This is a genomic window from Enterococcus sp. AMC1623 (assembly GCF_058216495.1).
The window spans coordinates 2,795,343-2,902,500 of sequence record NZ_CM177096.1 but is presented as its reverse complement, the minus strand read 5'-3'; the positions used below and the strand labels follow the sequence as shown (position 1 = coordinate 2,902,500).

General features: G+C 38.0%; 107 protein-coding genes and 2 rRNA genes (2 of these 109 only partly in view). 22 read left to right on the top strand and 87 right to left on the bottom strand.

The features are described 5' to 3' along the window. Both AC4BC7_RS14125 and AC4BC7_RS14120 read right to left on the bottom strand, forming a co-directional pair. Positions 1-769: ribosomal RNA gene (locus AC4BC7_RS14125) — 23S ribosomal RNA — on the bottom strand (it extends 2,146 nt beyond the left edge of the window). A gap of 227 nt (positions 770-996) precedes the next feature. Continuing rightward, a 16S ribosomal RNA gene (locus AC4BC7_RS14120) occupies positions 997-2,554 on the bottom strand. The 16S and 23S rRNA genes sit together here, the layout of an rRNA operon. A gap of 575 nt (positions 2,555-3,129) precedes the next feature. Here AC4BC7_RS14120 and AC4BC7_RS14115 point away from each other — a divergent pair. Beyond that, on the top strand, positions 3,130-4,197 hold the full coding sequence (locus AC4BC7_RS14115) for an IS30 family transposase (protein WP_490502703.1): 1,068 nt from the start codon (positions 3,130-3,132) through the stop codon (positions 4,195-4,197). A gap of 256 nt (positions 4,198-4,453) precedes the next feature. Here AC4BC7_RS14115 and AC4BC7_RS14110 read toward each other — a convergent pair whose 3' ends face one another. The 8 genes from AC4BC7_RS14110 to AC4BC7_RS14075 form a co-directional block, all read right to left on the bottom strand. Then, positions 4,454-5,011, bottom strand: coding sequence for a Maf family protein (locus tag AC4BC7_RS14110; protein WP_207942144.1), 558 nt, complete (start codon positions 5,009-5,011; stop codon positions 4,454-4,456). After that, on the bottom strand, positions 5,008-6,942 hold the full coding sequence (gene mutL / locus AC4BC7_RS14105) for a DNA mismatch repair endonuclease MutL (RefSeq protein ID WP_490503143.1): 1,935 nt from the start codon (positions 6,940-6,942) through the stop codon (positions 5,008-5,010). The genes AC4BC7_RS14110 and mutL overlap by 4 nt, the downstream gene beginning before the upstream one ends. A 15-nt stretch (positions 6,943-6,957) precedes the next feature. Further along, on the bottom strand, positions 6,958-9,531 hold the full coding sequence (mutS, locus tag AC4BC7_RS14100) for a DNA mismatch repair protein MutS (RefSeq protein WP_490503142.1): 2,574 nt from the start codon (positions 9,529-9,531) through the stop codon (positions 6,958-6,960). Next, a complete protein-coding gene (locus AC4BC7_RS14095) occupies positions 9,485-9,904 on the bottom strand; it encodes a YlbF family regulator (RefSeq protein ID WP_207942147.1) in 420 nt (139 codons plus the stop codon). The genes mutS and AC4BC7_RS14095 overlap by 47 nt, the downstream gene beginning before the upstream one ends. A gap of 18 nt (positions 9,905-9,922) precedes the next feature. Beyond that, positions 9,923-10,720: a TIGR00282 family metallophosphoesterase gene (locus tag AC4BC7_RS14090; RefSeq protein WP_207942148.1), complete on the bottom strand. Its 798-nt coding sequence runs from the start codon at positions 10,718-10,720 to the stop codon at positions 9,923-9,925. Positions 10,721-10,813: 93 nt separating this feature from the next. After that, positions 10,814-11,236: a methylglyoxal synthase gene (gene mgsA, locus AC4BC7_RS14085; RefSeq protein WP_207942149.1), complete on the bottom strand. Its 423-nt coding sequence runs from the start codon at positions 11,234-11,236 to the stop codon at positions 10,814-10,816. A gap of 12 nt (positions 11,237-11,248) precedes the next feature. Continuing rightward, positions 11,249-12,034 (bottom strand): Cof-type HAD-IIB family hydrolase, encoded by a 786-nt coding sequence (locus AC4BC7_RS14080; RefSeq protein ID WP_207942150.1) that lies wholly within the window; start codon positions 12,032-12,034, stop codon positions 11,249-11,251. A 138-nt stretch (positions 12,035-12,172) separates the two neighbouring features. Next, on the bottom strand, positions 12,173-12,970 hold the full coding sequence (locus AC4BC7_RS14075) for a formate/nitrite transporter family protein (RefSeq protein ID WP_207942308.1): 798 nt from the start codon (positions 12,968-12,970) through the stop codon (positions 12,173-12,175). 559 nt (positions 12,971-13,529) lie between these two features. Here AC4BC7_RS14075 and rpsD point away from each other — a divergent pair. Continuing rightward, entirely contained in the window at positions 13,530-14,141 is a 612-nt protein-coding gene (rpsD, locus tag AC4BC7_RS14070; protein ID WP_207942151.1) for a 30S ribosomal protein S4, read from the top strand. Between the two features lie 108 nt (positions 14,142-14,249). On the opposite strand, the gene AC4BC7_RS14065 is transcribed toward rpsD, so the two are convergent. After that, positions 14,250-15,641, bottom strand: a complete 1,392-nt coding sequence (locus AC4BC7_RS14065; protein WP_490503141.1) for a citrate/2-methylcitrate synthase — start codon at positions 15,639-15,641, stop codon at positions 14,250-14,252. A gap of 179 nt (positions 15,642-15,820) precedes the next feature. Between AC4BC7_RS14065 and acnA the strand changes: the two genes are divergently transcribed. The 3 genes from acnA to AC4BC7_RS14050 all read left to right on the top strand — a co-directional run bounded on the left by acnA (position 15,821) and on the right by AC4BC7_RS14050 (position 20,479). Continuing rightward, positions 15,821-18,496, top strand: coding sequence for an aconitate hydratase AcnA (gene acnA, locus AC4BC7_RS14060; protein WP_207942153.1), 2,676 nt, complete (start codon positions 15,821-15,823; stop codon positions 18,494-18,496). A 43-nt stretch (positions 18,497-18,539) separates the two neighbouring features. Further along, positions 18,540-19,808 carry an NADP-dependent isocitrate dehydrogenase gene (gene icd, locus AC4BC7_RS14055; protein WP_207942154.1) on the top strand — a complete coding sequence of 423 codons (1,269 nt, stop codon included), beginning with the start codon at positions 18,540-18,542 and terminating at the stop codon, positions 19,806-19,808. A 128-nt stretch (positions 19,809-19,936) separates the two neighbouring features. Then, positions 19,937-20,479, top strand: coding sequence for a biotin transporter BioY (locus AC4BC7_RS14050; RefSeq protein ID WP_207942155.1), 543 nt, complete (start codon positions 19,937-19,939; stop codon positions 20,477-20,479). 152 nt (positions 20,480-20,631) lie between these two features. Here AC4BC7_RS14050 and AC4BC7_RS14045 read toward each other — a convergent pair whose 3' ends face one another. The 6 genes from AC4BC7_RS14045 to AC4BC7_RS14020 form a co-directional block, all read right to left on the bottom strand. After that, on the bottom strand, positions 20,632-21,552 hold the full coding sequence (locus tag AC4BC7_RS14045; protein ID WP_490503140.1) for an RNA-guided endonuclease TnpB family protein: 921 nt from the start codon (positions 21,550-21,552) through the stop codon (positions 20,632-20,634). Between the two features lie 20 nt (positions 21,553-21,572). Then, entirely contained in the window at positions 21,573-22,511 is a 939-nt protein-coding gene (locus AC4BC7_RS14040) for an ATP-binding cassette domain-containing protein (RefSeq protein ID WP_490503139.1), read from the bottom strand. After that, positions 22,504-23,583, bottom strand: a complete 1,080-nt coding sequence (locus tag AC4BC7_RS14035; protein WP_207942158.1) for an ABC transporter ATP-binding protein — start codon at positions 23,581-23,583, stop codon at positions 22,504-22,506. Before AC4BC7_RS14035 ends, AC4BC7_RS14040 begins: the two co-directional genes overlap by 8 nt. 11 nt (positions 23,584-23,594) lie before the next feature. Then, positions 23,595-24,530: an oligopeptide ABC transporter permease OppC gene (oppC, locus tag AC4BC7_RS14030; RefSeq protein ID WP_207942159.1), complete on the bottom strand. Its 936-nt coding sequence runs from the start codon at positions 24,528-24,530 to the stop codon at positions 23,595-23,597. Between the two features lie 2 nt (positions 24,531-24,532). After that, complete coding sequence (locus AC4BC7_RS14025) at positions 24,533-26,020, bottom strand: ABC transporter permease (RefSeq protein WP_490503138.1); 1,488 nt, start codon at positions 26,018-26,020, stop codon at positions 24,533-24,535. A 67-nt stretch (positions 26,021-26,087) separates the two neighbouring features. Continuing rightward, on the bottom strand, positions 26,088-28,070 hold the full coding sequence (locus AC4BC7_RS14020; protein WP_207942161.1) for a peptide ABC transporter substrate-binding protein: 1,983 nt from the start codon (positions 28,068-28,070) through the stop codon (positions 26,088-26,090). 140 nt (positions 28,071-28,210) lie between these two features. Here AC4BC7_RS14020 and AC4BC7_RS14015 point away from each other — a divergent pair, with 140 nt between their 5' ends. Together AC4BC7_RS14015 and AC4BC7_RS14010 are read left to right on the top strand one after the other, a co-directional pair. After that, positions 28,211-28,774: a helix-turn-helix domain-containing protein gene (locus tag AC4BC7_RS14015; RefSeq protein ID WP_311055572.1), complete on the top strand. Its 564-nt coding sequence runs from the start codon at positions 28,211-28,213 to the stop codon at positions 28,772-28,774. After that, positions 28,660-29,604, top strand: a complete 945-nt coding sequence (locus AC4BC7_RS14010; protein WP_490504395.1) for an IS3 family transposase — start codon at positions 28,660-28,662, stop codon at positions 29,602-29,604. The genes AC4BC7_RS14015 and AC4BC7_RS14010 overlap by 115 nt, the downstream gene beginning before the upstream one ends. Positions 29,605-29,988: 384 nt before the next feature. On the opposite strand, the gene AC4BC7_RS14005 is transcribed toward AC4BC7_RS14010, so the two are convergent. The 9 genes from AC4BC7_RS14005 to AC4BC7_RS13965 all read right to left on the bottom strand — a co-directional run bounded on the left by AC4BC7_RS14005 (position 29,989) and on the right by AC4BC7_RS13965 (position 37,717). Next, positions 29,989-30,594, bottom strand: a complete 606-nt coding sequence (locus AC4BC7_RS14005; RefSeq protein WP_490503137.1) for a DUF1054 domain-containing protein — start codon at positions 30,592-30,594, stop codon at positions 29,989-29,991. 68 nt (positions 30,595-30,662) lie between these two features. Then, the gene (locus AC4BC7_RS14000; RefSeq protein ID WP_490503136.1) at positions 30,663-31,628 is read right to left on the bottom strand and encodes a sodium:calcium antiporter; all 966 of its coding nucleotides are present in this window, start codon (positions 31,626-31,628) and stop codon (positions 30,663-30,665) included. Positions 31,629-31,700: 72 nt separating this feature from the next. After that, positions 31,701-33,086 carry a PH domain-containing protein gene (locus tag AC4BC7_RS13995; RefSeq protein ID WP_490503135.1) on the bottom strand — a complete coding sequence of 462 codons (1,386 nt, stop codon included), beginning with the start codon at positions 33,084-33,086 and terminating at the stop codon, positions 31,701-31,703. Beyond that, the gene (locus AC4BC7_RS13990; protein WP_490503134.1) at positions 33,079-33,567 is read right to left on the bottom strand and encodes a PH domain-containing protein; all 489 of its coding nucleotides are present in this window, start codon (positions 33,565-33,567) and stop codon (positions 33,079-33,081) included. The genes AC4BC7_RS13995 and AC4BC7_RS13990 overlap by 8 nt, the downstream gene beginning before the upstream one ends. 18 nt (positions 33,568-33,585) lie before the next feature. After that, positions 33,586-34,389: an acyl-CoA thioester hydrolase/BAAT C-terminal domain-containing protein gene (locus AC4BC7_RS13985; protein WP_207942166.1), complete on the bottom strand. Its 804-nt coding sequence runs from the start codon at positions 34,387-34,389 to the stop codon at positions 33,586-33,588. 112 nt (positions 34,390-34,501) lie between these two features. Beyond that, positions 34,502-35,662, bottom strand: coding sequence for an MFS transporter (locus AC4BC7_RS13980; RefSeq protein WP_490503133.1), 1,161 nt, complete (start codon positions 35,660-35,662; stop codon positions 34,502-34,504). Between the two features lie 118 nt (positions 35,663-35,780). Then, entirely contained in the window at positions 35,781-36,674 is an 894-nt protein-coding gene (locus AC4BC7_RS13975) for a metallophosphoesterase (protein ID WP_490503132.1), read from the bottom strand. Further along, positions 36,637-37,050, bottom strand: coding sequence for an iron-sulfur cluster biosynthesis family protein (locus AC4BC7_RS13970; RefSeq protein WP_490503131.1), 414 nt, complete (start codon positions 37,048-37,050; stop codon positions 36,637-36,639). The genes AC4BC7_RS13975 and AC4BC7_RS13970 overlap by 38 nt, the downstream gene beginning before the upstream one ends. 94 nt (positions 37,051-37,144) lie before the next feature. Next, the gene (locus tag AC4BC7_RS13965; protein ID WP_490503130.1) at positions 37,145-37,717 is read right to left on the bottom strand and encodes a GNAT family N-acetyltransferase; all 573 of its coding nucleotides are present in this window, start codon (positions 37,715-37,717) and stop codon (positions 37,145-37,147) included. 126 nt (positions 37,718-37,843) lie between these two features. Between AC4BC7_RS13965 and AC4BC7_RS13960 the strand changes: the two genes are divergently transcribed. After that, positions 37,844-38,290 carry a YueI family protein gene (locus AC4BC7_RS13960; RefSeq protein ID WP_207942309.1) on the top strand — a complete coding sequence of 149 codons (447 nt, stop codon included), beginning with the start codon at positions 37,844-37,846 and terminating at the stop codon, positions 38,288-38,290. 15 nt (positions 38,291-38,305) lie between these two features. Continuing rightward, on the top strand, positions 38,306-38,713 hold the full coding sequence (locus AC4BC7_RS13955; protein WP_207942171.1) for a hypothetical protein: 408 nt from the start codon (positions 38,306-38,308) through the stop codon (positions 38,711-38,713). Positions 38,714-38,760: 47 nt separating this feature from the next. On the opposite strand, the gene AC4BC7_RS13950 is transcribed toward AC4BC7_RS13955, so the two are convergent. Beyond that, complete coding sequence (locus tag AC4BC7_RS13950; RefSeq protein ID WP_490503129.1) at positions 38,761-39,519, bottom strand: MerR family DNA-binding transcriptional regulator; 759 nt, start codon at positions 39,517-39,519, stop codon at positions 38,761-38,763. A 163-nt stretch (positions 39,520-39,682) separates the two neighbouring features. Here AC4BC7_RS13950 and AC4BC7_RS13945 point away from each other — a divergent pair, with 163 nt between their 5' ends. Both AC4BC7_RS13945 and AC4BC7_RS13940 read left to right on the top strand, forming a co-directional pair. Continuing rightward, positions 39,683-41,449: an ABC transporter ATP-binding protein gene (locus tag AC4BC7_RS13945; protein WP_490503128.1), complete on the top strand. Its 1,767-nt coding sequence runs from the start codon at positions 39,683-39,685 to the stop codon at positions 41,447-41,449. Beyond that, on the top strand, positions 41,418-43,190 hold the full coding sequence (locus AC4BC7_RS13940; protein ID WP_207942174.1) for an ABC transporter ATP-binding protein: 1,773 nt from the start codon (positions 41,418-41,420) through the stop codon (positions 43,188-43,190). Before AC4BC7_RS13945 ends, AC4BC7_RS13940 begins: the two co-directional genes overlap by 32 nt. A 61-nt stretch (positions 43,191-43,251) precedes the next feature. Here AC4BC7_RS13940 and gshAB read toward each other — a convergent pair whose 3' ends face one another. The 15 genes from gshAB to AC4BC7_RS13865 form a co-directional block, all read right to left on the bottom strand. Then, positions 43,252-45,513 carry a bifunctional glutamate--cysteine ligase GshA/glutathione synthetase GshB gene (gene gshAB / locus AC4BC7_RS13935; protein WP_490503127.1) on the bottom strand — a complete coding sequence of 754 codons (2,262 nt, stop codon included), beginning with the start codon at positions 45,511-45,513 and terminating at the stop codon, positions 43,252-43,254. A 134-nt stretch (positions 45,514-45,647) separates the two neighbouring features. Beyond that, the gene (gene ftsY / locus AC4BC7_RS13930) at positions 45,648-46,874 is read right to left on the bottom strand and encodes a signal recognition particle-docking protein FtsY (protein ID WP_207942176.1); all 1,227 of its coding nucleotides are present in this window, start codon (positions 46,872-46,874) and stop codon (positions 45,648-45,650) included. Between the two features lie 13 nt (positions 46,875-46,887). Then, positions 46,888-47,697, bottom strand: a complete 810-nt coding sequence (locus tag AC4BC7_RS13925; RefSeq protein ID WP_207942177.1) for a Cof-type HAD-IIB family hydrolase — start codon at positions 47,695-47,697, stop codon at positions 46,888-46,890. A 12-nt stretch (positions 47,698-47,709) separates the two neighbouring features. Then, on the bottom strand, positions 47,710-51,285 hold the full coding sequence (gene smc / locus AC4BC7_RS13920; RefSeq protein WP_490503126.1) for a chromosome segregation protein SMC: 3,576 nt from the start codon (positions 51,283-51,285) through the stop codon (positions 47,710-47,712). 13 nt (positions 51,286-51,298) lie between these two features. Then, positions 51,299-51,991, bottom strand: a complete 693-nt coding sequence (gene rnc / locus AC4BC7_RS13915) for a ribonuclease III (RefSeq protein WP_490503125.1) — start codon at positions 51,989-51,991, stop codon at positions 51,299-51,301. A gap of 284 nt (positions 51,992-52,275) precedes the next feature. Next, positions 52,276-54,042: an oligopeptide ABC transporter substrate-binding protein gene (locus AC4BC7_RS13910; RefSeq protein ID WP_207942180.1), complete on the bottom strand. Its 1,767-nt coding sequence runs from the start codon at positions 54,040-54,042 to the stop codon at positions 52,276-52,278. Positions 54,043-54,060: 18 nt separating this feature from the next. After that, the gene (locus AC4BC7_RS13905) at positions 54,061-54,978 is read right to left on the bottom strand and encodes an ABC transporter permease (RefSeq protein ID WP_490503124.1); all 918 of its coding nucleotides are present in this window, start codon (positions 54,976-54,978) and stop codon (positions 54,061-54,063) included. Positions 54,979-54,997: 19 nt separating this feature from the next. Continuing rightward, positions 54,998-55,960 (bottom strand): oligopeptide ABC transporter permease, encoded by a 963-nt coding sequence (gene opp4B, locus AC4BC7_RS13900; protein ID WP_490503123.1) that lies wholly within the window; start codon positions 55,958-55,960, stop codon positions 54,998-55,000. Then, positions 55,960-56,904, bottom strand: a complete 945-nt coding sequence (locus AC4BC7_RS13895) for an ABC transporter ATP-binding protein (protein ID WP_490503122.1) — start codon at positions 56,902-56,904, stop codon at positions 55,960-55,962. Before AC4BC7_RS13895 ends, opp4B begins: the two co-directional genes overlap by 1 nt. After that, positions 56,892-57,905: an ABC transporter ATP-binding protein gene (locus tag AC4BC7_RS13890; RefSeq protein WP_490503121.1), complete on the bottom strand. Its 1,014-nt coding sequence runs from the start codon at positions 57,903-57,905 to the stop codon at positions 56,892-56,894. The genes AC4BC7_RS13895 and AC4BC7_RS13890 overlap by 13 nt, the downstream gene beginning before the upstream one ends. A 214-nt stretch (positions 57,906-58,119) precedes the next feature. Then, on the bottom strand, positions 58,120-58,362 hold the full coding sequence (acpP, locus tag AC4BC7_RS13885; RefSeq protein WP_016176251.1) for an acyl carrier protein: 243 nt from the start codon (positions 58,360-58,362) through the stop codon (positions 58,120-58,122). A gap of 132 nt (positions 58,363-58,494) precedes the next feature. Next, positions 58,495-59,496: a phosphate acyltransferase PlsX gene (plsX, locus tag AC4BC7_RS13880; protein WP_490503120.1), complete on the bottom strand. Its 1,002-nt coding sequence runs from the start codon at positions 59,494-59,496 to the stop codon at positions 58,495-58,497. 47 nt (positions 59,497-59,543) lie between these two features. After that, the gene (recG, locus tag AC4BC7_RS13875; RefSeq protein WP_490503119.1) at positions 59,544-61,571 is read right to left on the bottom strand and encodes an ATP-dependent DNA helicase RecG; all 2,028 of its coding nucleotides are present in this window, start codon (positions 61,569-61,571) and stop codon (positions 59,544-59,546) included. Positions 61,572-61,678: 107 nt separating this feature from the next. Continuing rightward, positions 61,679-63,340 (bottom strand): DAK2 domain-containing protein, encoded by a 1,662-nt coding sequence (locus tag AC4BC7_RS13870; protein ID WP_490503118.1) that lies wholly within the window; start codon positions 63,338-63,340, stop codon positions 61,679-61,681. Positions 63,341-63,393: 53 nt separating this feature from the next. Further along, positions 63,394-63,756: an Asp23/Gls24 family envelope stress response protein gene (locus tag AC4BC7_RS13865; protein WP_016176255.1), complete on the bottom strand. Its 363-nt coding sequence runs from the start codon at positions 63,754-63,756 to the stop codon at positions 63,394-63,396. Between the two features lie 273 nt (positions 63,757-64,029). Here AC4BC7_RS13865 and rpmB point away from each other — a divergent pair, with 273 nt between their 5' ends. The 5 genes from rpmB (at position 64,030) to AC4BC7_RS13840 (ending at position 67,221) form a co-directional block, all read left to right on the top strand. Then, complete coding sequence (rpmB, locus tag AC4BC7_RS13860; protein ID WP_016176256.1) at positions 64,030-64,218, top strand: 50S ribosomal protein L28; 189 nt, start codon at positions 64,030-64,032, stop codon at positions 64,216-64,218. Positions 64,219-64,406: 188 nt separating this feature from the next. Beyond that, positions 64,407-65,033, top strand: coding sequence for an NfeD family protein (locus AC4BC7_RS13855; RefSeq protein ID WP_490503117.1), 627 nt, complete (start codon positions 64,407-64,409; stop codon positions 65,031-65,033). A 1-nt stretch (position 65,034) separates the two neighbouring features. Next, on the top strand, positions 65,035-66,036 hold the full coding sequence (gene floA / locus AC4BC7_RS13850; protein WP_490503116.1) for a flotillin-like protein FloA: 1,002 nt from the start codon (positions 65,035-65,037) through the stop codon (positions 66,034-66,036). 5 nt (positions 66,037-66,041) lie between these two features. Next, entirely contained in the window at positions 66,042-66,572 is a 531-nt protein-coding gene (locus AC4BC7_RS13845) for a hypothetical protein (RefSeq protein ID WP_490503115.1), read from the top strand. A gap of 106 nt (positions 66,573-66,678) precedes the next feature. Beyond that, positions 66,679-67,221, top strand: coding sequence for a hypothetical protein (locus AC4BC7_RS13840; protein ID WP_490503114.1), 543 nt, complete (start codon positions 66,679-66,681; stop codon positions 67,219-67,221). 37 nt (positions 67,222-67,258) lie between these two features. On the opposite strand, the gene AC4BC7_RS13835 is transcribed toward AC4BC7_RS13840, so the two are convergent. Continuing rightward, entirely contained in the window at positions 67,259-67,702 is a 444-nt protein-coding gene (locus AC4BC7_RS13835) for an 8-oxo-dGTP diphosphatase (protein ID WP_207942191.1), read from the bottom strand. Between the two features lie 183 nt (positions 67,703-67,885). On the opposite strand from AC4BC7_RS13835, the gene AC4BC7_RS13830 reads away from it, so the two are divergent. Further along, complete coding sequence (locus tag AC4BC7_RS13830; protein ID WP_490504437.1) at positions 67,886-70,444, top strand: YfhO family protein; 2,559 nt, start codon at positions 67,886-67,888, stop codon at positions 70,442-70,444. A gap of 180 nt (positions 70,445-70,624) precedes the next feature. Here the strand turns inward: AC4BC7_RS13830 and AC4BC7_RS13825 are convergent, their stop codons facing one another. Beyond that, on the bottom strand, positions 70,625-72,067 hold the full coding sequence (locus AC4BC7_RS13825) for a glutamate synthase subunit beta (protein ID WP_207942193.1): 1,443 nt from the start codon (positions 72,065-72,067) through the stop codon (positions 70,625-70,627). 6 nt (positions 72,068-72,073) lie between these two features. Next, complete coding sequence (gene gltB / locus AC4BC7_RS13820) at positions 72,074-76,558, bottom strand: glutamate synthase large subunit (protein WP_490503113.1); 4,485 nt, start codon at positions 76,556-76,558, stop codon at positions 72,074-72,076. 318 nt (positions 76,559-76,876) lie between these two features. Here gltB and glnA point away from each other — a divergent pair, with 318 nt between their 5' ends. Beyond that, positions 76,877-78,217 carry a type I glutamate--ammonia ligase gene (gene glnA, locus AC4BC7_RS13815; protein WP_207942195.1) on the top strand — a complete coding sequence of 447 codons (1,341 nt, stop codon included), beginning with the start codon at positions 76,877-76,879 and terminating at the stop codon, positions 78,215-78,217. Positions 78,218-78,261: 44 nt separating this feature from the next. Here glnA and truA read toward each other — a convergent pair whose 3' ends face one another. From truA to thiD, 35 genes are all read right to left on the bottom strand, one after another. Then, complete coding sequence (truA, locus tag AC4BC7_RS13810) at positions 78,262-79,002, bottom strand: tRNA pseudouridine(38-40) synthase TruA (protein ID WP_207942196.1); 741 nt, start codon at positions 79,000-79,002, stop codon at positions 78,262-78,264. 126 nt (positions 79,003-79,128) lie between these two features. Further along, positions 79,129-79,926, bottom strand: a complete 798-nt coding sequence (locus tag AC4BC7_RS13805) for an energy-coupling factor transporter transmembrane component T family protein (RefSeq protein WP_207942197.1) — start codon at positions 79,924-79,926, stop codon at positions 79,129-79,131. Beyond that, the gene (locus AC4BC7_RS13800; RefSeq protein WP_490503112.1) at positions 79,916-80,782 is read right to left on the bottom strand and encodes an energy-coupling factor ABC transporter ATP-binding protein; all 867 of its coding nucleotides are present in this window, start codon (positions 80,780-80,782) and stop codon (positions 79,916-79,918) included. The genes AC4BC7_RS13805 and AC4BC7_RS13800 overlap by 11 nt, the downstream gene beginning before the upstream one ends. Continuing rightward, positions 80,758-81,597 carry an energy-coupling factor ABC transporter ATP-binding protein gene (locus tag AC4BC7_RS13795; protein ID WP_207942199.1) on the bottom strand — a complete coding sequence of 280 codons (840 nt, stop codon included), beginning with the start codon at positions 81,595-81,597 and terminating at the stop codon, positions 80,758-80,760. The genes AC4BC7_RS13800 and AC4BC7_RS13795 overlap by 25 nt, the downstream gene beginning before the upstream one ends. A gap of 399 nt (positions 81,598-81,996) precedes the next feature. Then, positions 81,997-82,377, bottom strand: coding sequence for a 50S ribosomal protein L17 (gene rplQ / locus AC4BC7_RS13790; protein ID WP_016176270.1), 381 nt, complete (start codon positions 82,375-82,377; stop codon positions 81,997-81,999). Positions 82,378-82,400: 23 nt separating this feature from the next. After that, positions 82,401-83,339, bottom strand: coding sequence for a DNA-directed RNA polymerase subunit alpha (locus tag AC4BC7_RS13785; RefSeq protein ID WP_016176271.1), 939 nt, complete (start codon positions 83,337-83,339; stop codon positions 82,401-82,403). An 80-nt stretch (positions 83,340-83,419) separates the two neighbouring features. Further along, the gene (gene rpsK, locus AC4BC7_RS13780) at positions 83,420-83,809 is read right to left on the bottom strand and encodes a 30S ribosomal protein S11 (protein ID WP_016176272.1); all 390 of its coding nucleotides are present in this window, start codon (positions 83,807-83,809) and stop codon (positions 83,420-83,422) included. A 27-nt stretch (positions 83,810-83,836) separates the two neighbouring features. Beyond that, a complete protein-coding gene (rpsM, locus tag AC4BC7_RS13775; RefSeq protein WP_016176273.1) occupies positions 83,837-84,202 on the bottom strand; it encodes a 30S ribosomal protein S13 in 366 nt (121 codons plus the stop codon). A gap of 18 nt (positions 84,203-84,220) precedes the next feature. Further along, positions 84,221-84,337, bottom strand: coding sequence for a 50S ribosomal protein L36 (rpmJ, locus tag AC4BC7_RS13770; protein WP_010742772.1), 117 nt, complete (start codon positions 84,335-84,337; stop codon positions 84,221-84,223). 32 nt (positions 84,338-84,369) lie between these two features. Beyond that, complete coding sequence (infA, locus tag AC4BC7_RS13765; RefSeq protein ID WP_002288695.1) at positions 84,370-84,588, bottom strand: translation initiation factor IF-1; 219 nt, start codon at positions 84,586-84,588, stop codon at positions 84,370-84,372. Between the two features lie 188 nt (positions 84,589-84,776). Continuing rightward, a complete protein-coding gene (locus tag AC4BC7_RS13760) occupies positions 84,777-85,421 on the bottom strand; it encodes an adenylate kinase (protein ID WP_207942200.1) in 645 nt (214 codons plus the stop codon). A gap of 61 nt (positions 85,422-85,482) precedes the next feature. Next, entirely contained in the window at positions 85,483-86,775 is a 1,293-nt protein-coding gene (gene secY, locus AC4BC7_RS13755; RefSeq protein ID WP_207942201.1) for a preprotein translocase subunit SecY, read from the bottom strand. Further along, positions 86,775-87,215 (bottom strand): 50S ribosomal protein L15, encoded by a 441-nt coding sequence (gene rplO / locus AC4BC7_RS13750; RefSeq protein WP_016176276.1) that lies wholly within the window; start codon positions 87,213-87,215, stop codon positions 86,775-86,777. Before rplO ends, secY begins: the two co-directional genes overlap by 1 nt. Positions 87,216-87,259: 44 nt before the next feature. Further along, complete coding sequence (rpmD, locus tag AC4BC7_RS13745; RefSeq protein WP_016176277.1) at positions 87,260-87,439, bottom strand: 50S ribosomal protein L30; 180 nt, start codon at positions 87,437-87,439, stop codon at positions 87,260-87,262. Between the two features lie 14 nt (positions 87,440-87,453). After that, a complete protein-coding gene (gene rpsE, locus AC4BC7_RS13740) occupies positions 87,454-87,954 on the bottom strand; it encodes a 30S ribosomal protein S5 (protein ID WP_207942202.1) in 501 nt (166 codons plus the stop codon). A 20-nt stretch (positions 87,955-87,974) separates the two neighbouring features. After that, positions 87,975-88,331 (bottom strand): 50S ribosomal protein L18, encoded by a 357-nt coding sequence (rplR, locus tag AC4BC7_RS13735; RefSeq protein ID WP_207942203.1) that lies wholly within the window; start codon positions 88,329-88,331, stop codon positions 87,975-87,977. Positions 88,332-88,389: 58 nt separating this feature from the next. Continuing rightward, complete coding sequence (rplF, locus tag AC4BC7_RS13730) at positions 88,390-88,926, bottom strand: 50S ribosomal protein L6 (RefSeq protein WP_207942204.1); 537 nt, start codon at positions 88,924-88,926, stop codon at positions 88,390-88,392. A 31-nt stretch (positions 88,927-88,957) separates the two neighbouring features. Next, complete coding sequence (gene rpsH / locus AC4BC7_RS13725) at positions 88,958-89,356, bottom strand: 30S ribosomal protein S8 (RefSeq protein WP_207942205.1); 399 nt, start codon at positions 89,354-89,356, stop codon at positions 88,958-88,960. Positions 89,357-89,391: 35 nt separating this feature from the next. Then, positions 89,392-89,577 (bottom strand): type Z 30S ribosomal protein S14, encoded by a 186-nt coding sequence (locus AC4BC7_RS13720; protein WP_007207616.1) that lies wholly within the window; start codon positions 89,575-89,577, stop codon positions 89,392-89,394. 18 nt (positions 89,578-89,595) lie between these two features. Further along, complete coding sequence (gene rplE / locus AC4BC7_RS13715) at positions 89,596-90,135, bottom strand: 50S ribosomal protein L5 (protein WP_016176282.1); 540 nt, start codon at positions 90,133-90,135, stop codon at positions 89,596-89,598. 28 nt (positions 90,136-90,163) lie between these two features. After that, on the bottom strand, positions 90,164-90,475 hold the full coding sequence (rplX, locus tag AC4BC7_RS13710; protein WP_207942206.1) for a 50S ribosomal protein L24: 312 nt from the start codon (positions 90,473-90,475) through the stop codon (positions 90,164-90,166). Positions 90,476-90,510: 35 nt separating this feature from the next. Next, the gene (gene rplN, locus AC4BC7_RS13705; protein ID WP_016176284.1) at positions 90,511-90,879 is read right to left on the bottom strand and encodes a 50S ribosomal protein L14; all 369 of its coding nucleotides are present in this window, start codon (positions 90,877-90,879) and stop codon (positions 90,511-90,513) included. A gap of 59 nt (positions 90,880-90,938) precedes the next feature. Next, positions 90,939-91,205, bottom strand: coding sequence for a 30S ribosomal protein S17 (gene rpsQ, locus AC4BC7_RS13700; RefSeq protein ID WP_016176285.1), 267 nt, complete (start codon positions 91,203-91,205; stop codon positions 90,939-90,941). 24 nt (positions 91,206-91,229) lie between these two features. Next, positions 91,230-91,418, bottom strand: a complete 189-nt coding sequence (gene rpmC / locus AC4BC7_RS13695; protein WP_490503111.1) for a 50S ribosomal protein L29 — start codon at positions 91,416-91,418, stop codon at positions 91,230-91,232. Then, complete coding sequence (gene rplP / locus AC4BC7_RS13690) at positions 91,408-91,842, bottom strand: 50S ribosomal protein L16 (protein ID WP_010734464.1); 435 nt, start codon at positions 91,840-91,842, stop codon at positions 91,408-91,410. The genes rpmC and rplP overlap by 11 nt, the downstream gene beginning before the upstream one ends. Positions 91,843-91,844: 2 nt before the next feature. Next, a complete protein-coding gene (gene rpsC / locus AC4BC7_RS13685) occupies positions 91,845-92,501 on the bottom strand; it encodes a 30S ribosomal protein S3 (RefSeq protein WP_016176287.1) in 657 nt (218 codons plus the stop codon). Positions 92,502-92,514: 13 nt separating this feature from the next. After that, positions 92,515-92,862 (bottom strand): 50S ribosomal protein L22, encoded by a 348-nt coding sequence (rplV, locus tag AC4BC7_RS13680; RefSeq protein ID WP_207942207.1) that lies wholly within the window; start codon positions 92,860-92,862, stop codon positions 92,515-92,517. Positions 92,863-92,882: 20 nt separating this feature from the next. Further along, the gene (gene rpsS / locus AC4BC7_RS13675) at positions 92,883-93,161 is read right to left on the bottom strand and encodes a 30S ribosomal protein S19 (RefSeq protein ID WP_016176289.1); all 279 of its coding nucleotides are present in this window, start codon (positions 93,159-93,161) and stop codon (positions 92,883-92,885) included. A gap of 42 nt (positions 93,162-93,203) precedes the next feature. Then, positions 93,204-94,034, bottom strand: a complete 831-nt coding sequence (gene rplB / locus AC4BC7_RS13670; RefSeq protein WP_490503110.1) for a 50S ribosomal protein L2 — start codon at positions 94,032-94,034, stop codon at positions 93,204-93,206. Between the two features lie 37 nt (positions 94,035-94,071). Further along, the gene (locus AC4BC7_RS13665; RefSeq protein ID WP_207942208.1) at positions 94,072-94,359 is read right to left on the bottom strand and encodes a 50S ribosomal protein L23; all 288 of its coding nucleotides are present in this window, start codon (positions 94,357-94,359) and stop codon (positions 94,072-94,074) included. Then, positions 94,359-94,982, bottom strand: a complete 624-nt coding sequence (gene rplD / locus AC4BC7_RS13660; protein WP_207942209.1) for a 50S ribosomal protein L4 — start codon at positions 94,980-94,982, stop codon at positions 94,359-94,361. The genes AC4BC7_RS13665 and rplD overlap by 1 nt, the downstream gene beginning before the upstream one ends. Positions 94,983-95,011: 29 nt before the next feature. Next, positions 95,012-95,641 (bottom strand): 50S ribosomal protein L3, encoded by a 630-nt coding sequence (gene rplC, locus AC4BC7_RS13655; protein WP_016176293.1) that lies wholly within the window; start codon positions 95,639-95,641, stop codon positions 95,012-95,014. Between the two features lie 21 nt (positions 95,642-95,662). After that, positions 95,663-95,971, bottom strand: a complete 309-nt coding sequence (gene rpsJ / locus AC4BC7_RS13650) for a 30S ribosomal protein S10 (RefSeq protein ID WP_016176294.1) — start codon at positions 95,969-95,971, stop codon at positions 95,663-95,665. 301 nt (positions 95,972-96,272) lie between these two features. Further along, complete coding sequence (locus AC4BC7_RS13645; RefSeq protein ID WP_490503109.1) at positions 96,273-96,821, bottom strand: ECF transporter S component; 549 nt, start codon at positions 96,819-96,821, stop codon at positions 96,273-96,275. Beyond that, positions 96,818-97,642 carry a bifunctional hydroxymethylpyrimidine kinase/phosphomethylpyrimidine kinase gene (gene thiD, locus AC4BC7_RS13640; RefSeq protein WP_490503108.1) on the bottom strand — a complete coding sequence of 275 codons (825 nt, stop codon included), beginning with the start codon at positions 97,640-97,642 and terminating at the stop codon, positions 96,818-96,820. The genes AC4BC7_RS13645 and thiD overlap by 4 nt, the downstream gene beginning before the upstream one ends. 100 nt (positions 97,643-97,742) lie before the next feature. Here thiD and AC4BC7_RS13635 point away from each other — a divergent pair, with 100 nt between their 5' ends. Both AC4BC7_RS13635 and AC4BC7_RS13630 read left to right on the top strand, forming a co-directional pair. Then, positions 97,743-99,176: an aminotransferase-like domain-containing protein gene (locus tag AC4BC7_RS13635; RefSeq protein ID WP_490503107.1), complete on the top strand. Its 1,434-nt coding sequence runs from the start codon at positions 97,743-97,745 to the stop codon at positions 99,174-99,176. Next, positions 99,169-99,894 carry an NADPH-dependent oxidoreductase gene (locus AC4BC7_RS13630; protein ID WP_490503106.1) on the top strand — a complete coding sequence of 242 codons (726 nt, stop codon included), beginning with the start codon at positions 99,169-99,171 and terminating at the stop codon, positions 99,892-99,894. Before AC4BC7_RS13635 ends, AC4BC7_RS13630 begins: the two co-directional genes overlap by 8 nt. A 23-nt stretch (positions 99,895-99,917) precedes the next feature. Here AC4BC7_RS13630 and AC4BC7_RS13625 read toward each other — a convergent pair whose 3' ends face one another. The 7 genes from AC4BC7_RS13625 to AC4BC7_RS13595 form a co-directional block, all read right to left on the bottom strand. Further along, positions 99,918-100,805, bottom strand: coding sequence for a helix-turn-helix domain-containing protein (locus tag AC4BC7_RS13625; protein WP_490503105.1), 888 nt, complete (start codon positions 100,803-100,805; stop codon positions 99,918-99,920). A gap of 205 nt (positions 100,806-101,010) precedes the next feature. Beyond that, positions 101,011-102,363 carry a PTS cellobiose transporter subunit IIC gene (gene celB, locus AC4BC7_RS13620; protein WP_490503104.1) on the bottom strand — a complete coding sequence of 451 codons (1,353 nt, stop codon included), beginning with the start codon at positions 102,361-102,363 and terminating at the stop codon, positions 101,011-101,013. Between the two features lie 14 nt (positions 102,364-102,377). Beyond that, positions 102,378-102,890: a hypothetical protein gene (locus tag AC4BC7_RS13615; protein ID WP_490503103.1), complete on the bottom strand. Its 513-nt coding sequence runs from the start codon at positions 102,888-102,890 to the stop codon at positions 102,378-102,380. Between the two features lie 37 nt (positions 102,891-102,927). Further along, complete coding sequence (locus AC4BC7_RS13610; RefSeq protein WP_207942218.1) at positions 102,928-103,242, bottom strand: PTS cellobiose transporter subunit IIA; 315 nt, start codon at positions 103,240-103,242, stop codon at positions 102,928-102,930. Between the two features lie 14 nt (positions 103,243-103,256). After that, the gene (locus AC4BC7_RS13605) at positions 103,257-103,892 is read right to left on the bottom strand and encodes a PTS sugar transporter subunit IIA (RefSeq protein ID WP_490503102.1); all 636 of its coding nucleotides are present in this window, start codon (positions 103,890-103,892) and stop codon (positions 103,257-103,259) included. Between the two features lie 253 nt (positions 103,893-104,145). Next, positions 104,146-105,090, bottom strand: coding sequence for an IS3 family transposase (locus AC4BC7_RS13600; protein ID WP_490504395.1), 945 nt, complete (start codon positions 105,088-105,090; stop codon positions 104,146-104,148). Beyond that, a complete protein-coding gene (locus AC4BC7_RS13595; protein WP_311055572.1) occupies positions 104,976-105,539 on the bottom strand; it encodes a helix-turn-helix domain-containing protein in 564 nt (187 codons plus the stop codon). Before AC4BC7_RS13595 ends, AC4BC7_RS13600 begins: the two co-directional genes overlap by 115 nt. Before the next feature lie 97 nt (positions 105,540-105,636). Between AC4BC7_RS13595 and istA the strand changes: the two genes are divergently transcribed. Both istA and istB read left to right on the top strand, forming a co-directional pair. Then, entirely contained in the window at positions 105,637-106,902 is a 1,266-nt protein-coding gene (gene istA, locus AC4BC7_RS13590; protein ID WP_490503101.1) for an IS21 family transposase, read from the top strand. Then, on the top strand, positions 106,902-107,158 hold the beginning of the coding sequence (istB, locus tag AC4BC7_RS13585) for an IS21-like element helper ATPase IstB (protein WP_490502869.1). Its footprint extends 472 nt past the window's final position; the window shows 257 of its 729 coding nt (coding positions 1-257); it begins with the start codon at positions 106,902-106,904; the stop codon falls past the right edge of the window. Before istA ends, istB begins: the two co-directional genes overlap by 1 nt.

The following is a 107,158-nucleotide window of genomic DNA, read 5'->3' as shown; positions in this document are numbered from 1 at the left end:
TCCTCCAGTGCGTTTTACCGCACCTTCAACCTGGACATGGGTAGATCACATGGTTTCGGGTCTACGACTACATACTCATTCGCCCTATTCAGACTCGCTTTCGCTACGGCTCCGTTTCTTCAACTTAACCTCGCATGCAATCGTAACTCGCCGGTTCATTCTACAAAAGGCACGCTATCACCCATTAACGGGCTCTAACTTGTTGTAGGCACATGGTTTCAGGATCTATTTCACTCCCCTTCCGGGGTGCTTTTCACCTTTCCCTCACGGTACTGGTTCACTATCGGTCACTAGGGAGTATTTAGCCTTGGGAGATGGTCCTCCCGGATTCCGACGGAATTCCTCGTGTTCCGCCGTACTCAGGATCCTCCTAGGTGTCTTTCACATTTCGTCTACGGGGCTTTCACCCTCTTTAGCTAACTTTTCCAAGTTATTCAACTATCTGAAAGAACTACCATATCGGAGTCCTACAACCCCAAGATGCAAGCATCTTGGTTTGGGCTTTTCCCGTTTCGCTCGCCGCTACTCAGGGAATCGAATTTTCTTTCTCTTCCTGCAGGTACTTAGATGTTTCAGTTCTCTGCGTCTACCTCCTGTCAGCTATGTATTCACTGACAAGTAACATCCTATAAAAGATGTTGGGTTCCCCCATTCGGAAATCTCTGGATCAAAGCTTACTTACAGCTCCCCAAAGCATATCGGTGTTAGTCCCGTCCTTCATCGGCTCCTAGTGCCAAGGCATCCACCATGCGCCCTTATTCACTTAACCTTATCAACCTTACGGTTGGGTTTTGATAAAGATCTTCTAGCGATAGAAGTTTTATCAAGAAAAATAAGCAATTGAACTTATTAAAAAACTCATTCAACGCGGTGTTCTCGGTTTGTTTTGATTTCTTTACTTTAAATATCCAGTTTTCAATGAACAATCTGTTTGAGAGTAAACCTCTCAAAACTGAACAAAGGCAAACGATGTGTAGTTTCCGTAATATTCCTTAGAAAGGAGGTGATCCAGCCGCACCTTCCGATACGGCTACCTTGTTACGACTTCACCCCAATCATCTATCCCACCTTAGGCGGCTGGCTCCAAAAAGGTTACCTCACCGACTTCGGGTGTTACAAACTCTCGTGGTGTGACGGGCGGTGTGTACAAGGCCCGGGAACGTATTCACCGCGGCGTGCTGATCCGCGATTACTAGCGATTCCGGCTTCATGTAGGCGAGTTGCAGCCTACAATCCGAACTGAGAGAAGTTTTAAGAGATTAGCTTAGCCTCGCGACTTCGCAACTCGTTGTACTTCCCATTGTAGCACGTGTGTAGCCCAGGTCATAAGGGGCATGATGATTTGACGTCATCCCCACCTTCCTCCGGTTTGTCACCGGCAGTCTCGCTAGAGTGCCCAACTAAATGATGGCAACTAACAATAAGGGTTGCGCTCGTTGCGGGACTTAACCCAACATCTCACGACACGAGCTGACGACAACCATGCACCACCTGTCACTTTGTCCCCGAAGGGAAAGCTCTATCTCTAGAGTGGTCAAAGGATGTCAAGACCTGGTAAGGTTCTTCGCGTTGCTTCGAATTAAACCACATGCTCCACCGCTTGTGCGGGCCCCCGTCAATTCCTTTGAGTTTCAACCTTGCGGTCGTACTCCCCAGGCGGAGTGCTTAATGCGTTTGCTGCAGCACTGAAGGGCGGAAACCCTCCAACACTTAGCACTCATCGTTTACGGCGTGGACTACCAGGGTATCTAATCCTGTTCGCTCCCCACGCTTTCGAGCCTCAGCGTCAGTTACAGACCAGAGAGCCGCCTTCGCCACTGGTGTTCCTCCATATATCTACGCATTTCACCGCTACACATGGAATTCCACTCTCCTCTTCTGCACTCAAGTCTCCCAGTTTCCAATGACCCTCCCCGGTTAAGCCGGGGGCTTTCACATCAGACTTAAGAAACCGCCTGCGCTCGCTTTACGCCCAATAAATCCGGACAACGCTTGCCACCTACGTATTACCGCGGCTGCTGGCACGTAGTTAGCCGTGGCTTTCTGGTTAGATACCGTCAAGGGATGAACATTCTCTTCTCATCCTTGTTCTTCTCTAACAACAGAGTTTTACGATCCGAAAACCTTCTTCACTCACGCGGCGTTGCTCGGTCAGACTTTCGTCCATTGCCGAAGATTCCCTACTGCTGCCTCCCGTAGGAGTCTGGGCCGTGTCTCAGTCCCAGTGTGGCCGATCACCCTCTCAGGTCGGCTATGCATCGTTGCCTTGGTGAGCCGTTACCTCACCAACTAGCTAATGCACCGCGGGTCCATCCATCAGTGACGCAAAAGCGCCTTTCAGCTTTCTCTCATGCGAGAAAAAGCATTATGCGGTATTAGCACCTGTTTCCAAGTGTTATCCCCCTCTGATGGGCAGGTTACCCACGTGTTACTCACCCGTTCGCCACTCTTCTTTTCCAGTGAACCGAAGTTCGGCGGAAAAGAAGAGTTCGACTTGCATGTATTAGGCACGCCGCCAGCGTTCGTCCTGAGCCAGGATCAAACTCTCATAAAAAGTTGAAACAATCTTTCGATTGTTAAGCTCATAAATAACGTTTGCTATCATTACTGCTTGCTTGTTTTGTGTTACTTCTATTTAATAGAAGTGTCCTACACAATTGGTTCGTTTGCTTGCTTTGTTCAGTTTTCAAAGGTCTACCTTGCTGCATCAGCAACTTTTATATCATATCAGTTTAATAATAAAATGTCAACTACTTTTTCGAAAATATTTTTAATCTTCATGTTATAAAAATATTTTTCGATGTTATTTTAAAAAGCAAAAAACACTTTTAAAACAAATGGCAATCGCAATTTCATATTGGCGACTTTGTTATAATATCACTGGATTCATTTTAAGTCAACTCTTTATTTCAATTTTTTTCAGAAATATTTTTCATCGTTTTCTTTCAAAACCAGCGTTGAATAATATACCATGTTTCCCAAGTATAAGTCAATAGAAAAAGAAAGAATTCAACACTTATTATTTAAGTGGTAAATTGTAAAATGAAATGCATAAGGAAATAAACGAAAAAATCATGTAGATACGATATACTTGTTAGCAACCAAACCAAAAGTATAAGGGGTATCTACATGACCAAAAATAATTGTATCACAGAAAAGCGCACCTTCAAACAACTTACTGACATCCAACGCGGAATGCTGGAACAGATGGCGAAAAGCGGCACCTATAAACAAGCTGAAATGGCGCGAGAATTAGGGGTCAGCCAACCCACTGTTTCTCGTGAGTTGAAACGCGGTAGAACGCGCCAGCTTGACTATAAGCGCAATTATTACGAGCAGTATATTGCCGCCTCAGGCGCACGGGTTTATAAAGAAAATCGTGAGAACTCGCATGCGCGGGATCATAATAAATATTCTGCGGCTTTCCTTGCTGCCTTACCTGAAAATCTAGCACCCAAGAAGGGGTTGCGGATTTATAGTGTGGATACTTTTGTACACTCTTATAGAAAGTTGCACCCTGACGAACGCGTACCATGCACGAAGACCGTTTACGCTTTGATAAATGCTGCCGTACTTCCAATCCGTAATATCGATTTGCCTATGAAGACTAGGATGCGGCCACGAAAAACAACCGTTTCTGAACCTAAAGGTCATAACGCTAAACACTTGGGACGCAGTATCGAAGAACGCTCTCCAGAAGTACTCTCGAGGGAAGAATTTGGGCATTGGGAAGTTGATTTAGTATTAGGTAAGAAAACAAAAAATGAGCCTGTCATCATCACTATGGTTGAACGGAAAACACGCTACTGCCTCACTAAGAAAGTTTGGGGAAAAGGCGCAGCGCTGGTTCAAAAAGGCGTGCTTGACTTGATGAAAAAACAGGGGCTAGAACAGTTCAAGTCACTCACAACTGATAACGGCTCTGAGTTTTCAAGTCTGTCTCTTATCGAAAGCATTGCTGAAGACGTTCAGGTTTTCTTTACTCATGCGTATGCTTCTTGGGAGAAAGGAACGAACGAAAGGCATAACCGCATGCTCCGAGAATTTATCCCAAAGGGAGTCACTCTGCGTCCATTGTCCTATTCGTATTTACTGGAAGTAACCGATACGATCAACCACAAACCAAGAAAAATAATGGGCTATACAACACCTGCAGAACGCCTTCAGGAAGAACTGGCCGATTTACAAGCAGCTTAAGGTGTTTTGTTGGTTCTATAGGATAAGAGAATAGATTAGCTGAGTCAAGAGCCGCTTTGCTCCTTCTCTTGACTCAGCTAACCTATCCTCTTGGGTCAGAACCACCAACAACTCACCTGAAAAATGGTAAGGGATGAAACACTCCCTGCCGTCAATGGCTTCAAAGCATTGGTAATACTGGATTATTGAGTAATTCGCTGTCTATAAAGGTTTTTAAAATTTTTTATGCATTTGATATTGCAATTAAGCTTATTATTTAAGTGCTGAATTCTTTCAATAATTGATGAACTAAACCTACAGGAAACCCAACAATTGCATAATAATCACCTTGGATTTCCTGAACAAAAATAGCAGCTGCTCCTTGAATGCCATACGCTCCAGCTTTATCCATATATTCTTGTTTATCTAAATAATCACTGATTTCTTCTTCAGAAAGATCAAAAAAGCTCACTTTGGCTGAAGAAATTTGTTCAAACCGTTTCTTATTAGTTGATAACACCACTGACGTATATACTATATGTGTCTTTCCGCTCATTTGTATCAGCATACGCTGTGCATCTTCACGAGAAGTTGGTTTTCCCAGAATCTCCCCTTCACTAACGACAATCGTATCACTAGCGATCACTAGCGCTTCTGGATAATGCTGAGTAATAAATGCGGCTTTTTCTTGAGCCATACGCAACACGTATTCTTCTGGTTCATCATGTACACCAATTGTTTCATCAATATCTGCTGGAATAACTTCAAAATCATCCAACAACAATCGTAACAGTTCTTTCCGTCTAGGTGATTGTGATGCTAAGATAACGTTCATCCTTCGCCTCCTCGAGATTGGTGTGGATCTTGAATACGTTTAAACATCCTTTCCATATCACCATTGGTAAAATGAATAAGTACAGGACGACCATGCGGACAATTAAATGGATTCTCACATTTTGCTAAATCTTCCAATAAAATTCGAGCTTGCTGTGGATTCAGATAATGATTAGCTTTAATTGATCGTTTACAACTCATCATGATAGCCGTTGCTTCTCTGAATTGGTGCACACTGACTTTTCCATTTGTAAGTAACATATCGATCATTTCACGAATAATCGCTTCTTCTTGACCTGCTGGATACCACGTGGGATGCGCACGCACAATAAAGCTATTCGCTCCAAACTCTTCTAGATGAATGCCTACTTCTTGTAAAGCTGTTGCTTGCTCTTTTAATTTTAAAACATCACTATTAGGATAATCCAATACAATCGGTACAAGGAGTTCTTGTAAATCATCTCCTACTTCACCAATCTTTTTGCGAAAATATTCATATTTAATTCGTTCTTGAGCTGCATGCTGATCGATAATATAAAGACCATCTTGACTTTGAGCAAATAAATATGTCCCATGCATTTGTCCAAAATACTCTAAATGCGGAAAACGTTGCTTCACAGGTTCTTCTTGCATACGTTCAATCATCTGTGGTCCTTTTTTATGAGTATCTTCTGTATTTATAGGAGGTTCAACCACTTTTTCTTGATATTCAAAACTAGGAAAGTGTGGCTCTTCGATTGTCTGAGGTAGCTCTTCAAAAATCGGTTCGACAGACGACTCCGTAAAACTTTCTTCTATATAAAAGCTTCCTGTTGCTTTATCAAAACTTAATCCTTGTTTGGTACTCTTAGGTTGTTCTAATTCAATAGAAAGTTGTTCTGTTTTTTCTTGGTTTTCAACCTTCTTTTTAAATCGCAAGTTGTCAGCCGCACTCGGAATTAAATTTTCTTCTCGTAAAACTTCATTAATCGCTTTACTGATTAATCCCGTTAATTCAGGCTCCTTAGACAATCGTACTTCTTGCTTGGTTGGATGAACATTCACATCAACTAATAGTGGATCCATTTTAATTTCAACAACAGCTATTGGAAAACGTCCAACCATCAATTTCGAACCATAACCATTAACAATTGCTTTGTTTAACGCAATATTTTTGATATATCGACCATTGATAATTGTTGAGATATAATTCCTGCTTGCCCGAGTCACTTCGGGTAAAGAGATATAACCATGGATATCAAAATCTAAATCTTTACTATGAATTGCACGCATTTTCTTTGCAGTTTGCAATCCATAAATTCCAGCAATAGCTTGCTTTAAATCACCATTACCTGAAGTGGACATCATTTTATTTCCGTCATGAACTAATCGAAATGCAATACTCGGATGACTAAGCGCCAAACGGTTAACAATATCACCGATGTTCGCTAATTCGGTCTGTAGTGTTTTGACATACTTCAGACGAGCAGGGGTATTGAAGAACAGCTGCTCAACCGTAATTTTCGTCCCTTGACGTAGTGCTGATGGACGATGTTCTTCAATTGTGCCACCTTTCATTTTCAAAAAGGTTCCTTGTGTTTCTTCTTGCGTAGCTGTTTCTATACTTACAATTGAAACAGAGGCAATACTAGGTAAAGCCTCACCACGAAATCCAAGTGTACGAATGCGAAACAAATCGTCACGTGTATGAATTTTACTTGTAGCATGACGTTTAAAGGCATTAATAACATCGTCTTCAGCAATACCTTCCCCATTATCGGTTACTTGAATTTTCTTCAAACCTGCTTCTTCTAACAAAATATCAATTTGTGTACTACCTGCATCAATAGCATTTTCGACTAACTCTTTGACAACAGAAGCAGGTCGTTCAACAACCTCTCCTGCTGCAATCTGATTGGCAAGACGTTCGGACAATTCTTGAATTTTTCCCATTGTCTCCCCTTCTTTCTATTTTGACATTTGTTTTTTTAATTCATACAGCGCATTTAACGCATCCATCGGGGTCATTTCTAAAACATTTAAGGCTTGTAGCTGCTCTAACACTTTCTGCTCTTGTGGATTTCCTTCTCCAAATAAAGATAATTGTTCTGTTTCTTCTATTATAATTGGTTTTTCTACAAGAGGCGACGTTGGTGAGTTGTGTCCTTCTTCCAACGCTTGTAAAATGACATCTGCCCGTTGCAATAGTTCGTGTGGTAATCCAGCAATCTTCGCCACATGAATACCATAACTTTTATCTGCAGGACCTTCCATCATTTTGTGCAAGAACACAACTTCTCCATCTTTTTCGACAGCACCGACATGAATATTGCGTAAACGTGGTAATTCTTCATCCAACACGGTAAGTTCGTGATAGTGAGTTGAAAAGAGTGTTTTAGCTTGGACTTCTTTATGGATGTATTCAATAATCGCTTGAGCTAAGGCCATGCCATCATACGTAGCAGTTCCTCGTCCCAATTCATCAAACAACACTAAACTATTCGGTGTCGCATAACGCAATGCTTGATTAGCTTCCATCATTTCGACCATGAACGTACTTTGACCAGCAATCAAGTCATCGCTAGCGCCAATTCGCGTAAAGATACGATCAAAAATCGGCATATTAGCAGACTGTGCTGGAACAAAACAGCCAATTTGAGCCATCACTACAGTTAAAGCCAATTGACGCATGTACGTACTTTTACCAGACATATTCGGTCCAGTAATTAAGAGAATTAACGTTTCCTGATTCATATCGATCGTATTAGGAATGTATTCTTGATGACCTAATACTTTTTCTACGACTGGATGGCGACCGTCAACGATGTTTAATATTTTTTCCGTATTGAGTTCTGGACGAATATATTGATAACGTTCGCTAATTGTCGCAAAACTTTGGAGCACATCGACACTACTAATCGCTTTAGCTAAACGTTGTAAACGATCAATGGCTTTTTTTACTTCTTCTCGAACTTCTAAAAATAAACGATATTCCAAATCAACTGATTGTTCTTCTGCTTCTAGAATTAATTTTTCTAATTCTTTTAATTCCGGTGTAATGAATCGTTCCGCATTAGCTAGCGTTTGCTTGCGATCATAACGCCCTTCTTCCAAATTAGTCAAATTCGATTTAGTCACTTCAATGTAATAACCAAACACGCGATTGAAACCAACTTTCAAATTCTTAATTCCGGTAGCTTGACGCTCTTTGGCTTCTAACTCAGCTAACCATTTTTTTCCATTACGCATGGCTTCTCGGTATTGATCTAATTGATCGTTAAAGCCATTTTTAATAATATTGCCTTCCGTAACTTGTAGGGGTGCGTCTTCATTAATCGCTGTATCAATCAACGAGACTAAATCATCCATTGGTTCTAAACGAGTTAATAGTTCCGACCATTCTCCATGGTCAATTCCGGATAAAATAGCATGGATATACGGCACTTGTTGTAAAGATGTTCGTAATTGAATTAAATCGCGACCGTTGACACTACCAAATGCCACACGGCCAGCTAAACGTTCCAAATCATAGACTTTCGTTAGCGCTTCTTGTAAATCAGCTCGTTCAAAAAAGGCATGGATTAACGAAGCGACTTGATTCTGACGCGCAGTGATTTGGCTTTGTTGAATTAACGGGCGATCTAACCATTGTTTTAACAAACGACCACCCATTGCTGTTTTTGTTTCATCTAACAACCATAGTAAGGTTCCTTGTTTTTTTCCTGTACGAATGGATTGCGTTAGTTCCAGATTAAATTTTGAATAATAGTCCATTTTCAAGAAATGATCTGGTTGATAAGCGACCGCCTTTTGAATATGGTCTAAGCTGCGTTTTTGTGTAACTGCTAAATAGCTTAACAGTTTGCCAGTCACTTCTTTTTCTAAAGGATTCGTTAATTCGCTAGTTAGAAATTGAAACTCTGAATTTTCTTCATAAGCTTCTTGCGTAGAAAAAATCACTCCTAAGCGACTTTCTAATAATTCACTAACACTTACTGGAATGTCACTAGTAAACACCACTTCTTTGGTTTGCAAAGCGGACGCTTCATTCAAAACCGCTTCTTCATCTTCCAAAACTGCGGAACGTAATTCACCGGTTGTCAAATCAACGTAAGCAAATCCATAGTGTGTACCGTCAAATGCTAAAGCAGTCAAAAAATTATTATCTTTCGCAGATAATCCTTTGCCATCCATGACTGTACCTGGTGTAACTAATTGAACAACTTCTCGCTTGACCATGCCCTTAGTTGTTTTAGGATCTTCAACTTGCTCACAAATCGCAACTTTGTAGCCTTGTTCAACCAAAGTATCAATATAATTCGCAGCTGCATGATACGGTACTCCACACATCGGGATAGGGTCCTCAGCATTTTTATTGCGACTGGTTAAAGTTAATTCCAATAATTGCGCAACTTGTAGCGCATCCTCATAAAATAATTCGTAAAAATCCCCTAAGCGATAGAACAAAAAAGCATCTTGATATTGAGCCTTAATGCTAAAATATTGTTCCATCATTGGGGTATGCTTCGTTTTTTGAGGCATTTGTTTCTTCCTCCTCAATTGCTTGATTCACTTGCTGTTGCAAGCTAGTTGTTACATAGTGCAATAAATCGTTCGCTTCCATTAATTTTTCGCGATAAGCAATCACCAATGGATGCTCGGCATACTCTTTATTTAATTCATTAATACGGGCAATCGCTTGGCGTTCTGCTTCTGGTTTGCCATAGTGGGCATATTGGACCGCATCTTTTTGTGCACGTTTAATCGCTTCTTCAATTTCTTTTAAGTGTGCATTTTGACGTGCTTTTTTTTGCACTTTTTTGAACTCTTTGATGATTTCATGTTCTGCTAATAAATCTAGTAAGACAGTTAATTCCTGCTGAATTTGTGGTTCTTGCTCTAAAGGACTCAACATCTTTCCCTCGCTTCTTGATTATTCTGTAAACGGGCGATCTTCACTAATTTGAATCGGTTGAATCGATTTGGCTTTTCCTGTCTGTTCATTAATTTCAATAATACATGCCGACAAAATACTACGGCCTTGTTCCACAACTTCAAATCGCTGTGGTAAAGCAGTTAAGAATTTCTCAATGACCGCTTCACGTTTCATACCTAAAATCCCATCATAAGGTCCTGTCATACCAACATCAGACAAATATGCAGTGCCTTGCGGTAAAATTCGTGCGTCATTTGTTTGCACATGCGTATGCGTACCTACAACAGCTGAGACACGACCATCTAAATACCATCCCATCGCTTGTTTTTCACTCGTTGTTTCACCATGGAAATCAACAAAAATGAAAGGTGTCCGTTTACGCGCTTCCGTTACTAATTCATCCGCTTTTTTAAACGGATCATCTATATCCACCATAAACGAACGTGCTTGTAAATTAATAACCGCCAATTCAATTGCATTGACTTTCACATAAACAATCCCTTTTCCTGGTGCTGCTTCTGGGAAATTTGCTGGGCGAATCATTTTTTTTGCATCATCAATGAAGTCAAAAATTGCTCGATTATCCCATGTATGATTACCAAGTGTGACTACATCAACACCATCTTGTAAAAATTTTTTGTAGATTTTCTCAGTGATTCCACGACCAGCTGCCGCATTTTCACCGTTTAAAATTGTGACTTGAGGACGATAAACCTTTTTCAACTTAGGTAAATAATCCGTAATTGTTTCTCTTCCTAATGACCCAACTACATCACCAATAAATAAAACCCGCACATATTTTCCTCTTCTCTATTAACATCTTTCCCCATTATAAAGGTTTTAGAGTAGAAAAAAAAGAGTTTGGGATTCCAAACTCTTTTAAGAAAGTTAAAAGGACAACGGTGTATGATCTAATTCATGAACCACTTCTCGAAAATCTGCAAAGCCAGCTTCTAAGCCACGAATCAAAATTTCTGCCGTCCCAATGTTTGTTGCTAACGGAATTTCATAGACATCTGACAAACGGATTAATGCCGTCACATCAGGTTCATGTGGTTGGGCAGCTAGTGGGTCACGTAAAAAAATCACCATATCTAAAGCATCTTCTGAAATCATCGCACCAATTTGTTGATCTCCACCTAGTGGTCCCGACTTAAAGCGATGCACCGGCAATTCCGTCTCATCTTGAATTCTACCGCCTGTGGTTCCTGTTGCAAAAAGTTCATGTTGCTCCAAGATATGTTTGTAAGCACCAACTAATTTTACCATTAAGTCTTTTTTACGATCATGAGCAATTAACGCAATTTTCATAGTGAACTCCTCCTACTTTCCTGTTAAAAAACCTAACTCCATCAATGCTTTCCAAATGCCATCATTGTCATTATCTGAAGTAATCATATCGGCATATTGACGAACTTCATCTGATGCATTTCCCATCGCCACACCCACGCCTGAAGCAGCTAACATTTCTCGATCATTCATGCCATCACCAAAGCTGATGACGTCGTCTTTTGTTAAACCAACTTGCTCAGCTACATGTAAGATAGTCGTCGCTTTTGAACCTCCTTTTGGTATGACATCCACACATTTTTCATGCCAACGAACAAAATGCAACTCTGGATATTTATCATCAAAAAAATGTTCCAATTGAGCATCATAAAAAGCCAAAACTTGATAAACATCAGCAGTATCCAGAAATGTTGGATCTAAATCAGGGGTCATCGAACCAAAAGAACTCATTGCTTCTTCCATTCGCTCGGGGTCAAAAGTTGTTGAACGTTTCGAAACATCTAAACCAATAAACGACGTATCAATCAACATGTCATGCGCTTCCTTGAGAAATGCACGAACTTGTTCTTGCGGCAATAAATTTTTATAAACTTGTTTGTGATTCATAAAAGCCGCAGCACCATTACAAAGAATATAATTATCAAATTTAAATGTTTCAATCACTGGTTTAGCTAAGTAACGGCTGCGACCAGTGGCTACGGTTACAAAATGTCCTGCTTTTCGTAATTCTTCTAGTGCAGTGACAGTACTCGGCAAAGCTTGTTTCGTTGAATCTAAAAGCGTTCCATCAATATCAAAGGCAAATAATTTACGTTCCACGTTTGTTAACTCGCTTTCTTTTATTTCTTACTTACTACTAAAACATAGTTATCTTGTCTTTTCAACATTCTTGATTTTTTTCTAACGTAAAAAAAGATTGCTACACCTCGAAAGATGCAGCAACCTTTTTTGAATTGTTTAATCAACATAATTTGATTTTGAATTATTTAACCATGCATATACTAATCCTACGACTAGTCCCCCACCAATATAGTTTCCAATTAAAGCAAAAGTTAAATTATGAATAACATTCCCAAAAGTCATCGCTTCAATCGTTCCATGAGAAGCAAAATAAGCAAGTGAAAATGCTGGAAAATTCGCGATAACGTGCTCGTATCCTAAGAAAGCGAAAATGAAAATGATAAAGATAATTGACAATACTTTGCTGGCATCATCTTTCATACGCATACTTACTAAAACAGCCGTATTTACGACAATATTTGCAAAAACACCTTCAACGAGAATTTGGATAGTTGATTTATTTAGTTTCGCCGCAATAGATTCAAACATATAATTATCAGCTGGTAAATTTTGGAATGGACCGGTTAGCGATATTAAATAACCAAACAAAATACCACCAATTAAATTAAAGAGAATACATGTGAATAATATCTTACAAGCGAGACTCACTGACAAACGTTTGCGATAAACACCAACCGTCATATATAACATATTCGACGTTCCTAATTCCGCATTCATATACAAAATCATTACCAATGACCAACTAAACATAAATGCATATAACATTTTCCCTAACCCATGTGCAATATCTTCGCCTTTCATCGCAATCGAAAAAGCAATAGCCGTTCCTAACGTTAAAAATAAACAGGCCAACATCGCACGCACAGCATAACGTACATAACTTTTTTCGATTAGATCCACTTTTTTACCGATGGACGAATCAATTTTTTCAAACAAGGGGGAGATTGGATTCATCATTTTTTTCACCTTCGCTTCTTTTTTTCAAACTTACTCTCTCATTTTAAAGAGAAACATTTCATTTGTAAAGAATTTTGTGAAAAAGATTACTTTCTTTTTCTTTTTTTCTCGTCCTCTTTCATTATTTTTTCATAAAAGCGTATTTATCAAAGGTTAGCCCTACTTTTCATTTCTGTTTCATGGATTTTTATCGCTTGAATTTCATTCATCCGCTATTTTATTTAACGTACATTGTGATAATATAAGCGAAAATTTCCAACCTCTATGAAATAACATTATTTTATTTCCATCGTATTTTTCACAAATTTTACAAAAACAGTCTGTAATGACCAGTGAATTAGGCTTGACAATTTCGCTTGATTTATCATATACTATTCTTTGTGTAAAATAATGCAGCAGAAAAATAATTATACGTCACCAGTTCGTTGCCCTCTACGGGTGCAATTGCGTAACCGCGGCTGCGAAGGTGAAGGTTGAAGAACGAACTACACGTATTGTGAATTTTTCATCGGATTATTTTACTCCAAAAAACTTATTTTATTGGAGGAATTTTTAAATGTCTCGTTATACAGGACCATCATGGAAACTTTCTCGTCGCTTAGGTATTTCTTTATCTGGCACTGGAAAAGAATTAGCTCGTCGCCCATACGCACCAGGACAACACGGACCAAACAGTCGTGGCTCTCGTTCTGAATATGGATTGCAATTAAACGAAAAACAAAAACTACGTCATATGTATGGTATGAATGAACGTCAATTCCGTACTTTATTCGTACAAGCTAGCAAAATTAAAGAAGGAAAACACGGTGTTAACTTCATGGTATTATTAGAACGTCGTTTAGACAACGTTGTTTACCGTTTAGGTTTAGCAACTACTCGTCGTCAAGCACGTCAATTAGTTAACCACGGTCACATCACTGTTGATGGCAAGCGTGTTGATATCCCTTCATTCCGCGTTGAAGTTGGTCAAGTGATCGGCGTTCGCGAAAAATCTAAAGGTATTCCTACTATTAAAGAAGCTGTTGAAGCAACTGTTGGTCGCTCAGCATTTGTAAGCTTCGATGCTGATAAACTAGAAGGCTCATTAACTCGTTTACCAGAACGTGACGAATTAACTCTTGAAGTTGATGAAGCTTTAGTCGTTGAATACTACAACCAAAAACTATAAGAAAATTATTCTTACATCCAAAACTTTATTTACAGAGTTTTGGATGTTTTTTTATCAAAAAAACACAACGCTAACTGCTATTAAATAGTAGTTAGCGTTGTATCTTTTTTATGCACCTTTATGGATTGATTCCAGTGAACGTTCTTCTAACGTTTGATAATGGCGATCCACAGATACTTCTTTGTAAGCTGGACGCATAATTTTTTGTGCATTAATTAACTCTTCAATCCGATGTGCTGACCAACCCACAATCCGAGCAATAGCAAAAATTGGCGTATATAATTCAGACGGCAAACCCAACATACTATAAACAAATCCGCTGAAAAAGTCGATATTCGCACTAACTCCTTTGTACATTCGACGCTTTTCTCCAATAATTTCTGGTGCCACTCGTTCAACCAACGTATATAAATTATATTCTGCTTGAGCTTCTGCGCCTTTTTCTTCCGCTAATTTAGATACATAGCGTTTGAAAATCGCCGCACGAGGATCATTGTCACTATAAATCGCATGACCCATGCCATAAATTAATCCTTTTTTATCAAATTCTTTTTTATCTAAGATATCTGATAAATATTGACGGACAGCATCTTCATCCGAATAATCTGAAACCTTGTCTTTTAAATCTTCCATCATTTGCGTCACTTTAATATTCGCACCGCCATGTTTTGGACCTTTTAATGAGCCTAACGCTGCAGCAATCGTTGAATACGTATCCGAACCACTAGAAGTAACCACACGTGTAGTAAACGTAGAGTTATTTCCTCCACCATGTTCCATATGTAGCACTAATGCCATATCTAAAGTTTGTGCTTCTTGTGGGGTATATTGTTTATCTGGGCGCAACATCGTTAAAATTGTTTCAGCTGTACTTAATCCAATCTGCGGACGATGAATGTACATACTTTCATCTTTTGTATAATGATTATATGCATGGTAGGCATACACTGCTAACATTGGAAAAACGGCAATTAAGTTTAAGCTTTGATCTAAAACGTTCTCAATACTTACGTCATCAGCTTTATCATCATAACTAGCTAAGGTTAGAATACTACGAGATAAGCTGTTCATGATACTTTCTGGCGGAGCTTTCATAATCACGTCACGTACAAAATTAGTTGGTAAAGTACGTCTTTTAGCAATAATTTCTTGAAAATCATACAATTCTTTATCTGAAGGCAGCTCTCCAAAAAGTAATAAATATGCAACTTCCTCGAAACCAAATCGCCCTTCTGAAACGAAGCCATTCACCAATTCATCGATATCGATTCCACGGTAACGTAACTCACCTACACCTGGAATTTCCTCACCGTTGACAATCTTTTCCGGATAAATTGTTGAAATGTTTGTCAGCCCAACAACGACCCCTTTTCCATTGTTATCACGCAACCCCCGCTTTACATCGTTTTCTGTATAAAGTTGCACATCTATTTTATCATTTGCATAACATCTTAAAGCGAGTTCTTCTAAACTTGGAAAGGAATTTTGATATTCTCCCACTTTTTTTCCTCCTATTCTACCTTCTTTTGATAATTTTGCTCATTTTTTTAAAACAAATTATGGAAACCATTATAACATGATAAGTTAAAAATGAAAGAATTAAAATTTATTGATTTGCTTTTTCAGAATAAAAACGTATAATTATACTAAGACTCTAAAATAGAATTGGAGGCATTTTAATGCATTGGAAGAAACATTTAAAATTAAATAGTACTGAATATGATTATTGTGCAATTGCTGATGTAGTGAAAGAATACAATGGAAACTTAGCCGCTTTACCTTACTCTATTCGTGTTCTACTAGAAAGTGTTGCTCGCCATCTTGGTGAAGACGTAACTGAAGAAAACATTGACACTTTAGTGAATTGGAACCCAGATACCCCTCAAGGAGTTGTCCCTTTTAAACCAGCCCGCGTTGTCTTACAAGATTTTACTGGCGTTCCTGCTGTCGTAGATTTAGCTGCGATGCGTGATGCAATTGTTTCACTAGGAGGAAATGCTTCAGACATCAATCCTGAAATTCCCGTTACCTTAGTCGTTGACCATTCCGTTCAAGTTGATGCTTCTGGTCGTCCTGAAGCAATTGCGATTAATACGGAAAGAGAATTTGAACGTAATCAAGAACGTTATCAATTCTTAAAATGGGCACAACAATCGTTTAATGATTTTGAAGTGGTACCTCCAGAAACTGGAATCATTCACCAAGTAAACATTGAATCTTTATCTGATGTTGTCATCAGTAAAGAAGTGGATGGTAAAATTTTATTATTCCCAGACACATTACAAGGCACAGACTCACATACCACAATGATTAATGGATTAGGCGTTCTAGGTTGGGGCGTTGGCGGAATTGAAGCCGAAGCAGCTATTTTAGGAGAAGCTTCTTTCTTCCCAACACCTGAAGTTATCGGCGTTGAATTCGTTGGTTCTTTTCCAGCTGGAACAACAGCAACCGACTTAGCACTTGCGGTCACTGAACGTTTACGTAATGAAAAAGTAGTAGGAAAATTTGTTGAATATTTTGGAACAAGTTATTCTGAATTAAGTTTAGCAGACCGTGCCACTTTGGCAAACATGGCCCCTGAATATGGTGCAACTTGTGGATTCTGTCCAATTGATGAAGAAACATTAAATTACATGGCAACTACTGGTCGTTCACCTGAATTAATTGAACTAGTAGAAACTTATGCCAAAGAAAATCATTTGTTTTACGACAAAGATGTTGTACCAACCTATACAAAAGTCATTACCATTGATTTAGATGACATCCAACCATCACTTGCTGGACCAAAACGTCCACAAGACCGGATTACATTGTCAAATGTAGCAGAAGATTTCGACCAATCTATTCAAGCACCTGTAGGTCCAAAAGGCTTTGGTTTACCAGTAGAAGAATTAGAGAAAACTGCTGAAATCAAATGGGATAAAGAAGATAATCTGATCCATACTGGAGATGTCTTATTAGCTGCGATTACTAGCTGTACAAATACAAGTAACCCGTTCGTTATGCTTTCAGCTGGCTTGCTTGCTAGAAATGCTGTTGAAAAGGGCTTAAAAGTACCTGCTTATGTCAAAACATCATTAGCACCAGGTTCAAAAATCGTTACTTCTTACTTATCTAAAAGTGGTTTATTGCCTTACTTGGAAAAATTAGGTTTTTACCTAGTTGGTTATGGCTGTACGACATGTATCGGAAATTCTGGTCCTTTAGATGACGCTATTTCAGATGCGATTCAAGAAGAACAGTTATTAGTTTCTTCTGTTTTGTCAGGAAACCGTAACTTTGAAGGCCGTATCCATCCATTAATCAAAGCGAACTACCTTGCTTCACCGCCATTAGTTGTCGCATACGCATTAGCTGGGACAGTCCGCAAAGATTTGACTAAAGAACCACTAGGAATTGGTAACGATGGCCAACCCGTGATGTTAAACGATATTTGGCCAAGTGCAGAAGAAGTACAAGACTGTATCCAAAAATATGTTTCACCGGATGCCTTTAAAGAAGCTTATTCGCACTTATTTGATGCCAATGAACGTTGGAATGAAATCGAAACAACAACTAGTGACTGTTACGAATGGGAAGAAGAATCAACGTATATTGCGAACCCACCATTCTTTGATGGTTTAACCAAAGAATTACCCAAACAAGGAACACTAGAAAATCTACACGTCTTAGCTAAGTTAGCTGATTCCGTAACAACCGACCATATCTCTCCTGCTGGAAGTATTGGTTTAGATTCTCCTGCTGGGAAATACTTAAAAGAAAAAGGTGTCACTTATCGTGATTTCAACTCATTTGGTTCTCGTCGAGGTAATCATGAAATTATGATGCGTGGCACATTCGGAAATATTCGTCTACAAAACCAATTAGTTCCTGGAAGTACAGGTAGCGTTACTAGATACTTACCAACTGGAGAAGAAATGTCGATTTACGATGCGTCGATGAAATATCAAGAAAACAATATTGGTGGGATTGTCCTTGCAGGAAAAGATTACGGTATGGGCTCTTCTCGTGACTGGGCAGCTAAAGGAACGCAATTATTAGGCGTAAAAGCTGTTTTAGCGGAAAGTTTTGAACGTATCCACCGTAGTAACTTAGTGATGATGGGTGTTGTTCCATTGGAATACTTAAATGGTGATACCGCAGAATCACTTGGTTTAAATGGGGAAGAAACATTTGATATCTTCCTACCTGAAGAACCCGAAGTCCAACAATTAATTGATGTCATTGCTAAAAAAGCCGATGGAACTGAGATTCGTTTCACTACTCGTCTACGCTTTGACGCCCCTGCAGATATTCGCTATTGGAAAAATCAAGGTATTTTACCAATGGTGATCCGTAAAAAAATGGCGTAACACTGTCTCAAACGATAAATTACTATAAGCTAGGAGAAATTTTATGACATATATCACTGTAACAAATGGTCAACGTACCATTCCAAATACACCAACCATCCCGTTTATTGCGGGAGATGGTGTTGGTGCTGAAATTTGGGCAGCTTCACAACCTGTATTTGATGCGGCAATTGAAAAAGCCTATGGCGATGATAAGAAAATTTTCTGGCAAGAAATTTTAGCTGGTGAAAAAGCTTTTGAAGAAACAGGCAGTTGGTTGCCTGACCACACATTAGATGCCATTGAACAAGCAAAAGTTGCCTTAAAAGGGCCTTTAACTACTCCAGTCGGTGGTGGAATCCGCTCATTAAATGTTACTTTACGTCAAACGTTAGATTTATTTGCTTGTGTTCGTCCCGTTCGTTATTTTGAAGGTGTACCTTCTCCTGTCAAAGAGCCTGAAAAAACGGATATGGTGATTTTTCGAGAAAATACAGAAGATGTTTATGCAGGTATTGAATTTGCAAAAGGCGAAGCTGAAACCAAACAATTGATTGAACTATTACAAGAACAATTTGCGGTAAAAAATATTCGCTTCCCAGAAACTGCAGCCATTGGGGTGAAACCTGTTTCTGAAGAAGGTAGCAAACGATTAATTGGTGCGGCAATTGATTTTGCAATTGCGCAAAAGCGTCCAACAGTAACCTTGGTTCATAAAGGAAATATTATGAAGTTCACAGAAGGTGGCTTCAAATTGTGGGGCTATGAATTAGCAGAAACGACCTACAAAGACGAGTGCTTTACAATGCATCAATATCAAACAATCAAACAAACGGATGGTGCTGAGGCTGCGGATACAGCATTAAACGAAGCCAAAGCTCAAGGGAAAATCATCGTGAATGATGTCATTGCTGATAACTTCTTACAACAAATTTTATTGTATCCTGAAAAATACGATGTGATTGCAACCTGTAACTTAAATGGTGATTATATTTCAGACGCCTTAGCTGCTCAAGTTGGTGGGATTGGAATTGCTCCTGGTGGTAACATCAACTACGACACAGGATATGCTATTTTTGAAGCAACACATGGAACTGCACCCGATATTGCTGGACAAGGGAAAGCTAATCCTTGTTCTTTACTCCTTTCAGGGGGAATGTTATTAGAATATCTTGGTTGGCAAGAAGCAGCTGATTTGATTACAAAAGCAATTGAAGAAGCGATTCGCACGAAAAAAGTGACATCAGATTTTGCTCATGCCATGAATGATGCAGTTGAATTGTCAACACAAGAATTTGGGTCATTTTTAGTATCAATCATCAAAGAATTATAAACATGAAGACAGCTCTTGCAGCTGTCTTTTTTTGTTAACTATTTATTTACACAAGGTTAACGTTATGCCATACTCAATCCATCGTTAACAAAAATAAAATTTTAGGTTTACAGAAAGTGAGTGTATGTATGAAATTATCTTTAAAAGAACAAATTACAGCAGCCATATTCGCTGGAATCATTGCTGTTTTTTCACAAATTGTGATTCCTATTGGCGTAGTTCCATTTAGTATGCAAACATTTATCGTCGGTTTAACCGTTACGATTTTAGGACGTAAAGTGGGAACTTGGGCAATTATCATTTATTTATTACTCGGTCTCATCGGTTTGCCTGTCTATGCTGGCTTTGGTAGCGGTATTGCTTCTATTCTAGGGCCAACAGGTGGCTATTTAATCGGTTTTGTATTCACAGGACTTATCCTTGGTACCTTATTAAAAAAAGTCCCTACAACCTATTTTTGGGTTATTTCAGCTAACTTAATTGGTTTTATCATTACCTTGTTATTTGGAAGTATTTGGCTAAAATTTGCTACCGATATGACATGGGCTGCTGCCCTTTCAGGTGGCTTTATTACTTTCTTAATTCCAGAAATTATTAAAGCTGTAGTCGCTGGAACACTGGGTGTCTTTTTAATTCAACGATTACCTGAAAAATTTTTAGTAACGAGATAAACAAAAGAAGCGTACGAGCAATGCTCGACGCTTCTTTTTTATGATTTTTCATAATTAGTGGGCAGAAATTCCTAGAAACAAAAATCGTTCAATTTTTTCTATAACCTAGGCTATCCCTGGCGCCCCTTCCAGTTCTTACCTTACTTTTTGGTTTAGCTAATAATTACTTGTTTTCCATACCACTCTGATTTATAACGCAACTTACTTAAAAACTGTTGCCAATCATTTGACGTAAATTCCTGTTTCAGATACTTATCCTCTGAATTATTCTCTTGCACGAAAATGTAATCAAAATTCTCGACTAGAAAATAAGAGAGCTGATTAATAAAATCTTCCTTTTTATATTTGCGTCGAACCAGAAGTCGATTCATTTTTTCTTTTTGTTTTTGATAATTTTTAGCATTTGCTAATAAAACTTTCCGTTTCTTCGCAATTTTTGCACGTAATCGTAATTTCCGTTTCGCGTGATTAATTTGTCCCAATAATTTTTCTTGATTAAAGTGAATCGGACAAATTTCTTCTGAAAAATGAACCAGATGTCTAGGACAATATGAAATCTCAATTTTACGATGTGTTTTTTCTAATTTTTCAACTTCTTCGATACATAAAATTGAAACATAGAACTCTTCTGTATTTCTAGCAGAAATTGTTGCTGATTTAATTTCGCCTTTTATTTTACGATGCAAATTCACATCGACAAGTGATTTTAGTTTTGGTAATTTCAACTTATCATCTTCAAAATAAATCGTATGTTTTTGATTGTTTGTTGTATATGATTGCCACATATTCGATTTATTTTTTAAATTTGGAAAACCACTTTGACCACTGTAATAACGACGAAATGCTTTCTCTAAATTACGTTGAGCATTCGACAAAGCCAAACTATCTGTATCTTTTAAAAACGGATAATCTTTTTTTAATAGAGCTGGCGTTAATTTACTTTCACTGTTTTGCTTGCGATGCATCAAAAGATGGTTATAGGTAAAACGAACACAACCAAATGTTTGAATAAAAAACTGTTTTTGTTCTGCATCGGGATAAATTCTAAAGCGATATGCCTTTAAGACCCCCATCTTTTTTCACCACTTTTACCCTAATTTTTAACAGCTGCGCGATAACCTGCTAATTCTAGTGCATTTCCATAGACATAATGACCTGGTTTTACTTCTTCAAAACCTGGCTTATCTTTTGAATAATCGTGCATATTGGGATTATAAACAACTAATTTTTTCTTACGTGCTAAAATTGGATCTGGAATTGGGACAGCCGATAACAATGCTTTTGTATATGGATGTAATGGATTCATAAAAAGCTCTTCTGTTTCTGCTAATTCTAAAATTCTTCCTGCACGAATAACCGCAATACGGTCAGAAATAAAACGCACCACAGATAGATCATGGGCTACAAAGAAATAGGTAACATCGTCTTCTATTTGTGACTTTTTCAATAGATTTAATACTTGTGCACGAATAGACACATCTAATGCTGAAATAGGCTCATCCGCTACAACTAGTGATGGTTCCATAATTAATGCCCGAGCAATACCAATACGTTGTCTTTGTCCGCCAGAAAATTCATGTGGATAACGATACATATGCTCCGGTAATAAACCAACTTGTTCGATTAACTTTTCAACTTTTGCTATACGTTCTTCTTCATTTTTAAACAGGTTAAAATTATACAATCCTTCAGAAATAATATATTCGACAGTCGCACGCTCATTTAAAGAAGCCGATGGGTCTTGAAAAATCATTTGAATTTTACGAATTTTATCTTCTTGTTCTTTTTTGGTTAATTTTCCATTAATCCGTTTTCCTTCAAACAGAATATCGCCATTGCTGGTTTCATTTAATCCAACAATCGCACGGCCAATGGTTGTCTTTCCAGAGCCGGATTCGCCAACTAAAGAGAAAGTTTCTCCTTTGTAAATATCAAAATTGGCATCTTGTACGGCAACAAATTTTTTCTTACCTTCACCAAAAGTAATCTCTAAATCTTTAACCGATAAAATGACTTCTTTTTCTTTAGACACGAACTTCCCCTCCATCATTTAATTCAGTTATTTCTGTTAATGCGACTAATTTTTCATGCAGCCCTTGTATCAGCTCTGGTTTTTCAGCTTTCGGCGCACGAGGATCAAGCAACCATGTTTTAGCAAAATGCGTTTCTGTTACTTGAAACATAGGTGGTTCATTATCAAAGTCAACTTGCATTGCATAAGCACTACGTGGCGCAAAGGCGTCTCCTTTAATTTCTTTATATAAAGAAGGTGGTGTTCCTGGAACAGAATAAAGTTCGTCCCCTTTTTGACCTAATTGTGGTAATGACGATAACAAGCTCCATGTATATGGATGACGAGGATCATAGAAAATTTCTTCTACGGTTCCTGTTTCAATAATTTGTCCGGCATACATAACAGCAACTTTATCAGCAATTGCTGCTACCACACCTAAATCATGTGTGATAAAAATTGTTGTAAATTTATATTCTTCTTGTAATTCACGAATTAACTCCAAAATTTGAGCTTGAATAGTTACGTCTAAAGCTGTCGTTGGTTCATCACAAATCAAAATCTTAGGACGACAAGCTAACGCAATCGCTATAACAATTCGTTGACGCATCCCACCAGAGTATTGAAAAGGATATTCATCATATCGTTTTTCAGCATTGGGAATACCTGTACGGTCCATTAAATCAATGGCCATTCTTTTGGCTTCCTTAGCTGATTTCCCTTGATGTTTGATAATAACTTCTGTAATTTGTGAGCCAATTGTTTTAATTGGATTTAACGAAGTCATTGGGTCCTGGAAAATAGTCGCAATTTCTTTTCCTCGAATGCCATCCCATTCTTCATCTTTTTTCAAAGCTGCTAAATTTTTACCTTGATATTCGATTGTTCCACTTGTAATTGAACCGTTTGTTTCTAGCATACCTGTAAATGTTTTGGTAAGCACAGATTTTCCAGAGCCAGATTCACCAACAATGGCTAGTGTCTCTTGCTCTTTCAATTCAAGCGAAACATTTCGAATTGCACGTAGCTCGCGATTACGCACTCTAAAGCTTACAGAAATATTTTCAGCTTTTAAAATTGTTTTTTTCTCCATAGTGTGCCTCCTTACATATGTGTTCTTGGATCAGCAGCATCCGCCAATGTCTGTCCAACAATGTAAAGAGAAACAGAAACTAAGGCCAAAACAGTAACTGGAATCCAAAATAGATACGGGTAGTTGCTCATGTTATTTGTGTATTCTGAAATTAATTTACCTAATGATGGAACGTCAGCACTTAAACCAACACCTAAGAAGGATAAGAACGTTTCATAAGAAATAAACGCTGGCAATGACTGTGAGACATTCGTCACAATAATTGATGTTAAATACGGTAAGATATTACGGACAATCATTCGCATAGATGGTGTACCTAATGTTTTGGACGCTAAGTTATATTCTCGATCACGCATAATCATTACTTGAACACGAATGAAATAAGCCGTGTTAAGCCATCCTGTAACACACATCGCAAAAATCAAGTTCCAAAAACCACTACCAAACGTATACGATAGTACCATGATAATTAATAATTGCGGTACGTTAGTAATAACGTTGTACACTTCTAACATAACCCGGTCGATTTTTTTAGAAGTGCCCCAAATTGCGCCAACAACCACACCAATCACTGTGGTAATTAAGGTTGCTAACACACTGATTGAAATCGATGTTTTAGCCCCAGCCCAGACAGCATCAAATAAAGACATCCCGTTTTTATCTGTACCAAACCATTCTTGCATGCTTGGTGGATTGTATCGTTTTGAAAAGTCATTAATATCATCTACGTTCATAAAGTCATACCCACTAAACATAGGTTGAATAAACGCCATTAATAAAATAGCCACCATTAAAATGAGCATTGCAATAGCTACCTTACTAGAAAAAAACTTTCTTCCTACTGAACGCCAATAAGAATATGTTGGTGTATCAATCTTTTCCGAAGTCAGGGAATCAGTTGAAACAAAAGTAAAGCCGTCATTGATTTTCTTTTCTGAAGTTTCCACGGTTATTTCCCTCCTTCTGCTAAATTAATTCTTGGGTCAACCATCGCCATTGCTAAATCACCAATCAATACAGAGGTAACTGCGACAGTGGTAAAGACAAAAACAATCGCCATTACAACTGGATTATTATGTGCTTGAATGGCATCGGGTAACATTTTACCCATGCCAGGTGCAGCAAAAATTGTTTCAGTCATTGTTGCTCCAGTAATAGCACCAATAATACTCATTGGAATTTGGTTAACAATTGGAATTGCAGCATTTTTAAAGATATGTTTGCGCGCAATTTCGCGTGAATTCAATCCTTTTGCTTTGGCAAATTTTACATAATCTGCGGATTGTTGATCAATCATATAACGACGAATCCAAATAATAATATTTGAAATCGATAATAACCCTAAAATAACTGTTGGTAATATATAAGAACGAATATCTCCGGCACCAAATGTCGGGAATGAATCTGGAAGATTAAATAAACGACTACCGATAAAGCGGAAGAAATAGATAAAGGCTAAGCTTGGTACTGAAATTAACACAGTGACCAATCCAATTCCCATTTTATCTGGTAATTTCCCTTTAAAACGAGCCATAAACATTGCCAAAGGAATCCCAATTCCATAAGCAAGCAATACCGCAATAACACCCATTCTGAATGAAATTCCAATCATTGATGGATCTCGGTAATTTTTATCTGTATGTGCATAATTATCACCATACAATTGTTTGTCTCTTTCTGACAATTGGCTCGTCATTTGATATTGTCTTGAATAAACATCAACAGAAGAACGAGAAGTCTTACCATTTGCAAAGGTCACTTCTTGGCTGTCTGATTTTCCTTGTCCACCGCCAATCACTTCTGTTACATTACGACCAGCAAAGGTAGGGTAAGAAATCCCTAAGTCTAAGTGCACGATATTTTGATGAATATACGGAAATTGTTTATCAAAATAGATTTGATATTTATATTGCGTACCTGAACCAACTAAAGCCCAGCCTGCCAATTCATCGTTCGTAATACGTAGGGAGCGTTTCATATCCGTATTATCTGGATCTTGCACCTTCCATGGATGATCAATTTGTAGCATATTGGCATAAAAACGATACACACGTTTTGGTAAAGGAACATCTTTCGTAGCATAGTACGTTTTATTAAGCGGGAATTGTTTTAAATCCCACCCATTTTCTTTTGTCCATTCTTCTAAAATTTGTTGATTTTCTGCTGTTGGTTCTCCAGAAACTTCTGGATGTTCTTTTTTCACAGTATCAACTAATTTTTTTGAATTGTAATATTCAATATATCCCATCTTACTGAACGCTGTATTTTCATATTCTGCTAATTCATCAGGTTTTCCTTTTAATTTCCCGTATTGAACATCATCTTGAAAGACAGCTCTACGAGGAACTAACGAATAGATAATTGTATACGTTAGTGTTGTGACTAGGAAAATACTGAGGATTGATCGTAATATCCTAAATAAAAGGTATCGCTTCAAATTACTTCCCCTACTTTCTAAATATGTAAGCAAAAAAGGCTAAAAAGCCTTTTTTACTTGTTCTAAACTATTCTGCTGTTTCTTTTGATTTTTCTTTTTCTGCTTCCCAGTCAGCGCGTGCTTTGTCATATTGTTCCACAGTCACTGCGCTATCTTGAAGTTCAATGTATTTCAATTTATCGGCTGCAATTCCTGCCCAACCATCTGGTTTAGTATAAGGTACAGCATTTGTGATACGAGGCACACCTTCATCTGCATAAATTGGAATTTGTAGGACATTATTTAATAACCAAGCTTCCGCATCTGCATAATCTGTATAACGTTCATTCGTATTATCAGTAATTGCTGCCGCTTTATCTAATAAAGCATCGTATTCACTTAAGTTAATACTTTCTTTGGCATCTTTAGATGGATCTTCACCTTGAATTACTTCTGAACCTTCTAAACCAAGATTTTTCATATTTTCTCCTGTACGAGAATTATAAATATTCAAGTAAGTAGATGGGTCAACATAGTCAGGTCCCCAACCAGAGGCATTAGAAATATCAAAGTCGCCAGCTTCACCAGTAGTTGCTTGATAAGTCGCCGCTAAATATTTATCTTGATTTAACAATTGAATATCAATAACAACATTGTCTTTGCCTAAAGCAGCTTCAACTGTTTGTTTCAATGATTTCGCCATATTCACGTTTGTTTCACGTGTTTCTAATTGTGGGAAGTCTAAGTGAATTGGAAATTCTACGCCATCTGCTTCTAATTCAGATTTTGCTAAGTCCATATATTTTTTCGCTTTTTCAGCATTGTAATAAGCATCTTGGCCTTCTGCTAAATCAATATCACCAAACGCTTCGGAATCAAGTGCTTTTAGTTTCTCTTCAACAGTTTCTCCATAAGGTTTACCATCAATTGAAACAAATTCAGTTGGCACTAAAGTATTACGTAAACTTCTTGATGCGCCTTCTTCTCCAACATTTTGAGCATTGTATGCAGTTTTATCAAATCCAAAAAGCATAGCTAAACGGAAATTGCGATTACGAATCGCTTTTTGTGTGTCTTCTTTTTCTTTATCCGTTGTTTTTGACGTTGCATCAAATGTACCACGGTTAAAGTTAAACGTCATATTAAAGGTAGAACCACCTGTATCTGACCATGTAATAGCATCGGGATACTCTGCTACAACATCTTTATAACCTGCTGAGTTTGGATAAACACGAGCAGCTGTCAACGTGCCATCTTGATAGGCTTTAAATAAACCATCAGGATCACTACCATCATTAAATGTCCATTTGACTGAATCAATGTGAACATTATCTAAATCCCAATAGCTTTCATTTTTTTCATATTCAATCACAGATTTTGCTGTGTTATTTACTAAGATAAATGGTCCATTGTAAAGAATTCCATCTGGTTGAGGTTTTCCAAAGTCATCCCCTTTAGATGTTAAGAATTCTTCGTTAATTGGATATAATGTGCCATAAGTTGTTTTGGAATTCCAGTAAGATTCTGGTTGATTCAATGTATATTCTAAAGTATAGTCATCCACAGCTTTTACACCAACTGTAGAAAAATCATCCGTTTTTCCGTCAATATACTCAGCTAAACCTTTGATACTATCGGCTACGATGTACAATGTTTCAGAATTACTATCAACCGCATGTTTTAGACCAGTAACAAAATCATGTGCTGTGACTTCTGCACCGTATTCGTTACCTTCGCTATCCATCCATTGGACACCTTCACGGATATGGTACGTATAAGTTAAGCCATCTTCGCTAACTTCCCATGATTCAGCCATTGCAGGAACCAAATTGCCATAGCGATCATTTTCTAACAAGCCTTCAACAAAGTTCGTATAGTGATCACTATTTGTTTTACGTGAAGAAAACGTATAATCTAGTGTTTCCAAATCAGTCGCAAATACATTATTGTATTCTCTAACTAACTCACTATCTCCCCCAGAACTACCCTCTTTTTTATCCCCTCCGTTGCCGCATGCACCAAGTACAAACGTACTAACTAAAAGAGCTGTCAAAACTTTACTTTTTTTCATGTACACTCCTCCATTTTTTCTTTTTTACTCAATTGTCCTCTGTAATCCCTTTACATTCGGGAATTGTCAGAAAATTAAATCAAGTATGGTACCGACCCCCGAAAGTTAGAGTAATAAATCTAACTTTCGGGGGTATTTTTATGGCTAAATATAGTGAAGAATTTAAAATAAAGCTTGTTACGGAGTATTTGGATGGAAATATTGGTTATAAATTATTGGCGAAGAAATACAATATGCCTTCTGCAACACCATTACAAAATTGGGTAAGAGCTTATAAAACACAAGGGATGGAGGGATTAAAACGAAGAAAAAGGAAGGAAGTATATCCTGTTCAATTTAAATTAAATACGATACAATTTATGTTAGACACAGGTGCTTCTTATCAGGAAACGACTGAACAATTCGGATTAAATAATCCTTCATTAATTTATCGTTGGATGAAAGATTTTAATTCTCAAGGGATAGAAGGCTTGAAACCAAAATCAAAGGAGCGACCTTCTATGACTAAGAAACTAAATAAACAAACGAAAAAGGAAGAAAACAAGTTCACACGTGAAACGGAGTTAGAACGAGAGAATGAACTACTGAGATTAGAAATTGCCTATTTAAAAAAGCTGAGAGCTTTTCGGGAAAATCCGAATGTCTTACTCGAAAAGCGCAAGCAAAATGGGCATTCGAACTTAAAGAAGAAGGGTTCCGATTAAAGGATATTATCCTAGTTGTGGGAATTCCCGAAGCAACCTATCACTATCATGTCAAGAACTTCGGAAAAGAAGATCTGGATATCGAACTAAAAGAACGCATTACTCACCTATTTAAGGCGTTTTATGAACGTTATGGATATAAACGGATTACAGACGAGTTAAAGAAATTAGGATACTGTATTAATCATAAAAAGGTGTATCGCATTATGCGAGAGCTAGGATTAAAGTGTGTAAAATTCATGCGAAAATCCCGTAAATACAATTCATATAAAGGAACTACTGGAAAAATAGTGAAGAATCGATTGTCACGTCGGTTTAGTACACCTATCCCATTTCAGAAACTAGTAACTGACATTACGGAATTCAAATGTCTAGGGGAAGAAAAGTTGTATTTAAACCCTATTCTTGACCTATATAATGGAGAAGTGATTGCGTTTGGAATTAAGAAACGCCCAACATTAGATTTAGTCATGGAGCCACTAAATGAAACAATAGAGATAATAAAGAATCACGCAACCTACCGTACAACTATCCATTCGGATCAAGGTTGGCATTACCAACATAATAAATGGGTAAAAACATTAAATAAAAACAATGTATTCCAGAGTATGTCACGTAAAGCAACGTGTGCAGACAATGCTTCGATGGAGAATTTCTTTGGCATATTAAAACAAGAAATGTATTATGGAGAGAAACTAGTCAGTTATGAAGAATTAAAACGACGAATTAAAGAATACATCTACTGGTATAACCACGTACGATCAAAAGTAAAATTGGCTGGACTGAGTCCGGTCGAATACCGAATTCAATCCAGCCAATCAGCTGCATAATAAAAACTCTAACTTTTAGGGGTCGCCACCTATTGAGAAAATGATACAGAACTTTTTTTTAGCCGTCAACTTTTTTTAATAATTATTTATTAATTTGTACCTCTAATTTTAATCATTCTATCCATTTTTTAATAAAGAGGGTTATTTGACATCAATTAATGAAAACTTTGTGAAAAAAATATATTCTAATCTCTTCTTGTTATATTCCAACTATTTTTTCCAATATGGAACAACTTTGCTTTTAGTTGCTTTCTCGAATCCAGTAATCCAAGCCATTTATAATTTTTTTCATAACTTATCCTAGTAACAACAGTAGCTTTCTTCGCATTTATTTTTAGAAATTCTCACAAAAAGAAGCGTACGAGAAATGCTCGACGCTTCTTTTTATTCTATCTGTAATCCCTTGTTCATTTCTAGTAATAAATGATAGGTCTCTAACATATATGCTTGTGCTTGATCTGGATTTTGCCATAAGGAACTTTCTTTGGGAATGACACGACCAATTTGTAATTCACTTTTTTTCACTTTCTTCAATCGCTGCAAGGCTTTTTCCATCGATTCAGTAGTTAACGGTTCATACGCACAAATCGTATGGTCTGTGTTTATAACCATATCTTCTGGCAGATTATTCCACCATTCAGGATGTTCAAGCAAACGCTCTGCCATTTCTTCTTTTCCTTTAGGTTGATCAATCAACGACAACCACATAAAGACATACTCTGGGAAAATACCTAATTGAAAATGAGCTTCCATCTTGTAGCCACGTTTCTTACGACTAATTGCTGACCAAGTATTTTCTGGTGGATGGACGCTACGGCGACGATGCTGAGCGATATGAATAAAGAGTTCGTCATTCATTTCGGGTGCTAATTTTTCTTTAAAATATTCATTTAATTCTTGAAAAATCGGTTGAATTTCTGCACGAATTGCGGCCATTCGTTCATCTAATCCCTCAATTTCAAAGACTGCAAAACTTTTTTCGGTAAACATGGATATTTTCCTCCTTCTACATTTTACCATTATAGCGCAAGTAAATTCGTTTCAACAAATGTCTTCCTTTACAATAAGAATAAACTGGCAAGAATGTAGATAGCGTAACTCATAATTAACACGATTCCTTCTTTTTTACTAATCTGATGTTTATTTGAATTGAAGATAAAGGCTAGGAAAATCAGCACAATGAGTAATAAACTAGGAAATTGTAGATAAAAATTTTCCGGTGAGAAATATAAACCATCTGCTAAAATACTACCAATACCTAAAACAACCAAAATATTTAAAATGTTCGCACCAATCACATTGCCGACTGCTAAATCCCCAGCTCCTTTTTTCGTCGCATGATACATTGTTGACAGTTCTGGAGCATTTGTCACAAAAGCAATGACAGTTGCGGAAATAATTCCTTCTGATAGACTAAAACGTTGCGCTAAAATGTCAATAATCGGGACAATAATCCCTGCTCCTAAACTAATTAAAGCGATAAAGAAACATAATTTAAACAAGGATAGAAAAAAATTAGAAGAAGCTGCAGTGTGCGTCTCAGTCGCCGCTTTCGTTTTAAAGGTAAACCATAGATATAGGGGTGTTAAAAGTAAAAAGAAGATGCCCGCTATTCGCGGTAATTGAGAAGTTGGTGAAAGAAAAGTAAGTAGAAAGACTAAGACAGCTAAACTACTGAAAAAGAGTGTTTTGTAAGTGACTAAACGAGAAATAGGAACAACACCTGTCAATGCTCCAATACCGACAATAATACTTAGATTAGTAACCATTGATCCCATCGCATTGCCCACTGCAATATCAGGACTATGCTGATTGATAGCTACAATAGTTGTCGCTAGCTCGGTTATGACAGTTCCAAATGCAACAATTGTCGCACCGGTAGCAATTTCTGAAATCTGAAGTTTACGGCTAATTTCCAATGCTTGATCGATCATACGATCCGCAGAACTGGAAATCATCCATAAACAACCTAAAAATAATACCATTAGAAAAACACTTGGAACTTGAAAAAGAATGTTTGTCATAAGAAAACCTCCCTTTTCTTTTTATTTTCTCTAAAAAAAGGGAGGGCTGTCAAGTTATTAAGATGACATTTGCTATTTTTTCTGATAGAACGCTTTGATTTTAGAAAGATCCTCTTTGTCAATATAACGCAAACGCAGACTCGCTGCTGACGTATTCGCTTTGATAAATAAACGAACATGATAAATTTCTTTTAAATATAACCATTTACTTGTTTCCTCGTATAGTGCTTGAATTTTTGCACGTTTTACAAAAGTTTGGATTTTTGTAAAAAAGAAATACTGTTGGATACAAAGCTGTTGATTAATTATCACATAGCCTTGATAATAACTAGTTACCATCTCAATCAGTAACCAACTTATGAAAAGAAGAAGACCAATTATACTTAACCACGGTCGAATGAAAAATACTCCGACAATGATAGGAATTAAAATCATCAATGGGATTCGTAAAAAATACCATGTTTTATTCCGAGAAGTATAATGTAATTCTGCATTTGGAAACTGCCATTCTGGTAAAAGTGTACGTAACACTTGAGAAACTTCTTTTTCGTGAACAATGGGTAGTAAAAACACTTGCTTTAGTTCATCGTCTTCTTCTTGTCCACTAGCAAGTAACAGCTCAACTGAAACTAATCCAAATAGTTTACGTAATACTTGCTGATTAATTTGCAGACCTTGAATTTTAGTTAAAGGAATTTTTTGTGTTTTACGTTCCAACAGGCCCCTTTCAAGGGTTAGTGTCTCTGGTTGGCGTGTCACACGAAAGCGATAATAAAAAATCATGTGTCTGATGATAGATAATGCTGACACTAAAAACAACACACTACACCCAACAAGAAGTAACATTAGCCAGCCTGCTTGCAAAAATTGTTCTCCTACTGTCAATAACCACGTTGACCAACTAGCAGGTATAATCTGATCGACAAAAGCTAGAATTGCAAAAAAGGTAGCAAAAATACTTAGATTTGTTAAACTAAATACTAAAATTTGACTAGTTGTTACCTCGTAAACATTTATTTTCCTTGCTTCTCTCTGCTGATGGCGCAGTTCTTCTAATTGTTGAACGACTGTTTCTGGAACAGCAGTTAAAATTGCTTCTGCCTCTGTACTACTTCCGCCAGCTGTTTCAATCGTTATACGAACCACATGGAATGGTTTAAAGAAAAACCATTGTTGTTGCTTAAGCGTCTGGATACGCTCATAGGGAATAACTGTCTCTTTTTTATTCAAAACTCCTGTATAAACAATTAATGAATCGGTGGTCAATTGATAATAACGAGTTGCATATTGTAAACTAGCAACTCCACTTATTAATACAAACAATCCTATACTTAAATAAATCAAGGATACTTCACGCCAACCGACTAACGCTAAAATAATTGGCACAACGAAATTTTTTAATTGCTGAAAGAACTCTATAATCCATGAAAGTGGGTGATAACGTTGCTTTTTAGACATCTTCTTTTGCCACCTTTACCAATGCAATAATTTGATTTCTTAATTCTTGCGCTTCTTCAATGTCTAATCCTGCAATATGATGAGTAGTTGCTGCAGTATGAATTCTTAATTCAATCAAGTTTTCTTTTCGTAAAAATGGACCTTGCTCTGTTTCTATATGTTGAATACGATTAATCGGTACAAAAATTGTCGAGCGAAAAAAATAGCCCTTTTGAAAAGCCAAATCTTCATTCGTAATTTCATAGCGATTAAAAGTATAACGATATGGTATCAGAATCAAGCTGATAATGGTGTGAATCATAATAAGACTGACACCACTAACACTAGCAATCAACCAATAGTTATTCCAAAAATCAAGCCAGTTTAAAATAAACCCACAACTAACAATACCCACTAGCAGAATGCTAGTCGTTACAAAAATAGTTTTACGCCAAACTCGTTTAATACGTAGAGGTAATTGTTTGGATAATAACACGTACATTTTTCCACCTACTTTTTATCATACATGCCACTTGGCCAATTTCTTTTCTATTAGTTCATTCATGGAATAGGTCGCATATAAATTGCCGTCATTGGTTCCACCTTGCATTCGTTTAGTGGAGAAAAGATGTCCGGCTTCTTCATAGACGTAATGTTCGACTGATTTAGCACGAATGGCATTCGTTGCCAACATCTGGCCCATTTGCGCACTGGGCCAAAATAAATCTTCTTTTCCTGAAAAAAGTAAGAGATTGCCTTTGAAAGTGGAGCTGTCAATTCTAGCTTCTGGCACTTGACGATTCGCTGTAAATTCATAGTCAAACATTTCTTTTAATAATGAACTTTTCCCGAAGTATTCTTTGAGTTTCATCCGCCAAGTAAAGCGGATAGTAGGTAACGGTTTGCCATGTAAAGTCCAAGCTGGTTGATAATCTTCTCCGGGATAAATAAATGCTGTTGGAGCTACTAACACAAGATTAGATACCACTTGGAAATGGTTTGCTAAGATAAAGGCTAATTCTGCACCACGTGATGCACCGACAATTGTCAGTGGATAAGAAGCCTCAAATTGTTCTGCAAATTGAATGACATGTGAAAAAAACTCTAACGGTACATGCGCCAATTTGGGAGGTAAAGATTCTTTGCCAAAGTAATAAATCGCTAAAACACGGTAACCTTTTTCGGCAATTTGATAGGCTTGTTCAAAGAGACATTCTCCTTCTGCCGTACCTAACGTAATGACTACGCCACGACGACTTTTCTCAGGTATAAAACAGTAACCTCGCACCGATTGATACGCTAATTTTTTGATTTCGACTTCCATTACACAAACCCCTTTAAACCCCACATTTTTAAACAACCGTTTTCATTTTATCAAATAACAAAGCCTTCTCGCAAGCTCTTCTCAAAGAAACAAAAAAACAGAGAATTTCTCCTCAAATTTTTTGTTTTTTTAAAATATTTCGCCCGATGATTGCTAATAATATACTGTTTGCTACAATCATGTAAAATAGCATATGATAGTTTCCACTCGTATCAATTAACCAACCTAGTAGAACTGGCACTTGACCACCAATCATATAACCAAAAGCCTGAATCATTCCCGTCCACACACTCGCTTCGCTGGGGGTCTTTGTATAAGTTAAGGGTAATAACATAGCAATTGGGAAATAGCCACCTGTACCTATCGCAAAGAAGCAAACAGCAAGCATAGCCGCGCTTAGATTGGCAATGGATAGAAAAAAAGCACCGCTAAGCATTGCTACCGAACACAAATATATCCAAAACTTCGGATTTCCTGTCCGATCCATTAATGCAGGAATCAAAAAGCTACAAGTCATTTGCACTGTAGTAAATGCTGTTAATAAAAAAACACTGTGATTGGATAAAACGACAGTATTGCGGAAAAATTCTGCAATCCACGTTAAAATACTATAAAACATGCCCGATTGTAAGGCGAAAAAAGCTACCATTTTCCAAGCTTGTAAATTTGCTAATGGAAATTTTACAGCAGTCACAGTTTGAATCGTTTCGTCTTGTTTTTCTTTCGGTGAAAAAACAAGCCACAAAACAGCAATCACTACTGCCAACACTCCCCAAATGCCCAAAGCATTGGCCCACTCTCCTTCAAACCAACTTGTCATTTGAGGGACCATTCCGGAGGCAACCACTGACCCTAAGCCCATAGCTAAGGAATAAACCCCGATTAATAAACCTGCATGATTAGGAAATTCTTCTTTAATAAAACCCGATACTAATGGTCCAATAATCGCTACTGAAAAACCAATAATAAATGCTGTACTCACTAAACCAATATATCCTGAAAAAAGCATACGACTTAAGGTAGTCAAGCCTAAAATGAGTAAAAGTAAAAAAATACTCTGTCGTCGTCCAAAAATTTGTTGGACACGTCCAATGCCAAATGCAAATAATCCCATACAAAAAACGGGAATACTCGGTAGCAGACTCGCTTGAACATTGCTAATCGCTAAACTAGCTTTGATTTGGTTCATCACTGGTGGCACACTAGAAATTCCTAGACGTAAATTAAATGCTACAATAAAAATGAGCGCACTATTTTTTACATATCCACGCATAATTACTCCTTTCGATTCATTCATCCTTGAATTTCAAGAAAATTCAAATTTTTTTATGTCCAGTATACCACAAAGAAACACTAGAATCTTAGCCAACTCTGATTCTAGTGTTTCTTTTTTAATACTCAATTACTGTTAAACTCCGTTGAAACTCTTCTAATAAATGACTTTCTTTGTAGCGATTAAAGTCATCTTGATTTTTTCTCAACACGCCGCGCATTTTAGTTGGATTGAAGACTTCTGCCAATTGATTATTTAAAACAAACTCTCTCGTTAATTGCCATTCAAAATAATAACCAAAAGGTCGGCAATGGTAATTGGTTGCCCCGATTAATTGGCTACCAAAACGACGATGCGTATGTCCAAAAATAACGTGTTCGATATTAGTAAATTCATTGAGCGTTTCACCAAATGCTTTTGAACCTAAAAAAGCATTCAAATGATTCCAACGAGCATATTTGCCTGTGTGTTGTACGATAAAATTTTCTTGCGGCACAAAATGTGTAGCTAAAACAATTTGTTTGTCTTTAGGAATGGTAGTTAAGACTTGATACAAACGCTCGCAAACGCGTTGGCTAATTTCTGGATCCGTTCCTTGACGTTGAATCATGCGATCATACCAAAACAAATTCTTTAAGCGAATGATTTCTTGTGTATCTTCCATATCTGAAAATTGATAATCGTACCAACCGTTTACACCTATTAAAATTTTTTGTTCCGATAAATCTAAGGTCTTAAAATTTAAAAAGAATGGATTCGCAAAATCCTCAAAATCTTGTTCTTGCGTAATATCCGCCATTTCATGATTGCCCCAATGAAACGTCGTAGGCATTGCTTCATTAAAGAAATCCACTACTGCCAAAGCGCGGTCTACTTTATTTGCGGTGTCACCGGCTAAATGCAAATGCGAAATCTGCTGCTCTTTTAAATAATTACGTAATTGGGCTAAATTCTCTATGCTTAGATGGTTGATATCAGCATGAAGATCCGTTACGATAGCTAATTTGTTCATTTGTTTTTCCTTCTTTTAACTCAATTCGTTTCATCGGTACGTTGGCAGCTAACACCCCACTATCAGAGACTAGTTGCATCCGTTGATAGGCAGCTTCAATACTGATTTTTGTTTCATTATCTAAATAGCGCTCAGAAGTTGATTTGATGTAGACTATTCCTAGTTCCGTCTCTACACGGTCATCATAAACAGCTAGTTCTGACTCAGGAAACTCTTTTGGTACAAATAATACGCGAAAATTAGGATATAACTGACAAGAGGCACCTGCTTCTACAAATGGTCCAATGGCGTCTTCAAAGTCTAATAAAATACGGTCACCTTCTTGACGAATCGCATTCATTTTTTCTTGAGCTTCTCTTGTTACCTGCAGTTTCATTTTTGTCGCCCCTTTCTTTGTTAAGCACTGGTAAAATTCCAGTTCCTTACTATAAGTATACGTCAAAATGAGTCTTCTTGGGTAGATTACGCTTCTACTGTTCTTTGGCCTTTTGCCACTGACTTTTCGTGATACCATATGTCACTATATCACTCACTTTGCCATAAATTTTTTTTGCTTCATAAATTGTGCTTTCTTTCGTCATGCCAATTTTTTCCATCACACGACCAGATTTAGGATTTTTTAAATCATGGACTGCAAAAATTCGGATCAACTGGAGTTTTTCAAAACCTAAAGCTAACAGAACATGCGCTGCTTCAGGAACCAAACCTTGTCCCCAATAAGTTTTATTAAGGGTATAACCGATTTCAGCAGTACCTTCTTTTATATTTACTCGTAAATCAATCGTCCCAATCATTTTATGATTTTCTTTCAGCTCTAGCGCAAATTTTCCAAATGGATCAGCCATGAAAACAGACGCAATAATGGCTCGTGTTTCTTCAATTGTTTGATGAGTGGGGAAAACAAAAGTTGTCGTTTCTTCATCGCTCGCATATTCAAACATATCTTTCGCATCGGCTAAAGTTAGCGGACGTAAGCATAAACGCTCCGTCTCCAACACTTGATTTTCTGCAAAAACGACATAATGATTTTCTATTTGTTCCATGTGCTCGCCTCCTTGGTAATTTCTCTATTATAACGTATTTTATAAAAGGTACAACTGCTTGTGAATAAAACAACTTATTTTTAGGTTCTATGTTATAATAGACGAAACTAAATGCTTAGGAGGATGATGATGACCGACGAACTTCAAAAACACCTGGATAATGGTCTCTACGGCGTGCCATTACTCAAACCCGATGAGCAACGAAAATATTTAGGTACCTTTCGTGAGCGTTGCTATCTTAGTATGACCATTTCCCAAATGACCAAGCAACAAAATGAAGACTATCTCCGTAAACATCTGAAAGAGTATCCCAACAGCAAGATTTTAATTAACGGAAAAGTACCAGAAACAGTTCAACAGACGTATATTCAATTAGCCATGCAAGCGAATCTGCCGTTCACTGTTGTCGCTACAGCAGACCCTTATCAAAACGACAGGATTGGTTTACTGGTTGTTGCTAAAACAGCAGTCAACGAACAAACCATTGATATAGAAAAAAAAGTTACTGTTGCCCCTAGCCAAAAACAAGCAGCACCGAAGAAAGAAACATTTTGGCACAAACTTTTTCGTTAAAAGGAGGAATTGGTTATGTCCACACCATCATACAATGAATTAAAAAAGGAATTGGTTACTGCACTTGATATCCACATTGATTTATTAAAAGACACGTCCTTAATTGAACCTGAACATTTAGACGGTATTATGTTTATGATGCGTAGCTTTGGTTTCATGCTTGATCGTGCACCAAAAGTCTTGCTTGAAGAAGATCCTGAAGAAATGAATTTCTTAATGTTTCAATATTATAGTTTATTGAGTGAATTGAAACATAACTTGCTTTTAAATTATCCAAACACTACCTTGCAAAACCGACCATTAATTGACATTGTGCAAATTTTCCCGACAACCTATGAAAAAGATATGAAATTGTGGTGGGAACAATTAACAGGGTTGCACGTTGATGACAGCAAACAAACAATGTCTTTAGATATTGACTAAAAAAGAAAGCCGAATGCTCAAGCATTCGGCTTTCTTTTTATGGTTGATTATAAAGGAACAATTTCTAACCAAGCTTTATAATAATCCATGGTTTTTCCATTTCCTTCAGAGGCAGTAGCTAAATAACTAGCAATTACGCCTTTAATCGAAAAACCTTGTGCGTTCATAGCATTTTTATGTTCAATAAAATTATTTGAATCAAAGTTTTCGGCATCACAGGTTAATAAACACGTCACATAAAGAGGTGTTTGTTTCGGTTCACTTTTCCAAATTTCCTTCTTAGACGACTCCCCACTTACAGCTAACCCCATTTGAAATAATTCCTCTTCTTTTTCCTTATACAAAACAAAATTAGCTAGTTGTTGCAATTGAATTTGCATATCTTCGGCATTTAGAAGGTCAAACGGCACAATTTTTTTTATATTTATGGGTTCTTTTTCATATTGTTTCTCTTGTAAATGAAATAAGCTTTCTAGTTGTTCTTTTCTGCGAGCAATGCCGCGAAACTTTTTTTTGAGATGTTGTAATTCTTGTTGAACCTCGACTTCGGTATCTTCCAAAAGCGAATAGATTTCTTCTGGGCGCAAGCGATTAAAATTTTTCATTTTTTGAATCGGAATATTTAGATTGCGATGGAAAACGACATCTAATAATTCGATAATCGTTTGAATAGTATATTCTCGATAATCATTTTCATCATTGCGCTTCGCAGAAAAGATTTCCTTTTCTTCCCAGTAACGAGTGGTTGATGTGGGGATTTGAAATAATTTTGCGATTTCTCCGATGGTATAGGTTTTTTCTTCCATAATGCACCGCCTTTTTCTTTTTAGTACAATGATAAAACTTTTCTCATTGACATTCAAGCTACTTGAAGGTTTAGAATAAAACTTGCGATTCTTGAAACGCTCCTCCTGCTTGATTTATTTCCTGATTTTCAAGCAATTACTAAAAAGAAAGAGAGTACTCACAATGAAACATCTACTATTATTTTTTTCAAAAAACAAAAAATTGAGTCTTTTAACCCTACTCAGTTTAATTATTCAAGTGTTAGGAACGTTAGCTGTTCCTTTTTTAATTGGTGAGCTTATCGATAGTGGTATTGCTTCCAACAATTATTCCTTAGTGATAAAAATCGGGGGGCAAATGCTAGCTGTCGCGTTAGTTGGTAGTGCTGCGGCGATTTACGGTAGTTATTTATCTGCCCGATTAGCTGCCTTATACGGCTATGAACTAAGACGTAATTTTTATCATAAAATTCAACTGTTATCGATTCAAGATGTGGAATCGTTTAATATCTCAAGCTTATTAACTCGAATGATGAACGACGTGACCAATATTCAACGTTCGATGGTAATGGCATTACAGTTGATTATTCCAGCTCCTATTATTTGTCTATTCGCCGTAGTGATGACAGCGATTCATTCACCTAAATTAGCTAGCATTCCTCTTTTGGCGATTGTCTTATATTTGCTTTCCGTGAACTATTTATTGAAAAAAGGCTTACCATTATCCCGCGAAATTCAAATTCGTTTAGATAAAATGATGGTGAAACTTAGAGAATTTTTCAACGGCATGATGATGATTCGAGCATTTGATAAGCAACATGTAGAAGAAACAAAACTCAATCAACGTTTTACAGATTATGCAGATAGCATGATTCGGGTGAATAAAATTTTTGCCTTCTTAACTCCAATTGCTTATTTATTAATGGGTTTGGTTTTTTCTTTAATTATTTGGTTTGGTGGTCTTCTAGTCGGCAGTGGACAGTTGCAAATTGGTGTTGTGACTGCGGTGATTGAATATTCTGTCCTGACCTTAGCTTATCTAATTGTGGCGGCAATGGTGATTGTCACTCTGCCTCGTTCCTTGGCTTCTCTGAATCGGGTGAATGAGGTGCTGGAAACAACACCAGAAATAATCACACAGGCAGATTCAGCAGCACCTTCTATCCAAGAGGGTGCGCCTTTTGTCCGTTTTCAACACGTAACTTTCGCTTATAACGGTGCTGAACCTGTGTTAAATGATATTTCTTTTGATATTTTGAAAGGAAAAACCACAGCGATTGTCGGCGGCACTGGTTCAGGTAAAAGTACCATTGCGAAAGTCCTACTCCATTTAACTACGATTCAAAAAGGACACATACTTATTGACGGACAAGAGTTAAAAACGATTCCGCAAGCCGACTTAATTCATAAAATTAGCTACGTCCCACAAAAAGCCTTTCTTTTTAGTGGCACAATCGCCAGTAATTTAAAAATGGGCTACGCTTCTGCTACAGATGAAATGATGGCGCAGGCTCTGGAAATTGCTCAAGCCACAGACTTCGTGTCTCAGCAAGATCAAGGTATTCATAGTTTTGTTGCCCAAGGAGGAACAAATTTTTCTGGGGGTCAAAAACAACGCTTGAGTATTGCTAGAGCGTTAGTCAAACCAGCACAACTTTATATTTTTGACGACAGTTTTTCAGCTCTTGACTATCAAACAGACGCTTTATTACGTCATTCTTTAGCAACGCAGATGCCTGAAGCAACTTTTTTAATTGTCGCACAACGATTAAGTACGATTAAAGATGCCGACCGAATTATTGTTCTAGATGAAGGTCGGATTGTTGGTCAAGGAACACATGAAGAGTTGTTAAAAAACAATCAAACCTATCAAGAATTCGCATTTTCTCAGGGAATAGATTTTAAAGGAGGAAACTCAGATGGAGATGACTCAAAAACATGGGAGTTTTAAACGCTTCGTTACTTTTATTAAGCCAGAACGGAAATATTTCTATCTTTTAGCTATTTGTAGTTTAATTAGTAATACTCTGGTGACAGTGATGCCGTTAATTATGGCTGTTGCCATTGATAATTTATTAGCGACGATTCAACGCGCATCGAGCACGCTAACTTTTTCGACAATCAAAGGGGTCTTGGGCTTCCCTGTGCTTATTTTGCTAGGAATTGCGATTATCAGTGCGATTTTTTCTTATTTGCAAGAAAAGATGATGGCCTCGCTCAGTGAGCAAATCACCTTACGTTTACGAAAAGAAATCTCACAAAAATTTAAAGTGCTCCCGATGTCCTTTTTTGATACACATCAAGTAGGAGATATTCTAAGTCGTACAACGAATGATATTAACCGCATTTCTGAAGTGCTTCTAACAGGAATTAATCAGTTATTTTCTTCGGTTGTCAATATTTCCTTAGGTCTAGCAATGTTGTTTTATATAGATTTGAAATTAACCGGGATTATCTTGTTGGTTATTGCTCTAGCTACGCTGGTAACAGGCTGGATTGCCAATAAAAACAAAATTTTAGCGGATAAAAATCAAGTTGAATTAGGAAATTTAAACAATCAAGTTGAAGAATTTTTCTCTGGGAATTTAGAAATAAAAGCCTTCCACAATCAACAATTGACAGCTGACATGCTTGATAAAACAAATAGACAGCATGCACAAGCCTTTCAAAATTCACAATTTTTTGACTTTGCGATTTATCCTGCGGTTCGTTTCATTAACCAACTCGCTTTTATTGTCAGTGCCATTCTTGGTGCGGGTATGGTCATTCAAGGATCGATGACCATCGGGATTATTCAAGCTTATCTTCAATACGTGAATCAAGTGTCTGAGCCTATCACTAATTTTTCTTATGTCATTAATGCCATTCAAAGCGCCATGGCATCCTTGGACCGAGTGTTAGTGATTTTAGACCAACCAGAAGAAATCCCTGACAGTAACCATACAAATAAACTGAAATATCCGCAAGGTCAAATCACCTTTGAACATGTCCAATTTGGTTATACGCCAGATAAATTATTAATGAACGATATCAGTTTTGAAGCCCAACCGAATAAAATGATTGCGATTGTAGGTCCAACTGGTGCGGGTAAAACAACTTTGGTCAATTTACTGATGCGTTTTTATGAAATTAACGGTGGTAAAATTATGTTTGACGGTCATGATATTACAACATTATCTCGTAAAGAATTACGCTCTATGTTTGGAATGGTTCTTCAAAATACTTGGTTATTTGAAGGCACTGTCGCGGAGAATATTGCTTATGGCAAAAAAGAAGCGACACGAGAAGAAATCATCGACGTTGCCAAAATGGCACAATGTGACCACTTTATTCGAACGTTACCAGAGGGCTATGACACAATCATTTCTAGTGAGAATGGCTCCCTATCACAAGGGCAACAACAATTATTAACGATTGCTCGAGTGATTTTAGCCAATCCGCCAGTGGTTATTTTAGATGAAGCAACATCCAGCGTAGATACGCGTACAGAAGTCGAAATCCAAACAGCTATGCAACGCATAACTGAAAATCGAACGAGCTTTGTGATTGCTCATCGTCTATCAACCATTGAAAAAGCCGATTTAATTTTAGTCATGGCCCAAGGCACGATTGTTGAACAAGGTAATCATGCGGAATTACTTCAACAGAATGGACTATATGCACAGCTTCATCAAAGCCAGTTTAAAGAATAACGGTGAAAATGACACACAATAAAAAGTCGATCGTTCATGAGCAGATGAACGACCGACTTTTTTACATTACTTCAGGAAATAATAAATTTAAGACATCCATCGTTAAACGACGACTTTGGCCTTGATACGAATACATATGCATGTGCATCGCTGGATTAAAGTTTGCTTCAATAATACCGTACGCTCCGGGCTCATCTGCTGGACGATTTTTATCAGGAATAATTAAATCAATCCCGCAAATCACTGCACCTAACGCCTCGACTGCTGCTGCCGCAACCTTTTGATAATCTTCTGGAATCTCTTTCGTCATATCAATGGAGTCGCCACCCGTACTAATATTGGAATTTTCGCGTAGATACACGATTGTTCCTGCTTGTGGAATCGAATCCACGGTGTAGCCTTGCGCTTTTAACATCAACTTTTCAATATTTCCTAGTTGAATCAATTCCAATGGTGCCCGGTGATCTGTTCCACGCAATGGGTCTTCATTTTTCTTTGCTACTAATTCAGTAATAGTATGAATACCATCCCCTTGGACGTTGGCTGGGACACGAAGCATGATGGCCTTCGTTTCACCATCTAACACAAAGAAACGATATTCCGTACCAGGTAAAAATTCTTCAACTAAAATTGAATGATCTTCTGAAAAAGCAATATCCACTGCTTCTTGATAATCTTCAAAGGAAGCTCCTTCTTTAAAAATAGAAATGCCTAGCCCATAATTTGTTGTTTTCGGTTTTACGACAAAACCTTGCTCAGCAAATTCAGCATAGCCTTGCAAAGCAGTTGCTTTGTCATCAAATTCACGACCAGCGGGCACACGGTAGCCCGCATTGGCTAAAACTTTTTTAGTAACGGTTTTATTTGCCATAATTAACGGCACGATATAGTTATCTTTACTCGTCATGTTGGCATTTTTGACGTATTCAACCTTATCGCCTACTTTTAATTTCAGGAATTGGTCGCTTTCATCAAGCACTTCGACTTGAATGCCTTTTTGAATCGCGTCAAAAAGTAAAATTTGTGTCGACAATTCCATTTCACGGAAACCAGCTAATTGATAAGGACGTTCCCACGCATAGTCATGATATTGTTTGCCATGAGTGACTGCTAATTCTTTTTGACTCGTTTGTTGACTAGCTAGATATAATTTCCCAGCTAGGGTTTTTGCAGGATCATCCAGTTGTTCTTCCAAATCAGCAAGTAAATTTTCTGATACAGGAAGGGCTAATTTATCAATAAATGCAGCAAATTCAGCAAGCAATTCACGGGCTTCTTCGATAAAAATAGTAGGTTGAAGTGGATGTTCTAAAGAAACGATTTTTTCTTTTTCGTCTCCTTGTGCTACCCATTCATCGGCATCGTTGCCTTCATCTTTCCACAATAGGAAGAGTAAAAAGACATGTAAAAATTCCACTTGCAGTTCGCTAATACCGTATTTTTCAAAAGGATTTAAATCGATATTTCGTAATTCAATATAACGGATACCCGCTGAGGCTAAATCAGCAACTTTTTTCCCGCCACGCAAACGAACTGGTGCATAAAATTCTTTTTCTTCTGATAATTTGCCCTCTTCTACCATGCGGTCAATATCGGCTAAATAATCTTGAATCGTCGCATAAGTGACTTGTACATCTTCATGGTTTTTATAACCGTAGATACTGTTCCGAATGCTGCGTACGGGCTCATTTGGTCCTTTTTCATCAACGAAATAACGAGCTTCACTAGTGGGTGTTGCTCCAAAGAAATACGTGATTAACCAACGATAGTGTAAATAATTGCGTGTTACTTTTAAATAAATGTCAGTTTTAAATTGTTGATAATCGGTTACTTCCTTTTGTGCTTCAAATAATTTTCTGATTAACGCATCTCCAAATTCAAAATTAAAATGAATACCACTGACCATCTGTTTACGACGACCATACGTCTTTGCCAAATAGCGACGATATAAAACATCTTCAAAATTTTCCAATTTTGCGATGATAATGTCTTCATCTTTTTCTGGTAATGCTGGTGGCATGCTTAATGGCCACAACATTTCTTCATTATTCATTGAACGATACGTAACATCGTGAATAGCTGCTAAATAACGAAATAGTTCTGGAATGCTTTCTGTCACAGGTGTAATCAATTCCATTTGTGTCTCAGCAAAATCCGTCTGAATATAGGGATGGTGTGTGCGATTCCCCAAAGTATTCGGATAATCTGTCGTAACTAAATCACCTGTTACGGTCACACGTTGACTTTCTTTCTCCATTCCATAACGGACTTTTAATAAATACGGTTGGAGTTCTTGTTTTTCTAAAATTTGTTGAATATTCATCAGTAAGTTTCCCTTCTTTCAAACAAGGTATTATCCGTATTATATCAACAACTGAAAAGACTTGCTTACTTTTTGTCTCTTTTTCTAAAAATTTTCAAGCAAAAAAGACAGCCGAATCTTCAGCTGTCTTTTTCTCAATATTCTTCTTGTAAAAGTTCTTTGAATAAACCGACAACAAAATCATTCGGGTTAAATGGCTCTAAGTCGTCAATGCCTTCCCCTAGACCCACAAGTTTTACTGGCAAGTGCAATTCATTACGGATAGCTAACACAATTCCACCTTTTGCTGTGCCATCTAGTTTGGTTAAAACTAAACCAGTCACATCCGTTGTTTCTTTGAATTGTTTGGCTTGTGTCATTGCATTTTGTCCCGTTGTTGCATCCAAAACAAGCAATACCTCATGAGGTGCTTCTGGGTCAACTCGTTGAATAATCCGTTTGATTTTGTCTAATTCGTTCATCAAGTTCACTTTATTCTGCAAACGACCTGCCGTATCCACTAATAAAACATCGGCATGCTCTTCTTTGGCACGTTGCATCGCATCAAACACAACTGCTGCCGGGTCACCGCCAGCTTTGCCACGGACAACTTCGACTTGTGCGCGTTCGCCCCACACAACCAACTGATCAATCGCCCCAGCTCGGAACGTATCCGCGGCTGCTAATAGAACTTTTTTGCCTTCTAAGCGATATTGATTGGCTAATTTCCCAATACTTGTCGTTTTACCTACCCCATTTACACCGACAAATAAGAAAACAGATAAGCCATTTGTTTGTAGATTTAATTCATTGACTTCATTTAAGCCTTCTTCTTCGTATAAATCGACTAGTTTTTCGATAATTGCATTTTGAACGGCTGCTGGTTTTTTAGCATTCCGTAACTTCACCTCTTGGCGTAATTCATCAGCAATTCTCATCGACGTTTCGAAACCAACATCGGCACCAATCAACGTTTCTTCGACTTCTTCAAAGAAATCTTCGTCTACTGAACGGAAGTTAGCAAACAATTCATTCATCCGTTGTTTAAATGTTTTACGAGTTTTTGCTAAACCTTTGTTGTATTTTTCTTGCGTGTCAATCGATTCTGAAACTGGTTCAGACGCTGTCACTTCTGATATTTCTTCTTCACTGATTTCAATTGGTTCTGGGACAACTTCCGTAACTTCCTCGATAGTCGCCTCAACTTCTTCGACTTCAGCTTCTTCGATTTCTGTTTCCGTTATTTCTTGAGTCTCTTCAACCACGAGATCCTCAGCGTCTTCTTCGACTTGATCAACTTCTTCAATTTCTTCAACTTCTGATTCTTGCTCTTTTTCTTTGTCACGAATAAAGGCGCTCTTAATCTTATCAAATAACCCCATATTTTTTCACTCCTTATCGTAATACGTATTTTTCAACGACTTTAGCAACGCCGTCTTCTTCATTTGAATCGGTCACAACATCCGCAATCTCTTTCACGCGTGGAATCGCATTTGCCATCGCTACACCAATTCCGGCATATTCAATCATTGGTAAATCATTTTCTTCATCACCAATACACATTACCTCTTCTTGCTCAATGCCTAAATCTTTTGCCAGTAAAGAAATACCATATGCTTTGGTAATTCCTTTTGGCATAAATTCCAATAAATTGTCACGTGTTTTAATGACTTCATATTGCTCACGGACAGTAGCGGGAATTTTTTGAATTTGCTCATCAAGATAGTCTTTATGATACCCAACGACCACTTTATTATACAATCGGTCTGCTGGTAATTCGGCTACTTTCGCTGTTTCACGATGCAATAATGGTGACAACTCTGGATACAACGTTTTATGATTTTTTGACGGATCTAAAATAATCACCGTATCATGTGATAATACATCCATCGGTAAATCTAATTCTTCGGCTAAAGCAACGAGCGATTGAACATCAGATACTTCCAATGTTGCGCGTTCCATCACTTCACCTGTATCATTTTTTTGGACTAACCCGCCATTAAAAGTGATGCTATAATCTCCCTCATCTTGTAACTCTAACTCGTGTAAAAACGGTTCAATCGCACGTAAAGGACGACCCGTACACAAGACAACTTTGATACCTTGTGCTTTCGCTTGCTGTAAGGCTTGTTTATTACGCTCTGAAATACGTTTTTTTCCATCAAGTAACGTTCCATCTAAATCAATTGCAATTAACTTAATCATCAGTATCTCCTTCTACGCTGTTGTAATTTTCCCATCATCAGTCACATCTTCTAGACGTACTGAAACAATTTTTGATACACCCGATTCTTCCATTGTCACACCATATAATACATTGGCCGCTTCCATCGTCCCTTTGCGGTGAGTAACGACAATAAACTGCGTGTCGTTTTGGAAGGTTTGTAAATAATGACCAAAACGCATGACATTGGCTTCATCAAGCGCGGCTTCTACTTCATCTAATACACAAAACGGCACTGGTCGCACTTGAATAATAGAAAAAAGCAAAGCAATCGCTGTTAAGGCTCGTTCACCACCAGAAAGTAAGCTTAGATTTTGTAGTTTCTTTCCTGGTGGTTGGGCTTCAATTTCAATGCCGGTATTTAATAAGTCGGTTGGATCTGTTAAAACTAATTCAGCACGTCCGCCACCAAACATATTGGGAAAAACGACTTTAAATTTCTGACGAATGCCTTCGAATACTTCTTTAAAGCGTGTTTTTACTTCTTCGTCCATTTCTGACATTGTATCAAATAATTGATCTTTTGCCGCTAATAAATCATCGCGTTGACTCGTTAAAAATTCATGGCGTTCTTTGACTTGTTGGTATAACTCAATTGCATTTAAGTTAACAGGTCCTAAGTTATCAATTCGGCGACGTAAGCCTTGAATTTCTTGCTTCATTTCAGCACTTTTTTCGACAGCTGGATATTTAAATTCGGCTGCTTCAAATGTTAAATGATACTCTTCTTGCAAATAATGCAGACGATTATCAAGCAAAATCTCCGCTCGATTTTTTTCTACTTCAACTTTGGTTTTTAAACTCATCGTTTCTTTTTGCTCAATATTTAATTGGCTCAATTGCTCATCTTTATTGGTGATTTCTTGTTGGAGACGATAGCGCTCTTCACGTGTTGCTTGCAATTCTTCCTGTAGGGTTGCTTTGCTTGCTCGTAGCTTGTCTACTTGTTTTTGTAAAGATTCTTCGGTCATTTCATGATCAGAAAAGTCCATTGATAAAGCGGCAATTTGTCGTTCCAGTGATTGTTGACGTATGGTTTGTTCCTCAATTGTTTGATTAATTGCGACAATTTTTTGTTGCAGATGACTCGCTTGTTCTTTATTAACAGCAAATTCTGCTTTCAAGGTGGTTAGTTCTTGACTAAGATTGGCACGTTTTTCTTCAATTAAGTCTTCTTGGGCGCCTAATTCTTGAATTTCCGCATTGATTGTCGTCAATTGTTTTTCAACCGTTGCTTGGCGTGCTGTCAACTCGTCTTTTTGCTCATCATAATCTTCGAAAAATGCTTGAACTTCGCGGTTTTCAAAAGCAAAAATCTGTTGTTCTTTTTTCAAACGTTCCAGTTCGGTTTGAACATGTTGTTGTTTGTTTAACAGCTCTTGTTCTTTGATTCGTGCTGTTTCGCCTATCTCACGTAATTCTTCCAAACGAGCTTGGGCTTCATTTGCTGCCAGCTCAAATTGTCGGACTTGCTTTTCAGTCACTTGTAAACGTTGATCTAGTTGTTCGGCTTGTTCTTTTAATTGATTTAATTCATTCGTTTGACCAAACAAATTACTTTGATTGCCTCGTTTGGTTGCGCCACCAGTCATTGAACCACCTGCATTCATCACATCACCATCTAAAGAAACTATTCGATAACGGTAGTGTAACGTACGAGCTAAGGCGTTGGCACTTTCTAAATCTTCGGCAATTAAAATGGGACCTAATAAATTTTCAATAATCATTTGCACGTTCTCAGGATACGTCACTAATTCGCTAGCAACACCCACAAAGCCGGTGACTGTTTCAGCTTGACGGCGGACTGCTTCAGAAATAATCCGTGATTTAATCGTCGTCATTGGTAAAAAGGTCGCACGACCACCTCGATGTTGTTTTAAAAACGTAATTCCTGTTCGAGCGTCACGTTCATTTTCAACGACAATGTGTTGCGCTGCGCCACCTAATGCTGTTTCAATAGCTAAAGCATACGTGTTAGGCACTTCAATTAGTTCTGCAACTGCACCTACAATGCCCGCTAGCTCTTGTTTATGTTGCAAGACTAAACGAACACCTTGATAAAACCCCGTATAATTATCTTGAATGTCTTGCAAACTCTTTTGACGAGCTTTCACTTGCTGCAAATCATTCATTAACTGATACATTTTCTTTTGGGCTTCTGCAAAATGTTGTTGATTCAATTGAATTTTTTCTTTGGTTTGAACGTAAGTGCTACGTTGTTCGGTTAATTGTTGTTGCGCTGTTGTTAGTTCTTGTGTCAACTGTTTTAGTTGTTGCTCTTTGGCTGTCACATCGGCACTAATTGTTTGTTGTTTGGCCAATCTATTTTGGTTTTTCGCCATTTCTTGCTGGTATTGTCGATCTAAATATTTTAATTCATTCCCAATATTAGCTTGTTCTTGCATCGCGTCAACGTATTGTCCACGCAATTCAGCGATGACTTCTTTGGTTGATTTTTGATATTTCGACAATTCAGCTTCCGCTTCCGTAATACGTTTTTCCATCTGTTGGACTTGTCCATTTTTTTGTGACAATTCCGTAATCAACTGCGTTTTGTCTTCTTCTAACTCGCTGATTTTTTCAGAAACTTCTTCAAAATTCTCTTGGTATTCTTGGCTACTTTTTTGCGTATGCTTTGAGCGTTCCAACAAAACTTCTTGTTGCCCTTCTGCTTGTTTTAACGCTTCGACTACGCGTAAATGCTTCTGATTACCATCTTCTAGCGTTTGGTCTAAGGTACTTCGACGCAAGCGCCATGCCTGTAATTGGGTTTCTTCCGCATGAATTGACTGCGCAATTGTTTCTAATTGTTCATTCAATTGGTCAAATTGGGCTTGCGTATCATCCCAAACGGCTTTTGCTTCCTTCATTTCTGCTACAGTATACGCAACATCCACTTGCGTAAATTGTTCTTTTAATTCCAGGTAAAGCTTTGCTGTTTTACTTTGCTCTTCCAATGGCGCGAGCTGGTCTTCCAGTTCATAAACAATGTCTTGTACACGACTTAAATTATCTTCCGTTTCAAATAATTTTTGCTCTGCTTGTCTTTTACGTTGTTTATACTTTAATACACCGGCTGCTTCTTCAAAAATCCCGCGACGATCTTCTGGCTTACTACTAAAAATTGCTTCCACTTTCCCTTGTGAAATAATGGAAAAGGACTCCTTCCCTAAGCCAGAGTCCATAAATAATTCTTGAATGTCTCTTAAACGACAACTTTGTTTATTTAAGAAAAAATCACTTTCTCCACTCCGACGTAAGCGACGTGTGACACTAATCTCGCTGTAATCTACGGGTAGATAGTTATCTGTATTGTCTAAAACAACGGTAACTTCTGCGATATTTAATGGCTTACGCGAGTCTGAACCGGCAAAAATAATATCTGGCATTTTTCCGCCACGTAGATTTTTGGCCGATTGCTCACCTAATACCCAACGAATCGCTTCGGTGATGTTGCTTTTTCCACTTCCATTTGGTCCTACGACAGCTGTCACACTGTTTTCAAAATCAATGACTGTTCGATCAGCAAATGATTTAAAGCCAGCTATCTCAATTCGTTTTAAATACACCTAATTTCCTCACTCATTCTTCTAAATGCGTTAGCGCATTGGCCGCTGCATCTTGTTCTGCTAATTTTTTTGATTTTCCGTGACCTTTACCAATCAATTGACCATCACAAAAAACTTCTGTCCAAAACAAACGTTCATGTGCTGGACCTTCTTCTTTAACAAGTCGATAGTCGATTAAAACATCACCTGAACGTTGTAAGACTTCTTGCAAACGGGTCTTATGATCCATCTCATGTGAAAAAGCACCTGCTTTTACTTTAGGAAACACAATTTTGCCTAAAAATTCATGCACTGCTTTTAATCCTTGATCTAAATACAATGCGCCTAAAAATGATTCAAACAAATCACATAACAGTGACGGACGCTTGCGTCCACCAGAATTTTCTTCTCCTTTGCCAAGACAAATATAGCGGTCAAAGTGACATTCCTTAGCAAATTTAGCTAAACTATCTTCGCGGACAATTGCTGCACGTAGTTTGGTTAATCGGCCTTCTGGTACAGTTGGAAATTGATTGTACAAAAAGCGTGAAACCAGTAATTCTAAGACGGCATCGCCTAAAAATTCCAAGCGTTCATTATCGGATAGTTGTAAATTACGGTGCTCATTCACATAAGATGAATGGGTAAATGCCTGTTCCAGTAAACTAACATCCCGAAACACAATGTTAAACTTTTCTTTTAGTTCGTTGATTAACTGATTATCCATTCGTTCCATTCCTTTATTCTTTTTATTCACACTGTTTCATTATACTGTTTTTTCTTTAATTAGGAAACGATTCACGTACAATCGTTTGGAAAACTTTGGGAAAATTTAGTGCTTTATCATAAAAGCGATGACTCACAAGCACCGTCCTTTGATTACTAGCATCTCCCTATAATAGAGGAAGTCAACGCCCAACAAAATAAATTCAATCTTGTTGTGAATCACACTCGCTTGCTTCCATATAAAACCACCTCTGTTGCCTGCAACAGAGGTGGTTCATTCACTATTTATCGTTTTTCAGCTGTCACGCCTAAATCAGCATAAACGTAATGATCTAAGTCACGAGAAATGTCATAACCTGTCACCCGTTCAGATACCGGAACGACTTCATACGCGTAGGTTGTTGGAATAACGTATGCTTCATCAAAAACATAGGCTTGCCAATCGCTATAAAGTTGTTTAGCTTTAGCTGGATCAAGGGCTTCTGTGCTTGAAAGTGCATTTAACAATTCTTCATTTTTTTCTGAGACAAAGCGGGTATAGTTGAATGCGCCGTTTTCACTGTATAAACCAGTTGGATTTGGATCGAATCCTGTTGACCAACCTGCTTGGTACATATCAATTTTCGGATCATCGTTTTCTAACATTTCATAAAACGAGTTCACTTCAATTAAACGCCCTGAGGTTAATTCCACGTCCAAACCAACTTCTGACCATTGTTGGATATAATATTCAGCTAATGCTTGCGCAGTATCCCCACCGTCACGGAAAGCAAAATTAATTTTAAATGGGTTACCTTCTGGATCTTCACGAATACCATCATCATTGATATCTTTATATCCCGCTTGATCCAATAGTTCATTCGCTTTTTCTGGATTGTACGTAAATCCTTCAAAAGTATCGTCATGCAACGAAGTAAATGCTGGAACGATTAATGAATTTGCACGAACTTGCAGACCATTGTACAGCTGAGTTGCAATGGTTTCATTATCAATCGCATAACCAATCGCCTGTCGCAGTTCTTTGTTTGCCATTTTAGCTTCGGGATTATATTTATTTTTAGACGCTTCCGCATCCCAATAACCTAGCTTAAAGCCAATGTAGCTATAAGAGGTTTGTTGTTGTCCTAAAATGTCATAGCCTTCTGAATTTTGCCAAGAAGTATATTCAGCTGTTTGCATCCCCACATAAATATCGTATTCTTTTGCAGCAATCGAAGCGGTGGCAGAAGCGGTGGGTACTTTTTTCATGACAATTTTATCTAATTTTGGTTGTTCACCATAATAATATTTATTTGGTAAAAATTCTACAGATTCACCCGGAATAACTTTGCTCACATAATAAGGACCAAACGTCACTGGATTTTTACGAACAGCATCGGATGCTTCCATGTCTTTTACGGGAATATCTTCAAATACATGTTTTGGCATCACTGAACTCCATACACTACCGCCACCTTGTAGCATGGAAGGAGTAAATTCTTTGTACGTAATCACGACTTCTTTGTCATTGATTTTTTCAATTCCTGAAATAGTCTCTGCTTTGCCGTCATGGAATTCTTCAATGCCTACGATATTACGAATATTGTTGTTATAACGCACACCATCGTAATCTTTGTCAGCAATGACTTCATAGGTAAAGATAATGTCATCGGCAGTCACATCTTCGCCGTCATTCCATTTTAAATTGTCTCGTAAGGTTAAACGAACTTGTTTTTGCTTTTCATCAAATTTTATGGCAGCTGCGCCATCACGTACACGTAAATCTTCGTCATAAGTAAACAATGGCTCATCGGCTGGTTCAAAGAAACTTGAATCCAAGGTATTTGTCGCAAATGTTCTTGAAAAAATCCCTGTAAAATCATTTGAAGAAACTTGTGCGATTTCTAATGTTTGCCCTGCAATCGCTTCTCCTTTGTTTTTGACAGCAGGTGAAAATTTATGTTCTTTCTTTTCTTCTGTAGGTTGCGTTTCATCAATTTTATTGCTACAAGCAGCCAGTGTCAGGGAAAAACCAGCTACTGTGATTAAACCAATCACTATTTTTTTCTTCATTTATGTGTCCTCCTTATTTTAGCCTAAACGCTGACGAGCATCTGCAGAGCGTTTCAACGCTTGACCGACATAGTTGATACTTAGCATTAATACCAGAATTAAGAGTGAGGCTGGCACCCAAATCCATGGACGATTTGCTAAGGTTTCTGAGTTATTCGCATATGCCGTTAAAGTCCCCAAACTTGGTGTTTTTGATGGTAAGCCAAAGCCTAAGAACGTTAAACTTGTTTCAATTCCGATATTTGCTGCAAAATTCATCGTTAAATTCGTGATAATTAACGAACTGACATTGGGCAATAATTCACGGAAAATAATTTTAAAATCAGATGATCCTAATGTTTTTGATGCACTAATATAGTCTCGTCTTGATTCAGATAGCGTTTTTGCACGAAACAATCGTGCTTTACCGACCCAATAAAAGGCCGACATAATCCAAACCAGCGTTAACGCATTGTAACGAGGTACAATTGTCACTAACACAATGATAATTAACATAATTGGTAAAATCATAATAAAGTCGACAATTCGCATAATGATACTATCGATAATTCCACCGTAATAACCGGCAATCAAACCGACAAACACACCGATAATCGAGGTAATGATTGTAATCGAAAATCCAATGAAGATGGAATTACGTGCACCAAAAACTAATAAACCAAATATATCACGACCCCCTTCATCTGTCCCCAAAAGATATTTGTGTCCTGTCATTGAAATATCTCCTGGGCGGGCAAAACGATCTAAAATATTAATTTTGGTTATAACATTTTGATCTAAAATCATTGCACCAATGAAGGCAAATAATAAAATGATAATGAGTACTGTTAACGAAAACATCGCCAATTGATCTTTTTTAAATTCTCGAGCAATCATCCGGATTCCCATGGGCGGAATAGACACTGCTTCTTGTTGCTCTGTTTGTTCTATTGACATACGTGACTTTCCTCCCATTTTATTGTACTCGTATTCGTGGATCGACAATACTCATGATAATATCTGATAACAACGTGCCAATTAACGTTGCTAATCCAAACAATAAGATTAAGGCAGTAATGACTGAATAATCACGTTGATTAATACTAGAAATAAATAAATTCCCGATTCCTGGATAACTAAAAATTTGTTCAATCATCACTGAACCAGCAATCAAACCTGTGATTTCATAACCTAAAGTCGAGATAATTGGTAACGACGCATTACGAAAAATATGGTGATTAAAGACTTTCCCAGTGGGTACGCCTTTCGAATGGGCTGTCCGCACATAATCCATCTGCTTCGCATCAATTACTTCGCTACGCAAATATTGAATTGTGACGGCCGTTCCTAATAACGCTTGAACAATTGCTGGTAAAATCACATGGTAGAGCTGACTCATGAAATAGCCAAATGTTCTCGGAACCGCATTGATGGAAACACTGCCACTTGTTGGGAACCACCCCAATTTAAAACCAAAAATATAGACCATTAATAACGCCAACACAAACGTCGGTATGGCAAAACTAATAAAATTATAAACCACAACGACTTTATCAAACCAAGAATTTTGATACCGACCTGCATACAATCCTAGAGGAATCGCAAGTGTATACGTTAAAATCACTGAAATCACTGATAAACGAAGCGTATTACCGATACGTTGTCCAATAACTGTCGTCACTTCATATTTATACATATAACTAATCCCAAAATCACCGTGTAATGCATTATTAATCCAGCGGAAGTATTGAATATACCATGGATCGTAAAAACCAGCTGCTTGACGTAATTCTTCCAAACGCGCAGGATCAGTTGATGGGTCAATCAATCCGGTAAAAGGATCTCCTGGCATCATTTTAGCTAATACAAAAATTAACAAACTTAAAATAATGACTTGAGGAATCATCAAAAGTAAGCGACGTAAAATGGTTTTCCACATTAGTTGACACCTCCATTAATTAACGCGACTTGATGAGTCGGTGTATACTCAACTAAATCGTAGACCCGGCCATTTTCATCATAATAATCTTTTTGATGGAGCTGGTATTCTTGTTCGACTGCACGACGCTGTGCTTTATGTATCTCGCGATTACGAACATCAATTTGTGGAATGGCAGACAATAACCGTTTTGTGTAAATGTGTTGTGGCTGATTATAGATATCTTCCCGTGTCCCAATCTCAACAAAACGTCCTTTATACATAATTGCAATCGTGTCACACATATGTTTCACTACCCCTAAATCGTGTGAAATAAATAAATAACTTAATTTGTATTCTTCTTGAATTCGTTTCATAAAATTTAAGACTTGAGCTTGTACGGATAAATCTAAGGCGGAAACAGGTTCATCCGCCACGATTAGTTTAGGATTCGATGCAACTGCGCGTGCGATTCCTAATCGTTGGCGTTGCCCTCCTGAAAATTCATGTGGATATTTATAAAGAGCATCTTCTGGCATGCCAACTATATCCAACAGTTCTTTCACACGTTTTTTCTCTTCTTGGTCGCTTAATCGTTCAAACTTGCGTAACGGTTCTGCGATAATATCTAAGACTCGTTTTTTAGGATTTAAACTAGACATGGAATCTTGAAAAATCATTTGCACGTCTTTATTGTAATTCATCTTTTTACGAACAGCGGCTTTTGTAATATCTTGTCCGTCATAAATAATTGACCCGCTGGTTACTTTTTCCAAACCAACAATCGCTTTCCCTATTGTAGATTTCCCTGAACCTGATTCCCCAACTAAACCATACGTTTTTCCTTTTTCAATTGTAAAATCCACGCCATCAACTGCATAGACATAGTCGGTTACTAAATTAAAAAAACCACTGCGAATAGGATAATGAATTTTCAGATCGTTGATTGTAATTAATTCTGACATATATCCGACTCCTCGTCTTTAAAATGGAAATGTTGGTAGCAAGTACAACGAACAAAATGCTCGGGTGCTACTTCATGCAACGTTGGATTTTGTTCGTGGGCATCTTCTGGAATCCATGGAATACGTGGAGCAAAGCGACAGCCCACTCGTTCCATATTTTTCAACGATGGGACGACGCCATCAATCACGTGTAAATCAGCTTTGGTTTCTTCTTGCGGGATCGATTGCAACAATGACCGTGTATAGGGATGTTTCGGGTTATCAAATAATTCTTCTGCGCTAGCAACTTCAACGAATTGCCCGCCATACATCACAGCTACCCGATCAGCCATTTCAGCTACAACACCTAAATCATGCGTAATTAAGATAATGCCTGCTTCTGTTTCTTTTTGTAAATCTGTCAATAAGTCTAAAATTTGAGCTTGAATCGTTACATCTAAGGCAGTTGTTGGTTCATCCGCAATAATAATTGGCGGTTTACACGCAATGGCAATCGCAATAATCACTCGTTGGCGCATGCCTCCTGATAATTCATACGGGTATTGGCGACTTACTCGTTTGGGATTAGGAATACCGACTTGTCCCAACAATTCTAATACACGCGCTTGACGTTCTTCAGCGTTCATTGCGGTATGGTAAGACAAACCTTCTTCAATTTGGTCTTCAATGCGCATTAAAGGGTTTAATGCTGATAATGGGTCTTGAAAAATCATGCCCATGTCATTGCCACGAATTTTGTTATAAAGTGTTTCGTTAAGATTGGCTAAATTCAAGTCTTGATAAATAATGTCGCCCGTAATTTTTGTTTTTAACGGATCATGCAACCCCATAATAGTCGTTGCTAGAGTGCTTTTTCCACAACCAGATTCACCTACAATCGCTAAAATTTCGTTACGGTTTAACGTAAATGACACATCATCTACAGCATCAAAATAGTCATCTCTGATTCGGAAACTAGTATGCAGATTGTGAACATCTAGTAATTGTTTCTCTTCTGACAAGCTATTTCCCCTCTCCTCATCTAAAAATCATGATTGAATCAAAAATCAGTGAATGTTCCCTTTAGCAAGAAAATCCTTTTATTTTTCACAACCATATCAAATTCTTAGTAATTATATAGAACGTATTTTTTATTTGCAAGTAGCACCCTAAACGCTCAAAATGCAAAAAGAAGATGATTAAATGTTTGAACATTCAATCACCTTCACCAAGTTATTAAGCTAAATGGGTTGCAATATAATCTACTGCTGCACCGACTGTTTGGATTTGTTCTGCATCTTCATCAGAAATCTCTGTACCAAACTCTTCTTCCAATTCTAACACAAATTCCATTACACTAATAGAATCGGCATTTAAATCATCTTTAATACTAGTGGCATCCGTTACTTGATTGGGATCCACTTCAAAGTGATTTGCGATTACATTGGCTACTTTTGTAAATACTTCCTCACGCGTCAATTGCATTCACCTCCACGCTTTTGACCAAAGTCTAAAAAGAGCTACGCCATATTTTACGACTTTCTTCGGCATTTGTCTAGCTTTTTTGCATTTTCATGACAAAGATTTCATTATGATTACACAAAAAAAGCGTTATTCTGAGACTTTTTCTTCAAATTGATGGACTAATTTACCCACCACATCTGTCGCAAGCATTGTATGAATTTGGCGAATGGTTGTTGCCACAGCTTCAGGACCTGTAGAACCATGCGTTTTAACAACCGGTGCTTTTAAGCCAAATAATACGGCACCACCATATTTGGCATAATCCATCTCATCTTTTAAGCCGCTTAATGCATCTTTTAATAATAAAGCGCCTAATTTGCCTTTAACGCCTGCACCTAAAATGGCTTGTTTTAACAGACTCATAATGTTCATCGCTGTTCCTTCGATTGATTTTAACACAGCATTTCCAGTAAAACCATCTGTCACCACCACATCAGCCACGCCGTTTAGCAATTCACGAGCTTCTACGTTTCCTACAAAATGAATCGCAGGTTCGTGACTCAACAACTCAAAAGCTTTTTTCGTCACTTCACTGCCTTTGGTTTCTTCTGTCCCATTATTTAATAATGCCACGCGTGGTTTAGCTACGTTACGCACATTTTGTGCATAAAAAGAACCTAAGATACCATATTGAAGTAAATGCTCCGCTTTGTTTTCAGCATTTGCACCTAAATCTAACATATCGAAGGCACCTTCTTGACCAATTACAGGCATTGTGGACATTAAACCAGGACGTTCAATACCTTTGATTCGTCCGACAATAAACAGTCCGGCTGCTAACAATGCTCCTGTATTGCCCGCTGAAAAAATCGCATCTGCTTCTCCAGCTTTGACTGCTTGAGCCGCTAAGACCATTGAGGCTTGTTTTTTACGACGAATCGCTTTGACTGGTTCATCGTCACTATTAATTTTTTCATCAGTATGGATAATTGTAATGTTCGTTTCATCCGTTATATATTTTCTAATTTCAGCTTCTTTTCCGTAAAGTAAAAACTCGATATCGGAAAATTCTTTTTTCGCTAACATGACACCTTCTACAATGGCTTGAGGGGCATTGTCGCCACCCATGGCATCAACAGCAATTTTCATGTGTGTAGCACTCCTTCCTTTATTCGTTACCTAGTATATCATACTGTTTAATCAAAAAATTGATTTTCGCCCTCTTTTTCTAAGTAGTTGGCTAGAGCTGTATACTCAGGTAAAATTTCCCATTGTTCCATTTTCCAGAGTGCTTGTGCTTCTTTACGTGCCACTTCTAAAATGTGTGCATCTGTTACTAAATCGGCGGCCGCAAATTCCGGTAAACCTGATTGACGGAAACCGAAAACTTCTCCTGGACCACGTAATTCCAAATCTTTTTCGCTAACGACAAATCCATTTGTCGTTTCAGTCATAATTTTCATGCGTTCTTTCCCAGTGTCATTTTTAGGATTGGCTACTAAAACACAATAAGACGCTTCTGCTCCTCGACCGACACGACCACGCAATTGATGCAACTGAGCCAGCCCAAAACGATCGGCATCGATAATTAACATCATCGTGGCATTGGGAACGTTAACGCCGACTTCAATAACTGTTGTCGATACCAAGACTTGACTTTCATTGTTTTTAAACGTCTCCATAATTTCATCTTTTTCACTATTTTTCATCTTCCCATGTAAAAGACTGACGTTAAATTTTGGCGCAAAATATTCCTGCAATTCTTCATAAATAGCCACTGCATTTTGCACATCTAACATTTCAGATTCCTCAATTAAAGGACAAATCACATACATTTGATGACCGGCATTGAGTTCTTGGTACGACCATTCTAAGACTTTGTCTAATTGTGGCGGACGAATCCAACGTGTTTCCACGGGAATACGACCAGCTGGCATTTCATCAATAATTGAAACGTCCATTTCTCCGTAAGCTGTGATAGCTAAGGTTCTGGGAATGGGGGTTGCTGTCATAAACAAGACATCTGGTTGAAAACCTTTTTCCCGTAAAACTCGTCGTTGGTTCACACCAAAACGATGTTGTTCATCTGTGATGACTAATCCCAAATTCGCAAAATCAACCCCTTCTTGAATTAACGCATGGGTTCCTACAATCACGTCGATTTCTCCCTTAACTAAATCAGCTAAAATTTCTCGCCGTTCTTTCGTTTTGGTAGAGCCCGTTAATAAAGCCACTCGGACTTCAGCAACGTCAAAAAGCTGCTGTAAGCTTTCCATATGTTGTTGGGCTAAAATTTCTGTTGGTACCATTAATGCTCCTTGAAAACCTGCTGTGACGGTTGCATATAAAGCAATGGCCGCTACAACTGTTTTTCCGCTTCCTACATCTCCTTGAAGCAAACGTTGCATATGTTTGGGGCTTCGTAAATCACGACAAATTTCATTGGTCACACGTTTTTGAGCATTGGTTAATTCAAATGGCAGACCTTGCGTAAAAGTTTTCAAGCGCTCAATATCATACAAAACCGCAATGCCATTAGTTTCGGCTTTTTCCGCTTTTTTCAAACCTTGAATTTTCATTTGGAATAAGAAAAATTCTTCAAAGACCACGCGACGTTTTGCTTGATGATGCTGTTCTGGATTTAATGGAAAGTGCATTGCATACATTGCTTCTTTTTTTGACAGTAAGCGGTATTTATCAATTAAAGATACAGGTAAATTTTCTTCAATAGCCTCACCGAATTGATCAAATGCTTTGGTAATTAAATCAATTAATGTCGTCTGTCGAATGGCTTTATTCACGTGATAAATCGGCGCAAAATCTCCTTCACTGTTACTCCCAAGAATTTTCATTCCTGTTAATGTTTTACGCTTCGCATCCCATTTTCCATAAACAGCAATATCTTCTGACACCACGATTTTATCTTTTAAATAGGGTTGATTAAAAAATGATACACTGAACACATCACGATCTTGCATCATGCGAAATTGCAACCGTGTTTTTTTATAGCCAAAACGGCTAACTACTGGTGGTGAAACAATCAGTCCTTTAATCGTCACTTTTTCTTGATCTTGAATTTCTGTGAGTCGTCGTTCTTGAATATCATCATAACGAAAAGGATAGTACGCCATTAAATCGCCTACCGTATCAATCCCTAAATCGGCTAAATCTTGTGCACGTTTTTCACCAACTCCAGCTAATACGCGAACAGATTCTTGTAACATCGTACTTCCTCCTTTCTTCTAAAAAAAGCTTGGTCCAAAGTGAATTGACCAAGCTTTTTTTAGTTTATTGCGCACTCACTAAGTAATTATACGCAAAGTGACTATGTTTATTCTGCTGAGAATAAATATGGATAAACTGGTTGATCGCCAGTGTGAATTTCAATTTCTAAATCTCCATCGATTTCAAGCAGCGCTTTTTCCATTTTTTCAGCGTCTTCTTGTGAACCTTCTTCACCAATGATAATGGTAATGATTTCTGTATCTTCGTTCATCATTTTTTCTAACGTTTCCATCGAAACAGTAAATGAATCAGCTTTTGATACCACAATCTTGCCATCAATCATCCCTAGAAAGTCGCCTTTTTTAATTTCGATGCCATCAATGGAAGTATCACGAATTGCGTGTGTAATTGAACCACTTACAACGCTATCTAACATTTCTGTCATTGCTGCTTTATTTTCATCTAAGGATACTTGATCATTGAAGGCTAACATTGCTGTCATTCCTTGAGAAATAGTACGAGATGGTACAACGACTACTGGGATTTCAGCAACTTCTGCTGCTTGATCTGCCGCCATGAAAATATTTTTATTGTTTGGTAATACGATGACTTGATCTGCATTCACTTCAGAAATAGCTTTTAAGATATCTTCTGTACTTGGATTCATTGTTTGGCCACCGCTGATAACATAAGAAGCACCTAGACTTGTAAACAATTCTTGCACACCACTACCTGCTGCAATCGCAATAATTGCATATGGCGTACGTGGTTTGGCTTGAGGCGCATCATTTTCTAAAATTGTTTCGTGTTGCAGACGCATGTTGTCTACTTTTATTTTCACTAATGAACCAAATTTTTGACCGTAATTCATTACTTCACCAGGGTATTCTGTATGCACGTGTACTTTGATAATTTCATCATCATTGACAACTAATAAAGAATCACCTAATTCATTTAAGTAGTTACGGAACGTTTCATAGTCAAATTCGCTTTCAACAGTTGGTCCTTCACCAATTTTCACCATAATTTCTGTACAATAGCCAAAGGTAATATCTTCAGTAGATAATTGCCCTTGCACGCTACGGTGATGTTCAGCATTGACCATTTCTTCCATTGCAGCTGGTGTGACAAAATTTTCTTCTACAACATATTCACCATTTAAAACACTTAAAAAGCCTTCATAGATGAACAATAGTCCTTGACCACCACTATCGACAACACCAACTTCTTTTAAAACAGGTAATAAATCAGGCGTTTTGGCTAAGGCACGTTTTGCACCAGTTACTACTGCTGTCATCACTTCTACACAGTCGTCGGTTTCAGCAGCTTTTTTCTCACCAAATTCTGCTGCTACACGAGCAACAGTCAAAATTGTTCCTTCAACAGGTTTCATAACTGCTTTATAAGCAGTCTCCACACCATGTGTAAATGCTTTTGCCAAATCTTCGGCAGTCAATGTATCCACTGTAGGGATTTGTTTGGCAAATCCACGGAATAATTGAGATAAGATAACGCCAGAGTTTCCACGCGCTCCCATTAACAAGCCTTTTGATAAATGGTTCGCTAGTTCTCCAACTTTCTCAGAAGTTGAATCGGCTACAGCTTTTGCTCCACTTGTCATTGATAAGTTCATGTTCGTACCAGTATCACCATCGGGAACTGGGAATACGTTTAATGAATTGACGAATTCTGCATTTGTTTGTAGACGATTGGCGCCAGCTTGAACCATTTCTTGGAACTGCCCTGCGCTAATATTCGTTACTTTCACTGATAAATCCTCCTTAAGATCAACCGCTGAATACTCAGCTTGTTGTCTGCCTACTAATCAGGCAATACACGTACACCTTGAACAAATACGTTCACTGAATTTGCAACAACGCCTAACATTGTTTCGAGATTGTATTTTACTTTTTCTTGAACATTGCGTGATACTTCTGAAATCTTTGTTCCATAGCTCACGATTGTATACACATCAACCGCAATGCCATTTTCTTCTTGACGTACAACGACGCCTCGAGCGTAATTTTCTTTACGTAAAATTTCATTGATATTATCTTTGATTTGATTTTTACTTGCCATACCTACAATTCCGAAGACATCCGTTGCAGCACCACCGACAACCGTTGCGATTACCTCGTTCGTAATTTCAATTGTTCCAGATGACGTTTTAATTTTTACAGCCATGATAAAGCCTCCTTAACAGACTATTGGTCTATTTTCTTCTACAATATTCTAACATAGCTACCCTACAATTAAAAGAAGAGCGCTGTTAAATGGATATGGACAATACATCCATTAAAAAATAGCTTTATAACCTTGTTTAATTTACAATGTTCTTACAAAAAAGTCAATGAATGAAAGAAAATATACTTGCAAAGAAATGAAAATTGTGATAAATTCATACAGTATGAGCCGATTTTTAGCGCTCCAACATCAAGGCAAAGGAGGAAATAAACAATGGCAAAAGTTTGCTACTTTACTGGTCGTAAAACATCAAGTGGTAATAACCGTTCTCACGCAATGAATGCTTCAAAACGTACTGTTAAACCTAACTTGCAAAAAGTTCGCGTATTAATCGACGGAAAACCTAAAAAAGTTTGGGTTTCAACTCGTGCTTTGAAATCTGGAAAAGTTGAGCGCGTTTAATTAAACACAATTGACCAACCGTTCGACTACGAGCGGTTTTTTTCTATCCTAAAAAGCAAGGCAGATAAACGAGCAATCGTTTATCTGCCTTGCTTTTTTGTTTCCTCCTGTACAGTTCGATATGACAAGTTTGCGATAAGATGTTATCATTATAATTAGAAACACAAATAAATACAGGAGGTTATGTTATGGAAGGTTTATTACTTGCCATTGGATTTCTCGGGATTGTCTGTGCCCTCTTAACTCGGTGGACAAAAACAGGAACTCTTGTCACTCTTGTCAGTTTCTACTTTTATTTCGATGTCGTTGGAATCGAAAATTGGGTGCCTTTAATTCTGTTTACACTAGGATTACTCTTAATCGTATTCGAAATCTTAATTCCCGGTTTTGGCTTTGTGGGCCTACTCGGTACTGCCTTAGTCATCGGTGGCTTATATTATACGATTGGTGATATTTTCCAAACTATTCGCGATTTAAGCATGTCAGTAGTAATCTCAACTGCTGTGATTGTCTATCTAGTTCGTCGTGGATATTCATTAACCGGAATCAATAAACTGGTTTTGAATACCAACTTACAAACGCAAAACGAAGAAAAAGCAGAAGAAAACAAAATTGTTTTACAACCCGGTTTAATCGGTGTTGCTCAGACGCCCTTGCGTCCTTCAGGCAAAGCAACATTTGGTGGAGCCGATAGTCCAACTTACGATGTTTTAAGTACAGAAGGACTCATTTCAATAAATTCACCCATTGTCATCGAAAAAATTCAAGGAACAAAAATTTTAGTCAGAAGTTACAAACAGAAAGGTGATGAATAGTATGTATATTTCAGATACTGGAAGTAGTTATATCGGTCTAGTTATTTTAGCTGTGGTCATTTTATTTGCCCTTGCGTTATTTTTACGCTTTGTACCGGTAGGATTATGGATTACCGCTTATTTTTCAGGGGTAAAAGTGAGCATTGGAACATTAATCGGGATGCGCTTAAGAAGAGTCAATCCACAAAAAATTATCCAACCTCTAATCAAAGCAACTAAAGCCGGCTTAATCTTATCTACAAACGAATTAGAAGCACATTATCTAGCAGGTGGTAATGTCAATCGAGTGATCGATGCATTAATCGCTTCACAACGTGCCAATATTGATTTGGAATTTGAACAAGCTGCCGCAATTGATTTGGCAGGTCGTGATGTATTTGAAGCCGTGCAAGTATCGGTTAATCCAAAAGTTATCGAAACGCCAAAAATTGCAGCTGTAGCCAAAAACGGGATTGAAATTGTCGTAAAAGCGAAAGTAACTGTTCGTGCCAATATTGAACGCCTAGTCGGTGGTGCAGGTGAAGATACTATCATCGCCCGAGTTGGTGAAGGGATTGTTACAACGGTAGGGTCTTCTGCCAAACATTCAGATGTATTGGAAAACCCTGATTCGATTTCTAAAACTGTTTTGAAAAAAGGCTTAGATTCTGGAACTGCCTTTGAAATTCTATCCATTGATATTGCCGATGTTGATGTCGGTCGTAACATCGGTGCCGAATTGCAAACTGACCAATCAGAAGCTGATAAAAATATTGCCCAGGCTAAAGCCGAAGAACGTCGCTCAATGGCGGTTGCCCAAGAACAAGAAATGCGTGCTGAAGTTCAAAAAATGCGTGCAAAAGTTGTGGAAGCCGAAGCTGAAGTTCCATTGGCAATGGCAGAAGCATTACGCAGTGGTAATTTAGGCGTGATGGATTACTATAAAATGCAAAACATCAACGCAGATACTGAAATGAGAGCCGCAATTTCTGAACAAGCAGAGCAACCAGACGAAGAAGCGTGATCGTTATGTATGCTATCTTTGCGTTAATCATTCAATTTATTTTTAGCTTCGGACCGTTACTTTTAATTATCTTGCTAGTTGCTCTATCTAGAAAATCCAAGCAAGAGCAACGAAAAAAACAGCAACGTCAAAATGGGCAAATTACCCGCGCTGGTCAACAGCCTGCCAAAAAAACATCTAGTAAAGGTTTTATGCAACAAATAAAAGATGAATTTCAGGTGGCCTATCAAGAAGAACAACAAAAACAACAACGAAATAAACATACGGTTCAAAAGCGCCATATTCTGACAGCAGAAGAAAAAGCAAAACAAGAACAAACAAAGCAACGCCTGCAACAAGCACAGCAACAAAAACAACGGCCAGCGTCACAGGTACGTGTCCAACAACCAGTTGCGACTAAAACACGTCCGACAGCTGTAACCAAAACGAAGCAAACTAAAAAAGAAACAACAGTCTTACCTAAAAAACAACTTGTAAATGCGATGATTTACAAAGAAATTTTAGATAAACCACTCGCCTTACGCGAAAAACACTAAGCAAAGGATTTTTTCCTTTGCTTTTTTATCACCTTCAATTGGAAACCTTTACATTTACAGCGTATAATAAAATAAAGCATGCTATTAATTGTAGAGGAGTGAGAAAATGAAAAAGAATATTTGGGGATTCATTATTATAGTGGCATTGATTTGTGGAGGAATCTTTTTATATTTGTCGTCCACACCCAAAGAATCAATCGATGTCACACGCTTGCCAAGTGAACAAGCAACCGTTTTTACGTATGAAATAAAGCGACCGAAAGATAAAGATATCTATCTTAATGATCGTTATTTCGGAAGCGAGAGCGAAACTCCACGTTTGGATACAGTCTCTTTTGTTGGTTACAAAGAACAAATCTATCACTTAACTTTCACAACAAGTGAAGACTACAAATCTTTATCGATTCGTCTAGCAAAAGCAGACACAGGTGAACCTTACACAGAAACCACGCACAACATTGAAGATGATCCCTTTAGTTATGTCGCTTTTCTCCCCTTTGAAAAAGTCAAACCCGATAATGTTATTGGTGTGGTTGTCTCGACTAAAAATCCTGAAACCCTCGAAAAAATGCAAAAAAATCCCGAAAAAGCCCGAAATTATATCAAAAAATATGACCGCATCTACCAACAAGTGGTCGTAATCAACTAACAAATCCCCATGGAAAAAGGATTCCATGGGGATTTCGTTACAATAAATGCACCTGATCTTGTTCATCATAATAAAATTCGGATAATGAATCATCTACAAAAATTTGATACATCTCTAAAAAATCTTCGGCTAAAACATAGTTGGTCAAGTCTGCTTTTTCAATCCAAAAAACCGCCCCTTCACGTGATGCTTGCAGCTCTCCAGTAGCTTTCGCTCGATAAAATAACACAACATATCGTTCTTGTTGTTTGGTTTGGAATTGTTTCACGCCACATAAAAGAGGTTGAGTAATCACTAGTCCCGTTTCTTCATGGACTTCCCGAATAACCGATTCACAAAACGATTCTGCCTTTTCGACATGACCACCCGGAAAAGTCACGCCTGGCCAATCGGGTTTTTGACGGTCTTGAATCAAAATCTGTCCCTTTTCATTTTCAATCATACACATATTGGTAAATATTGCTTGCTCTGCTCGTGACATGGTAAACTCCTTTCATTTTTTGTATCGTAACATATATTTTTTTATAAAAAAATAGCTTTATCACAGCTATTTTTGCTACTTATTTTGATTCTATGTTACACTTAAAGCAAAAATTTTATTCCATGTTAGGAGGCAATTTTCTTGGCAACAATCAAAGCATTTTGTAAACAAAATAAAACCTACATGCTCGCAAGCTTCTTTATTCCCTTGCTACTTATGGCAATTATCTATTTGACCATTGGTATTTTCCCTGGGAGTAGTCGAAGTGTATTAGCCAGCGATGCATTTTCGCAATTTTCTAATTTCCATGCAAGTTTTCGAAATGTTTTACTAGGAAAACAAAGTATTTTTTATACGTGGCATGCTTCCTTAGGGTTGAATTATCTTGCATTGGTTTCTTATTATCTCGGTGGATTTTTCACACCATTAGTGATTTTATTCCCCAATCAATGGATGCCTGATGCCTTATATTTCTTGACTTTAATCAAAATTGGCAGTGCCGGCTTAGCTTTTTGGTTTTACGCTAAGCATACGTTTAAATTGCATCAATGGCACTATGTGACATTAGCTGTTTGTTATGCGCTCATGTCTTTTGTTACTGCTCATTCAGAATTAATTATGTGGTTGGACGCATTTGTCTATCTACCCTTAATTATCTGGGGAATTAATCGCTTATTAGATGATGGAAAACCTAAATTATTATTTATTAGTTATTTCATGCTCTTTTTCTCTAGTTTTTATATGGGCTTTATGATTGGTATTTTTTCCGTTCTTTATTTCCTTGCTCGCTTATTTAGTCAATGGTCTACTTATAAAAAACGAATTATTCTGTATGGAGTTACGTCACTCTTAGCTGGTGGCGCGGCAATGATTATTATTTTACCAGCAATCTTAGACTTACGAACAAATGGTGAAGAGCTAACACAAATCACCACGTTTAAAACTGCTGCGACCAATTGGTTAGATTTTTTTGTTAAAAATATGATTGGTGTTTATGACAATACAAAATATGGTTCCATTCCATTTATTTTTGTGGGCTTACTTCCATTAATGTTTTGTACCCTTTATTTTGTCTCACGCGCTATTCCTTGGAAAAACAAACTATTGTACCTAGGAATATTTGCTGTCTTAATGACAAGTTTCTACATCACGCCTTTAAATTTATTTTGGCATGGCATGCATGCACCAAATATGTTCTTATTCCGTTATGCGTATCTGTTATCTTTTTTAATTGTGATGCTTGCTGGATACGGTTGGGAACAATTTAAAATAAAAGATCGCGGAACGATGTTAGGCATTTTATTAACATGGATGGTAATTTTTGGGTTAACTTATGGCTTTATTCCTGAAGGTAGTTATGACTACCTCACGCTCACTTCTTTTGTTCTAACAATGGTCTTTTTAATTGTTTATAGCTTAGTCATTGCTTTTTATCAAAAAGGCTTATTTACCAAAAAACGCTTTGCTTTATTTACATTGCTATTTGTTTCTTTGGAAATGGCATTAAACACAAATGGCATGGTTCATGGGATATTAGATGATTGGAATTATGCTTCTCGTAGTTTATATACGGAACCCTTTAAAGATATTAAAACTTTAGTTACTCAAACAAAAAAAGAAAATGATGGTTTTTACCGCTTAGAAAATCTTGATCCTGTATCGTCAAATGATAGTATCAATTATGGTTACAATGGGATTGGTTTGTTTTCTTCGATTCGTAATCGCCACTCGTCCAGTTACTTAAATCAACTTGGTTTTCGTTCACGAGGAACGAATTTAAACATTCGTTATCCAAATAATACCGTATTAATGGATAGTTTAATGGCAGTGAAATACAATATTGCCAAACAAGCTGTCGACAAATACGGCTTTAATGAAGTGGCAACAAGCGGTTCTTACAAACTCTATGAAAATAAAAATGCCTTACCATTAGCCTTTTTAGCTAATCCAGCAAGTAATGAAATTGAGCAATATGAAAATGATAATTTAGGTAGCCAAACGAATTTACTAAATGGATTAACGGATTTAAATGAGCAGTATTTCCACTTTTATCCAATTACTCGCATTGGCACTAAAAATACAAAAGTTACCGAGCAAGGCAACCATACAAAATTTTCTGAAGAAACAACAAATGTTGCCAAAGAGGTAACGTGGCAAGTGAGCGTTCCTGCTCATTCACAAGCCTATTTAAGTTTGTATCCTACTAATTTTTCACAGCTAGAAAGTTCAACTGCCACCATTACGGTCAATGGTGAATCGCGAAAAACGCAAATTGGTATTAATGGACAATACTATAATTTAGGATATTATGATGTACCAACCACCGTTGAATTTACGGCTAGTTTTTATGGAACGAAAGAAATTTCTTTCCAACATCCTCAAGTCGTGACTTTAGATACACAAGCATATCAACGGGCTATTGATACTCTTCAGCAACAAAGTATTGAGATGAGCACCGGTAAACGCAGTGCAAAAGGAACAATCACGACAAACAAAGAGCAACAACTGATTACGACTATTCCTTATGATAAAGGTTGGCGTGCTACTTTAGATGGCAAAAAAGTGGCTATCGAAGCTTTCCAAGAAGCATTTATCAGCTTAAAAGTCCCTAAAGGAACCCACGAAATCAAATTAACTTACCTACCACCGGGATTCTTAGCAGGTACTTTCTTATTTATTAGTTGTATTGGTTTGTTCATTCTCTTTGAACGTTATTATACAAAAAAACGAACAGAGCGATAAGAGCTCCATTCGTTTTCAAGGATTGTGACATAAGTAAACACAGGATAAAACGATCCGAATGATTTAGAGTGAATAGCGCTAATTCTGGTGAATTTGCGACGAAAGCCTGCTAGACTACAGGTACTCTCTCTATCGTTCGGATCGTTTACTGTTCAATCGACTGATGTTCCAACTACTTTTTTATTGATAACTTAATGCACGTAAGGATTCATCCATCTTTTCGGCTGCTAAACGACCTTCCCGAATTCCCCAGATAACTAGACTAGGACCACGTCTTGCATCGCCAGCGACCATTACACGTTCGTTATTTGTTGTATAATCATCATAAATTTCCTCCACATCAAACGCATCAAACAAGGCGTTTTCTGGACCTAAAAAACCCATCGCAAGTAAAACTAAATCTGCTTTCAAAACTTTTTTAGTCCCTTCAATTGGTTGGAAATTTTGTCCAACTTTTACTGTTTCAATGGCAATTAATTGTCCACGTTCTGCGCCAATAAAAGCACTTGTCGAAGTAGCATAAGTTGTAAGTGGTTCTTGGTATAAAAATTCGGCTTCTTCTTGTCCGTAGCCTTTGCGACTGGTCATTGGATATTCAGGCCACGGATTGCTCGCTTGGCGTTGCCCAGGTAATTCTGGCGTGATTTCTAACTGGCGCACCGATGCAGCTCCTTGTCGAACTGCTGATCCAATACAATCGTTTCCTGTATCACCTCCACCAATCACGATGACATGTTTCCCTTCCAATTTACGACTCGTTGCTTGTTTCCCATGCTTTAGCACATCTCTTGTTGCTTCGGTTAAATAATCGACAGCAAAGCGAACACCTTCTAGCTCTCGTCCTGGAATTTTCAAATCACGCGGAACACTTGCACCAGTGGCAAGGAGAACACGATCATAACTGTCTTGTAATTCTTCTGCTGAAATATCCCGACCAATTTCTGTATTCGCAATAAATTCAATACCTAACTCTGCCATCAAATCAATACGCCGCTGCACAATATCTTTATCTAATTTCATATTAGGAATGCCATACATCAATAAGCCACCAAAGCGATCACTACGTTCATAAACCGTAACTTGGTGCCCTAGTTGATTTAAACGCCAAGCAGCCGACAATCCTGCAGGTCCACTCCCAACCACGGCTACTTTAAAGCCTGTTTTTGATTCTGTCGGTAAACCAGACTCTCTTACCCAGTCATTTTCAAAAGCCGTATCAATGATAAATCGTTCATTGTCGTGAATGGCTACTCCATCCCCATTCAGGGCTTCCGTGCAGCCTTTCTCACAAGGTGCAGGACAGACACGTCCGGTCATTTCTGGCAATGGATTGGTACGTGCAAGACGCTCAAATGCCGCTTTATATCGGCCTTGATAAACTAGATCGTTCCACTCTGGAATCAGATTATCATTGGGACAACCAGAAACTGCGCGTTGTCCCCCATAAAAGGAGCCTGTATGACAAAAAGGAATACCACAATTCATACAACGTGCGGCTTGTTCCTGACGCTCTTCTTCTGGTAGCGGTGTTTGTAATTCATGCCAATCGAAAATTCGTTCCTCCACCTCACGATACGGATTTTCTTTTTTTGGATATTTTAAGAAACCAAATGGATCTGCCATTTTCACTCACTCCTTCCCGACTGGAATCGATAATTGAGCACCGACAACTGCTTCAAAAGCTTTGGCTAGCACTTCTTCTTCTGCAAAACCTGCACGACGCATTTCATTGGTTGCTGCAACCATACGATGGTATTCACGTGGATATACTTTCACAAAATGTTGACTTGTTGTTTCCCAGTCTTGTAAAATTTCTGCGGCTTTCAAAGAATCAGTATATTGGAAATGATTCTCAAGCAATTTTTTCAATTGATTGTCGTCTTCGGTTTCGCCAATACGATACAATTCCACCATTTCTAAATTACATTTTTCTGCAAATTGATTTTCCGGATCATAAACGTAAGCCACCCCACCAGACATTCCTGCACCAAAATTTCGACCAGTTTTTCCTAAGATAACGACTGTTCCACCAGTCATATATTCACAACCATGGTCACCTACGCCTTCAACCACGACGTTTGCTCCACTATTTCTGACACAGAATCGTTCGCCTGCAAAACCTCTGAAATAAGCTTCACCGCGATTGGCACCAAAACAAGCGACGTTCCCAACAATCGTTGAATTTTCGACATCATAGCTTGCATCTTCTGGTGGAACGATAATCAAACGTCCGCCACTCAAGCCTTTAGCTACATAATCATTCGCTTCTCCAATGAGTTTCAATTCCATTCCTTGCACAGTAAATGCACCAAAACTCTGACCTGCAATTCCTGTATAAGTGTAACGTAGCAATCCTGGTTTCAAGGTATAGTTACCAAATCGTTCGGCAATCCAACCGCCCATTCGTGCGCCGACTGTCCGTTGCACGTTATTGATTGACTGTTGGACATTCGTTGGCTGTTCAAACTCAATAGCAGCTTGCGCATAGGTATCTAATTCTTTCCATTGACGTTTCTCTAAAAACGGATCAACCGTCTTGCGAGCAATCCCTAATTCGTGACCAATCATGTTCGAAAAGTCTAATGATTTGGCTTTCCCTTTCGCGACAAAACGTGGCACTAAGCATTCCCCATGACCAATCATTTCATCAATGGTTTTAAAACCTAACTCTGCCATGACCTCCCGTAAATCTTCTGCCAAATACATCATCATATTGACAATATGCTCTGGTTTTCCGACAAAGAATTTCCGTAAAGCAGGATTTTGAGTCGCAATCCCGACTGGACAAGTATTTAAACTACACACGCGCATCATCACACAGCCAATTGCAACCAGTGGCAATGAAGCAAAACTGTATTCTTCTGCTCCTAACAAAGCTGCAACCGCAATATCACGACCAGTCATTAATTTCCCATCAGTTTCTAAAGTCATTCGTTGGCGCAAGTTATTCATCAGTAAGGTTTGGTGTGCCTCGGCTAATCCCATTTCCCAAGGAAGTCCCGCATCCCGAACGGCTGTCCGAGGAGAAGCGCCTGTTCCACCATCATAGCCGGAAATGACCACCACATCTGCACCTGCTTTAACAACACCTGTCGCAATCGTTCCGACGCCTGTACTAGAAACCAATTTCACATTGATTTTGGCATAGGGATTGACTGTTTTTAAGTCATAAATTAATTGCGCCAAATCTTCAATCGAATAAATATCATGATGCGGTGGTGGCGAAATCAATTGGACGCCTGGCGTAGAACCACGGATTTCAGCAACCCATGGAAAAGCTTTATTAGCAGGTAATTGTCCGCCTTCTCCTGGTTTTGCACCTTGCGCCATTTTAATTTGTAATTCTTCGGCATTCATCAGATATTCTGTATTTACGCCAAACCGGCCTGATGCAACTTGTTTAATTTTACTATTATAATTTTTACCATTTGGTTGCACCTTGAAACGCTCACGATGCTCGCCACCCTCGCCACAATTTGATTTTGCCCCGATACTATTCATCGCTTCTGCAATACATTTATGTGCTTCTTCACTTAAAGAACCATACGACATCGCACCAACTTTAAAACGTTTAACAATCGTTGTGGCTGGTTCTACTTCATCTAGCGCAATTGAAGTTCTGGATTTTTTAAACATCCACATTGAACGTAATGTCGTGGGATTTTCTAAGGCTTCATTATCCATTTGTGTGGCATATTTTTTATATAATGAATAGTCATTAGTACGAACTGCTTTTTGGAAATTATAAATCGTCGTGGGATTATATAAATGATGTTCGCCATCCGCCTTATATTGGAAACTGCCTCCAGATGGTAAATAATCCCGATGCTTTTCACCAAAAGCTAATTCATAGCGTAAACTATATTCTTTTTCAATTTGTGCTAATGATAATCCACCAATTCGCGAAGTCGTTCCTGTGAAATATTGATCAGTTACTTCCTTAGAAATACCTACTACTTCAAATAATTGGGCACCATGGTAACCTGCAACTGTCGAAATTCCCATCCGTGACATAATTTTAATGATGCCTTTTTCACACGCTTTGCGGTAGTTTTCAACTTTATCCTTCAAGTCAAAATATTCTAACGTGGCATAGGCACCGTATGGATGAATACCGCTAGCACCATATCCAATCAGCGTGGCATAATGATGAATTTCGCAAACTTCTGCCGTATCTACCACAATGGATGCTTTGGCACCTTTTCTTTGTCTGACTAAATAATTGTAAAGACCAGAAACAGCTAATAAAATAGGAATTGGCCGTTTGCCTTTCGTAGCATTTCTATCGGATAAAATCAGAATAGTTGCCCCTTGATCAATTTTTGCTTCTGCTTCTCTAAATAAAGCATCTAAGGCATGATACAAACCATTTTGTTTTGTCTCTGAATAATCGTATAAAATCGATTGCGTCGCTGTTTTTTGATGTTTTTGCTTTAATTGCTGAATTTTAAAAAAATCACTAGTCGTTAAAATTGGACTTTCAATTTTTAATTTCCGACAATTTTGTGGATGGTCTTTTTCAATTTCGCCATCACAACCTAAAAACAACTCAGTACCGATAACCATCTTCTCGCGAATTGCATCAATCGGCGGATTTGTGACTTGGGCAAATTGCTGTTTAAAATAAGTAAATAACGATTGTGGTCGCTCACTTAATACTGCTAGTGGCGAATCAAATCCCATTGAAACGACCGGCTCCTCTCCCTCTTCTGCCATGGGAATAATCAAGGTCCGAATCATCTCATCGGTATAGCCAAACATTTTCCATAACATCAACATGTCGTCTTCGGTATAGGTGCTTTTTTCCTCTACATCGGTTAATGATTCTAAAGAAAGTAAATGTTTGGTTAACCATTTACGATAAGGATAAGCTTTCGCATATTGCTCTTTGATTTCATTATTATGATGAATTTTCCCTGTCGTTGTATCAACTAAAAACATATTAGCCGGACCCAGCACCCCTTTTTCAATAATCGTAGCTGCTGGTAAATCAACTACACCAGACTCTGAAGCTACGACAACTAATCCTTCTTCAGTAATCCAATACCTCGATGGGCGTAATCCATTGCGATCTAACGTGGCACCAACCATTTTTCCATCCGTAAAACACAAAGCAGCCGGTCCATCCCACGGGGTCATGAAACTTGCATTGTATTCATTAAAAGCGGTTAGCTCCTCTGATAAATTTGCCGTTTTTGACCAAGCTTCTGGTACCATCATCATTAAAGATTGCGGAATGTCTCGCCCGTTGCGATACAAATATTCTAAACAATTTTCCAATTTAGCTGAATCAGAATTTTCTTCGTCGTACATTTCTATTTGATGACTGTGCATCCAGTTTTCGGCACCACGTAACGTATTGATTTCACCATTGTGTGCTAAGAAGCGAAACGGTTGCGCTCGATTCCAACTTGGAAAAGTATTCGTCGAGAAACGTGAATGAGTTAAAGCAATACTTGTCTCCATTTCTGAATCTTGTAAATCTGTGAAAAATAATCCGACTTGATAGGCATGCAACATCCCCTTATAAACAATCGTTTGGCTGGATAAACTACAAATCGATAACTCGTCAGCTTGATAACTTTTTTCGAGGCTTCTTCGCAAATGGTATAGTTGGTCTTCGAACTGTCTACCTGCATTTACATCGATTGGTTTTTCAATAAATAATTGAACAAAGCTTGGCATGACTTTTTGTGCTCCAGGTCCACATTGATAAAAGGCGTAAGGTACCTCTCTTTCCAACAACACTCGAAATCCTGCAGCTGAAATATCTTTTACCATTGATTGTTGCAATGAATGTTTTTCTTCTTTATCTTTAGGTAAAAACAACATAGCTACTGCATATTCTGATTGTTTCGGCAAATGGACACCTAACTTCAAGGCTTCTTTACAAAAGAAACGATCCGGCATAGCCATTAGAATACCCGCACCATCGCCTGTATCAGCTTCGGCGCCTGTTCCCCCGCGATGATTCATTCGTTCCAACATCATCAAGGCATAATCGATTAATTTTCTTGAAGCTTTTCCATCTCTTTGAGCAATAAATCCCATCCCACAAGCATCTTTTTCAAAGCTGGGACGATACATTGTTTGTTTCATCATTTCATTTTTCATGGAGCCACCTTCTTCTGAATATTCTGAAAAAACAGTCGTGAAAACGTTTCGTTATTTTCTTTATGTAAGATTATATCACATCATTTTTTAATAAAACAAGAAATTTTATATTAAAATCAATGAGAATCATTATCATTTTTAAAAAAATATTGATTTATGTTACATTTTCTAACATAAATGATTGACAAGTAAAAAAATAATTGGTATAGTTCCAATATAAATTGAACGGAACGAACTGAAACGAGGAAAACCAACTTTTTCAGTGACTTCCTTCAACTTACACTTAATAGATGATAATGAATAAAAGGATGGGATAATATGACCAAAACGAGCAATACCGTAGCCGAAATTAAAGAAATTGCCAAAAAAGAAAATGTCCGCTTTTTACGTTTGATGTTTACCGATATTCTTGGTGTCATAAAAAATGTAGAAGTTCCAATCAGTCAATTAGATAAGGTATTGGAAAATAAGATGATGTTCGACGGCTCTTCAATTGAGGGCTTCGTGCGTATTGAAGAAAGTGATATGTATCTTTATCCAGATTTAGCCACATGGATGATTTTCCCATGGGAAAGCGAACATGGAAAAGTTGCCCGACTAATTTGTGATATCTACAATCCTGATGGTACACCATTTGCTGGAGATCCCCGTGGCAATTTAAAACGCGCACTTGCAGATATGGAAGCTCTTGGTTTCACTTCCTTTAACTTAGGTCCTGAACCAGAATTTTTCTTATTTAAATTAGATGAACATGGCGAAATTACGACAGATTTAAACGACCAAGGCGGTTATTTTGATTTTGCTCCGACCGATTTAGGCGAAAACTGCCGTCGTGATATTGTATTAGAATTAGAAAGTTTAGGTTTTGAAGTAGAAGCCTCCCACCATGAAGTAGCTCCCGGACAACACGAAATTGACTTTAAATACGCAAATGTTTTAGAAGCTTGCGATAACATTCAAACATTTAAACTAGTGGTTAAAACGATTGCTAGAAAACACGGACTACATGCAACCTTTATGCCAAAACCTTTATACGGCATTAATGGCTCTGGGATGCACTGTAACATGTCATTATTTAAAGGCGAGGAAAATGCCTTCTATGATCCAGAAAACGAGATGGAGCTAAGTGCTACTGCCTATCATTTCCTTGCTGGTTTATTAGAACATGCCCGTGCCTATACTGCCATTTGTAACCCAACAGTGAACTCTTACAAACGTTTAGTTCCAGGATATGAAGCACCCGTTTATGTTGCATGGTCAGGTAGAAACCGTTCACCATTAATTCGTGTACCAGAATCACGTGGTCTATCTACACGTTTAGAATTACGTTCTGTAGACCCTTCTGCTAACCCATATTTAGCAATGGCAGCTTTACTACAAGCTGGACTAGATGGTATAAAACAAGAACTAACGCCAACTCCAGCGGTTAACAGCAACATCTATGTCATGAATGAAGACGAACGCGCAGCAGCTAAAATTTCTGACTTACCTTCAACTTTACACAATGCTTTAAAAGAATTACGTAAAGATGACGTTATTAAAGATGCCTTAGGTGATCATATTTTCAATAATTTCTTAGTTTCAAAACGTTTTGAATGGGATGCCTACAAACAATCTGTTTCAGAATGGGAAAGAGAACAATATTTAGAACTTTATTAAACAAAAAAAGGGTTCAGAAATCATTATTGATTTCTGAGCCCTTTTTAATAACGTACTTCTTTTAAATAAAGTCCTTCTGGATGCGCTGTTGGACCAGCTAAATTACGATCTTTTCCTGCAATAATTGCAGGAATACTATCAGCTGGCATTCGATCATTGCCAATTTTCAAAAGCGTACCTACCATAATACGGATCATTTTATATAAAAAACCATCTCCACGGAAAGTGAATACTAACTCATCCCCCATTTCATTGACCCTGACATTCGCTTCATAAATTGTTCTAGTTTTGTCTTCTACTGAACTGCCAGTTGCACAAAACGATGTAAAATCATGTGTACCTAAAAAATCTGGTAACGCCCGTTCAATTTTTGCCACATCAATCGCATACGGGAAATAACTCGCATAAAAACGACGAAATGGACTACGAGGTTTGCCAATGTCGACACGAAACTCATAGATTTTCTCCTTCACTAAATAGCGTGAATGGAAATCTTCAGCCACCAATTCGACTGATTTTACAGCGACATCATCTGGCGTTTGGGTATCTAAGCCAAAACGCATTTTTTCTAGCGGACGTTCATACGGAAAGTCAAAATGAATCACTTGGCCTAACGCATGTACGCCAGCATCTGTACGACCAGAACCATGTATTTCTATTCGTTGATTTGCCATTTTTGTCAATGTTTTTTCTACTTCTTCTTGAACCGTACGTCCAGAAGATTGACGTTGAAAACCATTAAAATTTGTTCCATCATAGGCAATAATTGCTTTATATCGAACCATGTTTTTCTTTCCTCCAAAGTAGTATAGCGTAGCATTTTAACAACAAAATATCCGAATTATAGTGAGGTTACTAGGCATCTCTTCTATAATTCGGGTATTTTTCACTTCTATTTATACTATCATTTATTAGTTTCTTAAATAAATCAATCCCACAGTAACAAACACATAAACAATTACTGTGATGGTATCTCGAGTATGCCAATGCAACACACGATATTTACTGCGACCTTCGCCACCTTGGTAACCACGTGCTTCCATGGCTGTCGCTAAGTCGTCCGCTCGATTAAAACTACTTACAAACAACGGAATCAACAATGGTACCACAGCTTTCATTTTTTGAACTAAATTCCCTTCACCAAAATCAACGCCTCGCGCACGTTGCGCATTCATGATTTTTTCTGTCTCATCCATTAAAGTTGGTACAAAGCGTAAAGCAATGGACAGCATTAACGAAATTTCATGAACAGGAAACTTAATAGCTTTTAATGGTCGCAAGATATATTCTATTGCATCCGATAGTTCTAAAGGTGGTGTCGTTAAAGTTAAGAGCGTGGACATAAAAATAATTAAGACGAAACGGCAAAAAATGAAAATCCCATTTTGAACGCCGTATTCCGTCAAACGAAAAATTCCCCATTGCCAGTAAATCTGTCCGCCACTTGTAAAAAACATTTGCAGGGCGACTGTAAACAGAATCAACCATAAAAGTGGTCGCACACCACGTAAAAAGAAACCAAAATCAACTTTTGATAAAAAGACACAAAACAAAGTAAATACCGATAAAAACAGATAACTTTGCCAATTATTTGCAAAGAAGATAATTCCAATAAAATAAAAACTCATTAATAATTTAGTTCGTGGATCTAAGCGATGAATTAATGAATCCCCTGGAATATAACGACCTAAAATCAGTTTATTCATCATGAGCAAGTCCTCCTTGCGCTAAAAGAGCATCTGCTAAGGCTTCTGCTGTTAGTGGTAATGTTTCAAAGGTGATGCCTTTCGCAATTAAACGTTGCGCGAATTCAGCGGCAGTTGGGACACCTAATTGTTTTTCTTGTAACCAAGCAACATCTTGAAAAACTTCTTCAGGCGTTCCACGTTTCACGATTTTACCTTTTTCTAAAACATATACATAATCTGCAAAATTAGCAACATCATCCATTAAATGCGTTACTAAGATAATGGTAATATTTTTTTCTCGATGCAAACGTTCAAACATTTCCATCATTTCTTTACGTCCTTGAGGATCTAATCCCGCCGTTGGTTCATCTAGGACCAATACTTCTGGTTCCATTGCTAAAACGCCAGCAATCGCTACTCGACGCATTTGTCCGCCAGACAAATCAAAAGGTGAACGCTCCAAATAACTTTCGTCCAAACCAACTAATTTTAGATTTTCTTTCGCTAAAATTTTCGCTTCTTCTTCTGAAACACCAAAATTCTTTGGACCAAAAGCAATATCTTTTTCAACCGTTTCTTCAAAAAGTTGCGCTTCGGGGAATTGGAAAACAATGCCTACTTTTTTACGAATAGGTTTTAAATTTTTATTGTTTGTTTCAGGGGTAATTTCACGATCACCAATCCATACTTTTCCTGAAGTGGGTTTCAACAATGCATTCAAATGCTGCAATAAGGTCGACTTTCCACTACCTGTATGGCCCACTAGTGCAGTATAAGAACCTTCTTTAATATCTAAATCAATATCAAATAAAACTCGTTGCTCAAAAGGTGATTTTGGTTGATAAGTAAAATTTACTTTTTCAAAATGGATGTCCATAGCCAATCCACCATCCCTTCTTCAGTCAAATAGTTTTGTGGCACATCAACACCACGTTGTTTCAACGATTGCTTTAGTTTTTCTGGGAAAGGCAAATCTAATCCCATTTCAACTAATTTTGGTCCAGCAGAAAAAATTTTTTCTGGCGTTCCTTCATCTACTAGTTGCCCTTGACGCATCACTAAAACACGATTTGCATTTGCCGCCTCGTCAATATCATGCGTAATAGAAAGAACGGTCAAATTATTTTCTTCCTTAATCTTTTTAATGGTCGCAATAACTTCTTCACGACCTTCTGGATCTAACATACTGGTAGCTTCATCTAAAATAATAATATCTGGACGTAAAGCCACTACGCCAGCAATCGCTACTCGTTGTTTTTGACCACCAGATAAACGAACAGGTTCCTTAGTGGCAAACTCAGACATCCGAACTTGTTCAAGTGCGTTTTTTACACGTTCAATCATTTCATCACGCGGTACGCCTTGATTTTCCATTCCAAATGCCACATCATCTTCAACCGTAGCACCCACAAATTGGTTATCAGGATTTTGAAACACCATTCCTACCATTTTGCGGACAGACCAAATATTTTCTTCATTTAATTCTTTCGATCCAACTTTCACTGAACCACTTTCAGGAAGTAATAAGCCATTAATTGTTTTTGCTAGGGTTGATTTGCCTGAACCATTGTGACCAATAATTGCCACCCATTCGCCTTGGTTAATCGATAGCGAAACATCTTCTAAAGCCGGACGAGCATCCGTTCGTTGATATTTGAATGTAAGATTATTTAATTCAATAATAGGTTTCATAGGTACTCCTTTGTATTAAACTTTTATCAAAAAATTTAGTTTGTTTTTCATGTCATACATCATTGCGATTTCATACAGTCACTGATTAATCGTGTCTTGCGAGCACTATTGCTTCAATCTGATTCTAACTAACACTACCAAAAAACAAGGTAGATTTCAATTATTCTGAAGATTTTCATGGAAAATGTCGATTTTTTTCATCCTCCATCAGGTCAAGGTGTCTTGACAGTTAATCGAGGATAAAAAAAAACACTTTATGATGAGTGCATACCCCCTGAAAATCTTCCTTCCAGGGGGTAGCGCCGAGCTAGACTCGGAGGTTTCCCTCCAACATCATAACACTCTTAAAGTTCATCTACAAAGTGATGCTAAACGGTGACCCGTTTATTAAGTGTGATTTTAAACTAGTTCTAGGATAACCATTGGTGCAGCATCTCCGCGTCTTGGTTCTGTCTTCAAGATACGTGTGTAGCCACCTTGGCGATCTGCATAACGAGGAGCGATATCGCTAAATAGCTTTTGTAAAGCTGATTCGATAACGATTTCTTCGTTTTCTTCACGTACACTTGCTACTTCATTACGAACGAATGCAGCAGCTTGGCGACGTGCATGTAAATCACCGCGTTTTCCTAGAGTGATCATTTTTTCTGCAGTTGAGCGAACTTCTTTCGCACGAGCTTCCGTCGTCACGATGCGTTCGTTAATGATTAAATCAGTTGTTAAATCACGCAACATCGCTTTACGTTGGCTAGATGTGCGTCCTAGTTTACGATAACTCACGTGGTTTCCCTCCTTCGTAAAAATTAATCGTCTTTACGTAAGCCTAAACCTAGATCATGTAATTTTGCTTTTACTTCTTCTAGAGATTTACGGCCTAAATTACGTACTTTGATCATTTCTGGTTCAGATTTATTTGTTAATTCTTGTACAGTATTAATTCCTGCACGTTTTAGACAGTTATATGAACGAACTGATAAGTCTAATTCTTCAATAGTCATTTCTAACATTTTCTCTTTTTGAGTTTCTTCTTTTTCAACCATGATTTCAGCGTTTTTCGCTTCATCAGTTAGGTTAACAAAGATATCTAAATGTTCAGTCATGATTTTTGCGGCTAAACTCATTGCATCTAATGGCTCAATTGAACCATCTGTCCAAATTTCCATCGTTAATTTGTCGAAATCATCACGACGACCAACACGAGTATTTTCTACTTGGTAGTTAACACGACGTACAGGTGTATAGATTGAATCAACTGGAAGAACACCAATCGGCATATCTTCTTTTTTATTTTCGTCTGCTTGAACATATCCACGACCTGGTCTAACAGTTAAACGCGCATGGAAAGTTGTTCCTTCAGAAACTGTACAAATGTACATATCTTTATTAAGGATTTCTACATCACTATCAACGATAATATCGCCGGCAGTTACTGTAGCTGGTCCAGTAATATCGATTTCAAGGGTCTTTTCTTCTTCACCGTACATTTTTAATGCAAGACCTTTGATATTCAAGATGATTTGAGCGACGTCTTCTCGAACACCCTTAACAGTTGAGAACTCGTGTAATACTCCATCAATTTGAATATTAGTGATTGCTGCACCTGGTAGAGAAGATAACAAAATGCGACGTAGGGAATTTCCTAGAGTAGTTCCGTAGCCTCTTTCTAGAGGTTCAACGATGAACTTTCCATAATCTTTCTCTTCATCAATTTTTGCAATTCTTGGTTTTTCGAATTCAATCATTCTTATCTCTTACCCCTTTCAAAACGAAAAGTGTCTTGTTCAATGACGTAATTATTGAAACTCAAAATGAGCGGCACTCATTAAACACGACGGCGTTTTGGAGGGCGGCATCCATTATGAGGAACTGGAGTCACGTCACGAATTGCAGTCACTTCCAAACCTGCTGCTTGTAATGAACGAATTGCTGCTTCACGTCCTGAACCAGGACCTTTAACAGTTACCTCTACAGTTCTTAATCCGTGTTCCATTGCTGCTTTTGTTGCAGTTTCTGCTGCCATTTGAGCTGCAAAAGGTGTTGATTTTCTGCTTCCTCTGAATCCTAATGCACCAGCTGACGACCATGCTAACGCGTTACCATGAGTATCAGTGATCATCACAATTGTATTGTTGAATGTTGAGTGGATATGCGCGATACCTGCTTCAATATTCTTTTTCACACGGCGTTTACGACTCACTTTTTTTGCTGCCATGAAGTTTTAACCTCCTTCACTTAGGAATTATTTTTTCTTGCCTGCTACTGTTTTAGACGGGCCTTTACGAGTACGTGCATTGTTTTTCGTGTTTTGTCCACGAACTGGCAATCCACGACGATGACGGATCCCACGGTATGAACCGATTTCCATCAAACGTTTGATGTTTAGGTTAACTTCACGACGTAAGTCACCTTCAACTTTTAATTTATCAATTTCCGCACGGATAGCGTCTGTCTGTTCATTCGTTAAATCACGAACACGAACGTCTTCAGAAACGCCAGCATCTGCTAGAACTTGTTTCGCAGTCGTGTTACCAATACCATAGATATAAGTAAGAGAAACGACTACACGTTTATCACGAGGAATATCTACTCCTGCAATACGAGCCATATCTTGTTACACCTCCGATTATCCTTGACGTTGTTTATGTTTTGGATTTGCTGGGCAAATCACCATAACGCGCCCATTACGACGAATTACTTTACAATGTTCACACATTGGTTTTACTGATGGTCTTACTTTCATGATAATACCTCCTGTGGTTTTACGGAGTACAATTATTTAAAACGATAAGTAATACGGCCACGGTTCAAGTCGTACGGTGATAGTTCAACTGTCACCTTGTCTCCAGGTAAGATGCGAATGTAGTGCATTCTAATTTTACCAGAAACAGTAGCAAGAACTTGGTGTCCATTTTCCAATTCGACTTTAAACATTGCATTCGGCAAAGTTTCGACGACTGTACCTTCGACTTCAATCATATCTTCTTTTGCCACGCACAGTACCTCCTTGTACTTGTTTCGCATTTTCACACGATAAAATGGCGGAAACCAGTGTTCCCACCTTAGATTCTCAAAACAGTCTTCTAATTTCTTAGAAGTCGGACTGATATATTTTAGCATAATATATCATACTTAGCAAGAGAAAGTTACCAAATTGCAAGTCGGATGCGGGCAATCGATCGTTACTCGATGATATTTTTTACATCTGCAAATACAGCATCGATTTCACGATTACCATCAATTGACTGCAATAAACCTTTTTCTTTGTAATATGCTAAGATTGGTTCACTACTTTTCACATTGATAGCTAGACGATTTTTGACCGTCTCAGGCTTATCATCTTCTCGTTGATAGAAGTCATGTCCGCCACAACGATCACAAGTACCTTCTACTTTTGTAGGGTTAAATACTTTATGATAAGTTGCACCGCAATCACGGCAAATATAGCGTCCTGCTAGACGATCAACAAGAATTTCTTCAGGGACATGAATTTCGATGACGGCATCAATTTCTTTTCCAAGGTCTTTCAACATTTGATCTAACGCTTCTGCTTGATCTAATGTACGAGGGAAACCATCTAATAAGAAACCTTTGTCTGTATCTGATTCAGCTAAACGTTCTTTTACAATTCCGTTTGTCACTTCATCAGGTACTAATTCACCTTTGTCCATGTATGATTTTGCTTCCAGGCCAAGAGCTGTTTCATTGGCCATTGCGGCACGAAACATGTCGCCCGTTGAAATATGCGGAATGTTGTACTCAGCAATAATACGTTCTGCTTGAGTGCCTTTCCCAGCACCGGGTAGTCCCATTAAAATGAGGTTCATTTTAACTCCTCCTGTAAGTTTCTGAATAGTGTTGAGGAAATCCTCAACACCTCATAAAACTTTAATTGATGAAACCAGTATATTTACGTTTTAGCATTAGACCTTCTAACTGTTTCGCAGTTTCTAAGGCTACACCAATAACGATTAACAAACTTGTTCCTCCCAAACCAATTGATTGTGGTAAGTTCCAAATCATTTGTGCCAAAATAGGCAATAATGCAACGAGTCCTAAGAATAGAGCCCCGACAGTACTTAAACGCATCAATAGTTTTGAGACGTATTCTTCTGTTCCTTTACCTGGACGAACACTTGGAATATAGCTACCTTGTTTTTGCAAGTTTTCAGCTAATTTTTCCGGATTCACCTGAACAAAGGCATAGAAGAACGTGAATCCAACGATTAATGTTGTATATAAAATTGCCCCAGGGACAGTATTATAATTAAAAACCGTTTGGACTACATCAAACCAAGCTTCACCTTGGAATGAACCGAATGCTTGTAAGATAGCATTTGGTGTTGTGATAAAAGAGCTAGCGAAGATAACTGGAATAACCCCAGCAGCATTTACTTTCAATGGAAGGTAACTGCTTGTTGGTGCGCCAGCTACTCGTTTGGTATATTGAATCGGGATTTTACGTTCTGCTTGTTGGAAATATGTCACAAAGGTAACAATTGCCAAGACTGCAATCACTAGAATCACCATAAATATGATGGATTTCCATAAATCAGACGAATCAATATTAATAAAGTAGTCTTCAATTAATCCTTTAATATCAACTGGTAAACGTGAAATGATACCTGCAAAGATAATCATTGATACACCATTACCAATTCCTTTGTCCGTAATTTGCTCTCCTAACCAAGTGACAAACATTGTCCCTGTAGTTAAGATGATACCAATTAGCACATATGTTGCTGCATTGGCAGTTGGCAAAAATCCGAACTGAGTCCACATTTGAAATCCTGCAGTTAACGCCATCGATTGTAAAAATCCTAAGACTAATGTCAGATAGCGTGTTGCTTGATTCAATTTCTTACGACCCACTTCCCCTTGTTTTGACCATTCAACGAATTTCGGTACAATATCCATTTGCATCAATTGAACGATAATTGACGCAGTGATATATGGCGAAACCCCCATGGAAAAAATAGAGAAACGTTGCATGGCACTACCACTTACCAAATCAAGCATATTCAAGAAAGGTAAGCTAGAGATAGCTTGCAACTTAGTAACATCTACGCCTGGCACAGTAATATGTGTACCTAGACGAAAGACGAATAAAATCATAATAGTGAATAAAATTCTTGATCTAATATCCTTTACTTTAAAAGCATCCTTTAAAAGTTTTAACATTAGATCACCTCGATTGATCCACCAGCAGCAACGATTGCTTCTTCAGCTGCTTTAGAGAATTTAGCTGCTTTCACAGTTAATTTCTTAGTTAATTCACCGTTTCCTAACACTTTGATTCCAGCTTTTTCGTTTTTAACTAATCCAGCTTCAACTAAAGTTACAGGAGTTACTTCAGTTCCGTCTTCAAAGCGATTTAGAAGGTCAAGGTTAATTACTGCATATTCTTTACGGTTAACATTAGTGAATCCGCGTTTTGGTAAGCGACGGAACAATGGTGTTTGTCCCCCCTCAAAACCTAGACGAACTCCACCACCTGAACGAGCTTTTTGACCTTTTTGTCCACGTCCAGCTGTTTTACCATTACCAGATGATGTACCACGACCTACACGGTTACGCACGTGACGTGATCCTTCTGCAGATTTTAATTCATGAAGTTTCATGGTTTGGCACCTCCTTAATCAAAGTAAATCTATCAAATTGATACTTAAATTTCTTCTACGTCCACTAAGTGAGCTACAGTGTTAACCATACCTTTGATTGCATCATTAGCAGGTTTAACAACAGTACTGTTCACTTTACCTAGACCTAACGCTTTAACAGTATCGCGTTGGTTTTGAGGACGTCCGATAACACTGCGTTTTAAAGTAATTTTTAATTCAGCCATTATTTTTGTCCTCCTTAACCGATTAATTCTTCAACTGATTTACCGCGAAGTGCTGCCACTTCTTCAGCGCGTTTTAATTGTTTTAATCCTTCAACAGTTGCGCGAACAACATTGATAGGAGTGTTTGAGCCTAGAGATTTAGATGTGATATCAGCTACCCCAGCTAACTCCAATACGGCACGAACAGGTCCACCAGCGGCTACCCCAGAACCTTCTACAGCAGGTTTCATTAAGATACGTCCGCCACCGAATACACCGATAACTTCGTGTGGGATTGAAGAACCAACCATTGGTACTTCAATTAAGTTTTTCTTAGCGTCTTCAACTGCTTTACGGATTGCTTCTGGAACTTCTTGAGCTTTACCAGTACCAAATCCTACGTGTCCGTTTTTGTCACCGACAACAACTAAAGCTGCGAAACGTAAACGACGTCCACCTTTAACAACTTTTGTTACGCGGTTAATCGCAACAACGCGGTCTTCTAATTCCAAGTGTTTTGGATCAATATAAACCATGAATGGTGTTCCTCCTTCTTCTAAAATTCTAGTCCATTTTCGCGAGCTGCTTCAGCTAAAGCTGCTACACGGCCATGGTAAAGGTATCCACCACGGTCAAAGACTACTTCTTTAATACCTTTTGCTGCTGCACGTTCTGCTACTAATTTACCAACAGCTTGTGCTTGTTCAACTTTTGTTCCACCTGAAATTTCTTTATCCAAGGCAGAGGCACTTGCTAGCGTCACACCCGCTACGTCATCAATTACTTGCGCGTAGATGTTTTTGTTAGAACGGAAAACGTTCAAGCGTGGGCACTCAGCAGTACCAGAGATTTTGTTACGTACACGTTTATGTCTTTTTTGACGTGTTTTATTTTTATCTGGTTTTGTAATCACAATTGTCACCTCTTTATTTTTGCTAGCCTAAGCTGCGAATCGTAAACCCTGTTTACGATTATTTACCAGTTTTACCTTCTTTACGGCGTACGAATTCACCAACATAGCGAATACCTTTGCCTTTATAAGGTTCTGGAGGACGAACGCCACGAATGTTAGCTGCAAATTCGCCAACCATTTCTTTGCTTGTTCCTGATACAACGATAGAAGTATTAGAAGGAACTTCAACTGTAACTCCAGCTGGTGCGTTCATTTCTACTGGATTTGAATAACCAACGTTCAATACAAGTTTTGAACCTTGTAATTGAGCACGGTACCCAACCCCGATAAGTTCTAATCCTTTTTTGAAACCTTCGCTTACGCCAACAACCATGTTATTGAAGTTTGCACGAGTTGTTCCGTGGATTGTTTTCATTTCTTTGCTGTCATTTGGACGAGTGAAAGTTACTTCGTTTCCTTCGATATTCATTTTAATATCTGAAGAAAAAGTACGAGTTAATTCACCTTTAGGTCCTTTAACTGTAACGTCATTTCCTTCTTGCTTGACTTCAACACCAGCAGGAAGAACGACTACTTTATTACCGATACGACTCACGTAGAGACACCTCCTTGTGTATTATTTTAAATTACCATACATAAGCGACAACTTCGCCGCCAACATTTTTAACTCGAGCTTCTTTATCAGTGATAACACCTTCAGAAGTTGAGATGATTGCAATACCTAAACCGTTTAATACTCTTGGTACTTCGTCAGCTTTAACATAAGCACGTAGACCTGGTTTAGAAATACGTTTCAAGTTAGTGATAACACGTTCACCATTTTTTCCATATTTTAGGAAAACACGGATCACGCCTTGTTTGTCATCTTCGATATATTCAACATCACGGATGAAACCTTCTTTTTTCAAGATTTCAGCGATGTCACGTTTGATTTTTGAAGCAGGCACTTCTAATACATCGTGTTTTACCATGTTGGCATTACGGATGCGAGTTAGAAAATCTGCAATTGGATCTGTCATGACCATTAGATGATTTACCTCCTTTATGCGAGTTTACTTGTTTACCAGCTAGCTTTCTTCACGCCGGGAATTTGACCTTTATAGGCAAGTTCGCGGAAGCAAATACGGCAAAGTTTAAATTTACGATAAACTGAATGTGGACGTCCGCAACGTTCGCAACGTGTGTATTCTTGTGTTGAGTGTTTTGCTGGGCGTTTATTTTTAGCAATCATTGATTTTTTAGCCACGTAGTTCGCCTCCTTTTTTTATTTTTGGAATGGCATGCCTAATTGCGTTAACAATTCACGAGATTCTTCATCTGTGTTGGCAGTAGTTACAATAACGATATCCATCCCACGTACTTTGTCTACCAAATCGTAATCAACTTCTGGGAAGATTAATTGTTCTTTGATACCTAATGTATAGTTACCACGTCCGTCGAACGCTTTTTTACTTACACCATGGAAGTCACGTACACGTGGTAATGAAACTGATACTAATTTATCTAAAAATTCGTACATTCTTTCTCCACGTAGAGTAACTTTACAACCGATTGGCATTCCTTCACGTAAGCGGAAGCCAGCGATTGATTTTTTAGCTTTAGTAATCAATGGTTTTTGACCAGAGATTAATGCTAATTCTTCAACAGCTTTATCTAAGTTTTTAGCGTTAGATACTGCATCACCCACACCCATGTTGATAACAATTTTGTCAACTTTTGGTGCTTGCATTACAGAACTATATTCAAATTTTTCCATTAATGATGGAACAACTTCTTTTGTATACTTTTCTTTAAGGCGGTTCATTCAGTAAGCCCCTCCTTCCTTAATTTGATTATTTATCGATAACTTCTCCGGTTTTCTTAGAAACGCGGACTTTTTTGCCGTCAACTTCTTTGTAGCTAACACGTGTAGCTTCACCGTTAGATGGATCAATCACCATCACGTTAGAAACATGAATTGGCGCTTCAACTTCAACGATTCCGCCTTGAGGAGCAGCTTGAGAAGGTTTTTGGTGTTTTTTCATGATGTTAACACCTTCAACAACGACTTTATCTTTTTTAGGTAAAGCTTCTAATACAATACCTTCTTTGTTTTTGTCTTTACCAGTGATAACTTTAACTTTATCGCCTTTTTTAACAAACATTACTGTTTCGCACCTCCTTTGATAATGAATAACAATTATAATACTTCTGGTGCTAGGGAAACGATCTTCATGAAGTTGCCTTCGCGTAGTTCACGAGCAACTGGACCGAAGATACGAGTTCCACGTGGGCTCTTATCGTCACGGATAATAACCGCAGCATTTTCATCAAATTTAATGTAAGAACCGTCTGCACGACGAGCGCCTGATTTCGTACGAACAATAACTGCTTTAACTACGTCACCTTTTTTAACAACTCCACCTGGCGTTGCTTGTTTAACCGTAGCAACAATTACGTCACCGATATTGGCAGTTTTACGACCTGAGCCACCAAGGACTTTGATCGTTAGAATTTCGCGTGCGCCTGAGTTGTCAGCGACTCTTAAACGACTTTCTTGTTGGATCACGATGTGTATCCTCCTTTCAGATTTTGGAAATTCAATCTATATAGGAAAATCTCGTGTGATTAAATAATCACTGCCTTTTCAACAATCTCTACTAGACGGAAACGTTTCGTAGCTGATAATGGACGAGTTTCCATAACTTTCACGATATCGCCAACTTTTGCTTCGTTGTTTTCATCGTGTGCTTTGTATTTCTTAGAATATTTCATGCGTTTACCGTAGATAGGGTGGTTTTTCTTCGTTTCAACTACTACTGTAATTGTTTTATCCATTTTGTCGGATACCACGCGACCTTGATAAACTTTGCGTTGATTTCTTTCTTCAGTCATACGCTAAATGGCCTCCTTCCACTATTACTTTGCTTGTTCACGCAAAACTGTTTTGATGCGTGCAATCGATTTACGTACTTCTTGGATACGTGCAGTGTTTTCTAGTTGACCTGTAGCTAATTGGAATTTTAAGTTAAACAATTCTTCTTTTAATTGTTTTTCTTGATCTAGCATTTCGGCAGTGGTTAATTCTCTGATTTCTTTAACCTTCATTCGATTCACCACCCATTTCTTCACGTTTTACGATTTTAGTTTTCATTGGTAATTTGTGTGAAGCAAGACGTAATGCTTCGCGAGCTACTTCTTCAGATACGCCAGCAATTTCAAACATGATTTTTCCACGTTTAACTGGTGCTACCCATCCTTCAGGAGCCCCTTTACCTTTACCCATACGAACCCCAATGGCTTTACTTGTATAAGATTTGTGAGGGAAAATTTTAATCCACACTTTCCCGCCACGTTTCATGTAACGAGTCATTGCGATACGAGAAGCTTCGATTTGGCGGTTTGTAATCCAATGAGATTCAACAGCTTGTAAGCCGTATTCACCAAAAGCTACTTCTTTACCACCTTTAGCTTCACCACGCATTTTTCCGCGGAATTCGCGACGGTGTTTTACACGTTTAGGTACTAACATGCTTATTTCCCTCCTTTCTCAGTGTTCTTTTTAGTTGGAAGAACTTCTCCACGATAGATCCATACTTTAACACCAAGTTTTCCGTATGTTGTATCTGCTTCTTCCCATGCGTAATCGATGTCCGCACGTAATGTGTGTAAAGGAACAGTTCCTTCAGAGTAACCTTCCGCACGAGCGATATCCGCACCGTTTAAACGTCCTGATACTTGAGTTTTGATTCCTTTAGCGCCAGCGCGCATTGAGCGTTGGATTGCTTGTTTTTGAGCACGACGGAAAGCAACACGATTTTCTAATTGACGTGCAATTCCTTCGCCTACTAATTTAGCGTCTAAATCTGGTTTTTTGATTTCTACAATGTTGATGTGTACTCTCTTACCAGTTAATTTGTTCAATTCTTTTCTTAGGCTTTCGACTTCAGAACCGCCTTTACCGATAACCATACCTGGTCGAGCTGTGTGAATTGAAACGTTCACGCGGTTTGCAGCGCGTTCGATTTCAACTGTTGACACAGCGGCATCAGCAAGTTTAGATGCGATAAATTTGCGAATTCTTAAATCTTCGTGTAGAAAGTCTGCGTAATCTTTCTCAGCATACCATTTTGCATCCCAGTCACGGATGATGCCTACACGCATTCCAATTGGATGTACTTTTTGACCCACTGATTGTCCCTCCTTATTTTTCTGATACAACTACCGTAATATGACTTGTACGTTTGTTGATTGGAGATGCTGAACCTTTCGCGCGAGGACGGAAACGTTTCATTGTTGGTCCTTCGTTTACAAAGGCTTCAGATACTACTAAGTTTTCAACATCTAAGTCAAAGTTATTTTCTGCATTTGCGATTGCTGACATCAATACTTTTTCAATGATTCCAGCAGCTTTGTTCGGTGTGAACTTTAGGATAGCAATTGCTTCAGCAACGCTTTTTCCTCTAATTAAATCGATAACTAGACGTGATTTACGAGGAGAAACGCGGACTGTTTTAGCAGTTGCTTTCGCTGATGTGATTTGTTCTGCCATTTGTATATCCTCCCCTCAAATTAACGTCTTGTTTTCTTATCGTCAGCAACGTGGCCACGATAAGTTCTTGTTGGTGCAAATTCACCTAGTTTATGTCCTACCATGTCTTCTTGGATATAAACTGGCACATGTTTACGTCCATCGTAAACTGCGATGGTAAACCCGATAAAACTTGGGAAGATTGTAGAACGACGAGACCAAGTTCTAATTACTTTTTTCTTTTCAGCGCCTTGTTGTGCTTCGACCTTTTTCATCAAATGATCATCGACAAAAGGTCCTTTCTTTAAACTACGACCCATGGTGAACCTCCTCTCAAAATGTGCAACACATGGTTAATGTAATTATTTATTTTTACGACGAACGATAAGTTTATCTGACTTCGCTTTTTTGCTACGAGTTTTGTAACCAATAGCTGGTTGACCCCAAGGTGATACTGGAGCTGGACGGCCGATAGGAGCTTTACCTTCACCACCACCGTGTGGGTGATCGTTAGGGTTCATTACGCTACCACGTACAGTTGGGCGTTTACGCATCCAACGAGAACGACCTGCTTTACCGATATTGATTAATTCGTGTTGTTCGTTACCAACTGAACCGATTGTTGCACGGCAAGTTGCTAAGATCATACGAACTTCGCCTGAGTTCAAGCGGATCAATACGTATTTTCCTTCTTTACCAAGTACTTGTGCACTTGTACCAGCTGAACGGATTAATTGTCCGCCTTTTCCTGGTTTCATTTCGATGTTGTGGATAACTGTACCTACTGGAATGTTTTCTAGTGGTAATGCGTTACCTACTTTAATATCTGCATCTGGTCCAGAAACGACAGTCATGCCAACTTCCAATCCTTTAGGTGCTAAGATATATGATTTAACTCCATCTTCGTAATGTACTAACGCGATGTTAGCAGAACGGTTTGGATCGTACTCGATAGTTTTAACTAATGCAACTACGTTATCTTTGTTACGTTTGAAGTCGACTAAACGGTATTGACGCTTGTGACCGCCACCTTGGTGACGTACAGTAATACGACCGTTGTTGTTACGACCTGCATGGTTTTTCAATGGTACTAATAATGATTTTTCTGGTTTAGAAGCAGTGATTTCTGCAAAATCAGAAGAAGTCATATTACGACGACCATTTGAGGTAGGCTTGTAATGTTTAATTGCCACGTCTTTTTCCCTCCTATTTTATTCTAATTCGTACAGCTTATTCAGCTGAGAAAATTTCGATTTCTTTTGAATCTTCAGTTAAAGTCACAACAGCTTTGCGACGTTTTTTTGTGTATCCCGCATATTTACCCATGCGTTTGAATTTTGGACGCACGTTGATGATGTTTACGTTTTTCACGTCAACACCAAATGCTGCTTCAACAGCTTGTTTTACTAATGTTTTGTTTGCGCGAGTGTCCACTTCGAAAGTGTATTTCTTTTCATCCATAGCAAGCATAGATTTTTCAGTGATCACTGGGCGTTTAATTACGTCTAGTAAGTTCATTATGCAAGCACCTCCTCAATTTGAGTAAGAGCAGTTTGAGTTGCTAACACTTTGTTGTTTGAAACAACGTCTAAAACACTTACGTTATTAGCAGCTACTACAGAAACGTTTGGTAAGTTACGAGCAGATAATGCTGCAAAGTCGTTACCTTCTTCTAATACTACTAATACTTTAGAGTCAATAGACAAGTTAGCAAGAACTTGTTTGAATTCTTTTGTTTTTGGTGCATCGAAGCTTAAACCTTCAACAGCTACCAAGTTATTTTCAGCAACTTTTTCTGATAAGACAGATTTAATTGCTAAGCGACGAACTTTTTTAGGAAGTTTGTAGCTGTATGAACGTGGTGTTGGTCCGAAGACAACTCCACCTCCACGCCATTGTGGTGAACGAATTGAACCTTGACGAGCACGACCTGTTCCTTTTTGGCGCCATGGTTTACGACCGCCACCGCGAACATCTCCACGGTTTTTAACAGCGTGTGTTCCTTGTCTTAATGAAGCACGTTGCATGATGATTGCATCAAAAACAACTGATTCATTTGGTTCGATTCCGAAAATTTCTTCGTTTAAAGTGATTTCGCCAGCTTGGCTTCCATCTTGTTTAAATAATGCTACATTCGGCATTCCTTAGTTCCTCCTTTCTTCCTATCTACTTATTTAGCTTTCACAGCTGATTTAATTGTAATCAATGATTTTTTCGCTCCAGGAACGTTACCTTTGATAAGGATAACATTACGTTCAGCATCCACACGTACGATTTCCAAGTTTTGGATTGTTACGCGGTTGCCACCCATACGTCCTGCAAGGCGTTTGCCTTTAAATACACGGTTAGGTGCAACTGGACCCATTGATCCAGGACGACGATGGTAACGAGAACCGTGAGCCATTGGTCCACGAGATTGTCCGTGACGTTTGATAACGCCTTGGAATCCTTTACCTTTTGTAGTTCCTGTTACGTCAACGATGTCTCCAGCTTGGAATACGTCAACTTTAATTTCTGATCCTACTTCTAAGCCCTCTAGCTCAACATCCTTGAATTCGCGAATGAAGCGCTTAGGAGCCGTGTTTGCTTTTGCAACATGACCTTTCGCAGGTTTGTTACTTAAAACTTCACGTAAATCTTGGTAACCTACTTGAACTGCTTCGTAACCATCGTTTTCAACTGTTTTAAGTTGTAAAACAACGTTTGGAGTAGCTTCAACTACAGTTACTGGAATTAATTCACCTGATTCTGTGAAGATTTGAGTCATTCCCACTTTTTTCCCTAAGATTCCTTTGGTCATGATTACACCTCCAGTTAATTATTATAGTTTGATTTCGATGTTAACACCTGATGGTAAGTCTAGCTTCATTAAAGCGTCAACTGTTTTTGGTGTTGGGTTCACAATGTCGATTAGACGTTTGTGTGTACGCATTTCGAATTGTTCGCGTGAATCTTTGTATTTATGTGTTGCACGGATGATTGTATATAGACTGCGCTCTGTTGGCAATGGAATTGGACCTGAGATAGTAGCTCCAGTTCTTTTTGCAGTTTCTACGATTTTATCCGCTGATTGGTCTAAAATACGGTGTTCATACGCTTTTAAACGGATACGAATTTTTTGTTTTGCCATTTGTTTTCCCTCCTTCGTCTATTTTGAAAAGTAGACATAGCTCCACGAAAATTTTCCGTCACGCTCGTCCATGGCAAAGCGTCCGGGCGTGTCGCAACCTCTCGTTTCGTAGCCGGCAGATTTTTTCTCTGCCACTGTGTGTAACATAGTCTTTCATATGCAGCACCTCAATGAGTATATTATATCTGCACTAGAATAGCAAGCATTTTATTCAATAAATTTTATTTTTTTCTGAAAATAATAGCAAAACTGTTTTCAAACAAAAAAAGACCATATTGAACAGTCAACATGGTCTTTTCATTTATTGAACAACTCTTTGTCTAAAGGTTCGATCCAATGCTTTTTTCAATGGAAAATATAAAAACGATACAATTAATGCTGTTAAGCAAACATTAATGACTGTTGCAGGTAACTTAATGGATGCCGCTGTAATCGCTGGAACGAAATCCATACCCAAGAACATTTGGCGTACCGTATTTTTGACTTGCGTCATAAGTAATTTTGCAACGCCTGTTCCTGCAGCAATAACTAAGATTTGCCAAACATGCGTCGGATTCTTTTTAAATAGAAGAAACAGACCATAAGCAGCAGCTCCCACAATAAAACTTTCAAAGATAAAATACGGTGCTTCACTAGCGTAACCGTTCAATATATCAAAAATGGCAAACCCTAAACCGCCTGCTAGCGAACCCTTGACGTATCCCAAATATAAAACGGATAACAATAATACAGCATTCCCTAAATGAACAAATGCGCCTGTTGGCAACGGAATTTTAATCATCGTTCCAATAACTGTTAACGCAGTAAACAAAGCGACGAGCACGATTGTTTGAATATTGGTATTTTTCATTTCAATTCCTCCATTCTGTTTTCTGCTTGATTATACGCTCCATGCCAGACATGTCCCACGTAAGGGTTAATGTGGACACCTTGTTCGATGGCTTTAGCAACGAATTTCTTGGCTAGGATAACGGCTTCTTTAGCAAAATAACCTTTTGCCAAACCTGCCGTAATTGCCGCAGCAAAGGTACAACCCGCACCGTGATTGCAATCGGTCGGAATCAATACATTTTCCAAGACAGTAAATTCTTTCCCATCATAAAATACGTCGATGGCTTGACCTATCCCTAAACGATGACCACCTTTGACAACAACGTGCTTAGCGCCTAGCTGATGAATAATTGTCGCTGCTTGTTTCATATCTTCAATCGAAGTTAAATCGCCCATACCAGACAAAATTCCTGCTTCTACTAAGTTGGGTGTCGTCACATATGCTTTTGGCAATAAGTATTCTTTAATTCCGACAACGCTTTTTGGTTGTAAAATTTGAGCTGTTCCTTTGCAAGCGATAACGGGATCAATGACGACATGTTGCACATGATGCTTTTCAATAAATTCACTGGCTACCTGAATATTTTTTTCATTGCCCATCATCCCAGTTTTCAACGCATCGATGGTTCCTCCAGCAAAAACGGAAATCAATTGTTTGCGTAATAAGTCTTCGGATAATTCAGTCACTTCATGCGACCAACCATTTTCTGGATCCATTGTAACGATAGATGTCAGACTAGAAAAACCAAAAACACCGTATTCTTCAAATGTTTTTAAGTCAGCTTGTAAGCCCGCTCCACCCGTTGAATCTGATCCAGCAATTGTTACTACTTTTTTCATACACTCACCCCTTGTGTTTTTTAGTATAACGAATGCCACACTTGACGAAAACAGCCAATTGGCTTATTTTTAAACCATCCAATTTAAAAGGAGTAAGCCGATGTGGAAAATTAACAAACAAGACAAGACCCCTTTGTACCAACAAATCACGTCACAAATCATCCAAGCCATTCAACAAGGGCAACTCATGCCGGGCGATAAACTTCCGCCTGAAAGACAACTTTCGCAATTATATGGCGTCAATCGTTCCACTGTTGTACGAGCTTTAGAAGAACTGGTTAGTTTGGGATGGATTACGCGCAAGCAAGGAAGTGGCACGCGTGTTGCCCAAGGACGTTGGGGAAGTCGCCAGCTGTTGATGAATCAATGGCGTTCTCTACTTTCTAGTCCTTTTTTAAAAGAGGATCCGTATGTTAGCGAGTTGAAGAAAAAGCAGACTCAAACAGGTACGATTGATTTGTATACTGGTGATTTACCTGAAGAATTGATTCCTGATTTTGAATTCCCAGCTATCACGTGGGAACAAGTATTATATGAAGAAAAAAAAATTCATCCCACTGGTTATTTACCTTTGAAAAAGCACTTATTAAATCATTTAGCTGAAGAATTTCAATTGCCGATTGCTGGTCAGGATTTGTTAATCACTTCTGGCTCAACTCAAGGAATTTTTCTATTAATTCAAGTTTTACTGGAGGCCGGAAATTATATGGCCACGGAAGACCCTTCATTTTTGTTCGCCTTGCCTTTATTTGCCTCGCTGGGGATTCATTTAGTAGGTATCAAACAGGATGAAGAAGGCATCGACTGTCACGAATTGGAACAAGCGATTCAAACAAAAAAAATTAAATTGTTGTACCTCAATCCCAACCATCAAAACCCGACTGGCAAAACAATGTCTTTAGCCAGACGTAAAGCAATTGTCGCTTTATGCGAGAAATATCATTTACCCATTATTGAAGATGATGTTTTTAGTGAACTTGGCTTTGATGAAACCCTACCTTCTTTAAAAAGTTTAGCTCCTGATCAGGTAATCTACGTTGGTTCATTGTCCAAACTATTTGGCTCTACTATCAAAATTGGCTGGTTATTAGCACCACAAACGTTAATCACTAGTCTAGCAAGTGCCAAAAAAAGAATGGAAAGTGATACTGACCTCTTTCCCCAGTTATTAGCGACAGCCGCTTTAACTTCGAGTGACTATAAACAAAAACAAATTCATTTGTTACAAGAGTTACGGCGCCGCAGTCAAAATTTTGAAACGCTCATGCAATCATTCGCCTCTGATTGGACGTATATTCCTATCCAAGGTGGCTTATATTATTGGTTAACCTGGCAACATCAATCGTTGACTAGAAAAGATTGGCAACTTTTTCTTGAAGAAAATCTCTTAACCGCCCCAGCATTTCTATTTAGCAATGATACAATGTCTGTTAGAATAAATTATACTAGACTCTCTGATGCACAATTATCTATCTTCCAGACAAGTTTGTTGCGCATTACCGAGAAAATTAGAAAGGATGCTGTTTATGAATGAAACAATCAATTTGTTAACAAACCATCGTAGTTACCGCAACTTCGATGTTGATTACCAACTTTCAGATGAAGAATTACAAGCCATTTTAGCGGCTGCACGTCAAGCGCCTTCTTGGATGAACGGCCAAATGTATTCGATTATTGTGATTAGAGATCAAGCGATTCGCCAACAATTAGTGAAATGGAATCCAGGTAATCCCCATATGTTAAACAGTTCCGTCTTTTTATTATTTGTGGCGGATTTAAAACGAACACAACAAATCGCCCAGCAACAAGACGTTCCTTATCCCGTTGACGATGGTTTGCATCCTTTAATTATTGCTACTACTGATACTAGCCTCGCCTTGCAAAATGCGATTATCGCCAGTGAATCACTCGGTTTAGGTGTGGTCCCCGTCGGAAGTGTTCGAAACAATATTGAGGAAATCAGTGACTTATTGCACCTACCTGATTATGTCTATCCTGTCGCAGGATTAAGTATCGGCAAACCAACTGTTGATATGAAAGTAAAACCGCGCTTACCTGAAAAAGCCGTCATTCATTATGATACGTACCAGCCTTATGATGAACAATTGATTGCAGATTACGATGAAACAATGGAAAAATTTGGCGAAGCTCGCGAAACAAAACGTTGGACAAAAAAATTTGCTGACTACTTTAGTCAAAAACCCGCCGAAAACATTGATCATTATTTGAAAAAACAAAAGTTGATTAAATAAAAAGCTTAGGGTGTTAGAACGCCCTAAGCTTTTTCGTACATATGTTCAATGATATTTTCTTGTCTTCTAACAAGCGTATAACTGTTTTCAGCATCAATAAAAATAAATTGTTTGCTTTTTAAGAAAGTAAAAATAGTTCCTAGCATTTTTCGTTCTTTTGAGTTCACACGATAATAGCCCCGTAAATCGAGTTCAATCACTTCTTTTTTACGTGTAGTTACTTGTAGATAAAATGGTTCACGTAATGTTTGATGCATACGAGGTGTATAACCGTTCCAACTAATCGCTACTTTTGTCGGGTTAAGCTTATATTTTTTAAAACAAACGTTGATTTCTATTATTTCGTTATAGGCAATAAATGCTGTTTTTCGCAAACCTAGTATTCCAAAAATTGGTAAAATAAATTGTTCCAATCCATTTAATTGTGACATTATCTTAGTATGGAAAATAGGATACGAGATACCTTTTTTCTCTAATGTCCAATAACTGTAATACGTTTTGTAATCATACGGCAAACAGTACGTCAAAAAGACGTAAAAGAGTGTAGCTACAAACAAACTGATTAAAATCATACTCAAAGCATCACCAATAGAACGCCATTCCGATATTTCCATCATCAATGAACCTATAAAAAGGGAGACCAAAATTGTTATTAAAATAATGGCGGGTTTCGCACTTTGTGGTTTTCCATAATGCAACGGAAAACTCAAATATGCTTCTCCCGTAATCAATTCATCTAACGAAATATTCAATAAGCCACTTAATAAAATTAAATTATCAATCCCTGGTAAACTCTCCCCATTTTCCCATTTAGACACAGATTGTCGTGAAATATTTAGTTGTTCAGCCAATTGTTGTTGCGATAGCTCATTTTCTTTTCTGAACCGTACAATATTTTGTGCTAATGACATGAAGACATTCCTCCTAAAAACTAATATTTGCTTTTAAGCTTACTAAAACAGCAATATTTTTACACGCACTTATTAGTTGCACCCTAATAAATCAAGGTTTTATTAGAGTCCAACTCGGAAGTTATTCTAGAAAATAAAAACAATTAAGAATTCAAAATGTGAACTCTTAATTGTTTAATTTAGTAACATTTTTAGAAGAACATTCTTACGCTAATTCTTCACTTGTTTCTTGTTCTTCTTTTACAAGACGTGCATCATAAGCTTTCGCAAATGGGAACCAGATAACAAAGGCAGCTAAGGCACATATTACCGCTACTACAGCAGCTTTCCAGTCACCACCTGTACCGATAAATGCACCGATACCGATTGGTGATGGCCAAGGCATTTGTGCAATCATTGGACGAATAAGTTCTAATTTAATCGCAAAGAAAGCAATTGACATCGACGCCATTGGAGCCAAGAAGAATGGTAAAGCTAAAAATGGGTTATAAATGATTGGAACCCCAAAAATTAATGGTTCATTAATATTGAATAAGGCTGGAACGATAGACGCTTTTCCAAGTACAGAAAGTTGTTTTGATTTTGCCATGTAAACTAAGAATAAACAGAATCCTAATGTTGCTCCCGAACCACCGACTGTTACATACGCATTATTAAACTCTCCTGCTAAAGCATAGTTTCCACCTTCAACGTTCGCAACCAAGTTGGTTAAAGCAATTGGGTTGATAAATGAGAAAATAATATTTGCTCCATGAATCCCAACTAACCATAAGGCATGAACTAGGAAATAAATGACCATTAAGCCTAACCATGTATCGGTTAAGTTTGTTACAAATCCAAATGGAATTGAAATCAATTCAAAAATATCTGTTCCTAAAGCAATTAATACACCATTAATAAGAATAACTGCAAATGCTACAACAAATGCTGGAATTAAAGCAGTAAAGGCACGTGCTACACCCAATGGTACTTCTTCAGGCATTTTGATAATCCATTTTTTGGCTACACACAAACGATACAGTTGAACAGCAATAATTGACATAATAATACCAGTGAAAATCCCCACTGTACCTAGACGAGCTGGTCCATCGCCACCAATAGCCCAACCATTGACAATAACAGCTTCTGCATCATTGACACGTGTCATTACACCATCACTAAATACTAATTGCGGAATTGCCATAAAGAATGCAAACATCGATAATAATGCCCCACTCATTGGCGCCATATCTAACCCATCTTCTTCAGCAATAATTTTTGTGTATTCATAACCTAATACGATACAGAAATACAATGCTAAAATCCCCATTGTCGTACTATTAGCTAACATATACAAATCACTGAATTTGAAGAAAGTCGCATTAAAGAATCCTTCTAGTACTGGAAACGTTAAGGGTAATACATTTAAAACTAAAAACATTGATCCTACGATTGTAAATGGAATTGTCGCCATCCCAGCACCCATGATTGCTCGTACAATTTTATATTGGGCAATTTTACCCATAGGTCCCATGATTGCTTTTTCCAAAAAAGAAAATAGTTTGCTTTGTTCTTCCATTTTTTCCACTCCTCTTATTTCATTTCTTTTTCAAATTCCTGAATATAGTGATAATGTTTATCTTTTTGTTGATCAATTGCTTGCATACGTTTAAGACACACAAAAGAAATCAAACTTCCGATTACTAAAATACCAGAAATCATTACGCGTGCTTTCACTGTTGCTTCTAAAAACGGAAAGAAAGATGAATAGCCGATGCCAGTCATTGCGATGAGCATCATCAATACATTTACGCTTAACTGAATATAGTGATATAAACGGTTGTAATGCAATTTTTTGGAATCATACTCTTTTGTGCCATACAATTTCACATGTTCTGCCACTGCCATTAGACTAAATACAATCAAAAATCCTGGTAAAAGGGCTGTTATCTTGCCACCTAACACAAGACCTAGCGCCCAATACAAATTGGTAAAAAAGAACAACGCTAACATATAACGTAATAATAAATAGCGATTATATCTGAAATTTTTGACGGCTGCCTCTTTTTTATATTGTTGTCGCTGTTGCTTTGCGTTTTGTTCCATGATTTCTCACCCTTCTTACCCAAATTTGCGAACGTAATTAACGTCCTCTTTCGTATAATGCTAACATCTCCAACGCTACTTCCCGTAAAGTCATGGTTGTCATTAAATGGTCTTGTGCATGAACCATAATCACTTCCATAACAACTTTTTCTCCATTGGCATAGGCCTGTAATAAGCCTGTTTGTGATTTATGAGCCTTGACCAATGATTCATTGGCCGCTTCTAATTTTTCAGCAGCTTCTTCAAATTTATCTGCACGCATTGCTTGGAAACCTTCATGAACCAACGTGCGTGCATCTCCGCTGTATAAAATAATTTCAAAAGCAATCTCTTGTAATTTATCAGACTCCATGTTTCTTCCTCCTTTTATAAATAGTTCATAAAAATCCCCATAAATTCCTCAAATGTCTGAGAAGCAATCAACGAATGACTAAATGTTTCGTCTTCCAAAATTGGCACAAACATTTGGTTAATTTTATCAATCGGTACACAACGTGCTTTATCTGGTAAAGACAAAAAGACCAATTTAACAGATGGATGTTCCGCATCCCAGAAAATCCCTTCAGGGACGATTGCCACAGCAACATAAGCTTGCTCTGTAACGGGTTCAATCGGATGTGGTACTGCTAACATTTGTGAAAAAGCCACAGAACTATAGGTTTCTCGTAATTGTAACTGTTTGGTTAATTGCTCAGTAATTGGTCGTCTTTCCACATCTTCGACACGAGCAACCAATTGCGTTATAACGCTTTCTTTTTCGCTTTTAGTTGGTAAATAAACAAATAATTCTTTTGAAAAACATTGTTCCAATAATGTGAGTTGCTGTTTTTTTGCCTCGCCATTCAATAACATTGTTTGGCTATTCACACGTTGAAGCCCTTTATGTTTGGATAATTCATGATTGATTCGTTGAATATCTTTTTCATCTAGAAAAACACTTACATGCACAATAGGTGTTTGTGGCAAGATAGACGTACATACAATTGCAGCGCAAAAGTACATAACTCCGCAAGCAGCTTAGGGTAAAATAAAAAGCCATTGCGGGCGTCCTGAAATTCCTCTAAAGTTATAGTTCCGACACTGTAACTGGAGGTAAGAAAGGGAATGCTCGCAATGACCGATATTAATACTATCAGAAATCTACGAAACAATCACGATAAATCTATTCAACACATAGCTGACGAATTGGAAATCAACTGGCGCACCGCAAAAAAGTATGCAGATGGGTGGCGACCCCTAAAAGTTAGAGTTTTTATTATGCAGCTGATTGGCTGGATTGAATTCGGTATTCGACCGGACTCAGTCCAGCCAATTTTACTTTTGATCGTACGTGGTTATACCAGTAGATGTATTCTTTAATTCGTCGTTTTAATTCTTCATAACTGACTAGTTTCTCTCCATAATACATTTCTTGTTTTAATATGCCAAAGAAATTCTCCATCGAAGCATTGTCTGCACACGTTGCTTTACGTGACATACTCTGGAATACATTGTTTTTATTTAATGTTTTTACCCATTTATTATGTTGGTAATGCCAACCTTGATCCGAATGGATAGTTGTACGGTAGGTTGCGTGATTCTTTATTATCTCTATTGTTTCATTTAGTGGCTCCATGACTAAATCTAATGTTGGGCGTTTCTTAATTCCAAACGCAATCACTTCTCCATTATATAGGTCAAGAATAGGGTTTAAATACAACTTTTCTTCCCCTAGACATTTGAATTCCGTAATGTCAGTTACTAGTTTCTGAAATGGGATAGGTGTACTAAACCGACGTGACAATCGATTCTTCACTATTTTTCCAGTAGTTCCTTTATATGAATTGTATTTACGGGATTTTCGCATGAATTTTACACACTTTAATCCTAGCTCTCGCATAATGCGATACACCTTTTTATGATTAATACAGTATCCTAATTTCTTTAACTCGTCTGTAATCCGTTTATATCCATAACGTTCATAAAACGCCTTAAATAGGTGAGTAATGCGTTCTTTTAGTTCGATATCCAGATCTTCTTTTCCGAAGTTCTTGACATGATAGTGATAGGTTGCTTCGGGAATTCCCACAACTAGGATAATATCCTTTAATCGGAACCCTTCTTCTTTAAGTTCGAATGCCCATTTTGCTTGCGCTTTTCGAGTAAGACATTCGGATTTTCCCGAAAAGCTCTCAGCTTTTTTAAATAGGCAATTTCTAATCTCAGTAGTTCATTCTCTCGTTCTAACTCCGTTTCACGTGTGAACTTGTTTTCTTCCTTTTTCGTTTGTTTATTTAGTTTCTTAGTCATAGAAGGTCGCTCCTTTGATTTTGGTTTCAAGCCTTCTATCCCTTGAGAATTAAAATCTTTCATCCAACGATAAATTAATGAAGGATTATTTAATCCGAATTGTTCAGTCGTTTCCTGATAAGAAGCACCTGTGTCTAACATAAATTGTATCGTATTTAATTTAAATTGAACAGGATATACTTCCTTCCTTTTTCTTCGTTTTAATCCCTCCATCCCTTGTGTTTTATAAGCTCTTACCCAATTTTGTAATGGTGTTGCAGAAGGCATATTGTATTTCTTCGCCAATAATTTATAACCAATATTTCCATCCAAATACTCCGTAACAAGCTTTATTTTAAATTCTTCACTATATTTAGCCATAAAAATACCCCCGAAAGTTAGATTTATTACTCTAACTTTCGGGGGTCGGTACCATGAGGATCTTTTACCTGAGCCGAAGGTCCGAAAGAAAACGGGCATGATGTATGTGGAACACTGGGGAGGCATCGTTGCTCTCTGGCTTTCTGAAGATTCTAAGCTCCCGAAGAAGAAGCGTAGGACCGTTGACTTTATGACTAAAGAATTGAAGAACCAGGGGTTCCCCGGTTCGTATCGCACGGTTTGTGATTTCGTTAGGGACTGGAAAGCCACTCACTACGTTGAAGCCAATGAAGATCAAGGCTTTGAGCGTTTGGAACATCCTCCGGCGGAAGCGCAGCTGGATTTTGGCACCATGGAGGTCTGCCATGAAGGAGCCTTTAAGGATATCAAAGCACTCGTGATGTCTTTTCCTTATAGTAACGGCGGATTTGCGGTGGCATTACCAGCGGAGAATCAAGAGTGTCTACTTGAAGGAATGAAGGAGCTATTCCGACAAGTTGGCGGCGTCCCACGAAAAATTCGCATTGATAATATGTCTACGGCAGTAACGCAAGTAAAGTCGAAGACGGAACCAGCAGTGTTAACGGATGGGTTTCTGCAGTTCGCTACGCATTATGGGTTTGAGACACAGGTGTGCAACCCTAGAAGCGGAAATGAAAAAGGCAGCGTAGAAAATAAAGTCGGCTATGTTCGCTACAACTTCTTTCCGGCCACTCCAATCATGAAGGACTTCGCAAGCTTTAATGAGGCATTGGCGGTTCAATTAGCGAAAGACAGGGAACGCGTTCATTATGAGAAACATGTACTTATCAGTGAACTCTGGCTTGAGGAAAAAGCGGATCTTTTGGCATTGCCCGATGTCGCATATCCAGTCTTCAAGGAAATCGAAGTAAAAGCCAATAAGTACAACGAAATCAAGCTGGATGGCGAGCGAATCCATGTTCCTCGCGCCCGGAACCATTCCATCATCTACGGGCTGCTTCGCTTTGACTCCTATCAACTGGTTAGCACGGATGGTGAAATTATCGCTGAAGGCCCCCGGCCCTACATGATGAAGAAACGAGCGATTGACTGGCAAGCAATACTACTCGATTGGCGGCGCAAATTGCGTGCGATGCATTACTCTCGTTACTGGAAATATCTACCCGAACGCATCAAGCTCTATCTCAGCCATCCCGATTGGAAAGAACAGGCAAAGCGTGTAGATCAGCTTCTCGTTTTTCTCGTCACCAACGATATGTTAGGTATTGATCAGAACTTCTACGACCTTATCGGTTCTTCGAAAGAAACGGATGCCTATGATGTGGATTGGAATGACTATGATGCATTTCTCAAGTCATCTAATGGGGAGGCGGCGAGTTGATGGAAACCGATCGTTTAGAAGAGGTTTGTAAGCAGTTGCGGCTCTCTCATATTCCTAGAGTCATTGGAACGGAGGGCTTTGAAACCAAAGAAGATTGGTTGCTATTCCTGTTAGAGAATGAATTGAAGTGCCGGGAAGAACTAAAGACAGCTCGGCTCTTCAAACAGGCCAAATTCCCTGTACGCCGGACTTTAGACAACTACGACTGGCATGATCATATCACGCTGCCAAATCCGACCACAAAGGAAGAGTTAAT

Coding starts and splice junctions, on each gene's coding strand:
- rpsJ (WP_016176294.1), bottom strand. CDS start 95,971: ATGGCAAAACAAAAAATTCGTATCCGTTTAAAAGCGTATGAACACCGT.
- AC4BC7_RS14075 (WP_207942308.1), bottom strand. CDS start 12,970: ATGAATCCAATCTCCCCCTTGTTTGAAAAAATTGATTCGTCCATCGGT.
- rplX (WP_207942206.1), bottom strand. CDS start 90,475: ATGTTTGTTAAAAAAGGCGATAAAGTTAAAGTTATCACTGGTAAAGAC.
- AC4BC7_RS13990 (WP_490503134.1), bottom strand. CDS start 33,567: ATGTACGTGTTATTATCCAAACAATTACCTCTACGTATTAAACGAGTT.
- AC4BC7_RS13955 (WP_207942171.1), top strand. CDS start 38,306: ATGTCCACACCATCATACAATGAATTAAAAAAGGAATTGGTTACTGCA.
- AC4BC7_RS13980 (WP_490503133.1), bottom strand. CDS start 35,662: ATGCGTGGATATGTAAAAAATAGTGCGCTCATTTTTATTGTAGCATTT.
- AC4BC7_RS13950 (WP_490503129.1), bottom strand. CDS start 39,519: ATGGAAGAAAAAACCTATACCATCGGAGAAATCGCAAAATTATTTCAA.
- istA (WP_490503101.1), top strand. CDS start 105,637: ATGATGTATGTGGAACACTGGGGAGGCATCGTTGCTCTCTGGCTTTCT.
- AC4BC7_RS13905 (WP_490503124.1), bottom strand. CDS start 54,978: ATGTCAATAGAACAAACAGAGCAACAAGAAGCAGTGTCTATTCCGCCC.
- AC4BC7_RS14110 (WP_207942144.1), bottom strand. CDS start 5,011: ATGAACGTTATCTTAGCATCACAATCACCTAGACGGAAAGAACTGTTA.
- rplP (WP_010734464.1), bottom strand. CDS start 91,842: ATGTTAGTACCTAAACGTGTAAAACACCGTCGCGAATTCCGCGGAAAA.
- AC4BC7_RS14045 (WP_490503140.1), bottom strand. CDS start 21,552: ATGGGGGTCTTAAAGGCATATCGCTTTAGAATTTATCCCGATGCAGAA.
- rplV (WP_207942207.1), bottom strand. CDS start 92,862: ATGGCAGAACAAATCACATCAGCGAAAGCAACTGCTAAAACAGTCCGC.
- AC4BC7_RS13645 (WP_490503109.1), bottom strand. CDS start 96,821: ATGAAAAATACCAATATTCAAACAATCGTGCTCGTCGCTTTGTTTACT.
- rpsK (WP_016176272.1), bottom strand. CDS start 83,809: ATGGCAGCAAAAAAAGTGAGTCGTAAACGCCGTGTGAAAAAGAATATT.
- rpsD (WP_207942151.1), top strand. CDS start 13,530: ATGTCTCGTTATACAGGACCATCATGGAAACTTTCTCGTCGCTTAGGT.
- truA (WP_207942196.1), bottom strand. CDS start 79,002: ATGGTTCGATATAAAGCAATTATTGCCTATGATGGAACAAATTTTAAT.
- AC4BC7_RS14000 (WP_490503136.1), bottom strand. CDS start 31,628: ATGACAAACATTCTTTTTCAAGTTCCAAGTGTTTTTCTAATGGTATTA.
- rpsH (WP_207942205.1), bottom strand. CDS start 89,356: ATGGTCATGACAGATCCAATTGCAGATTTTCTAACTCGCATCCGTAAT.
- AC4BC7_RS13975 (WP_490503132.1), bottom strand. CDS start 36,674: ATGAACAAATTAGCTATCGTAACGGATCTTCATGCTGATATCAACCAT.
- AC4BC7_RS13845 (WP_490503115.1), top strand. CDS start 66,042: ATGTATGCTATCTTTGCGTTAATCATTCAATTTATTTTTAGCTTCGGA.
- AC4BC7_RS13970 (WP_490503131.1), bottom strand. CDS start 37,050: ATGAAACTGCAGGTAACAAGAGAAGCTCAAGAAAAAATGAATGCGATT.
- AC4BC7_RS14095 (WP_207942147.1), bottom strand. CDS start 9,904: ATGTTGAGTCCTTTAGAGCAAGAACCACAAATTCAGCAGGAATTAACT.
- AC4BC7_RS13795 (WP_207942199.1), bottom strand. CDS start 81,597: ATGAAACCTATTATTGAATTAAATAATCTTACATTCAAATATCAACGA.
- AC4BC7_RS14020 (WP_207942161.1), bottom strand. CDS start 28,070: ATGAAAAAAAGTAAAGTTTTGACAGCTCTTTTAGTTAGTACGTTTGTA.
- AC4BC7_RS13910 (WP_207942180.1), bottom strand. CDS start 54,042: ATGAAGAAAAAAATAGTGATTGGTTTAATCACAGTAGCTGGTTTTTCC.
- rpmC (WP_490503111.1), bottom strand. CDS start 91,418: ATGAAGGTTAAAGAAATCAGAGAATTAACCACTGCCGAAATGCTAGAT.
- AC4BC7_RS13595 (WP_311055572.1), bottom strand. CDS start 105,539: ATGGCTAAATATAGTGAAGAATTTAAAATAAAGCTTGTTACGGAGTAT.
- AC4BC7_RS13840 (WP_490503114.1), top strand. CDS start 66,679: ATGAAAAAGAATATTTGGGGATTCATTATTATAGTGGCATTGATTTGT.
- AC4BC7_RS13945 (WP_490503128.1), top strand. CDS start 39,683: ATGAAACATCTACTATTATTTTTTTCAAAAAACAAAAAATTGAGTCTT.
- rplC (WP_016176293.1), bottom strand. CDS start 95,641: ATGACCAAAGGAATCTTAGGGAAAAAAGTGGGAATGACTCAAATCTTC.
- AC4BC7_RS13995 (WP_490503135.1), bottom strand. CDS start 33,086: ATGTCTAAAAAGCAACGTTATCACCCACTTTCATGGATTATAGAGTTC.
- rnc (WP_490503125.1), bottom strand. CDS start 51,991: ATGGATAATCAGTTAATCAACGAACTAAAAGAAAAGTTTAACATTGTG.
- AC4BC7_RS13965 (WP_490503130.1), bottom strand. CDS start 37,717: ATGGAACAAATAGAAAATCATTATGTCGTTTTTGCAGAAAATCAAGTG.
- mgsA (WP_207942149.1), bottom strand. CDS start 11,236: ATGAAAATTGCGTTAATTGCTCATGATCGTAAAAAAGACTTAATGGTA.
- AC4BC7_RS13625 (WP_490503105.1), bottom strand. CDS start 100,805: ATGTCATTAGCACAAAATATTGTACGGTTCAGAAAAGAAAATGAGCTA.
- AC4BC7_RS13630 (WP_490503106.1), top strand. CDS start 99,169: ATGAATGAAACAATCAATTTGTTAACAAACCATCGTAGTTACCGCAAC.
- floA (WP_490503116.1), top strand. CDS start 65,035: ATGTATATTTCAGATACTGGAAGTAGTTATATCGGTCTAGTTATTTTA.
- rpmD (WP_016176277.1), bottom strand. CDS start 87,439: ATGGCTGAATTAAAAATTACTTTAAAACGCAGTGTTATCGGACGTCCT.
- gshAB (WP_490503127.1), bottom strand. CDS start 45,513: ATGAATATTCAACAAATTTTAGAAAAACAAGAACTCCAACCGTATTTA.
- AC4BC7_RS13985 (WP_207942166.1), bottom strand. CDS start 34,389: ATGGAAGTCGAAATCAAAAAATTAGCGTATCAATCGGTGCGAGGTTAC.
- AC4BC7_RS13785 (WP_016176271.1), bottom strand. CDS start 83,339: ATGATTGAATTCGAAAAACCAAGAATTGCAAAAATTGATGAAGAGAAA.
- rplD (WP_207942209.1), bottom strand. CDS start 94,982: ATGCCGAATGTAGCATTATTTAAACAAGATGGAAGCCAAGCTGGCGAA.
- glnA (WP_207942195.1), top strand. CDS start 76,877: ATGACCAAAACGAGCAATACCGTAGCCGAAATTAAAGAAATTGCCAAA.
- gltB (WP_490503113.1), bottom strand. CDS start 76,558: ATGAAAAATGAAATGATGAAACAAACAATGTATCGTCCCAGCTTTGAA.
- AC4BC7_RS13610 (WP_207942218.1), bottom strand. CDS start 103,242: ATGGAGTCTGATAAATTACAAGAGATTGCTTTTGAAATTATTTTATAC.
- secY (WP_207942201.1), bottom strand. CDS start 86,775: ATGTTAAAACTTTTAAAGGATGCTTTTAAAGTAAAGGATATTAGATCA.
- recG (WP_490503119.1), bottom strand. CDS start 61,571: ATGTTACAAGAATCTGTTCGCGTATTAGCTGGAGTTGGTGAAAAACGT.
- AC4BC7_RS14050 (WP_207942155.1), top strand. CDS start 19,937: ATGAAATTATCTTTAAAAGAACAAATTACAGCAGCCATATTCGCTGGA.
- AC4BC7_RS14035 (WP_207942158.1), bottom strand. CDS start 23,583: ATGGAGAAAAAAACAATTTTAAAAGCTGAAAATATTTCTGTAAGCTTT.
- AC4BC7_RS13615 (WP_490503103.1), bottom strand. CDS start 102,890: ATGGAACAAAACGCAAAGCAACAGCGACAACAATATAAAAAAGAGGCA.
- rpsE (WP_207942202.1), bottom strand. CDS start 87,954: ATGGTTTATATTGATCCAAAACACTTGGAATTAGAAGACCGCGTTGTT.
- mutL (WP_490503143.1), bottom strand. CDS start 6,942: ATGGGAAAAATTCAAGAATTGTCCGAACGTCTTGCCAATCAGATTGCA.
- ftsY (WP_207942176.1), bottom strand. CDS start 46,874: ATGGGGTTATTTGATAAGATTAAGAGCGCCTTTATTCGTGACAAAGAA.
- AC4BC7_RS14115 (WP_490502703.1), top strand. CDS start 3,130: ATGACCAAAAATAATTGTATCACAGAAAAGCGCACCTTCAAACAACTT.
- AC4BC7_RS13635 (WP_490503107.1), top strand. CDS start 97,743: ATGTGGAAAATTAACAAACAAGACAAGACCCCTTTGTACCAACAAATC.
- AC4BC7_RS13835 (WP_207942191.1), bottom strand. CDS start 67,702: ATGTCACGAGCAGAGCAAGCAATATTTACCAATATGTGTATGATTGAA.
- rplO (WP_016176276.1), bottom strand. CDS start 87,215: ATGAAACTTCATGAATTAAAATCTGCAGAAGGATCACGTCACGTGCGT.
- AC4BC7_RS13805 (WP_207942197.1), bottom strand. CDS start 79,926: ATGATGAATAAACTGATTTTAGGTCGTTATATTCCAGGGGATTCATTA.
- acnA (WP_207942153.1), top strand. CDS start 15,821: ATGCATTGGAAGAAACATTTAAAATTAAATAGTACTGAATATGATTAT.
- AC4BC7_RS13605 (WP_490503102.1), bottom strand. CDS start 103,892: ATGTACTTTTGCGCTGCAATTGTATGTACGTCTATCTTGCCACAAACA.
- rplE (WP_016176282.1), bottom strand. CDS start 90,135: ATGAACCGCCTTAAAGAAAAGTATACAAAAGAAGTTGTTCCATCATTA.
- AC4BC7_RS13960 (WP_207942309.1), top strand. CDS start 37,844: ATGATGACCGACGAACTTCAAAAACACCTGGATAATGGTCTCTACGGC.
- AC4BC7_RS13855 (WP_490503117.1), top strand. CDS start 64,407: ATGGAAGGTTTATTACTTGCCATTGGATTTCTCGGGATTGTCTGTGCC.
- AC4BC7_RS13800 (WP_490503112.1), bottom strand. CDS start 80,782: ATGGACATCCATTTTGAAAAAGTAAATTTTACTTATCAACCAAAATCA.
- rpmJ (WP_010742772.1), bottom strand. CDS start 84,337: ATGAAAGTAAGACCATCAGTAAAACCAATGTGTGAACATTGTAAAGTA.
- icd (WP_207942154.1), top strand. CDS start 18,540: ATGACATATATCACTGTAACAAATGGTCAACGTACCATTCCAAATACA.
- AC4BC7_RS13895 (WP_490503122.1), bottom strand. CDS start 56,904: ATGTCAGAATTAATTACAATCAACGATCTGAAAATTCATTATCCTATT.
- rpsS (WP_016176289.1), bottom strand. CDS start 93,161: ATGGGTCGTAGTTTAAAGAAAGGACCTTTTGTCGATGATCATTTGATG.
- mutS (WP_490503142.1), bottom strand. CDS start 9,531: ATGCCTCAAAAAACGAAGCATACCCCAATGATGGAACAATATTTTAGC.
- AC4BC7_RS13825 (WP_207942193.1), bottom strand. CDS start 72,067: ATGGCAGATCCATTTGGTTTCTTAAAATATCCAAAAAAAGAAAATCCG.
- AC4BC7_RS14015 (WP_311055572.1), top strand. CDS start 28,211: ATGGCTAAATATAGTGAAGAATTTAAAATAAAGCTTGTTACGGAGTAT.
- opp4B (WP_490503123.1), bottom strand. CDS start 55,960: ATGTGGAAAACCATTTTACGTCGCTTACTTTTGATGATTCCTCAAGTC.
- AC4BC7_RS13940 (WP_207942174.1), top strand. CDS start 41,418: ATGGAGATGACTCAAAAACATGGGAGTTTTAAACGCTTCGTTACTTTT.
- AC4BC7_RS13760 (WP_207942200.1), bottom strand. CDS start 85,421: ATGAACCTCATTTTAATGGGACTACCCGGTGCTGGGAAAGGCACTCAA.
- AC4BC7_RS13865 (WP_016176255.1), bottom strand. CDS start 63,756: ATGGCTGTAAAAATTAAAACGTCATCTGGAACAATTGAAATTACGAAC.
- AC4BC7_RS14005 (WP_490503137.1), bottom strand. CDS start 30,594: ATGTTTACCGAAAAAAGTTTTGCAGTCTTTGAAATTGAGGGATTAGAT.
- celB (WP_490503104.1), bottom strand. CDS start 102,363: ATGGAAGAACAAAGCAAACTATTTTCTTTTTTGGAAAAAGCAATCATG.
- rpsQ (WP_016176285.1), bottom strand. CDS start 91,205: ATGACTGAAGAAAGAAATCAACGCAAAGTTTATCAAGGTCGCGTGGTA.
- AC4BC7_RS13830 (WP_490504437.1), top strand. CDS start 67,886: ATGCTCGCAAGCTTCTTTATTCCCTTGCTACTTATGGCAATTATCTAT.
- AC4BC7_RS13665 (WP_207942208.1), bottom strand. CDS start 94,359: ATGAACTTACTAGACGTAATTAAACGCCCAGTGATCACTGAAAAATCT.
- thiD (WP_490503108.1), bottom strand. CDS start 97,642: ATGAAAAAAGTAGTAACAATTGCTGGATCAGATTCAACGGGTGGAGCG.
- rpsM (WP_016176273.1), bottom strand. CDS start 84,202: ATGGCTCGTATTGCAGGAGTAGATATTCCTCGTGATAAACGTGTAGTC.
- plsX (WP_490503120.1), bottom strand. CDS start 59,496: ATGAAAATTGCTGTTGATGCCATGGGTGGCGACAATGCCCCTCAAGCC.
- rpmB (WP_016176256.1), top strand. CDS start 64,030: ATGGCAAAAGTTTGCTACTTTACTGGTCGTAAAACATCAAGTGGTAAT.
- AC4BC7_RS13925 (WP_207942177.1), bottom strand. CDS start 47,697: ATGATTAAGTTAATTGCAATTGATTTAGATGGAACGTTACTTGATGGA.